The organism is Pectobacterium odoriferum, assembly GCF_009931295.1.
Classification (GTDB): domain Bacteria; phylum Pseudomonadota; class Gammaproteobacteria; order Enterobacterales; family Enterobacteriaceae; genus Pectobacterium; species Pectobacterium odoriferum.
The window spans coordinates 115,343-230,685 of sequence record NZ_CP034938.1 but is presented as its reverse complement, the minus strand read 5'-3'; the positions used below and the strand labels follow the sequence as shown (position 1 = coordinate 230,685).

Genomic DNA, 115,343 nt, shown 5'->3' with positions numbered 1-115,343 from the left:
CGACTTTCCAGACGCTTCCACTAACACATAAACTGATTCAGGTTCTGGGCTCCTCCCCGTTCGCTCGCCGCTACTGGGGGAATCTCGGTTGATTTCTTTTCCTCGGGGTACTGAGATGTTTCAGTTCCCCCGGTTCGCCTCATGACACTATGTATTCATGTCATGATAGTGTGTCGAAACACACTGGGTTTCCCCATTCGGGTATCGTCGGGTATAACGCTTCATATCAGCTTACCGACGCTTATCGCAGATTAGCACGCCCTTCATCGCCTCTGACTGCCTAGGCATCCACCGTGTACGCTTAGTCGCTTAACCTCACAACCCGAAGGTGTCTTTGATTAATCAAAGTCACTGTCGTGCTGCGATTATTTGAGAGACTCATTGACAGACTGACGCATCACTCACATGACATAAATGTCATATCAGTATGTTCAGCTGTCATGTTTCAATTTTCAGCTTGTTCCAGATTGTTAAAGAGCAATATCGTAAACATGACTCCGAAGAATCATCTTTAAGATATTCATGATAATGTCTTTCACTCATTATCGGATTGGCGTCCCCAAGGGGATTCGAACCCCTGTTACAGCCGTGAAAGGGCAGTGTCCTAGGCCTCTAGACGATGGGGACACGAAAAATCCGTACCGGATCATAAACCCGGCACTATCGCGTCAGCATGAGTTTACACTCATCGCATCAACAGGTGCGCTTGCTCAGTATTTTCATCAGACAATCTGTGTGAGCACTTCACTTAACGCACATCTTCTTGGTAAGGAGGTGATCCAACCGCAGGTTCCCCTACGGTTACCTTGTTACGACTTCACCCCAGTCATGAATCACAAAGTGGTAAGCGCCCTCCCGAAGGTTAAGCTACCTACTTCTTTTGCAACCCACTCCCATGGTGTGACGGGCGGTGTGTACAAGGCCCGGGAACGTATTCACCGTAGCATTCTGATCTACGATTACTAGCGATTCCGACTTCATGGAGTCGAGTTGCAGACTCCAATCCGGACTACGACGTACTTTATGAGGTCCGCTTGCTCTCGCGAGGTCGCTTCTCTTTGTATACGCCATTGTAGCACGTGTGTAGCCCTACTCGTAAGGGCCATGATGACTTGACGTCATCCCCACCTTCCTCCGGTTTATCACCGGCAGTCTCCTTTGAGTTCCCGACCGAATCGCTGGCAACAAAGGATAAGGGTTGCGCTCGTTGCGGGACTTAACCCAACATTTCACAACACGAGCTGACGACAGCCATGCAGCACCTGTCTCAGAGTTCCCGAAGGCACTCAGCTATCTCTAGCTAATTCTCTGGATGTCAAGAGTAGGTAAGGTTCTTCGCGTTGCATCGAATTAAACCACATGCTCCACCGCTTGTGCGGGCCCCCGTCAATTCATTTGAGTTTTAACCTTGCGGCCGTACTCCCCAGGCGGTCGATTTAACGCGTTAGCTCCGGAAGCCACGCCTCAAGGGCACAACCTCCAAATCGACATCGTTTACAGCGTGGACTACCAGGGTATCTAATCCTGTTTGCTCCCCACGCTTTCGCACCTGAGCGTCAGTCTTTGTCCAGGGGGCCGCCTTCGCCACCGGTATTCCTCCAGATCTCTACGCATTTCACCGCTACACCTGGAATTCTACCCCCCTCTACAAGACTCTAGCCTGTCAGTTTTGAATGCAGTTCCCAGGTTAAGCCCGGGGATTTCACATCCAACTTAACAGACCGCCTGCGTGCGCTTTACGCCCAGTCATTCCGATTAACGCTTGCACCCTCCGTATTACCGCGGCTGCTGGCACGGAGTTAGCCGGTGCTTCTTCTGCGAGTAACGTCAATCAGCCGTGCTATTAACACGACTGCCTTCCTCCTCGCTGAAAGTGCTTTACAACCCGAAGGCCTTCTTCACACACGCGGCATGGCTGCATCAGGCTTGCGCCCATTGTGCAATATTCCCCACTGCTGCCTCCCGTAGGAGTCTGGACCGTGTCTCAGTTCCAGTGTGGCTGGTCATCCTCTCAGACCAGCTAGGGATCGTCGCCTAGGTGAGCCATTACCTCACCTACTAGCTAATCCCATCTGGGCACATCTGATGGCGAGAGGCCCGAAGGTCCCCCTCTTTGCTCTTGCGAGGTTATGCGGTATTAGCTACCGTTTCCAGTAGTTATCCCCCTCCATCAGGCAGTTTCCCAGACATTACTCACCCGTCCGCCGCTCGTCACCCAGAGAGCAAGCTCTCCTGTGCTACCGCTCGACTTGCATGTGTTAGGCCTGCCGCCAGCGTTCAATCTGAGCCATGATCAAACTCTTCAATTTAAGATTTGTTTGATTTGCTGAACTCGTCAGCGATGCTCAAAGAATTAGTAACTGTTTATTCGTAATGAATTTTACTGTTGTTCACTCTTCAAGACTTTTTATATCGTTAAGATACGGTCTTGTGAGTGCCCACACAGATTGTCTGATTAAATTGTTAAAGAGCAGTGCCACTTCATCGGTGGCGCGGGCTGCATATACTATGCTTTTCCGCTGTGAAGTCAAGTCATTACTGACCGCCTTCGTTGAATCTTTTTTCCTGTCACCACAATCGCGTGTCGCTGTTGCCGTGTCAGTGGAGGCGCATTATAGGGACTTCTCGCACGCTGACAAGCGCTAAATGCAAAAAAATTATCGTTTGTCTACTATTTACCCACAAGGCTATCAAAGTGGCAGTTTTTCCAGCGAATCGAAGCCATAACGCTGCAATATTGGCCACAGCGTAGCGACTTTAGGCGTAATCGCCAGGCAGTAAACCAGATTCTTATCTGTCGAAAGTGGAGGATTATCCAGATTAGCAATCAGCCATGCTGTTCTTTTGGCTATAGCAGCCCCAGAATCCACAAGACGTGTACCATCTGGCAAGGCCATTTTCAGTTCTTCTGCTAACAATGGAAAATGCGTACACCCGAGCACGACCGTATCTGGCGGTTCCGGTAAACGTAACCAAGAGCGCAGAATTTTTTGCAGTTCGGAAACTGAGATCGTCTCACCCTGCAATTTCGCTTCTGCTAACTCGACCAGTTCTGACGATCCCAATGACAAAATCTGGCAATCCGTCGCAAAACGGGCAATCAGTTCATACGTATAGGGACGTTGAACCGTTGCGCGAGTCGCCAATAGGCCAACAACACCGTTGCGTGTCAGCTTAGCCGCCGGTTTAACCGCTGGGACGACGCCCACGACAGGGAAAGTAAAGCGCTCACGTAGCGCAGGAAGGGAAATCGTACTCGCCGTATTGCAGGCAATCACAACCAATGCGAGCTGATGACGTTGTTGGACTGCACTAACAATCTCAACCACGCGCTCGATAATAAACTGCTGTGATTTCTCACCATAGGGAAACGCTTCGTTATCGAATGCGTATATATAGTGAAGATCCGGCAAGAGCTGCCGGATTTCGTCATAAACAGATAGCCCGCCTACGCCGGAATCGAAGACCAGAATCGTAGGACGGGATGGCAGGTTAGAAGATATAGCTTCCTGTGAGATAGTATTCTCGCCCTGCCGTGCGGTAGCCATATGCCGTCTCATAATCTTTATCAAACAGGTTGGCGATTCTACCACGAACTGTCAGATGAGAGGTGATCGGATATGAGGCGGAAACATCAACAGTACTGTAGCTTGGTAAGCGGCGAGTATTCGCTGCATTATCAAACCGCTTACCTACATACTGGTAACTCAGATTAAAATCGACGTCATACAGGTTCCAATCAACTTGGTACTTTGCTTGCTGCTTCGCGCGCCGGGCCAAAACCTTATCGTTTTCATCGTTACGGGCATCAAGGTAGTCCAAAGTGATTTGATGATTCAGCACACCGGTCTCAAATGATCCCGTCCACTCCAGCCCCTTCATCGTTGCTGCATCAACGTTATAATAAGTCCCAGTACTTGTTGCAAAGGCATACTCATACGCGATCAGATTATCGATCTTATTAATATAACCCGACAAACGCCAACTTAATGGCCCGGTTAAACCTTCCAATCCGGCTTCCCATTGTTTCGACTCTTCAGGCTTTAAGTTCTCATTTGATTCAATATCGAAACGCTTCTGACCATACAACTGTCCCAAAGTGGGTGCCTGAAAGCCTGTCGCATAGGAGAGGGTTACTCGGTAATCGGGGAAGAATTCCCAGCCTGATGCAAGCTGCCAAGTACCATGTCTACCAAATTTCTCATTGTCATCACCGCGTACAGACCCTTCAAGAATAACCGCACCATATTGCTGTTGCGCGGTTAAATAGGCACCTGAATTATCCTGCTTATAGCGATTACTTTCACGATTTAACGTATTAAAACTAACGCCTTCTGAAGTTAACTTCTGCCGGCGCCAGTCAACGCCAGCACTAACCATGCCATGGCTTAACGCCAAAGTGTTCCCCCAAAGCACGTCCTGTTGATCCATATCATCTTGGGAGTTATAGGCACCATAGCGCCCTTGAGTACTGAGATATTGGATTGAAGTGTATTTCTGATAGCTGGCAATCAACTGAGAAGCATAATTTTCATGGGAGAATCGCAATCCTCCACTATAAGTATGATTGTAGCTTTGCTGTTCATTTTGAATAGGAAAACCAAAATCTTGGGAAAGCGCATCATAATCGCTATTAGCGCCATAACCATAGCCACGGAAGAACCCAGAAATTGAATCGTTAAACTGATGTTCAACACCTGCCCAGAATGTTTTATTGCGCCAGCCATCTTTATCTGAGTCTAACGCCTGATTAGATGAATCTGGGTAAACATTGAATCCCCGAGTATCCTGATAAGCTCCGGCTAAAGAGACTCGCGTGCTATCACCAACCGACTGATGCAAGCTTCCACTATATTCCTGATAGCGGTTCGAACCAGCCCCTGCATTAAGTACTGTTTTATTTTCTGTTGTTTGCGTAATGATATTAACCACGCCACCAATAGCGTCGGCACCGTATACCGCAGAACGTGGACCACGCATAAACTCAATGCGCTGTACTAAAGCAATAGGAATAAGGTTGAAATCTGGATCGCCTGTAATACCGTATTTAGCAATAGGGACACCATCAATAAGTACCAACGTATGGCGTGCTTCCGAGCCCCGAATATACATTGATGCGCTTTGTCCCAACCCACCAGTCTGAGCAATATTCACCCCTGGCAATCGACGCATAACTTCCAAAACATTTTTCGCTTGCCACCTATTGATGTCATCACGAGTGACCACATCAATTGCCGCCAGCACCGAAGAAACTGGCTGTGCGAAACGGTTTGCGGTTACCACTATGTCATCGGTATTTTTTTCCGATGACGAATTTAGAGATGAACTGTTTTCCTGTGCCCAGCCAGAAAATGCCGTGACGGAAAGCACCGTCAGCAGCGAAACTTTTTTAATCATTGTTAAAGCATCCGAGAAATAATAAGGATGCCGCAGGCTCTGTTAATAGCACGCGATATGCAGAACCAATTGCGACGTATTCCGGCAGGTCTTCGGGCTTGGATGCCGTTGTTACCACAAACCGTCAATGGCGGTAAGGGATACAACGAAAGCGATGACTTCCCATCTATAAAAGACAGTGTCTGCATAATAATGCTATCGCCGAGGCTTTCCTTACCGCTGCGCGTCAGCTCCAGATTTACACTGGATTCCCTTTTGACTTGTGATACAAGGCCGGACGCTCATCCTACAATCGCACATTACGGAAGTCTAGACTTCTATATCACTACAGGATAATAACGTAACAAAACTGGACTTCCTGGCCGGATTCCCTACAATTCCCGGCCAATAACACCCTTTTAGACGCTGTTCAGACGAGAAAACCATGACGCCAGAAATCCTGCCCATCGAACAATACGACGACCAGCTTGCAGAGAAAACCGAGCGTCTGCGTGGAATGATGGCACCTTTCAATGCACCGGAGCCTGTCGTCTTCCGTTCTCCCGTCAGCCACTATCGGATGCGCGCCGAATTCCGTATTTGGCACGAGGGTGACGAGCTTTACCACATCATGTTTGATCAGCAAACCAAACAGCGCATTCGGGTCGATCGCTTTCCGGCAGCCAGCGAACTGATCAACCGCCTGATGCCGGAACTGCTTGCCGCCATTCAGCCTGACTCCGTACTGCGCCGTAAACTGTTCCAGATAGACTATCTGTCGACCATGAGCGGCGAAGTGATTGTTTCTCTGCTGTATCACCGTGCGCTGGACGAGGAATGGCAGGAACATGCCCTCGCACTGCGTGATAGCCTGACGGCGAAAGGGTTCCGTCTACAGTTGATTGGCCGTGCGACAAAAACCAAAATCTGCCTCGATCGCGATTATGTCGATGAATGCCTGACGGTTGCCGGGCGGGATATGATTTACCGGCAGGTAGAAAACAGCTTCACGCAGCCGAATGCCGCTATCAATATTCAGATGCTGGAGTGGGCGTTGGATGCGACAGCGGGAGCAACAGGGGATTTGCTGGAACTGTATTGCGGTAACGGCAATTTTTCACTCGCGCTGGCAAGAAATTTCGAACGTGTGCTGGCAACCGAAATCGCCAAGCCATCCGTCGCGGCAGCACAATATAATATCGCCGCAAACCAGATAGAGAACGTGCAGATCATCCGCATGGCGGCAGAAGAGTTTACGCAGGCCATGCAGGGCGTGCGTCAGTTTAACCGTTTACAAGGTATCGATCTGACAAGCTACCAGTGCGAGACCATTTTTGTTGACCCACCGCGCAGCGGACTGGATGACGAAACGGTGAAACTGGTGCAGGCGTATCCGCGCATTCTTTATATTTCCTGCAACCCAGAAACGCTAAGCAACAACCTGCAAACGCTCTCGGAAACCCACGACATTCGCCGTCTAGCGCTGTTCGACCAATTCCCTTACACCCATCATATGGAGTGTGGCGTGCTGTTGGAAAAACGTCAGTAACGCACACAATTGGCGGGTTACCCCGCCAGCATCCACCTGCTACAGCGTTTCGCTCTCTTCTGCGGATATGGCATCCGTCTCTTTTCTGCGGCGCAGCTTCAGGCCAATCCAGAAAACCAATACCACGCACAGGATTGAAGGAATAAAGTTCGATCCAATGGCGGGATATTCAACGCGTACGATGGCGCTGTAAATCAGTAATCCCAGCAGAAAACTGGCCGCCGCCAGCATCGGAATGCCTTCCGGCATACTGTGATGCAAATAACGTTGATGCAGGCAATAAATGGACAATACCAGTGCAATCAGGGGAAAAATCGAGAACGGAACAATGCTACTGAACAGGGCGGCAAATGCGCCGTTTACGGATAAACCCGCAATCAACGCCAGAACCAGCGTACCTTTTTCTTGATGAGGTTTGTCTGTCATGGTTTCTCCCTTTTCATGTTGTTGGTATAGAGGATTTATGGCACGGTAAAGCTACTATCGTGTTCTTTTCTGTACCAGTAATAGGCACCTTTGGCGATCATACGCAGTTGCAGTACTAGCCGCTCTTCTAGCTGTTTACGCTGTTCCAGGGAAACATCCAGAGCTTCCGCTCCCGCGCTGAAAACAATGGTCACCATCGCTTCCGACTGCGCTTCCGCGAAACTACGGGGAATATGGTTTTCCACCTCAAGATAATCCGCCAGTTCAGCGATAAAATGCTGAATTTCCCGCGCGACCGCCGCACGGAACGCCGCCGACGTACCTGAACGCTCACGTAGTAACAGCCGGAACGCATTAGGATTATTGCCGATAAATTCCATGAAGGTGGAAACCGATGTCCTGATTACGCTACCGGTTTTGGCGATACGTTGCCGAGCCTGCCGCATTAACTGGCGCAGCATCAGCCCGCTTTCGTCGACCATTGTCAGCCCCAGCTCATCTACGTCACGAAAATGACGATAGAAAGAGGTCGGCGCGATACCCGCCTCACGGGCAACTTCACGCAAGCTCAGGCTGGCAAAGCTGCGCTCAGCGCTTAACTGGCTAAATGCAGCTTCAATAAGGGAACGACGAGTCCGTTCTTTTTGTTGTGCTCTGACACCCATTATGCTGCCCAAATGATCTACTCCCTTTTCCAGAGGGGCACTATAGCAAACTTTATTGTCCGCAGAATGAGACAAAGTTTGCCATATTAAGAATGTGAGAATCTGTTTCCATAGTAAAGGAAGGGATGATTGGGTTCTGCCGCAGTCGATGCTACAATCGCACAATGTTACAGTCGCGTTATTAATTTGTATAAAAACAGGTTTAACCTACCATGACTCTACAACATCAATTCGATTACGATGCCATCGTTATTGGTTCCGGGCCCGGCGGTGAAGGTGCAGCAATGGGATTGGCCAAGCACGGGGCCAAAATTGCGGTGATTGAACGTCACTACAATGTTGGCGGTGGCTGTACCCACTGGGGTACGATTCCTTCCAAAGCCCTCCGCCACGCCGTCAGCCGTATTATCGAGTTCAATCAAAACCCCCTCTACAGTGACAACTCCCGCATTATTCGCTCCTCATTTTCCGACATCCTGCGCCACGCCGACAGCGTCATTGGTCAGCAAACTCGTATGCGACAAGGATTTTATGAGCGTAATCAGTGCGAGTTGTTTTCCGGTGAAGCCAGCTTCATCGATGCACACACGATTGCCGTTCACTACCCAGACAATACCCATGAGACGCTGACCGCCGCGAATATCATCATTGCGACCGGTTCACGTCCATATCATCCGGCAGACGTCGATTTCGACCACCCGCGCATTTATGACAGCGACTCTATATTGCAACTCGACCACGAGCCTCAGCACGTCATCATCTATGGTGCAGGCGTTATCGGCTGCGAATATGCCTCTATCTTTCGCGGCCTGAGCGTTAAGGTCGATTTAGTCAACACCCGCGACAGGCTGCTGGCCTTTCTCGATCAGGAAATGTCGGATGCGCTGTCCTACCATTTCTGGAATAACGGCGTGGTGATTCGTCACAACGAAGAGTTCGAGAGTATTGAAGGGCTGGCTGACGGCGTTATCGTCAATCTGAAATCAGGCAAAAAGATGAAGGCAGATTGCCTACTCTATGCCAACGGGCGCACGGGGAACACGGAAACGCTGGGGCTGGAGAATATCGGCCTGAGCACCGACAGCCGCGGGCAGCTCAAGGTCAACAGCATGTACCAGACGGCGCTGGCGCATATTTATGCCATCGGCGATGTCATTGGCTATCCGAGCCTGGCATCAGCAGCGTACGATCAGGGTAGGCTTGCCGCACAGGCGATTATCAAAGGCGATGCCAGCGCGCATCTGATCGAAGATATCCCGACCGGCATTTATACCATCCCGGAAATCAGCTCCGTGGGGAAAACTGAGCAAGAGCTCACCGCGATGAAAGTGCCTTATGAAGTCGGGCGGGCACAGTTTAAACATCTGGCACGGGCGCAGATTGTCGGGATGAATGTGGGGAGTTTGAAGATTCTGTTTCACCGAGAAACGAAACAGATTCTGGGTATTCACTGCTTTGGCGAGCGCGCGGCGGAGATTATCCACATCGGGCAGGCCATCATGGAACAGAAAGGTGAAGGCAATACTATCGAATATTTCGTTAATACCACCTTCAACTATCCAACCATGGCAGAAGCGTACCGCGTAGCGGCGCTAAACGGGCTTAACCGCTTATTTTGACAGGGTTTCCATATAGCCCTGCATATGCTCGCGGATGGTATCAGCAAGTTGCTCATAGCGTCCGCGCAGCGGTGAACCGGGGCGGTACACCAGCGCGATAGTGCGTTTGGGCTCCGGTTTATAGCACGGCAAATAGCAGACACCATCGCGTTCGCGTTCGCGCGGAACAGACAATGCTGGCAGCAGCGTAATACCGCTTCCGGCTGCGACCATGTTGCGCAGCGTCTCCAGACTGGTCGCCCGGAAATGCGTATCCTCATCCGCCCCTGCCTGAAAACAGAAGCCCATCGCCTGATCGCGCAGGCAGTGACCGTCTTCCAGCATCAACAGTTTTTCGCCCGCCAGATCGGACATTGCCACGCGTTCGCGGTTCGCCCAAGGGTGATCCTGATAAATCGCCAGCTTCATCGGCTCGTCAAACAGAGGAACTTCGATAAAGGCCTCGGACTCTTTCACCATCGCCAGAATGGCGCAGTCCAGTTTGCCGCTGTCCAACTGGGCCAGCAGTTGATGGGTTTGCGCTTCGTGCAGGTACATTTCGAGTTTGGGGAACGTGCGATGCAGCATCGGAATGATTTGCGGCAGCAGATAAGGCCCCACTGTGGGGATCAGGCCGATATGCAGTGGCCCAGACATGGTTTCGCCCTGCTGACTCGCCATCTCTTTTAATACTTTGACCTCGCGTAATACCGTTCGTGCCTGCTCGACCAGCAGCAGACCGGCTTGCGTAAACAAGACCTTGCGGCTGGTGCGCTCAAGCAGCATCACGCCGAGTTCATCTTCCAGTTTACGAATCTGTCCACTGAGTGTTGGCTGACTCACATGGCAGGAATCTGCCGCGCGCCGAAAGTGACGATGTTCTGCCAGCGCGACAAGATACTCTAAGTCCCGAATATTCATTATTATTCTCCTTATCATGATAGCTAACAACGATAGATAGGATACCAATGAACGATAATCCCTATCAATATCCAAAATGAATAATATATCCCACCAAAGCGTATCTATTTATTTCTACAGGAATAAAACAATATTTTTACGATTTCGGTACCGCCAGGGTATACCTGGCCTTCAGCCACGCTATAACAAGCAGACTAACCTCTTCAAGCGATTTGGCAGCGACAGCATTTTGTGTGTGTCGGCCAACGATACTCCGGCGATCGACACTGGGAAATCTGACCAGCAGGCAAAGCCATTAACGGTGGGAATAGGCGGAGAGAAATGGAGGATTCGAATAGTCAGGGAAGTGGTCATAACGCCGCCGAGCGGTCATCGTACCGTTATGAGTGATAGAAACGATTATTTATAGGAACGACTAGCGATAAAAACGGGATAAGAGATAAAAACAGGCGCTGGGGATAATCATTGAATCGGTCAGTAGCAATCGGTCTAACCGCGTGAATAGGAATCTCATCCCTGAGACTCCTCCTTTTCAGAGCCGCCGTAAGTGACGTTGAAAGGCATTCCAATACCGTTACTCTTCGTCACCGCGTTGCGGCCTCTTTCTTCCTGAAATCTTGTTTGTCGCCTCAGCGTGCTACATCAGGGCGGACGCCCAGCGTATGGCAAATCGCATAGCTCAGCTCCGCGCGGTTCAGCGTATAGAAATGGAAATCTTTTACGCCTTCGCGGCTGAGAATTTTCACCATATCCATGGCGATAGACGCCCCTACCATTTTGCGGGTTTCTGGATCGTTATCCAGACCGTCAAACATGGTCGTCATCCAGTTCGGCACGCGGACGTTGGTCATCGTGGCAAATTTCTGCAACTGCTTGAAGTTCGATACCGGCAGAATGCCTGGCACAATTTCTACATCGATGCCGGTCGCCACGCAGCGGTCACGGAATCGCAGATAGCTTTCTACGTCGAAAAAGAACTGTGTGATAGCGCGATTCGCACCAGCATCAATCTTGTGTTTCAGGTTAATCAGGTCAGCCTGTGCGCTTTTCGCTTCAGGGTGTACTTCAGGATAGGCGGCAACGGAAATATCGAAATCGCCGACCTCTTTCAGCAGGGAAACCAGATCCGCCGCGTACATGTCCGGTTTGCCGCCTTCTGGAGGCAAGTCGCCGCGCAGCGCGACAATATGGCGGATACCACTCTCCCAGTAATCCTGAGCGATTTCACGCAGCTGTTCGCGTGAAGCATCGATGCAGGTCAGGTGAGGTGCTGCTTCCAGACCGGTACGCTCTTTAATCGTTTTGATAATGCTATGAGTACGGTCACGCTCGCCAGAATTCGCCCCGTAAGTCACGGAAACAAACTTGGGCTTCAGGCTGCTCAGTCGATCGATAGAGCTCCACAGGGTTTCTTCCATATCGCTGGTACGTGGCGGGAAAAATTCAAATGACACATTAATTCGTCCCTGCAATTCCGCCAGACTCTGATTCAGCGCTTCCCGCTGGTTTGCGTGAAAAAAGCTCATACCTGCTACCCCGTTGACCGTGACTGTTATTATCATTCGATACACGTCTATACGTTTAGACGTCCATATAGAAAATGACGTAATCCGCTTAAAGAGTCAACGTTTTTCAGCACGACAAGCCGTGATGATTACTCACGGTAAATGAAAAAAGTTCATGATGGGTTTCCGCAACGCGCTGTCTTGTAGTCACATTCTTATGTCAACGCGGAGACGGTTTCGTGCGCGATAATGTCGTTATTTTCATGCTACTTCGTAGCACGCGCCCGACATGGGGCGGCTCAAACGCCGCTCGCCCCATGACCCCAGGCTTTCGGCGGGAATTATGCCGCTGACGCGGTTCCATCGGTGTTCCTGACCGCTAGTCGAGCCGCCAGTGACGCGTTCCCTACGCGGCACTGGCTTTCGCGACGTCCTGTCGCTCACTCGGCGGTCAAACCCACCGCTGCATAATTTTTTACGCCGGATAACAGCAAAACCTTCACTCAGACTGCATAAAAATATGATTAAACGATAGGAAACACGTCATCAGCCACAGGGAAAATCGTGAAAATGTACGGTATGCCCTTCTTCTGTCGTCAGAAAAATGGCGTACTGCGGGGCTTCCAGACTAGTTTCAAATCCCGGAGCGAAGCGTAGCGCGGACTGATGGTTTGTGCCGCGTACCGTGCTGAACGATATTCCTCGCCAACCTCCGCTGGCAGGCCGATGCACGTGCCCCGCAGAAATATTCCGCACATTACCGAAGCGGTGGCACACATGATATAGCGCCTCTGCCGCTTCGGGAGCCAATCGAACGTTATCCAGCGCCGGAAGCCCGATCGCCATCGGAGGGTGATGTAGGAACAGGAACACGTTCTTTCCTTCCGTAGCATGAAGCTGCTGTTCCAGCCACGCTAGCCGCACTGAACACAGCGTTCCGGCCACCTCACCAGCCTGCAACGAGTCCAGCAGAATGACGCAATCCTCCCCGACTGCTGTCACGCTCTGCACAAACCCGTTTTCATCCACCAGCGTCGGGAACTGGGCCAAAAACGTCTCCCGGTCATCGTGATTTCCCATCGTCACACGCCAGGGAAGCTGTAGTTCAGCCAGCGCCGAGGCCAGAAACGCATAGGATTCCGCACTGCCGTCATCGGACAGATCGCCGGAGATGACCACCAGATCGGCATCGCGATGGTGTGCGTTGATATCGGCAATCGCCGCTTTCAGTTGCTGTTCCGGGTCACGGCCATGCAAGTTGCCGCCTTGTGCGGTCAAATGGAGGTCGGAAAGTTGAATCAGTTTCATATTTATCCTCGGTTTCACTATCCACGCGCTATCGCCTGCCAGTACCGTTACGCCGACTGGCGGCGGATGAGCGGGGCAGCCACTTTCGCTCGACACGCGGGTTCTTGTACCTGAGACTGGCGTCGATCGAGCAATGCCAGTGCCTGAGCCGCCATCGTTGCGGGATCCTGACGAAACGTCGTCAACGCATAGGCATCCCACCCCGCGGCCGGAATATCATCAAACCCGATGACCATAAGATCCTGCGGAACGGCAAGCCCACACTGCTTTGCGCGATCGATCACGCCGAACGCGACCAAATCGTTAACGCAGAACACCGCATCTGGTCTGACACCTTCTGGGAGCGAAAACAGCGTCTGCCCCACCGCCAGCCCATCGTCATAATCTGTATCATCACCGCGCACCACGGCCACGGGCAGTTCTAACAAACGCGCCTCTTCACAAAATGCCTGTTCACGTTCAATGATATTGGGCGTTGCCGACGCCGCTCCGGCCAGAGCCAGACGCGTTCTGCCCGATGAGGCAAACAGCCGTGCCGCCATGCGCGCGGCGGTGTCATTATCAATATGTACGCTGTCACACGCGGGTTCGTGCCGCCCAATAACAATCAGCGGCTGGCCATTTAGCTGCGCCAATTCGACAAATTCTTTCGGCGGTGAACCGGAAAGCACAATCGTCGCTTCCGCACGGTGACCAAACAGAATGGAGCGCGCGGCAGACATCGCTTCCCGCACATGGCCGGTATTGATGAGTACCGGAATCGAACCACGTTGGATTAACGCCTGCGACAGCTCTGCGACCAGGTTGGCGCGAAACCCGACCTCAGGGTGCGTCACCACCAGCCCAACCAGACGGCTGCTGTTCGCCAGCAGGCCGCGTGCCAGATCGTTAACCTGATACCCCAGTTCCTGCGCTGCCGTCATCACTTTGGCATAGGTGGCAGCCGACACGCTGGCACCGGGAGTAAAACTGCGGGACACCGCCGAGCGCGATACACCAGCCCGACGCGCAACATCCTGTGCGCTGACGTAACCCTGTTTACCCACCGTCATTTCCCTATCCTTGCCATTACGTCGGCCTTCAAAAAACGCTCCACCACCAGCATGAATAGGACGGAAGGAATCAGCAGCACTAGCGCAGTAATAGAAGCGATCTGATAGTTACCGCCCGCCCCAGCGGTATAGAGCAGCAGCGGCATCATCTGCACATCCGGTGCTCCCACAAAGTAGCTGCCAGTAAACTCATCCAGCGATTCGAGGAAAACGAAGATGGCAGATGCCATCAGTCCTGGCATAGCCAGCGGCAGGGTGATATCGACAAAGGCACGCCACGGCCCAGCACCAATCGACCGTGCCGCCTGTTCCATTTCACGCCCCACCGCCGAGAACGCCGCCGAGGCAATCCAGACCGCAAACACCAGCCCGTGAACCGTGTGAACCAGCACAACGCCCAGCAGCGTGCCGTTCAGCCCCCACTGATAAAACAGGCGGGCGATGTTGACGTACACCGTCAAATTCGGGAACGCCTGCGGAATCAGGAATACCAGCAGTATCAATCCACGAGCAGGCAACGGCAGACGCGCCAGTGCATATCCCGCCGGAATCGCCAGCGACAGCGAGGCCAGTACGGTGAACACCGCCACCAGCACGCTATTCCCCAGCGCTTCCCAAGCCACACCGCGCGGCGAAAACACCCGCTTCCAGAAGGCGAAGCCCCACTCATTGGGCAACAGGTGAGGATAGAACCATTTTTCCGCTACCGACCACAGCAGGAGGTTAGCCAATGGCCCAAAGATCAAGAAGATCAGCGTCCCCAGAATCAGCATTCTCGGGATCCACCACAGTACGTTCTTCATGCCTTCTCCCTCATGTTCAAGCGGAGATAAATCACGGCAAACAGGCCAGTCATCAGCAGGGAAATCACCCCCAACGCATTCGCGACGCCGTAATCGCCGTAGGCGTTAATGCGGAAGGCAATGTTGGCAGTGAGCATCGTCGGCGACTGGGCATTGATCATCATCGGTACGGACAGCACCGACATCATGGTGACGAAAGAGAGAATGAGCCCGGTGAGCAGCGTTTGCCCAACCTGAGGCACCACAATTTCACACAAGATACGCAGGCGAGATGCGCCTAAATTACGGGCGGACTCTATCATCGTGCGATCCAGCGACGCCATCGCGCCTGCAACCAGCAATGCCACAAACGGCGTCTGTTTCCAGACGAAAGCGAACACGATGCCGCGCCAGTCCAGCCAGTTGCTGGCGCTGGCGAGATCGACAATGCCAAGCGTATCCAGCGCGCCATTCAACCAGCCGTTCTTGGCCAGAAACGTGCGTAAAATTTGCCCGGTCACGATAAACGGGATAAACAGCGGCCAGCGATAGACCCAGCGCAGCAGCGCCACCATACGCGGGCTTTCCCCCAGCGTCAGGTAGCCGCCGATCATGATGGACAGCAGGCCGATCAGTAGCGTCGCGAGGCTCACAATCAGTAAGGTAAACAGGATATCGGGCAGATACAGCGTCAATGCCGTGACAAAATTATCAATGCCCACGCCATTCTGACTGATAAAAGCGCCCCCAACCGACAGCCCCAGCGGCGTGATAAAACAGACAGCCACCACCGCCAGCGCAGGTAGCACAAGCGCGATACCCGCCAGTCGGGAAGAGAATTGGGATACTTGCAACATGAATGTCTCCGCGCTCTGGCTTCATCCCGCCAGAGCGCATGTGATGCTAAGGGGTATCTAAGCCAGCGGCACTATTTTGCCATCGCCTGCTCGTAGGCGTTTAAAATCGCGGTGTGATAAGGCGCGATAGGGAATGTCTTCCCTTTGCTCGCCAGCTCATCAGGTGTCACATCCGTGAACAGACGTTGCCATACGGCGGGCTTCAGCTCAGCCTGAACGTACTTGGCATCGATCCCCGGATACCAGTTAAAGCGTTCAACGATCCCTTCGGCCTGCACTTTGGCGCTGGTTGCCAGTTCGACAAACTGTTTAGCCAGCTCGCGGTTCGGTGCCTGCGCGGGGATGACATAGTGCATCGGCTGCCCCGGCATACCGGGCGCAGGAAGCAGCAACTTGAAATTGTCCGGCAGCTGTCCACTCGCTTTCCAGGAATAGAACATGTCGACCCACACCGGCCCCATCGCGATTTCACCGCGGCTAAGCATATCGAGCGTGCCAGCGTTGCCCGGTGTCAGCGTCACGTTCTTGTTAAAGGCTTTCAGGCGTTCAAACGCGGGTTGCCATTTCTTCGCTTCCGCCTCATCAAACGGTCCGTTCATCAGCTTCTGGGCATCGCCGCCATAAGCGTAAATCCAGCCCATGACGAAGCTCACTCCCGATGCGCCGCCTTTAATGCCGTTGTAGCCGAACATCTTCGGATTCGCGGCTGCCCACTGTTGGATTTCGTCATAGCTTTTAGGCGGATTCGCTACCATGCTGGGGTTATAGGCCAGCGCTGTCTGGCTACTGAACATCGGCATGACGTAGCCTTTCACGTCTGTACCCATGGCTTTATCCGCAGCAGCCATGCTGACCAGCTTGCCGCTGGCGATATCATCGCGATATTTCAGCAGGTCGCCCTTTTGCACCATCGGGCCGACAAACTTCTCATGCACAACTGCCACATCGGTGTCCCAGACTTTGGCACCAGCGGCCTGTTGTGCATTGAAACGCTCAAGAATCTTCTGCGACCCGGCATCACCTGGCCCGGTACCGACGGCGCGTACTTTTACGCCGGGATGCTGCTTTTCAAACAGCGGCCCTAAGTATTCATTCACATAGTCGACCATGTTCTGGTCACCCGCCGTCAACACCGTTAATTCCTGTGCCTGTACCGCCGCCAGCGGCGTACTCATCATCAGCGTTGCAGCAAAAATGCGTTTCATATCATTTGTCTCCAATTCAGGATCAGGCCGTCAGGCCGGGAAGCGAGGAATAACGTGAAGTGGTATCCGGTACCGCCGTCAAAGGCATAGCCTCTTCTGCCAGCGGGAAAAGAAACAGCGCCTCGGCAGGGATCTGCACGGCAACCCGCTGCCCGATGGCATAGGGACGCGACGCATGAACCTGTATCCGCCAGGTGCCGCTGGAAATCGTATGCTGCCAGTATCCGCCGGGGTAGCTCTGTGCCTGTACCGTGCCGTAGCGCATCAACATGCCGGGCTGGATGAGCGGAACCTCTGCCGGATCGTAAAGACGAGCGGCTTCCGCACGAAAGCGCGCTTCTATCGGGCCAGGCGGTAGCGACGTATTGTCAGGGAGCAGCGAATGGCTCTCGGCATCACCGGGAATCATCAGCGTATCGCCGTCATAACGCGCTTCCAGCACAAGCCGATTTTCCGCCCCCATAAACGCTGCGACAAACGCGCTGGCCGGATGGTGGTACACCTCTTGCGGGCTACCCGCCTGCATGATGCGACCCTGATTCAAAATCACGATGCGATCCGCCATCACCATCGCTTCTTCCCGATCGTGCGTTACGTGGATCGCCGTCAGCCCCAGCCGCTGTTGCAGCGCACGGATCTCATCACGTAGCTGTAGGCGAATACGGGTATCCAGATTGGAGAGCGGTTCGTCCAGCAGCAGAATATCGGGCCGTACCGCCAGCGCACGGCCCAAGGCGACGCGCTGCCGCTGTCCACCGGACAGTTCCGCTGGCTTACGAGCGCTCAGGCCCGTCAAACCCAGCATCGTTTCCAGTTCCGCGACACGGCTGGCAATTTCTGCACGCGGGACACGGCGCAAACGCAGTCCGTAAGCAATATGCTGTGCCACCGTCATGTGCGGCCACAGCGCATAGCTCTGAAACACCAGCGCCATTCCGCGTTTCTCTGGCGGCGCTTGCGTCATATCCTGCCCGTTAACGCGAATCGCCCCCGCACGCGGTGACGAGAAACCAGCAACCGTACGCAGTAACGTCGTCTTGCCACATCCTGACGAACCGAGCAACGCCACGAATTCGCCCTGTGCAATCTCCAGATGGATATCGTTCAAGACGGCTGTCGTGCCGTATCCAACATGTAGATGGTCGATGACAATGTGCGGGGCTGCCGCAGAGGAAGTTGTTTTTTGCACAGCTGTGCATTCCACGATAAGCAAACAATGCGCTGATTGTGCGGTGACATCGTGTCAGTGGCGTGTTGTCACCGTGACATTTCAATGACACGACTGACGGGGAAGATAGCGGTGGGGATTTTTTAGCGAGAAGGGAAACGAGGGAATGGGTCTCTTGAGTATTGGCCATCTCCTAATGTGCGGAGACGGCCAACAATAGCAATCATGTCGCTATTAAAACAGGTTCTATAACAGCTGCGCCAAACGGTTTAGGTCAGATTGAAGCGCACCCGCCGTGACATCGCGCCCCGCGCCTGGCCCACGGATAACCAGCGGGTTATCCCGATACCAGCGGCTTTCGATCGCAAACACGTTATCACCCGGCAGCAGCGAGGCCAGCGGATGATCGGGGCGAACCGCTTCAACGCCCACGCGCGCTTTACCATTGCTGTCAAAGCGTGCGACGTGACGCAGAACCAAGCCCATTTCTTGTGCGGCTTCCAGACGTTGCAGCATCTGTTCGTTCAGCGAATCACCGTTCTCGAAGAAGTAATCGACAGATCCCTGTTCACAGCCCGGCGGCACCAGCGACTCAACCCGAACCTGACTCGGTTCGATATCATAGCCAGCCTCACGCGCCAGAATCACCAGCTTGCGCATAACGTCCTGACCGGAAAGGTCAACACGCGGATCGGGCTCGGTCAGCCCCTGCTGACAAGCCTGATCGACCAGGTCGGTGAACGGCACGGTGCCGTCAAACTGCAAGAACAGCCAGGAAAGCGTGCCGGAGAAAATCCCGCTAATCGCCAGAATACTGTCGCCACTTTCCCGCAGATCGCGTACCGCAAAGTTGACCGGCAACCCTGCGCCGACGGTCGCGTTATACAGCCAGTGACGATCCGTTTTCGCGAACGCGTCGCGGATCTGGCGATAGTTATTGCCGCCTGATGCACCCGCCAATTTATTGGCGCTGATGACATGGAAACCATAGCTGGCGAAATCCAGATACAGATCGGCGACCGATTCACTGGCGGTGACGTCCAGCACCACCAAATCATCGAAGGGATGCGAACGCATCCACAGGAACAGATCTTCACCATCCCGCTCTTGCGCTTCACTTTCGAAGAAAGCCAACGCGCGGCTGGCATCCAGCCCATCATCATTCAGCAGGCTGCGCGTACTGTCCACCACGCCAGCGAGTACAAACTCAAAACCGGTACGTGCAGACAGGTTACTCTGCTCACGCGCAAACAGCTCCAGCCAGCGTGAACCAATATTCCCTTTGCCAAACAGCACTAACCCAATACGTTTTTCTGCCCGGAACAGTGAATGGTGCAACCCACGAATCAAATGCTCCGTCGGACCAACGCGCAGCACGGCAACCAGACTGATGCCATCATCGGCCTGACGGACAAATTCAATCGGCTGATCTTTCAACTGCTGATAGAAACGGTGGCTGTGCAGCGGATTTTTACCCACGCCCGCACCGACCATCGCGACCATCGCCAATCCGTCACGCTGGTTGAGCTCAACGGGTAACGCAGCTTGTGCCAGCAGTTGCAGCGCGCTATCCACCACTTCGGAGGTGTAGCACAGTTGCAGCAGATTACGATCCTGATGAACGCCGATCGCCAGCGGTTTCAACTGTGCACGGTTCAGAAGCTGTTCGACTTCTTTTTGCAGCAGCGCGAAATCGTGTTCGGAAGGAACCTGAACTTCAATCAGGCAGACATCGTCGTGGCTGGTGACGATTTTGGCACCCGTACCTGAGGCCAGCACGCGTTCAATGCGCGTCGACCCCTGTTCAGGCTGATAGCTGCAACGCAGTTGCAAATCGATATCGCTGCCGGAAACAGGCTGTAAGGTACGCGTATGTAATACCGGTGCTGCCAGACGTGCCAGTTCACTGGCTTCATCCAGACGCAGCAGCGGCAGCAGGCAGGCATCTTTCACTTTGCGTGGGTCAGCGCTATACACCCCAGCGACGTCGCTCCAGATAGTCACGCGTTCAACGCCCGCCAACGCACCAATTTGTGTGGCGGAATAGTCACTCCCGTTGCGCCCCAGCAGCACCGTTTCACCCGCGTCATTGCGGCTGATAAAACCCGTTACCACTAAACGCTGCCCTGCGTGTTGCGTCAGATATTGCTGCAACAGCGGCCAGGAACGGCCTTCATCAACCTGCGGCTGCGCGGCACGCTCCGCACAGAGAAAATCACGCGCATCCAGCCACGCTGCATTCATATCCCTGTGATTCAGCACGGCGGACATCAGGCGAGCCGACCAGATTTCACCGTGCCCGACCACTTCGGCGTAGACGGCATCCGTCATCTTGCCATCCAGCAGCGCAGCCAAACGCTCCAGATCGCGAATAAACTGGGCGGTCAGCGCTTCTGCCTCTTGCGCAGGCAGCAGCCCGCCAATCAGTTCACTGTGGTAGCGGCGTAATGTCTGCTGAACCTGATGTGCTGACAGACGATCGCTTTGGCTCAGTTTCAACCAGCTAATCAGCTGGTTTGTGGTACTGCCTGCGGCAGACACCACCATCAAATCACCGGGGTGGCTATACTCCGCCATAATACCGGCTACGCGCAGGTAACACTTCACATCGGCCAGACTGCTACCGCCAAACTTATGCAACTGTCGGCCTGTTACCGGTGGCGCTACTCCTAATGCACTCATTCTTACCTCTTGGCAGCGGCTTGAAACGCACGATCCAGATCGGCAACCAGGTCATCGCCGTCTTCAATGCCGGTGGAAATGCGCAGTAATGTTTCAGAGATACCCGCTGCGGCACGCGCTTCTGGCGCCATACCGGCATGCGTCATCGTTGCCGCATGAGAGATGAGGCTTTCAACGCCGCCCAGTGATTCTGCCAGCGTGAACAGTTCCAGCGACGCCAGAAAACGCCGCAAGGTGTCTTCATCCCCATCCAGCTCAAAACTTAGCATAGCGCCAAAGCCGGATTGTTGACGGCGGGCAATATCATGGCCGGGATTGTTCGGCAGTGAAGGATGGTACAGCGCCTTCACCAACGGCTGCGTCTGTAAGAATTCAACCACTTGTTGCGCATTACGCTGCGCGGCTGCCATACGTGGCGATAAGGTACGCAGGCCACGTAGCAACAGATAGCTGTCAAACGCCGCGCCCGTAACGCCAATGTTGTTCGCCCACCAGGCCAGTTCAGTAATGGTATCGGCATCTCTGGCGATCACCGCACCCGCGACGACATCAGAGTGACCATTCAGGTACTTGGTGCACGAATGCACCACCAGATCGGCACCCAGCTCCAGCGGCTTCTGCAACGCTGGGCTCAGGAAGGTGTTATCCACCACGCTGACCGCGCCCGCTTCCCGCGCGGCCTGACAAATCGCGGCAATATCCACGACGCGCAGCAGCGGATTGCTCGGGCTTTCCACCAGCACCAGCTTCGGCTTTTCTGCCAATGCCGCGTTGAGCGCATCATTATCACTTTGATCGACAAATTTGACGCGAAACGCGCCACGCTTGCTCAGACTGTCAAACAGACGATAACTGCCGCCGTAGCAATCATGCGGTGCCACCAGCAGATCGCCGGGACGCAGGAATACCGTGCAAACCAGCATAATCGCCGACATTCCGCTGCTCGTCATTACCGCACCTGCACCACCTTCCAGTTCGGCAAGCGCACGCTGCACGACATCACGCGTGGGGTTACCGCGACGCGAATAGTCGTGTACGCGTGGCTGGTTGAATCCGGTAAAGTTATACGTGCTGGAAAGGTGAATGGGTGGGACGACGCAGCCATACTGCTCATCATCATTTAACCCGCTGCGGACTGCGATCGTTGCCTGTTTACGCGTCATCGGCTCATTTCCTGGCTGGAGGCTGAAAAGATAGGAACTTAAGAGTAAACGCAGTTTTAATGGACGTCAACACATCTAGACATCTAAACTTCTTTGCGTATAGATTGAGCATAAGCATAATAACCGCTAGAATTGTGGCATTTCATGACAGATGCTGTCTTCATTAGATTAATTTTTAAGGTATCCCATGGCTGAGTGGAACGGCGAGTATGTCAGCCCTTACGCTGAACACGGTAAAAAAAGCGAGCAAGTCAAGAAGATAACAGTATCTATCCCACTGAAAGTATTAAAGATACTGACTGACGAACGCACGCGTCGTCAGGTGAACAACCTGCGCCATGCCACCAACAGCGAGCTGCTGTGCGAGGCGTTTCTGCACGCGTTCACGGGACAACCGTTACCGAATGACGAAGACCTGCGTAAAGAACGCAGCGATGAAATTCCTGAAGCCGCGAAAATCATCATGCGTGAAATGGGTATCGACCCGGATACGTGGGAATACTGATCGCGTTTACACTATCGATTTTCTTGCTAACCCCGCCTCCCTCGGCGGGGTTTTGCTATGCAGAGAGTCCCACTCAACACATCACTCCTCATTAACCTGAACCTCAACCTCGCTGCTCGCGCTTCTTCCTCTCTTTTCCGCTCACGGTGTGAGTCGGGATTGCATTTAATTTGTTATGTTATAACATATCTTTTTAATCTATGACGATGATATGCCCGCATCATGACAGAGCGTCTCTCTACTAAACCCGTGCTGCTACAGCTTCACCATGTTTCCGTTGCCGACGCCAATCGCACGCCGAGGCTCAGTGATATTTCTCTGTCCATGCAGGCTGGAGAGCGTTTGGCGCTGGTTGGGCCCAACGGCAGCGGCAAGTCCACGCTGTTACGCGTGTTGACCAGCGAACTCGGCGCGACAACGGGGTACATCCAGTTGAACGGCCAGCCGTTGAACACACTCAGCCGCCATGAACGAGCAAAGCGCATCGCGATTCTGGCGCAGAACGATGCACCGGATCTACGCTTGCGGGTCGCGGAATACGTCGCCTTAGGACGAATTCCACACCACGGATTCAGCACACCTGCGCAGGATCGCCAGCTCATCGAGGAAGCGCTGGACGATACTGGCTTATTACCGCTACGCCACCGCCTGCTGGGCACACTCTCCGGCGGGGAACGTCAACGCGCGGCACTGGCGCGTGCTTTCACACAAACGCCGCAGCTCCTGCTGCTGGATGAACCGACTAACCATCTCGATCCGTTAGCGCGTGCGCAGTTGCTGTCTCTCGTGCGGAAACGCGGTATTTCAACGCTGGCGGTGCTGCATGACCTGCCACTGATCACCCCCTTTGCCGACCGCGTCGCCGTTTTGCAGCAGGGAACGCTACTCCGCTGGGGAACGCCCGCACACGCGCTGAGCGCCGACTGTGTGAAATCCGTATTTGGGATGGAGAGCTTTACGGTGCCGCACCCGATAAACGGCTCACCGATTCGCATCTTTGAAGCCCCTGAACTGCACTAAGGAACCATGATGAAAATAACGCTTCTGTCTGGACTGCTGGCATTGACGTCGTGCTGGGTACACGCCTCGAGTTTCCCCGTCACGGTCGACAGCTGTAGGCAACCGCTAACCTTTATCCAGCCGCCGCAACGAGCCGTTATTCATGACCTGAACATGACGGAGATGGTGTTTGCACTTGGGCTACAAAAAAATATCGTCGGGCTGACCGGCATCACTGGCTGGTACAAAGCGCCCCCAAGCTTTATCAAGCAGCAGGGCACGATCCCTGAACTGGCAGCAAAATACCCGACGTTAGAAAACCTGCTGGCCGTACACCCGGATTTCTTCTTTGCTGGGTGGAACTACGGCATGAAAGTGGGCGGAGAAGTCACCCCGCAATCGCTGAAAAAATACGGCATTCAGACGCTGGTACTCAGCGAAAGTTGCGTGTTCACCGAACAACAGCAACAGCGTCCACGTGCCAGCATGGATCTGCTCTACGGCGATATGCTGAAACTGGGGAAAATCTTCGGTAAGCAGGAACAGGCTCAGGAACAGATTGACGGCTGGAAACAGCACATTGCCGAACTGCAAACCCGCATTGGCAATCAGCCAAAGCGGAAGGTTTTTCTGTATGACTCTGGCGACGATAAGCCCTTTACCAGCGGAAAATTCGCTATGCCAACCGCCATCATTGAAGCTGCGGGCGGCAAGAACGTAATGGACGATATAGAAACGAGCTGGGCCTCGACATCGTGGGAGAGCGTGGCGGCACGCGAACCCGACTTTATCATTTTGCTGGATTACCAGACGGGCAACGGTGCGGATGCGTTAAGGCGCTTTCTGGAATCACATCCGCTAATGAAATTTACCCCAGCCGTACAGCAGCATCGCTATCTAAAGCTGCAATATGCAGAGCTTACGCCGGGACCTGCGAATATCGCCGCTATTGATAAACTGGCACGCGCACTCTACCCGGATGCCTTTAAGTGAGCCCAACGTCCTCACGCTATGCCGCGACCGTCGTTATCGCGCTGCTGATATTGGTTGGGCTGATGCTGTTAAATATTGCGACAGGCAGCACGACGATTCCCCTTACGCAGGTCGCCAGCGCATTGAGGTTCTCGTCTACGGAAGTTTCACCGATGACATCACGTATCATTCTGGAACTACGCATTCCCCGCAGCCTGCTGGCAGCGCTGTGCGGCGCGGGTTTAGCCATGGTTGGTGCCTTCTTGCAAACGGCAACCCGCAACGATCTGGCCGACCCTTTTCTGTTCGGCCTGTCTGCCGGAGCCTCGGCGGGTGCGGTCGCCGTCATCACCCGCTTTGGCGAGCAACTGGGTGACTGGGCGCTGCCGATGGCGGCCTTCTGTGGCGGCATTTTATCGGCCGTCGCCGTGACGGTGCTGTTCCTGCTGCAACAGGCGCGGGGCGCAGAGCGACTGATCATCTGCGGATTGGCGATCTCGTTTCTGTTCGGCGCACTGACGAACTACCTGGTATTTTCCGGCGATCAGCGGGCCGCCAGCTCGATTCTTTTCTGGTCACTGGGCGGACTGGGTCTTGCCCGCTGGGATACATTACCGTTCGCGGTGTTCAGCGTCCTGCTGCTATTCGGCCTCACCGCCCTGCGCTGGCGGGCGCTCGACGCTCTGCTGGCAGGCGGACAAACGGCGGCCTCAATGGGCGTTAATCTGTCCCGCGTACGGGTGGAAATTTTTATCTGCTGCGCGTTCGCCACGTCGCTGTTAGTCGCGCTGACCGGCGTGATCGGTTTTATCGGCCTGATGATTCCCCATCTGGCGCGCCCGCTGAGCGGCGTATTGCACAAGAAGCTGCTGCCGCTGACTGCCGTGCTAGGTGCGATACTGTTGTGCGGCGGCGATTGGCTCAGCCGACAGTTGCTGGCACCTCAGGAATTACCCATCGGGATTATTACAGCGGGATTGGGCGGCATCTTCGTTCTGGGGATGCTGGTAAAACGCCAGCAGGGACACTGACCCGCCAGAAACAACAAAGGCACCTGTCGGTGCCTTTGCAGAAAGTTACTGTGCCAATGAGGCCAGTAAACCTTATTTTTTAGCGCCTGGAACGGAGAAACGCTTGTTGAAGCGGTCAACACGGCCACCGGTTGCAACATCACGTTGTTTGCCAGTGTAGAACGGGTGGCATTCGCCACAAACGTCCAGGTTCAGGTCACGACCCACAGTAGAATGGGTTTTGATCACGTTACCGCAAGAGCAAGTCACAGTAACTGCAGAATAATTCGGGTGAATACCTTTTTTCATGGGGGAAACCTCTGTTAAGGCCGTGTCGCTATCCAGCCCTGTTCCGCCAGACACCACACGAAAGTTGTATGAGTAAGTTCATTATGCAAATGGCACAATGGCGGCGGATCATACAGAATCCGCTACCCTGATGCAATCGCATCCACACATTATCCCTCGCAGCATGTACACTAGCGCCTTGCCTTATTTTCACCCTGCGTCGCGCATAATACAAACCGCTCGGTTATGTCATGGAACGCCACGCAAATCACGTCGACTATCACGGAGAGGTTATGTCTGTCGCTCAGGTCGCTTTGCCCGTGCCATTGGCACGTACATTCGATTATTTGCTACCCGCAGGAGGCGTGACTCCGCAGGTCGGCGCACGCGTCAGCGTCTCCTTTGGTCACCGTAAAGCGATCGGCATTATTACCGCACTGAGCGATACCAGCGAACTTCCGCTTGAGCAATTAAAACCTGTGCATGACGTGCTGGACGAGCAGCCACTGTTTCCGTCCAGCCTGTGGCGCATTTTGCTGTGGGCTGTTGAGTACTATCACTACCCGATTGGCGAAGTGCTGTTCCACGCGCTGCCGATACTACTGCGTCAGGGGAAACCCGCACACCGCGCGCCGCTCTGGCAGTGGTTTGCTACCGAACAAGGCCGAGCGACACCGCTCAGCACGCTCAAACGGGCCGCGAAACAGCAGCAGGCGCTGGCGGCCTTACTCCAGTCGCCGCTTTATCGCCATCAGGTAAGCGAAATCGGGCTGACCGAGACAGCATTGCAGGCGCTGCGTAGCAAAGGGCTGTGCGAATTACAGGCCGCAGAGCAAACGCTTCACGACTGGCGTCAAAGCTTTAGCATGGCAACCGACCGCCTGCGCCTGAATACCGAACAGGCCACTGCTGTCGGCGCGATCCGCAGCGAAGATAACCACTTTGCCGCCTGGCTGCTCGCGGGCATCACCGGTTCAGGCAAAACTGAAGTCTATCTCAGCGTGCTGGAAAATGTACTGGCGCAGGGCAAGCAAGTGCTGGTATTAGTGCCGGAAATTGGCCTGACGCCGCAAACGATCGCCCGCTTTCGCGAACGATTTAACGCTCCGGTGGATGTGCTGCACTCGGCACTCAACGACAGCGAGCGCCTTGCCGTCTGGCTACGCGCCCGCAGCGGTGAAGCGGCTATCGTCATCGGAACGCGGTCAGCGTTATTTACTCCCTTTGCCCGTTTGGGGCTGATTGTGATCGATGAAGAACACGACAGTTCCTACAAACAGCAGGAAGGCTGGCGCTATCACGCCCGTGATTTGGCGGTCTTCCGCGCCAGAGAAGAAGACATTCCCATCGTCATGGGAACGGCAACGCCCGCGCTGGAAACGCTGTATAACGTCCAGATTGGCAAATATCGACGCTTGAATCTGACCAAAAGAGCGGGCAATGCCGCACTGGCCAAACAGCACGTTATCGATCTGAAAGGGTTGCCGCTGACGGCCGGGTTATCTCAGCCGTTGATTACCCGCATCCGCCACCATCTGACGAATGATAATCAGGTTATTTTGTTCCTCAATCGGCGCGGGTTCGCCCCCGTGGTGATGTGCCACGAATGCGGCTGGATTGCAGAGTGTCAGCGCTGCGATCACTACTATACCTACCACCAGCATCAGAAGATGTTGCGCTGCCACCACTGCGACAGTCAGCGTCCGGTTCCACAACAGTGCCCCGGCTGCGGCTCGACCAATATGGTGCCCGTCGGTCTGGGAACCGAGCAGTTGGAACAAAGCCTTGCGCCGATCTTTCCAGATGTCCCGATCACCCGCATCGACCGTGATACCACCAGCCGTAAAGGGGCGCTTGAGCAGCAGCTCTCGCAGGTCAGGCAGGGAGGTGCTCGCCTTCTCATCGGCACACAGATGTTGGCGAAAGGGCATCACTTCCCTGACGTGACGCTAGTCGCTTTGCTGGACGTTGACGGTTCGCTGTTCTCTGCCGACTTCCGCGCAGCCGAACGTTTTGCGCAGCTCTATACTCAGGTGGCAGGTCGCGCAGGACGTGCGGGCAAGGCGGGCGAAGTAGCACTGCAAACTCACCACCCAGAACATCCGCTATTACAAACACTGCTGCAACAGGGCTACGATGCCTTTGCCAGCCAGGCGCTTACCGAACGAAAAAGCGTTTTTCTGCCGCCGTTTACCAGCCATATCCTCTTCCGCGCTGACGATCACGATAACCAGCAGGCCGCGTTATTCCTCCAGCAGTTGCGTAATTTGCTGGAGGCGAGCCCATTGCGAGATGAATCACTCTGGCTATTGGGCCCGGTACCCGCTTTACAACCCAAACGCGCAGGGCGCTTCCGCTGGCAGCTCTTGCTACAGCATCCTTCCAGAGCGCTATTGCAGAAACTAGTCAGAACGTCGCTGACGCTGATCGGTACGCTGCCACAGGCGCGTAAAGTGAAATGGATGCTGGATGTCGACCCCACAGACAGTTAGCGTTTCCTGTTAACTACGTTTGGGTTTCTTGCCACGCATTTTTTGCGATCGGCGTCGAGAACACGATATTCATCACACTTTCTGTGCAAATTAAGCAACAAAACCTGCGTTCAATCTGTTATCACTGTCTGCGCAGGCAGTATGCTGGCTAGGTCATGTACTGACGTATCGTGCCATCAGTTGGCTGACTGCGCCGAAAAGCGTGACCCGTAATCATAGAAAGTCAGCAGACAGGAACGTTCTGCTGGCAGTCAGCGCCAGTTAACGCTGACGCAAGGAGAAAAGCGTTGAAGCAGAAGAAAGGCGTCACCACGGCGACGATGAAAGACGTGGCGGATGAGGCGGGTGTTTCCACCGCTACCGTATCCCGAACGTTAATGAACCCAGAGAAAGTCTCTGCGACCACCCGTAGGAAGGTCGAGCAGGCTGTCATCGCCGTTGGCTATTCGCCCCACGCGCTCAACAGGAATCTCAAGCGTAACGAATCGCGTACGATCCTGACGATCGTCCCGGATATCTGCGATCCTTATTTTTCCGAAATATTTCGCGGGATCGAGGAAACGGCAGCCGAACACGGCTATCTGGTGTTGATTGGCGATTGCGCTCACCAACATCAAAAAGAAAAAACCTTCGTCGACCTGATTATTACCAAACAGATCGACGGCATGCTATTACTCGGTTCCAATCTGCCGTTTGACGCAGGCCAGGAAGAACAGCGTAATCTGCCGCCGATGGTGATGGCGAATGAGTTCTCACCGGATCTGGCGCTGCCCACCGTGCATATCGATAACCTGACCGCCGCTTTTGAAGCCGTACATTATCTGTATCAGGCGGGTCATCAGCGCATCGCCTGCATTGCGGGTCCAGAACACATGCACCTGAGCCAATACCGTTTGCAGGGGTACATTCAGGCCTTGCGCCGCAACGGAATTCTGATCGATAACCAGTACATCTTTCGGGGCGATTTCACCTACGAAACCGGGATTAACGGCCTGATTGCGCTGATGCAACATCCGCAGCCACCCAGCGCAATCTTCTGTCACAGTGACCTCATGGCGCTGGGCGTGCTGGCGCAGGCCAGAAAGATGGGGCTAGATATCCCGCGTGACCTCTCCGTTATCGGTTTCGATGATATCGAACAGGCGCAATACAGCTGGCCTCCTCTGACCTCTGTCGCCCAGCCCCGTTATCAGATCGGACGCGAGGCAATGCTGCTACTCTTAGAGCAGTTGCAAGGTAACACGGTACAAAGTGGTTCGCGTCTGTTGTCCAGTGAGTTGGTCATACGCGACAGCGTCGCCGCCCCGAATTACGCCCGTAACAGGCTTTAAGACTTCAGGTGCTGGTCAAATATTTGAGGGTTCAGTAACATGACCCCCTAATTATGTTAATTACCTATCAATTCACAGCGAAACGACAGTGGCACAAAGAGACTACGTGAGCCGGGGGCGTTCATCAGGAACGCGTCGGAAAACGACAAATAGCCGAAAAAAAGGCAAGGCTTCAGGTGCGTCCAAAACGATGGTCGCGCTCGCTGTTGCCGTTTTGGTCACCTTCGTGGGCGGTCTGTACTTCATCGCCCATAATAAACCCGAAGAGTCCCCCGTCCTTCCGCATCAGAACGCGGGCAAAGGTAACGGGCTCCCCCCCAAGCCGGAAGAACGTTGGCGTTACATCAAAGAGCTGGAAAATCGTCAGTTGGGCGTCACGACGCCAACGGAACCTTCGGCTGGTGGAGAAATCCAGTCGCCGGTACAGTTGACGGCTGAGCAGCGCCAGCTGTTGGAGCAAATGCAGTCTGATATGCGTCGTCAGCCAACACAACTGTCCGAGGTGCCGTATAACGACCAGACGCAGGTTCCGCGCTCACAGGTGACGATTAAGCCGCCAACTCAACCGATGCAGCAGCCACCTGTCGTGACGACACAACCTGCAACGCGTGCACCAGCGGTCGCGCAAACGATGCCTGTTGTTCCCAAACAAGAGATACCAAAACAGGAAGCGCCGAAGCAACAGCCAGTCAAACAGCCTGAAGCACCAAAAGCTGAAAAAACTCAACGCTGGGCAATTCAGTGCGGCTCCTTCAAAACCATGGATCCTGCCGAGTCAGTAAGAGCACAGTTGGCGTTTGCGGGCATCGAAAGCCGCATCACCTCTAGCGGTGGCTGGAATCGTATTATGCTAGGGCCTTATAACAACCGTGCTGCGGCAGATAGCATGCTCCAACGTCTAAAAGGCGCGGGCGCATCAAACTGTATTCCTCTTGCCAACGGGGGTTGAAAAACCCCACGCTTTCCCCCATCTATAACGTCAATGTGCCCCGAGTAATGTGGGCAATGCCGATCGGTTAAGGGTCGAGAGACCGGGCTAGCACGGTGCGGGGTATCATAAACATTACTCCCACACCGTATTTTCCCTGGCATCACACTTAAACGAGCAACATTGCGCGTGATGCGGGGGTCTTTTTCTTCAAACGGGGACTGACTCGTGACAACAATTGTAAGCGTACGCCGCAACGGCCAGGTGGTCATTGGCGGTGATGGACAAGCCACTCTGGGCAACACCGTGATGAAAGGTAATGTGCGTAAAGTACGTCGCCTCTACCATGACCGCGTCATCGCCGGTTTCGCAGGCGGCACGGCGGATGCCTTCACCCTTTTTGAGCTTTTTGAGCGCAAGCTGGAATTGCACCAGGGTCATCTGGTAAAAGCTGCCGTCGAGCTGGCGAAAGACTGGCGTACCGACCGTATGCTACGCAAACTGGAAGCCTTGCTGGCCGTCGCGGACGAAAATGCCTCGCTGATCATTACTGGTAATGGCGATGTCGTGCAGCCTGAAAACGATCTGATCGCGATTGGTTCCGGCGGTCCTTATGCACAGGCTGCCGCGCGTGCGTTACTGGAAAACACCGAGCTGGGTGCCCGTGATATCGTCGAAAAATCTCTGGGGATTGCTGGCGACATCTGTATCTACACCAACCAGTTCCACACGATAGAAGAATTAGCCTCCAAGGCGTAAGGATCAACTATGTCTGAAATGACCCCGCGCGAGATAGTCAGCGAACTCGACAGCTATATCATCGGCCAGCATAAAGCGAAACGTGCCGTTTCCATCGCGCTGCGTAACCGCTGGCGCCGTATGCAGTTGGACGAAGCACTTCGTCATGAAGTGACGCCTAAAAATATTCTCATGATCGGCCCGACCGGCGTCGGTAAAACCGAAATCGCTCGTCGTCTGGCGAAGCTCGCCAATGCGCCGTTCATCAAAGTGGAAGCCACCAAATTCACCGAAGTCGGCTATGTCGGTAAAGAAGTTGACTCCATCATCCGCGATCTGACGGATTCCGCGATCAAAATGGTGCGCCTTCAGTCCATCGAAAAAAACCGCTTCCGTGCGGAAGAGATGGCGGAAGACCGCATTCTGGATGTACTCATTCCTCCAGCAAAAAACAACTGGGGGCAGTCAGAAAGCACACCGGAGCCTTCCGCCGCACGTCAGGCATTCCGCAAGAAACTGCGTGAAGGCCAGTTGGACGACAAAGAGATCGAGATCGATCTGGCTGCTGCTCCTGTTGGCGTAGAGATCATGGCTCCTCCAGGCATGGAAGAGATGACCAACCAGCTCCAGTCCATGTTCCAGAATCTGGCAGGACAAAAGCAGAAAGCCCGTAAGGTCAAAATCAAAGACGCCTTTAAGCTGCTGATAGAAGAAGAAGCCGCCAAGCTGGTGAACCCAGAAGAGTTGAAACAGCAGGCGATTGAAGCCGTTGAGCAGCACGGTATCGTGTTCATCGATGAGATCGACAAAATCTGTAAGCGTGGCGAAAGCTCCGGCCCGGATGTTTCCCGTGAAGGCGTTCAGCGCGACCTGCTGCCGCTGGTGGAAGGCTGCACCGTATCGACCAAGCACGGCATGGTCAAAACCGACCATATTCTGTTTATCGCGTCCGGTGCGTTCCAGGTTGCCAGCCCGTCCGATCTGATTCCTGAATTGCAGGGACGCCTTCCGATTCGCGTAGAGTTGCAGGCGCTGACGACGGAAGATTTCGAGCGCATCCTGACGGAACCGAGCGCCTCGCTGACCGAGCAGTACAAAGCGCTGATGGCGACGGAAGGCGTGGACATTTCGTTCACCACCGATGGTATCCGCCGTATTGCCGAAGCCGCTTGGCAGGTAAACGAAAGCACTGAGAATATCGGCGCGCGCCGTCTGCATACCGTGATGGAGCGTCTGATCGAAGACGTCTCTTACGACGCCAGCGAAATGAACGGTCAAAGCGTTACCATTGACGCAGATTACGTACGTAATCATCTGGATGAATTAGTAGCAGATGAAGATCTGAGTCGATTTATCTTATAATCCGTTTTCGCGGATCGCACGATTAACGGTAAAGTGGGAGGCGTTGGCCTCCCACTTTTGTTTCTGACGCCGCCATCACTGACTTTTCTTGTTTATAAACGGATGATTCACGCAATTGAATCGTCAATAAAAATTGAAGCACACCATGACCTTATCGACCCATAGCAGCAAAACCAAAGCCTGGCTGGATAGCCTGCGTCCAAAGACGTTGCCATTAGCTTTTGCGTCCATCGTCACTGGCTCGGCGATTGCGAGCTGGCATAGCAGCTTTAAACCGGGCGTAGCATTACTGGCGTTGTTGACCGCCGGACTGCTGCAAATCCTTTCCAATCTGGCGAACGACTATGGGGATGCGATAAAAGGCAGCGACACCGAGGAACGTATCGGGCCATTGCGCGGCATCCAGACTGGGGCGATTACGCTGACGCAGCTGCGCAATGCGCTAATCGTAACCGTGGCGCTCACCATCATTTCCGGCGTGAGCCTGGTGATTCTGGCGTGTGAAAAGCCAGCGGATATCTTCGGTTTCCTGATCCTAGGGCTGCTGGCGATTTTCGCCGCTATCACCTATACCGTCGGTAATAAACCCTATGGCTACATCGGGCTCGGCGATATCTCGGTGCTGATATTTTTCGGCTGGCTCAGCGTCGCGGGGTCGTATTACCTGCAAACCGGACATTTCGACAGCGTCGTGATGCTACCTGCGACAGCCTGCGGTCTATTGGCGACGGCGGTGCTCAATATCAATAATCTGCGCGATATCGACAACGATCGTATCAGTGGAAAGAACACGCTGGCAGTGCGTCTGGGTGCGGAAAAAGCGCGCTTCTACCACACGATGCTGCTGTTGCTGGCTCCGGTTTGTCTCGCCCTATTTGCCACGTTTTATCTACACAGTCTGGCGGGCTGGCTCTTTATTCTGACGCTCCCGTTACTGATTCAGCAGGCACGCTATGTGTTGCGTGAAACCAGCGCATTCAGTATGCGCCCGATGCTGGAAAAAACAGTGAAAGGCGCGCTACTGACCAACATTCTGTTCGCTGTCGGCGTGGTATTGAGTTAGTGCGGGTAAAGTGAGCACAGGCGAAAAGCAGCGCGTATTTACTGATACGCATCAAGTTAACATTTGATGATTTTGCCAACAGCCGCCAGAAAGGGATATACTCATGATTCCGGCGGCAAACAGACGTGAATCCTATGAAATACGATACTTCCGAACTGTGCGATATCTACCACGAAGAGGTGAATGTTGTTGAGCCTCTGTTCTCTAATTTTGGCGGGCGTACTTCATTTGGTGGCAAAATCACCACGGTGAAATGTTTTGAAGATAACGGCCTGCTGTTCGATCTCCTTGAAGAAAACGGCCTCGGGCGCGTGCTTTTGGTCGATGGCGGGGGATCGGTGCGCCGCGCGTTGATCAACGCGGAAATCGCCCGGTTGGCGACGCAAAACGAGTGGGAAGGCATTGTCGTTTATGGCGCGGTGCGTCAGGTTGACGATTTGGCTGAGCTGGATATCGGTATTCAGGCGATGGCGGCCATTCCGGTCGGCGCGGGTAGCGAAGGCATCGGCGAGAGCGATATTCGCGTCAACTTCGGCGGCGTCACCTTCTTCTCCGGTGACCATCTGTATGCCGATAATACCGGTATTATTTTGGCGGAAGACCCGCTGGATATTGAATAATATCGTTGAATTTTCAGGGAATTTATCACGTCGAGCGATGATAATGGGTAGATCGTAAAGACGCTGTGAATACATCCCTGTACGCTCGAGCCGCGCAATATGAATCTCATCCTGAGATTCAGCCTTACAGGGCCGTCGCAAGCGACGTTCAAAAGCGTCATTGACGCTTTTGTCCCTGGCGCGGACGCTTTACTCTTCTATCCCATTATCACCGTTCTAATTCAGTGAAATAGGCTTCTCCGGCTGTCAAAAGTCCGATTAGACTTCTTCCATTTTGCCTAACAGCGCGCGCAGGCGCTCTTGCCATACCACTTGCTCTTCTTTCAACTGCTCGTTCTCGCGCACTAGCGTTTCACGTGAACCCGCTGCCGCCTGAACATCCTGCGACAGCGCGTTGTTCTGCTCTTTCAGCTCTTCAATTTCCATTTGCAACAGCGTGATGGTATCAATCGCCTGCTGAACTTTCGCTTCCAGCTTTTCAAACACTTCAAATGACATTCTCAAACCCCTTTTAATCGCAACAAGGCAAAGATCGGTTAACGCTGGCTTTCGGACTCTGTAACCAACACCAACGGTGTCGCCATCCGCCCATAAACATAATCTTGACTGCGGGACAGCTGGCAAGACAGACCATAGCGAAATTGTATGTAGCTAACCGCCACGTGTCTAGCGCACATCCCCCACTACGCGAGTGTGGCAGCTTTTCTTACGTAACACTATCAGTACAAACTGAAAAATGGGCAACCGAAACGGAAAAATGAGCGGCGCAAACTGAAAACGACTCCTGTTCGCTTCCCCATTACTCCTATTGTGTTAATAAATTTAACCTGAGCGTTACTATCAATCGTGTGCAAAAAATCATCACCAGTCATTTTATAGGCGAATACGCTCATTTTCTTGACGAACAACACACATTTCAATTTCGATATTTCTCGATTTCGAGCATTAACGATAAATTCACATCATAAATACATTTAAAACAGAGGATGCCCCCAACGGTATCCTTAGACCTACCACTCTGTACGTTACCCAGCAGGAAAAAAATATGAGCCAAGCAGAACGTTCAACGCTAAAAGGCCAGTGCATCGCCGAGTTTCTCGGCACTGGCCTGCTGATTTTCTTCGGTGTCGGCTGTGTCGCCGCCTTGAAACTGGCGGGAGCCAGCTTCGGACAGTGGGAAATCAGCATCATTTGGGGTCTGGGGGTTGCGATGGCAATCTACCTGACCGCCGCCATTTCCGGTGCTCACCTCAACCCAGCTGTCACTATTGCCCTGTGGCTGTTTGCCTGCTTCGATGGGCGTAAGGTTGTACCTTACATTCTGGCGCAGATTGCAGGGGCCTTTTGTGCCGCCGCACTGGTCTATGGTCTGTATCACAATCTGTTCGTGGATTTTGAACAAGCCAACAATATAGTGCGCGGCAGCACGGAAAGCCTGAGTTTAGCGGGCATTTTCTCAACCTATCCAAATCCGCACATTTCCGTCATGCAGGCACTGCTGGTTGAGACCGTCATCACCGCCATCTTGATGTGTCTGATTCTGGCGCTGACCGATGATGGTAACGGCATCCCACGCGGGCCACTTGCTCCCCTGCTAATCGGTATTTTGATTGCCGTTATCGGTGCGTCTATGGGGCCGCTGACCGGCTTCGCCCTTAACCCAGCGCGTGACTTTGGCCCTAAGCTGTTCGCTTTCCTGGCGGGCTGGGGCAACGTGGCCTTCACCGGCGCACGCGACATTCCTTACTTCCTGGTTCCCATCTTCGGCCCCATTATCGGTGCCTGTCTGGGTGCCTTCGGCTATCGCGCACTGATTGGCCGCAATCTGCCATGCGATGTGTGTGAACCCGAGGCAGAAACTCCCCCCCGTCGTGAAAGCCGTTAAACTTAACGCCACGACCATCCTATTTCACGGTTAATCATTACAGGATTGGATTTATGAACCCGGAAAAAAAATACATTGTCGCAATCGACCAGGGCACAACCAGCTCCCGTGCTGTCGTACTGGACCACGATGCCAATATCGTTAGCGTTTCACAGCGTGAATTCACCCAAATCTATCCAAAAGCAGGTTGGGTAGAACACGACCCAATGGAGATTTGGGCATCACAAAGCTCAACGCTGGTCGAAGTGCTGGCTAAAGCCGATATCAACGCGGATGAAGTCGCGGGCATTGGTATCACCAACCAGCGTGAAACCACCGTCGTATGGGAAAAGGAGAGCGGCAAGCCGATTTATAACGCCATCGTCTGGCAATGTCGTCGTACCGCTGAAATTTGCGAAAAGCTGAAGAAAGACGGTCTGGAAGAGTACGTTCGCAACACCACCGGGCTGGTGGTCGATCCCTACTTCTCCGGCACCAAAGTGAAATGGATTCTGGATCACGTTGAAGGCTCCCGTGAACGCGCCAAACGCGGCGAACTGCTGTTTGGTACCATCGATACCTGGCTGATTTGGAAAATGACGCAAGGGCGTGTTCACGTAACGGATTACACCAACGCCTCCCGCACCATGCTGTTTAACATTCATACGCTGGAATGGGATACCCGCATGCTGGAAGCGCTGGATATCCCGCGTGAGATGCTGCCGGAAGTGCGCGCGTCTTCAGAAGTCTACGGCCAGACCAACATTGGCGGTAAAGGCGGTACGCGTATTCCGATCGCCGGTATCGCAGGTGACCAGCAGGCGGCGTTGTACGGCCAGCTCTGCGTTCATCCGGGTATGGCGAAAAACACCTACGGCACGGGCTGCTTCCTGCTGATGAACACGGGTAAAGAAGCGGTGCTGTCCAAACACGGACTGCTGACCACTATCGCCTGTGGCCCACGCGGCGAAGTTAACTACGCACTGGAAGGCTCGGTGTTCGTCGGTGGCGCATCCATCCAATGGCTGCGTGACGAGCTGAAGCTGATCGGCGACTCAATGGACTCCGAATACTTCGCGACGAAAGTGAAGGATTCTAACGGCGTCTATGTCGTCCCCGCCTTCACCGGTTTGGGTGCCCCTTACTGGGACCCGTATGCCCGTGGCGCGATCTTCGGTCTGACCCGTGGCGTGAATGCTAACCACATCATCCGCGCAACGCTGGAATCGATTGCCTTCCAGACCCGCGATGTACTGGATGCCATGCAGGCGGATGCCGATACGCGCCTGAAAGCGCTGCGTGTCGACGGTGGCGCGGTCGCCAACAACTTCCTGATGCAGTTCCAGTCCGATATCCTCGGTACACGCGTGGAACGTCCAGAAGTACGTGAATCCACGGCGCTGGGTGCTGCGTTCCTGGCTGGCCTTGCTACTGGCTTCTGGAACGATCTGGATGAAGTGAAGAGCAAAGCGACTATCGAGCGGGAATTCCGCCCCAGCATCGAAACGGTAGAGCGCAACGTTCGCTACAGCGGCTGGCAAAAAGCCGTGGCTCGTGCCCGTAGCTGGGAAGATCACGACGCCTAATCCATCCACTAATCCATCAACAACGGGCGCGCCTGTCGTGCCCGTTTTTTCCCTATCGCCCAACCGCCACTCTCCCCCGTTGTGATAAAATCCTCGCCCACATCCTAATGTTGATCGTTTAAGAACCGAGATACCGGGGCGACCACGGTGCGAGGCGTCCCTGCGGGAACCTCATCACCGTGTTTCCCCTAAATCCATGCTTAAGTGGCTAACATAAGGCCGCACCTTTTCCCGATCGACAACAGACAGGTATTTATGAAACGTGAATTAGCCATTGAGTTCTCACGCGTCACCGAAGCAGCCGCACTGGCAGGCTATAAGTGGTTAGGGCGTGGCGATAAGAATGCCGCCGACAACGCTGCCGTACAGGCAATGCGCATCATGCTGAATCAGGTCAATATCAACGGTCAGATTGTCATCGGCGAAGGGGAAATCGACGAAGCGCCTATGCTGTTCATCGGCGAACAGGTCGGCACTGGTCAGGGCGATGCCGTAGACATCGCCGTCGATCCGATTGAAGGCACGCGGATGACGGCAATGGGTCAGGCGAATGCGCTGGCCGTGCTGGCCGTTGGCGAAAAAGGCACGTTTTTGCACGCGCCAGACATGTACATGGAAAAGCTGATTGTCGGCCCCGAGGCAAAAGGCGCGATTGACCTCAACCTGCCGCTGGCGGACAACCTGCGTAATGTCGCACTGAAGCTGGGTAAACCGCTGAGCCAGTTAACGGTGACTATACTCGCTAAACCGCGCCACGATGCCTGTATCGCGGATATGCAGCAGTTGGGCGTGAAGGTGTTCGCGATTCCAGACGGCGACGTCGCCGCATCCATCCTCACCAGCATGCCGGACAGCGAAGTTGACGTGCTGTACGGCATCGGCGGAGCACCCGAAGGCGTGATTTCAGCAGCCGTTATTCGCGCACTTGATGGCGATATGCAGGGACGTTTGCTGGCACGTCATCAGGTCAAAGGCGATAGCGCTGAAAACCGCCGCATCGGTGAAGATGAGCTGGCACGCTGCCGCCAAATGGGCATCGAAGCGGGTGGTGTCCTCAAGCTTGATGACATGGCGCGCAACGATAACGTGATTTTCTCCGCGACCGGCATAACCAAAGGTGATTTGCTGGACGGAATCGCGCGTAAAGGCAACATGGCCACCACGGAAACGCTGCTGATCCGCGGCAAATCCCGCACGATCCGTCGCATTAAATCGACGCACTATCTGGATCGTAAGGATCGCATGCTGCACGAATTCCTGCTGTAGCTGACCACCGATCGGCAGACTGATTGTTTCACAGTTGTTAATAAATGGCGTATCTTAGGCACGTGAATTTTTAGCGTCTAATGCAAGCAACAGGAGCAGAAAAATATGGCTGAATGGGTGACAGGCAAGGTGGTTCAGGTGGAAAACTGGACAGAAAGTCTGTTTAGCATTCGGGTTCACGCGCCCGCTGATGCATTCACTGCTGGGCAGTATGGCAAACTGGCGCTGGAGATTGATGGCGAGAAAGTGCAGCGCGCGTATTCCTACGTGAATGCGCCCAGCGATCCCACGCTTGAGTTCTATCTGGTGACGGTGCCAGAAGGTAAGCTCAGTCCTCATCTGCATGCGTTGCAGCCCGGTTCAGACGTCATGATCGTCAAAGAGGCTGCCGGCTTTTTCGTGCTGGAAGAAGTGCCTGATTGTGAAACGCTGTGGATGTTGGCAACAGGCACGGGCATTGGCCCTTACCTGTCGATTCTTCAGGAAGGCAAGGGTCTGGAGCGTTTTAAGAACATCGTGCTGGTTCACGCCGCCCGCTTCTCACGCGATCTGAGCTATCTGCCGCTGATGCAGCAATTACAGCAGCGCTACCACGGTCAACTGCGTATTCAAACGGTCGTCAGCCGGGAAGAAGAAACAGGCTCGCTGACGGGACGCATTCCCCAGCTTATCAGCAGCGGTACGCTGGAAGCCGCCGTGGGCTTGCCGATGGATGCCGCAACCAGCCACGTCATGCTGTGCGGTAACCCGCAGATGGTACGCGACACTCAGCTGTTGCTGAAAGAAGAACGTCAAATGACCAAGCACCTGCGCCGCAGGCCTGGTCATATGACCGCCGAAAACTATTGGTAAACCGCGTTTTATACCAACTAGCGGCGGAAACGAAACGGTTCCGCCGCTGCTCCAAAACGATTTTCCCCTTTTGTCCCCAGAAAAACGCCGCAGTCGAGCAGCGTCATCACGACAATCAGGATCGGCAAAAAGCGGCCAATGCCCCACTGCCAGATGGACGAAAACATCGTCCAATTCCCCGAGGCCAACATCCACGCCACCACTAACAACAGCGCCCACCAGCCGCTCTTATTACGGTCATGCAGCCGTTTCACCATAATCGCCGCCGTCGGCCACAGCAATACCACCAAACCAAACGCCGTCGATTGCGTATCCAGCCAGCTTTGGCCGGATAGCGTAAACAGCACCGCCATCAATGCGACCCAAATCGCCATCCAAAGCCAGAAATCACGACGACCGACTCGGCCTTTAAACGAGAAGCACCACTGCTGTAATGTCATTAACGATAACGCCCTGAATTATCAGCCAGTCTGGCCGAATTAATCTGTATTTTATTGTGGCTGATTTTACCTCAACCCGAGTATTTGCCTGCAATCTTTACGCGATTTTTGTCAGCCACGTTCAATTTCTCACAACGACGTACTATTTTTGACAACGACGTACAAATGCCGCTTTAATCGAATGTATTCTGCCGTTATCGGCCTGGACATCTTCTGAAGTGGCTGACCCGAATCCCTATGACACGAAAACGCATCGCTTCACTTTTGGTTTTATCATCGCTGGTGCTGTACCAGACTCATGCGGGAGCCGATCCGACGTTTCCGCCCAAAACCTCAGCCAATGCGCCGTATCTGCTGGCTGGTGCCCCCACCTTCGATCAAACCATCACGCAGTTCCGTTCTCGCTACAACCTGAGCAACCCTACGCTACCGATCGGTGAATTTCGGGTTGTCGATACCAGTAACATCACCAGCATCTTGACCCGTGCAGCCAACCGAATCAACGATCACCTCTATGCCTCAACCGCGCTGGAAAAAGGCACTGGGAAAATCAAAACGCTGCAAATTACCTGGTTGCCGCAGCCGCAGAGCGAACAAGAAACCACAGTGCGTCGTAAGCAAGCCATCGACTATATGGCTGCGCTGGCACGCACGTTCGCACCATCACTGACGGAAGAACAGAGTGTGAAAAAAGTCACCGAACTGCTGGGAAAAGGCAAAGGACAGCGCTTTTACCAGCAGACAGAAGGAGCCTTGCGTTATGTTGTTGCAGATGATGGTGAAAAAGGGCTAACTTTTGCTGTTGAACCGATTAAGCTAACGCTATCTGAACCGTGATCAACACGGTAATTAATGACGAAAAACAGAGCCACGGTCACATTTCGTCTCTATACTGTGGGCAGGTTATATTGCCTGACGGCAGTACTTTAATGCATTGATTCATTAACATATTGATTCATTCGCGATTCCGGCTGGAGGAAAAAAGATGCGACATCCATTAGTTATGGGTAACTGGAAGCTGAACGGCAGCACTCACATGGTCAACGAACTGATTGCGGGCCTGCGTAAAGCGCTCAGCACCGTTGACGGCTGTGGTGTAGCGATTGCACCACCTGCTATCTATCTCGATCAGGCTAATCACCAACTGGCTGGCAGCCGCATTGCTCTGGGCGCGCAGAATGTTGACGTGAATCTTTCTGGCGCTTTCACCGGTGAAACGTCTGCCGAGATGCTGAAAGACATCGGCGCGAAATACATCATCATCGGCCACTCTGAGCGCCGCACCTACCACAAAGAAAGCGATGAATTCATTGCGAAGAAATTTGGCGTGCTGAAAGACGCGGGCCTGATTCCGGTGCTGTGCATTGGCGAAACTGAAGCAGAAAACGAAGCGGGCCAGACGGAAGCCGTCTGTGCGCGTCAACTGGACGCTGTGCTGAATACACTGGGCGCGAAAGCGTTTGAAAACACCGTTGTCGCCTACGAACCTGTATGGGCTATCGGTACCGGCAAATCTGCAACTCCAGCACAGGCTCAGGCTGTTCACAAATTCATCCGTGACCATATCGCCAAGCAAGATGCTGCCGTTGCTGAACAAGTGATCATCCAGTACGGCGGTTCTGTGAATGCGGCGAATGCGGCCGAGCTGTTCACCCAGCCGGACATCGATGGCGCGCTGGTTGGCGGTGCATCACTGAAAGCTGACGCCTTCGCTGTCATCGTGAAAGCCGCAGCCGACGCTAAACGCGGCTAAGCGTTTATCGAAAACAGACGGACGAAGGTTCGTCTAATCAAAAAGCCGGTTCACGCTATCGCGCCAACCGGCTTTTTTATGGCGAGCAAAATACTCGCCCTCTTCTTTTCAGCAATCTGCTAACGGCGCAACGCTGACTTCGCCGCAGGGATTTGCTGCGTAATGCAGTGAATATTTCCCCCACCCAGCAGGATTTCCCGCGCAGGCACGCCGCTAATCAGGTAGCCAGGGAACATCTGTTGCAGCAGATCGCGTGCAACGTCATCCGTCTTCTCATCCAGCAGCGGGAAAATAATCTGCTGGTTGCTGATCAGGAAATTCACATAAGAACCCGCCAGACGGGAACCGGCAAGGCGTTCAACGGCATCGCCGCTGTCCACGCCCTGCGCTTCCTCTTTGGTTGCATACAGCGGGCCGGGTGCAGGCAGTTTCCAGATTTTTAACTCACGCCCTTGCGCATCCCGCGCGGCCGACAACACCTCATAGGCTGCGACAGAACGCACATACTGCGGATCGTTTTCATCATCCGTCCAGTGCAGCGCCACTTCACCGGGGCGCACGAAACAGCACATGTTATCGATATGCCCATCGGTTTCGTCGTTGTACACGCCTTCTTCCAGCCAGATAACCGTCGAAATATCGAGGTAATCACGCATCAGCTGTTCGATTTCCGCCTTGCTCAAATGCGGGTTACGGTTCGGATTGAGCAAGCATTCTGCCGTAGTCAACAAGGTGCCTTCACCATCAACATGGATCGACCCACCTTCCAGAATCAGCGGCGCGGCATAGCGTGCGACCTGATGATAGTCCAGCACCTGTGCCGCCACTTTCTCATCCTGACGCCAGTCTTCATACAGACCGCCCAATTCGCCGCCCCAGGCGTTGAACTGCCAGTCGATACCCCGACGCTCACCGGCCTGGTTCAGCACGATGGTTGGACCGGTATCACGCATCCAGGCGTCGTCACTTTCCATTTCCACCAGCGTGACGTTCACCGGCATCACTTTTTGCGCATCTGCCATGTAGCGTGCAGGCACGCCCATGATCACCGGCGTGTTCTGGGCGATGGCTTCCGCCACGCGCGCGAACGTTTTCTGCGCTGGAACACCCTGCTCGCGCCAGTTATCGGTACGATACGGCCAAATCATCCACACGGCATCATGCGGTGCCCATTCGGCGGGCATCGCAAAGCCATCCTGCTGCGGCGTGGTGAGAGGGGGAGTCGCTAACTGTGACATCACTTATCTCCGGGTCTTGCCGTCAGAGGTGGCAATCGTGCCGTACATTTCCGGGCGACGGTCGCGGAACAGGCCCCATGACGCACGCTGTGCCGCAATGGCTTCTAAATCAAATTCATGCACCAGAATCGCTTCATCCGTCTTATTGGCCTGTGCCAACAGCGCACCCGTTTGGTCGGCAATGAAGGACGAGCCGTAGAACGTCATTTCCAGACCATCGATGTATTTGCTGGCTTCTGTACCAATACGGTTGGATGCGATTACCGGCACCAGATTCGCGGCGGCGTGACCTTGCTGAACGCGGGTCCAGTGCGGCTGGCTGTCGATGTCTGGGTAAGCGGGTTCAGAACCAATCGCGGTCGGATAGAAAATCAGCTCGGCACCCTGCAACGCCAGGCTGCGTGCGGTTTCTGGGAACCACTGATCCCAGCAAATGCCCACGCCGATTTTTGCGTAGCGCGTCTGCCAGACTTTAAAGCCGGTATCGCCCGGAATGAAGAATTGCTTTTCCTGATACGCAGGGCCATTCGGAATGTGCGTTTTGCGATAAACGTCCAGCACGGAGCCGTCCGCGTCAATCATCACCAGCGAGTTGTAATAGGCGTTATTGGCACGCTCAAAGAAGCTCAACGGCAGCACCACGTTCAGCTCCGCCGCCAGTGCGGAAAAATGCTTAATCAGCGGGCTGGTTTCCAGCTCCTGCGCCAGCGCATAGTGCTCCGGGCTTTGATCGATACAGAAATACGGTGCGGCAAACAGTTCCTGAATCAGGATAACCTGTGCGCCTTTTGCATGCGCTTGTCGCACCAGTTTTTCGGCGTTTTCAATGTTCTTAGGCAGATCCCAGGAACACGCCATTTGTGTTGCGGCAACGGTAACTTTTTTCATGCGAAAACCTCAATAATCTCTATGTATACCCGCCCTTTCACGCCGGGCAGATATTGGCAAGTAAGCACTTTTCTCGGCAATGAGCGCTATCATGCATCGGCACCAACAGGCGCGACCCTAACGAGTGTAGGCCAACACGCCGACTCATGCCCGACGGGAATCCCCCCCGTTAAGGTATTGACCGAAAATGACATGCGCATTATGCCAGTTAATGGCGAGACTTCACTATGCTGAAAATGCATGATCTCGCGTGACGGGCCGAAAAGAAAAACCGCCTTTTTCACGACGATCCAGACCGGTGGCAAACCTACTTGCAGGACGTAAAACGGTAGTAACGGAATAAAAGAGTAAAGCGTTTGCGCAATCCGAGCGCACAGGTTTTGGGCTGCCCCGTGGGAATGCGTTATACTGCGGCGGAATTTTTCTTCGTGGTTGACGCTATCTCATGTTCCATATCGCGCTCTATGAGCCTCAAATTGCACCGAATACCGGCAATATTATCCGACTGGCGGCCAATAACGGCTGTACGCTTCATTTGATTGAACCGCTGGGTTTTGATTTTGAAGAGAAAAAGCTGCGCCGTGCGGGACTGGATTATCACGATCTGGCGAACGTCAGCCGTCATAAAAACTATCAGGATTTTCTGGCTGCGGTTCCCGGCAAACGCATCTTCGCCTGTACGACCAAAGGTAGCCGTCCCTACGATCAGCCGACCTACCAGCTAGGTGATGTATTGCTGTTTGGATCGGAAACGTCCGGCCTGCCAGACGAGATTCGTAACGGCTTTGAGTCGGATTTCCGTATCCGCATTCCCATGCAGTCTAATAACCGTAGCCTGAATCTGTCGAATGCCGTGGCGATCATTAGCTACGAAGCCTGGCGGCAAAATGGCTTTGGCGGCTGCCTATAGCTGTTGCTTGCTACAGTCTGCCGTTGGCGGATTTTTTCAGGGGTGGATTCACCAGAAACACCACTTCCCCGCGATAATACGGTGAAGTGGCAAGGCGCTGCTGCCACTGCGGTTCCCACTTGCCGTGTTGCACCAGCCCGACCCGGAAAGGCAGGGTCAGCTTCATCAGCGCGGGCAGGTATTCGGCGTAGTTGGTAATGGTGCTGCGTCCCTGATAGGTCTGCACCACCACTTCATCCAGCTTGCCCTGTAAGCGGTTCAACGCCGACACATCCCCGGTTTTCGACCAATCGAGCAGCCCCGTAATACTGAGCTGACAATCTTCGGGTAAACGCTCGCGTAATTGCGTCAGAAATGCGACATAACCTGCCAACTGATAGCTTTTCGCGTCAAAATCGATCTGAATCCCAGCAACTTGATTCCCCTGACGCTGCCACTTTTCCCGTAATTTTAATATCCGGTTCAGGTGGCGATCGGAAAGCTCCAGCGTGGTCATGCGAAAAGCCAGCCAGACGCGGTTAACGCGCAATTGGCTGGGCGGAATCCCCTGACGCAGGAACACGACTTTACCCTGACGGCGCCCCACTTCACCCTGATGCAGGTACAGCGTTTGTGCCTGATGCAGAATCGGCTGGGGTCGCACCGCCGCCCATAGCCAGAAGTCCTGATAGCGCGTCGCGTCGACGATGGCGTGCGCCGCGTTGATGGCGGAAGGTGCAACGTTAACGGGAGCGGCCCGCGTACAGAGCGAAAGCAGGCCGGTCAACACGATTAACGGCGTTACCAGTAATAATCGAGCTTGTCTGCCCACACGCTGCCTTTGTACTTGGTTTTCAGTTGGGTAAACCAGGCTTTGCGGGTTGCCTTGCTGATATCCTGTGGGCCGCAGTCGTTATAGCCACTCGGTGCATAGCAGTAGACCGCGCGATACAAGGCATAGGTTTTGTCTTCCGGTGGCGCTTTCGGATCGGCAATCACCCGCATGTAACCATCCAGACGGTTATATTCGGTACCGACGAACTGCGTTGGCGCGTTGGTGAGTCCGCTCAACATGCTGCCTTCTCCCCAGTCGAAGCCCACGCTGTTGTTGGTGCGCAGGAAAAATTCGCCGAGGCAGTTAATCGAACGAGCGTCATTAGGGCGTTGATTTAGCGTCGTGACCACGTCATTCAGCGCCGGGCACTGATAGTCTTCTTCGGTGTCGCTACCGTCCCAGTCAAATGCCGTCAGATCTTCCTGATTCCAGCTTTGATTTTCGCTGCTGATCAGCGGCGCAATGTCTTTCCTCAACTGAACGTCTTTGAGATAGCCGGCGTAATCACCGTGGGTCAGCGACTTGGTTAACAGCGTATGCAGCGCGATAGCCCGTTCTTCATGGGTTTGCTGCGGGCCCGTTTGCTGACGCAACAGCTCGGCGTTGGCGCTAACTTTCAGCACGGCGGAGCGGAAACGCAGGTTTTTCACCGGGCTGTCGGCGGCAAAGATCCGCTCTGGATGACCCGCCTTGACCAGCGTTTCCGCCAGCGCCAGTTGCAGGAACTGATTTTGCGTGTATCCCGTATTGCGCGTTAGCAACTGACGCCAGTGCGCTTCCGCCTCATCCCAGCGCTCCAGACGGACCAGCGCCCGACCGCGTAAGACTTGCAGGCTGAAACGCACGGTATCGGTCAGATCGTTCGCCTGTGTCGCGGGAACGCTGTTAACCACGGCGGCGTAATCTTTTTGACCATAAAACAGCTGTGCCGCCTGAAGGTAGCTGAATGCGCCCTGCATGTTGTCTTGCGCAAACAGCGGCTTCTGTGCGGCCAGTTCGTCAACGGATAAGGCGGGCAGCGCCAACCAGCCTTCATCGGAACGCAAGCGCTTGAGATCTTGCACCATCGTCAACGGTGCGCTTTCCGGTGCGCTGGTGAACTGCCGATTTTCCAGCAGCTTGTTGTCGATCTCGTCGCTCAATTCAAGGAGGGTTTCGACGTCAGCGGTGTTGTTCAACTCGTGTTGGTACGTTTTCGCTAAGGCATTCACATCGTCCAGAATCCAGTAAGCGCGGCGGTACAGCCCGTTAGCGGACTCGATGTATTGCCCGTCTGGATACTGTTTCAGATAGTCGCCAATATGCTGAACGGCCAGCTGTGCAGCCGCTTTATCGGCTTTACTGGCATCAAACATGTTGTATTCATCAAGCGCGTTTTCCATTGCTTTATTGATCGCTACGCGAATCAACATGTAGCGCGACGTTTCGGCCACCCACGGCTGCGATGAAGACGTTAACGCCTCAAAGCCGCTTTCTGCCTCATCAAAGTACCCCTGATAAAACGCGAGAACCGCGAACAGATACTGATTAAGTGCGCCGGCATGTCCTTCATCCGGCAGGCTTGCGAGACCCTCGTTCAGCGCCTCTTTGGTATACAGCGGGTTGAGGAGATTCACCCGCTGATGTGCCAGCAGCGTGCGTTGCTCATTGGTGAGCTGTGTGTCAGCCAGCAGGACATCGAAAAACGCTTCCAGCGTGGAGAGCGCATTGGAAATATGGCGTCCTTCGTTATCGTCAGGCGAAAACGTGGAGATCGTGCCCTGAACGGCTAAAGGAAGGTTAAGTTGCTTCGCTTTATTCAGTGTTGAAAGGTAAGGCGCATCTGCCGTGATATCCTCCGCTGAACCTGACGAAGGAACCTCTTCCGTAGCCGCAATCCCCATGACCCGGTAGGCTGTGAAAGGGTCGATACGTGAACGCGTTTGATCGGGTAAAGGATGGGGTAACGGAAGCGACATATTGTGGAGACGGCTTTGCAGCAACATCAGGTTAGCACGCGTGTCGTTGCCCGGCTGCAAATAGGGCAGGCCGGACACACCACATTCCGAGTCGGAAAAGCCGCACACTCCATCGCTGGAACTGAATGCCTGACTGCTCATTAACGCGGTCAGTACGGCCAGCAGCGTTACTCCTTTCATGGTTTGTATCCTTCATTCAACACGGGTCTTGCCTGTTTTCGGCATGAGTGGCGATCACTCTACGCACTCGTACAAAAAACGCAATGCAGTGCACGGTCTAGTGTCAATAGGAAACGGTAACCTGACCTGCGGAAGAAATAATTGCTGTAATGCTTTCTAATTTGGAAACCTTTATTTTCCTTATTTTTTGTTTATCTATTATGGAAATTTATATCTACTAATTATAGGGTGGTTTTAATTTAGGAAAACCCAATTATTTATTGAAAAAATAAATGTAAAATTTTCAATATTTTACGTTAAGTAATAACGTTAATAGGAAAGAGTATCTCATTATATACCCTAAATAATTCAAATTGCATGTGCGTTGGCCGCGCTACTCGACACACTTGGGTGTGTCTCGCCCCGTTGGGGCCGCTGCAAGCAGCGTTCAAACCAGCCTCTGGCAGGTTTGTCAGTCACCCGAATAACTTACCTGAGTAAGCTCATCGGGATTCCTTCCCTTGCCGCCTTCCTGAAACTTGAATTATTTAGGGTATAGCGATGTCTCGCGTTCATGATTTTTCCAATTAACTCAATAACCCTGTGAACGCTATTCTCACCACTATCCACCGGATGCGATGGCGTTTTTCGATATTATATCAACCCTTGTAAGAGGTAATACTATGCTGAACACAGAGGGGAGAGTCGTCTGTACATTGGCCTTGCTGGCGATGCTTCCACCCAAGGTGATGGCTGGAAGCATTGACGTAAAAATTATAGATGCCATTCATCTGATGGCCTGCAAGCTCACTTTTGTCGGTAACGGCTGCTCTGATTACGGTGTTATTTCACCTGTTTCACTAAAACAAGATACCGTTACTATATGGGATGCAAAACAGCTCTGCTTTACAATAACGAAGGATGTTCCCACTTGGAGAACGGTAAATGCCACCGAGACGAATGCACTTAGCGGTCAAGCAGGTCGTTATGGTGTATTTAAAGGTGAACCTTTACATCCGAAATCTATCAATGTGACAGATACTGGGCTACTTGATGTCGATAAAAAAACCGAGAAGTATGGTATCTGGGCTGTACGGGATGCCTATATTGTTGATGGTAACACGTCATTATTACTGCACCACAATATATCTGGGGTATGGAAACGCCAAATCATTAACAATGACACCATGTGTAATACTCCTGGTAAACATCAGCAATACCCGTGGGGAAAGATATCGAGAAAGCTTCGTTTTTTTGCAAAATGGTTGCTGGCACGCTAGGCGTGCAGGACTATACCCTAAATAATTTGAGTTGCATGTGAGTTGGCTACGATACTCAGCACACTTACGTGTGCCTCGCCCCGTTGGGGTCGCTGCAAGCAGCGTTCAAATCTGCCCTTGGCAGATTTGTCACTCACCTGAGTAAGCTCATCGGGATTCCTTCTCTTGCCGCCTTCCTACAACTCAAATTATTTAGGGTGTATGAGGTTTTCCATTTTGGAAACGTTTGTTTTTTTATTTTTTTGTTTACCTCGTTAGCGTGTTTGTTGATACTTATCGAAAGTCATTTCTTACTGTATTTATTTTTATTGGCAAACGGAATTATTTAACGATAGTTTTTTTGTAAAAATAACGAAAATGCAGTTTCTATAGATATGAGAATAAAAATATATTTGATAGTAATGTAAATAAAAAATGATCTCGCTATAGAGATATCTCATTGCTATTTTTGTTATTTACCCAATGATTCTGTGAGTGTAATTCTCACTATTACCCGTCGGACAGAGTACTTTCTTCCGATTCTATTAATACATAAGATAGAGAGGTTATTATGATGAATAAAGTAACAAAAACCGCCTGTGCACTGGCAGTGTTGACCGCAACATCGACCGGTGTCATGGCGGAGAGCATTGATGTCAAAGTGATTGGCACCATCACGCCAGCGGCCTGTAAACCAGCACTGACTGGCGGTGGCACCATTGATTATGGTGTTATTTCGCCTACGTCGCTAAACAAAGATACCTATACGGTGTTAGAGGAAAAACAGGTAGATTTTTCCATAACGTGTGATGCCCCTGCCAAAGTCGCGGTGAATGCTATCGGTGTGAAGGCCGATACGAGTACTGATGCAATTGACAGTACTAGCGGTTATAAGGTGTTTAAGGGGAAACTCTTTAATGAGGCATCTATAAATGTTGTGGGCTTAGGAAAGTCTGATAACGGTGAAAACATCGGAGGATATGGCATCCGGTTTGTACCGGATTCCTATACCGTTGATGATCAGAGTTCCTCATTGCTAGTGCGCCAAAATTCATCCGACAAATGGAGCACCAAGACATTTGATAATGGTTCTCTGTTTAATGTCAGTAATAAAAGCCATCAGCTTACCTGGGCAGCAAAAGGCGGTACAACCCCCATCGCGTTCAAAGCGGTTGCCGGCAAACTGGGTGTGCAGGCCTATATCACTCGGGCCTCTGCGCTTGACCTCTCCAAACCCGTCAAGCTGGATGGGTTGACCACGCTGGAACTGGTCTATTTGTAATGCAATTATCTGCGATTGATCGGTTTTGTGTCCGGCCTTTTCTCGATTCATTGGGGTCAATCCTTGTTTATTTATTTTAGGAAATCGAGAATTTTCTCGTGCCTATTTTACACGTTATAGGGAGAGATGTTTTATTCTCTAATGGAATACGTGACGTTAGTAAAATAAATTTTCGGTGATGTGATAACTGAAGAGAACACTCCAATTATGGCAGTGCTGAATTGCTATTTTTTGTCATTTATTCAATGATTTTTGGAGGATATTCTCACTATTACCCGTCGGACAGAGTACTTTCTTTCGATTCTATTAATTCATAAGAGAGTACTTTCTTCCGACTCTATTAATTCATAAGAGAGTACTTTCTTCCGATTCTATTAATTCATAAGAGAGTACTTTCTTCCGATTCTATTAATACATAAGATAGAGAGGTTATTATGATGAATAAAGTAACAAAAACCGCCTGTGCACTGGCAGTGTTGACCGCAACATCGACCGGTGTCATGGCGGAGAGCATTGATGTCAAAGTGATTGGCACCATCACGCCGGCGGCCTGTAAACCAGCACTGACTGGCGGTGGCACCATTGATTATGGTGTTATTTCGCCTACGTCGCTAAACAAAGATACCTATACGGTGTTAGAGGAAAAACAGGTAGATTTTTCCATAACGTGTGATGCCCCTGCCAAAGTCGCGGTGAATGCTATCGGTGTGAAGGCCGATACGAGTACTGATGCAATTGACAGTACTAGCGGTTATAAGGTGTTTAAGGGGAAACTCTTTAATACGGCATCTATAAATGTTGTGGGCTTAGGAAAGTCTGATAACGGTGAAAACATCGGAGGATATGGCATCCGGTTTGTACCGGATTCCTATACCGTTGATGATCAGAGTTCCTCATTGCTAGTGCGCCAAAATTCATCCGACAAATGGAGCACCAAGACATTTGATAATGGTTCTCTGTTTAATGTCAGTAATAAAAGCCATCAGCTTACCTGGGCAGCAAAAGGCGGTACAACCCCCATCGCGTTCAAAGCGGTTGCCGGCAAACTGGGTGTGCAGGCCTATATCACTCGGGCCTCTGCGCTTGACCTCTCCAAACCCGTCAAGCTGGATGGGTTGACCACGCTGGAACTGGTCTATTTATAACACGCTTATCAGCGGTTGACCGGGCTTCGCGCCCGGTCTTTCTGGCCACATCTGGCCAATTTTCATTTCTTTTACTTTCTGGGACCAATGGAGTTTCGTATGAATTTTTCTACTTTTTTCGCAGCCTCACTTGCTGCGCTGTGGTTGCTTGCCACCAACGCCCATGCCACAGGCATGTTGCCTGAGTCTTCAGTAGTTATCGTTGAGGAAGGTGATGGAGAGGGTGCTATCAACCTGAAAAACACTGACACCTTTCCCGTACTGCTGCTGACGACGCTGAAGAATATCGAACAGGACGAGGAAAAGTTGCTTATCATCACCCCGCCAACTGCCCGTGTCGAACCCGGAAAGACCCAGCGTGTGCGTTTCATGCTGACCACGAAAACACCGCTTAAAACCGAACGCCTCAAGCGTGTGATATTTGAAGGCGTGACCCCGCAGGAAAAAGACAAGAACATCGTGCGCATGACCGTACGACAGAACCTGCCAGTCATCATTCGTCCTGCTGGCCTTGCCCGTGATGAGGCTCCCTGGAAACGCCTCATATGGTCACTCAAGGAAGGAAAGCTGAGCGTCCATAACCCATCGCCATACGTTGTTCGCCTTGGGGCGGGCGTCACGACATTGCCAGATCGTTCGACCTGGGTACTGCCGCATACTTATATCTTGCCGGGGCAGCAACTGATGCTTACCAGCGAGGTGAAGAAAACGGGGGGAGCGACAGACCGAGTAAAGATATCACCAGCAACTACTTGGGGCTTTACTGTCGATAGTTACGAAGCACCTCTGCTGCCATGAGGGAAGTGGTATGTCATATTATTCGTGCATTAGCCAACATCGACCATGGCGTTGCGTTCTTCCACTGTTGCTCGCCGTCGGCTGTGTTGGTTTAGCCCGCGCAGCTATCGATAACACCGATCATGATCATCTAACCTTTGATACTGATGTTCTGAAGGAACGTGGAATTGACCCTAGCATTGCCAAACTATTTAGCCATGCACCACGTTTTATGCCCGGGGAGTCAAGCGTAGTGCTGACGGTAAACGGCGATCATCGTGGACGCATTAAAGTGCGTTTTGATGAGAAAGGCACATTGTGTGCCGATCGCGCCTTTCAGCGTCAGGCTCGGCTGGCTTCACCACCTGATTATGCAGAGAGTATCGCCTGTTTTGACCTACGTCGTGCCTGGCCGCAAGCTGAAATACGGCCTGAGCCAGGCGAGGGTAAGCTCCATCTGATCGTCCCCACTGAAGCGCTCAGTTCGTCAGATACTGATGATGGCAACTGGCAGCATGGCGGCGTGGCCGGCATGCTCAACTATTCTGCTCAGTACATGAATTCATCCGGCGGGATGGGGAGCATTGATTTCAGTCAGGTCGATACCGAAGCGGGACTCAATGCTGGAGATTGGATTATGCGCAGCCGCCAGACTTTTACCCGCTTTAATAATCAGAACCGTATTAGCCATCAGGCTGCCTATGCACAGCGTAGTTTTGTCGGCCTTAAAAAGGTGTTGCAACTCGGTCAGATTGGCTTATCGAATTCACTGTTCGGCACGGGTCAGGTTCAAGGCTTCCAAATGTTTCCTGAGTCGGCTTTGACCTCCGGTAACGGTGGTGCTGGGCTGGTTGAGGGGGTGGCGGAGACGCCCTCTGTGGTCGAAGTTCGCCAGTCTGGCGTGTTGGTTTACAGTACAACCATACCGGCAGGCCCTTTCCGATTACAGGGTTTTTCTCTACTTAATACCCGTAGCGATCTGGTTGTTACCCTGACTGGTAGCAATGGCCAGACACGTCAGTTTACCGTCCCTGCGGCTACTTTGTTGACGCGTGTACCTCGGGTTTCTCCTGGCTTGTCATTTGGTGCGGGCCGTCTTGAGCAGCAGTATGGTCAATCTCCCCTAGTGGGAACTATCGCCACGGGTTGGCAGATGACGCCCTTCACAAGCCTTAATGCAGGAGTATTGGGTTCCGCTCCCTATCGTGCCGGCTCCGTGAATCTGGAAACTCAACTGTTTGACCCAACTAGCCTCAGCCTTCAGGCTACATTGGCTCAGGATGTAGATCGCGGGAACACTGGCGCTTTGGCGTCTACCATTCTCAGCCACAGCCTGAGCGAACGCCTTAGTGTCAACGTCACCGGGAGTCAGCAGACCTCCAAATACCGAGAACTGAGTGATGCGTTGCAACGGGATTCTTTGGATAACCCGAATAGCCAAAGCCGAAGCCGCTATCAGTGGGGAAGCGGTGTCAGCTGGTCGGAAGAGGTGCTTGGCAGTTTTTCGCTGTCATGGGCGCGTAGTACTACCTTTGCTGGTAACAACACCGACTATCTGCGTGGCAGTTGGAGCCGTCAGTTTGAACGTGCCTATCTGAGCGTTAGTCTTGAGCGCAATACCGCTACGATCAATGGCAGAGCGGATGACCGCTTATACGTCTCGTTCAGTATGCCGCTAGGTGAGGGACGAGATATCAATAGTTACCTGAACACGTCCAAACGTAATACCCGTACTGGTGTTCGCTACAGCGAGCGCACCAGTCAAGACCGCGGCTGGAGCATCGCAACCGATCGCGATTTACGCAACAATCGCACTTCTGCCAGTGGCAATGTGGATTTCGTGACGCCAGTCAGTCAACTCAGTGCTAGCCTAAGCCATGATAGTGATAATTATACGAATTGGTCTGCGCGTGCCAGCGGTGGCGCAGTGTTCCATGAAGGAGGGGCAACCCTCTCTCCTTACCGGGTAGCAGAGACCTTTGGTATTGCTCGGGTGGGGAAAGAATCGGGGGTACGACTGGATACACCAGGAGGCCCGGTGTGGACTAACCGATGGGGGTATGCAGTACTGCCGACACTGAATGGCTACCGCCGGTCAGGTGTTCAAATCGATACCCGTAGTCTGGCGAAAAATGTCGATGTCAGCAATGCCTGGCAGGATGCCGAAATGGCGCGGGGCGCTATTGGTAGAGTAGATTTTGACGTTATACGCACGCGTCGCGTGCTGGTTGAAACGATGATGGCGGACGGTAAACGTATTCAGCCGGGTGCCAGCGTATTTGATGATTCCGGCAACCTAATCACCGTGGTCGGTGACGATGGCTCGGTTTTTGTGCCAGATGCCGCTCCTGGCATGCTGTTGGAGGTGCAAAGCTCGGGTAGGACGGTGTGTAGTATGAAGCTTGACCTGCCGGAAGCCGTTGAGAGCCTTGGCTTCTATGAAAACGCAGCGGCAACTTGTCGATAAGGATAATGATATGAACATGTTTTGTAGGCGGTGGATGTTGGCGCTGTTGGCGGGTGTAACCTTTTCCAGCACTGCTGACCTAATTCCACATCCTGACACTATGGGCAGCGTGGTGCCAGAGCGGCTAACCGATAATCGCTGTCACTTATCAGTTAGCAATCCAGTGGTCGATTACGGCATCATGTCACGTTGGCAGTTGCAGGATGCTGCAAAAGGCACCGTCTCTCCCGGTATGCGTTCACTGATGCTGAGTGTGGTTTGTCCATACACCCGAACCATTAAGTTGCTGGTTCAGGGGGAAGGCGGTGAACGGGGAGAATTGCGTTACGGTGAACACGGTGTTACCCGCCTGCGCCTGATGGATGCACAGTTGGATGGGAATGCGGTAGAACTGCAAGTACTGACGCCGACGGGGGAAGTGACAAATAACGGCGGTCGGGCGGTGATATTAAGTCCTGGAATGCAATTGGTGCCCGTACTTGAGGGGAGAATTGCCGCGGGTAAGTCCTTGACTGCACGCGTGGAGATACAACCGATATTGGCAGAATCAGAGGCCCAGGTCAGTAGTCCGCAGCGCAGCGAATCAATACTGACGTTCACGTTGATCAATTAGCGTGACTGGCATGTTTTGTCACACCCCAGTCAATTGCCAGAGCAGGTGACAGGGGTGAGTAAGGACAAATCGGCTAAGCCGATTTGAACGCCGCTTGCGGCGCCCCTTTAGGCTGAGTATTTAAACGCAGCCAACTTGAAGCAGAGAGTCATTGGTGTAAAGTTAAATAATTAGCTTTGATATTATATATATTTATATATTTCAAAAAGTATTTGTTGCGAAAATGATAATAAGATTAATTATCTTAGTTATGTTAATAGCTTTGTTGAATAAATACTTTTCGAGATACAGCAAAACTGTTCCCACACCTTTTAGGTAATGCGCACGCTGTGCAGCATACCCAGTAATGTCATGATATTTAGTGCTTTCACTAACGCCATTGATTCACCCTCCTGCGCATCGTAGTTCCGTAGCGTCAGCCGTCCCACACACACTTTTTTTTACCCGCGACATCGCCGTTTCCGCCACTGAACGCAGGTGATAGCCCATTTTCTCTTTCCATAACTTGTTGTTGCCTGTCAGCCGCTGATACGCCACTGCCTGATTCCGCTCCGTGCTTTTTGGCCTTCCATTCCCCCTCGCCGAACACTTTCAGCCCGGTGGAATCAATGACCAGATGCGCTATCTCTCCACATAGGTTTTCCAATTGGTGATTTTGAACTTCTGCTTTGCCACGCGCTGTCAGGGGTGAGAGCGATCTGATCCTGTTTCCCGCCGAAAATTCGATTTATTCAACACAGCCTATGTCAATCCGCAATTTATTATTGCCTGAAGTATATAAAAATGATATTCAATAAAATAATAGAAAATTTTTACTTTAAGAGAATAAAATTGCAATTTAATTAATTTTAACTAAGGTTGTTGTTATGCTTTATAAAAATAAATTAATAAATGATTGGGTTGTTTTTTACACTGTTGTTGAATGTGGTAGTTTTTCATTGGCCGCGAAAAAGCTGGGTACGAGCGTGTCAACGATCAGTAAATCAATTGCCAAGACGGAGTCATTGCTGGGTTCCACATTGTTGCGCAGAAACTCTCGTGGAATTGAAATAACAAACGCAGGAAATTTTACCTACCAAAAAGCGAAGACTATCGTCTCTTCAGTCTACTCGTTACTCTCTGAAATTGGGGATGATACGGGTAAAATTTGTGGGAAGCTTAGATTTTCCGCCCCGAGTATTATGTGCGAAAACATCTCGAATCAATGGGTTTTTGACTATATAGGTGAGCACGAAGACGTTAGCATTGATTTATTTTCAAGGGAAGGATGTGATTTGTCGGTGAGTTCTCCTGAATTTGACGATTTGGTGCTGAAAAGCGGGTTCATGAATAGTCCTGACCTCGTTCATTGTAAATTAACACCGATGCCCCTTGTGGTGTGTGCTACCCCTGATTATTTACATAGAAATAATAAAATTGTCAATCCTAACGATCTTGATGCTCATAATGTGTTGATGTTAAACCACCCATCACTGGCGGATTTAACATTCACAAAAGAGGATGAGAGTGTTCAGCAATCGATAAAAATTGACGCGAGATTAACGTCAAATAATATTACGGCGATAGTCAATCTGGTTTTAGAGGGGAAGGGTGTTGGTATTGCTGCACCGTATTGGTTTGTTCGAGACTATCTTAATTCTGGAGAATTAAAATGGGTTCTTCCAGACTGGAAAATACCTACGCTAGAGACTTATCTGGTGTGGAGATATAGAGAGTATCAATCCCCTTTGATGATTAGTTTTAGAAAATACATACAGCAGAGGTGGGAGGAACTCTCGTTTGGGGAATGTATTCAGTAGCTTGGTTACACCGCAAAGCCTTTCTGCGGCGTTATTTCTAAATAGACTACGTTTTCTGGCTTACGAAGGAGTCCTGACGCATTGAGAGAAAACTCATGCGTCAGGATAGTCTTCGCCTCTGTCTGGTTTACCGCTGATGCAACGGCAGCCAGATGATTAGGCGCAATCCGCCCAGTGGACTGTCTGCCGCTTTTACCCAGCCTTTGTGCTGTGTAATGGCAGTTTCTACGATGGCGAGCCCTAAACCGCTGCCGCCGGATTCACGGTCACGCGCTTCATCCGTACGGTAGAAGGGGCGGAAAATCTGTTCGCGATCTTCCGGGCTCACGCCGGGGCCATCGTCATCCACTTTGATGGTGATGCCCTGATTATCCACCGAGAAGGCCACTTCGATGTGGTTGTGAGAATAACGCAGCGCGTTGCGCACAATATTTTCCAGCGCACTGTCGAGCGAGGCAGGGTTGCCAAAGAGCGTCCACGGCCCCGGAGGATAGGGCACCTCCAGCGTTTTCCCCATCTGCTCGGCTTCAAAAGCGGCATCATCCAGCACATTGCCCCACAATTCATCGGCACGCAGGAACTCGCGGGTTAGCTCGTTCTTGTGCTGATTGCGTGAGAGCACCAACAGATCGTTAATCATGCTGTCGAGCCGCTGGGTTTCTGTCGCGATGCGGTTCAGTTCGTTGCCTTCACCCTGACGTCGACGCAGCAGCGCCGTTGCCAGTTGCAAGCGTGTCAGCGGCGTGCGTAGCTCATGAGAGATATCCGACAGTAGACGTTGCTGCGCGGTGACCATCCGCTCCAATGCGCTGACCATCTGGTTAAAGCTGACGCCGGTCGCCTGAAACTCCTGCGGTCCAGATTCCAGCTCAGGGTGCTGGCGTAAATTGCCTTTGGCGACTTCGTCGGCAGCATGTTTGAGCTTACGTGCGGGTTTCGCCAGACTCCAGGCGAGCCAGAGCAGCAGCGGTGAGCTGATCAACATGGTGAAGATTAGCAGCAGCAAAGGGCGGTCAAACAGCAGACTAATAAAATCTGACTGCGGGCTGCTGGCGGGACGAATCAGATAAAGCTGGTAGTTGTCATCACTATCGCGGATCGCAAAGGGGCCAAGAAGCTCAATGCGGCCGTAATTTTTCTTTTGCGGATGATCGGCGTTATCCGATAACCCGATAAAATTACGCACAATCGGGGTTTCATGCTTTTCTACGCCGAAGATCCGACCTTCACTGGTGACCAGAAAAAGCCGCTGCCCGGGCGGAGCCCACTTCTCCAGCACCCAGAACAGCCGTAGCCACCAGCGCAGATCGTTAGCTGGCGTGTTGGCGAGGTCTGCTTCAATGTGTTGTTCCAGCATGATGCCCTGCCGCTGCTCGTTTTCCAGCAAGGCGGTAAGCTGGCGCGAGTCCAGCTTGGGCACCATCAGAACCAGCATGAGTACCAGCGCCAGCGTTAACCAGAAAATGGCAAAAATGCGAGCGGTCAAACTATTGATCATGCAGCCGATACCATCAAATAGCCTCGTCCACGCAGCGTTTTAAACCAAGGCAGACCGTCCTTGCGTTCTGGCAATTTACGTCGCAGGTTCGAGATATGCATATCGATCGCGCGATCAAACGGTGTCAGCCGTTTCCCCAGCACTTCCTGACTTAAATGCTCGCGGGAAACCACCTGTCCCAGCCGCTGTGCCAGCAGATAGAGCAACGTAAACTCGGTGCCCGTCAGATCCAGCACGATATCGTCAAAGCTGGCTTCCTGTCGTCCGGGGTTCAGACGCAGACCATCGACTTCTAGCGTCGGGGCACTGTTATCCCCCGCCTGCTGTTGATCGGTCCAATTGGAACGGCGGAGAATTGCGCGAATCCGCGCCACCAGTTCTCGGTCGTTAAAGGGCTTTGGCAGATAATCATCGGCACCCAATTCCAGACCAAGAACGCGGTCCAGTTCGCTGCCGCGGGCGGTCAGCATGATGACCGGTGTTTGATGCTGTTGTCGTAGTTCTTTTAATGTATCGATACCGTTTTTCTTCGGCATCATCACATCCAGTAATAATAGGTCAATGGTGTTATCTAATATCTGTAACGCCTGCTCGCCGTCGTAGGCGACAACGACGTTAAAACCTTCCATTTCGAGCAATTCTTTCAGTAAAGCGGTCAGTTCTCTATCGTCATCAACCAGCAGAATTTTATTCATGTTTTCTCTACCTCCAAGGGCAAAATACGACATAGATTAGCGCTATTCCATGACTTTACGTAGTTTTACATCCTCTGACGCATGTTTGCAGCAAGATGCGTAGACTCCTGCTCATTGATTCACAAAATGACGTACCGCTCTGGAGAGTTATTGATGCAACAGTTCGCAACCTTATCTCTTGCTTCACTGCTTATGTTAGGCACTTTTACCGCCTTTGCAGCAGAAAGTGGAGACACCCCGGAGAGCGGCTGGCATATCGATGATTCCGCCACAAAGGGCGCACCCAGCCAGCAAGGTATGTTCGATGGCGTGAGGCTGACTGAGCAACAGCGTCAGCAAATGCGTGATTTGATGCACCAGAGTCGTCAGGACAAACCGGCGTTTAATGCCGAAGATGTTAAAGCCATGCATAAGTTGGTGACGGCAGAAACGTTTGATGAAGCGGCGGTGCGAGCGCAGATAACCCGAATGATGAGTGTGCAGCTTGAGCGTCAGATTCAGATGACCCGAGTGCGCAACCAAATGTATAACCTGCTGACGCCAGCGCAGAAAGAGATACTAGAGCTGAAGCATAAGCAACGCATGAAAGAGATGCAGCAGCAGATATCCATGTTTAACCAGATGGGCGTGCCAGCACCAGGCACGACAAGTAATTCTGAGTAGTAGCGCTAGTGTAGTAAGTAGTCTGTAGGAAATATAGTGCAGTCCGAGTAGTAATGTGTAGTAGGTACACACCCTGTTTTTCCTTGCCATAGACACCATCCCTGTCTTTTTGCCCTCCATGATGGAGGGTTTTTTTTGGTTTTTTTTAAAGCAGATAGCGTGCTTTGACTTCATCATTTGACTTCATATTGGCGGTGTCTATACTGACTTCAGTAAATGACATCATGGAATCGGTCATGCGGGGAAAAATAGCCAGCCTACGAAAGAAGCAGCGGGAAACGCTGAACCAAATTTTCAAAACACCAGTACTTTCAGGTGTTAAATGGTCGAGTATTGAGTCACTCGTTACTGCGTTAGGCGGTGAAATTAAGGAAGGTAGCGGGTCACGAGTGCGATTTTTATTGAACGGGAGTATCGCCCGATTCCATCGTCCTCATCCGTCACCGGATACTGATAAAGGTGCACTGGTTAGCCTGCGTGAATGGCTGGAAAGTATAGGAGTAAAACCATGACGAAAGCACTCAACACACCAAATACGATGGTTATTTCTGGACAACCGGCCATTATCAGTTACGTACCGGAAATGGGTATGTTTCGTGGCAAGTTTATTGGTTTATCTGGCTACTGTGATTTTGTTGCCGACAGTATTAATGGCTTGAGAAGCGAGGGTGAAATTTCGCTACGCGAATATCTGGAAGACTGTCAGGAAAATGGCATTGAACCTTACGAGCGTGAAGAGAAGGTGAAAACATTCACCCTCCGTTACCCTGAATCATTCGGGGAACGATTGACCATTGCGGCCGCTGAACGTCAAATTTCAGTGAATACGTTTATTGTTGAAACGCTTAGCGAACACCTGAAACAGGCTTGACAATATCCCGCTTCGGCGGGTTTTTTTATCTGAAAATAGTCACGTAATTTCTGATGTTTTCATTAATGTTGCTATATTTTCAACCAATTCTATTTTCATCTAAAATTTTGGATAAGATTCAAATAAATTGGATTTATTCACTATATAAGTCACAATAAGCGAAACTAAAATTTGTAAAAAAATATGATTTTTAAAATTGAGAATAATCACAAATCATGCTAAAAAAGTACTGTTTATCTATACATAATTAGGCGCTGGCATGACAAAGAAATTATTCGATCTTTTATCCATTTTTGGCGATAAAGAAGTAACGTCAACAGAGAAACTGCTGCAAGAATCTCTCTTGCCGCTTGCAGAACTTGATAAAGTTTTGCCAAAAAAACTATTTCACTATGTCATGACAGGTACTGAACCTGAGGTTCTTTATGCTCTAAATCAGCTGGATGCCAGTAAAACGATCGTGCTTCTGGATAAGCCTGGGACGCTTGATTGGTGGTATGTTCAGAATAACCATTTTAACTCCAGCGAATATAATAAAATAATAAGGCAAGCGAGAAATTCGCGCTATAAACTCTATTCCATGGTAGGTAAAGAGTTAACGAACGAACAAACGGTACGTTTCGCGAAGGTATTGGCTGCGGCATGTCAGGGTAAAAATGTAAAACTGATAACCAATGAAGTGCCAAGCTGGATGATTTATTTACTCTGTGATGCGCTGTCCACTACGTTAAAAAGCACATCCAATGAGAAAATGAAATTAACGCATCGTGCTGGCTGGAGCATTCAACTTCTTACTGAACTGATTGCCAATGAGCAGAGTCATGATGCAGGTGAGAATATTTTATTTGTTATTTTTGATAGAAAAGAAATATCAGAATACTATAATTCAGGACTAAGTATTTTCTTTGAACTTCCTGATTTACAGATATACATTGAGCATCATGCGCAGTTTGTTCGCACAACATTGGTTGAAAAACTTTCTGCATCTGGGTTGGTTCAGTTTCTGAAGTATTTGTCCGAGCGGGAAACACTGCGCGTTTTGTTCTCAGATGTGATTGTTAAGTTGGCAATAGATCAAAAAAAAACGGTACGTGTTGAAGCTGAGCCGCTTCTAAACATTCTTCCTGCTGACGATGTTAAAGCCCATTTAAGCGATATTCTGTTTAACGGAACGCCAAAACAGCGATCTCTGGCTGCCGATCTTTTTGCTCGTCAGGGTGAAAATAAAGCGATTTTAGAACGCGCCTTGCAGCTAGAAAAAAGTAAAGCCGTCATAAAAAATATTGAGAGTGCGATGACGCGTTTTGACGTTGTCGATACGGCACAAGATATTGAATTTCCTGAATTACCTGAGCTAACGTTGCTTGTTGATACGCCGCTGCCTGAAAGCGCAAGAGATATTCTTGTCGAAAATTTTATCGAGATGCTGGAAAAAGCACGAGTCAGTGCTGAAAAAGAGATAGCTGAGAATGTATCGAGCCTGAATAAATATACATGGGCACAAAAATATTATAAAGAATTCCAAAAAATCACCGTCGAACACTGCCGTACCTTGATCGACGTATTGAATACTGACGATGTTCGTCTGTCTAAAGAAGATATTAGTATTATTCAATATAAAAAGCGCATTAGAAATCTTCCTGATTTTACGCTTTATCATGCTATGAGGATTATTTCAAATAATAAAAAAAACAACCTCAGTTTAAATTCATATCAAATGGAAAGTGAAATTCCATTTCATATTATTGCGACATTAGAATTACGTCAGCTTGAAGATGTTTTACAAAAATTAGCCTGCCGTGAACCCGCACGAGTAGTCGCTGCGCTCTGTTTAGAGACTTATCATAATGGGCTGAAGATCTTTTCTAAATCGGAGCAACTCTGGCCATTTTTCTCTCTCTATCCTGATTATATTTCCGAAGCGTTAGGCTTATTGCCTAATAAGAGCGATAGCCAATATAGAAAATTTGAATTAAGCCATGCCTTTGAGCTGCTCGGTAAATATCCTGCCATTCCTGTACAGTTTATTCCACGGATTATGGAGCTGGCATTAGGCGAAAATAAAACGTTTCGCATCAGTGCACAGCAACTGCTTGAAAAATTGCCGAACGTACATGTGAATGCACAGGAAAGCCTACATTCCGCGAAACAAGAAATCCGTATTACCACGATCGAATGGCTTGCGCGGATAAAACATAAAGACAGCATCGCGCCGCTTTATGCGTTGTTAAAAAAAGAGAAGAGAGAAACCGTCCGTGCTGCATTGCTGGCGGCGTTAGAGAAGTTTGGTGAGGATATTTCTTCCTATTTGTCAGAAAAAATCTTGCGTGAAGAAGCATTAAAGGGGTTGAAGACAAGCCCTCCCGCGAGCATGAGCTGGTTTGACTATAACGCGATACCGCCATTGAAATGGGAAAACGGCAAGGCCGTCGATGCCGACATTATCAAATGGTGGATCATTCTGGCGGTGAAATTAAAAATGCCCGCAGGTAACACGTTATTGCAACGCTATGTCGGGTTATTAGCCAAAGAGAGCCAGCAGAAGCTGGGCCATTTTGTTTTACATTCCTTCATCACGCAGGATGTAAAAAATCCGTCACTGGAAGAAGCGATGCTGGAAGCGCATAAGGATGCACCGGGACGCTTAAAAAGCTATCAACGTTATCTTGAACTTTACCCTGAGTATTACCAAAAATATGAGACTTACACGCTGGAGCAGACGACAGAAGAAATAAAGAATGAAGTCTTACGGCGCTATTTAGGCTCTGCCATCACCGAGAAAGGTATGTTGGCGTTGATTAGCCATATCGAAGGCCATGTTGCCGTCTCTGCATTACGCAATTACACGCGTGACCATTATCAGCGTCGTTCACAGATCGAAGCGATGATCAGCGCGATGGCGATTAGCGACGATCCGCTTATTATCCAATTGTTGCTCTCCCTTTCACGCCGCTACCGTACCGCGGCGATTCAGGGAAAGGCGCGTGAGCTAGTCAAAGAGATTGCCGACCGCAATGGCTGGAGTGCCGATGAGTTGGCCGACCGCACGATCCCTACGGCGGGGTTGGATGAAACGGGCACGCTGGTGCTGGAATACGGTGAGCGGACCTTTACCGCACGCATGGACAGCAAGCAGAAATTAGTGCTGCTGAACCCAGAAGGCAAAGAGATTAAAGCCCTGCCTGCGGCGCGTAAAACGGATAACGAAGAGCAGATAAAAGAAGCGAAAAAGCTATTCTCATCAAGTAAACAAGAGCTAAAACAGGTGATCGATCTGCAAACTGCACGCTTGTATGAATCGATGTGTGCTCAGCGCCAATGGTCGAGTGAGGACTGGCAGACTTACATCATGAGCCATCCCGTGATGCGTCCGTTGATCGAGCGTCTGGTGTGGCAAGAAGTGAAGGATGAGCAGGTGCTCAATACCTTCAGGCCAACGGATGACGGTTGCTTAATTAATCTTGAGGATGATGAGGTTGAATTATCAAGCGGTACGGTGATTCAGCTTGCACATGCCGCGATTGTCGATAACGAGACGCGTGAGGCCTGGCTTGCGCATTTTAACGATTATAAAGTGACGTTCTTGTTCTCGCAGATGGTGAACACGCTGCCCGCACTCGAGAGTAAATTGGTTGAAATTGAGGATAAAAAAGGGTGGTTGACCGATACGTTCACGCTGCGCGGCGTCTTAACCAAGATGGGATACCAGCGTGCGCCAGCGGAAGATGGCGGGTCGTTTAGCCATTATTACAAGCATTTCAGTAGCTTGAACTTGTACGTCAATATTGGGTTTAGCGGTAGCTACGTGCCAGAAGAAAATATTCCAGCGGTTTTGTTTGATTTGAGCTTTGAGAAAAATCAGCAAAATTATTGGGATCGCAACAATCTGACATTACGGGACGTTCCGCCTATTTTACTGGCAGAAAGCTATGCCGATTACCTGAAAGTCGCACAGGCCTGCTCGGGATACGATGCCGACTGGGAAAGCAAAACGCCTTGGTAATCCGCTTATGGAGCCAGTACATCTTGTGCTGGCTTCGTTCATTATTTTGTGGCGAACAGAGACACGAACATGGAAAAACACTCACAGACAGCCAGCAATGTGCTTCGTCAACATGCTGAAATCCGCTTTGCTGATGAATTAGTACGCCTGACCAAAGCGGACGAAAATAACCCGAAGCCGCAGGGTTGGCTGCGTTCACCCCGTGCGGTACGCCAGTTTATTCTCGGTGACGATGCCTTAGCTATTTCCGCGAAATTTTTTGGCGATAACGCGCTGGTCGATCGGGCGATTGTGACGCTGCTGGGGAAACAGGGATTGATGCTGGTTGGCGAGCCCGGAACCGCAAAATCCATGCTGTCTGAGCTGTTTGCGGCGGCAATATCGGGAGATTCCGGCCTGACCATTCAAGGCACGGCGGGAACGACGGAAGACCACATCAAGTATTCATGGAACTATGCGCTGCTGCTTGCCGAAGGCCCCACCGAGCGCGCGCTTATCGGTTCACCGCTCTATCAGGGGATGATGCAGGGCAGGATTGTCCGTTTTGAGGAAATCACCCGCTGCCCACCGGAAATACAAGATGTCCTAGTCTCTTTGATGTCTGAAAAACAGCTGATGATTCCTGAAATGGGTGAGCAAGGGCGGATCAGTGCCAAGCCCGGTTTTAACCTGATCGGCACGGCGAACTTGCGCGATCGCGGCGTACATGAAATGTCAGCCGCATTAAAACGGCGCTTTAACTTTGAAACCGTGAGGCCGATTCAAGACCCTGAATTCGAAATTGCGCTTATTCAAACGCAGCTTACGCGTGAATTGGGCGATCTGGCCGCGCTTGTCACCGTGCCACCGAGCGTCATTGAACTGCTGGTGACCACATTTCAGGAACTGCGCTCGGGCAATACGCGCGACGGCGGCAGCATCAAAACGCCAGATGCGGTGATGTCGAGTGCGGAAGCGGTCAACATTGCCTATGCCTCCGCGCTTGAGGCGCATTATCTGGGCGATAGCACGCTGAATGCGGGCGCCATCGCCCGCCAGATTATTGGTGTGGTATTAAAAGATAATCCTGACGATGCAAAACGTATGCGCTACTACGTTGATAACGTGGCGCGAGAAAGGGCCAAAAGCAGCGATGACTGGAAAGCGTTTTATGATGCCTCACGACAGTTTTGGAAGTAAGGCCGTGGCCAATTGTTGTTGATGATTTCACGGACACTTTTTCATGAGGAAACGCGCTGGTGAGTTTTTCGAACATCGTATTGCCCGCACGGATGGAACAGGCGCTGGCAACATGGGATTTTTTGCAATCGCAGCAGGTCTATTTTGCGCCGGTTCGCCACCATAGCCCAGCTTGTGCCTACGGCCTGCTGTCATTGATTGATGGTATCCAGCCCGATCATATTCTGATTGAGGCACCGGTCAGTTTTAATCACCTGTTACCCGATTTGCTTCACCCTGACGCGAAGCCCCCTATCGCGGTGATGGGGCAGGCTGATTTTCAAGCCCGCGAGCCGCAAGAGGGCGAAACGCCGCAAGCGACCACGCGCAGCGCTTTTTTCCCTTTTTGTGACTATTCGCCCGAATGGGTTGCGCTGCACGCGGGGCATCGTCACAACGCGACGCTGCGCTTTATTGATTTGCCGTGGGTTGAGCAAATCGCGATTGAGGAACGTCAGAATGACGTCAGCCAGAGCCTGCAAGCGGAGCGTTATCTCGCCCACAGCCAGTTCATTTCGGCACTCGCAAAAAAATGCTATTGCCGCGATCACGATGACTTGTGGGAGCATTTATTTGAATTACGTTCGATTGAGGCGCTGACCGACTGGCAACAGCTTTTCCGCGATACGTTAGTCTGGTGTGCGTTGGCACGACTGGACTATGAGCCTCAGGTTTTGGAAGCGGAGGGATCTGCACAGCGTGAGGCGCATATGCTCGCCGCTATCATGCAGGTTCGTGCTGAACATCCTACAGGGAAAATTCTGGTCGTGACTGGGGGTTTTCATTCGCTGGCGCTGCTCGAAGGGCTGTCTCACGACGCTCAATCGTTCAATGCCTTCACGGATGCTGCGAAGAAGCTGTACCAAAAACAGCTGAAGCAGGCGGAAAACGACAGTGCGTGGCTAATCCGCTACAGCTTTGACCGATTAGATGCGCTCAATGGGTATGCCTCCGGCATGCCTGCGCCCGCGTACTATCAGCGAAGCTGGCACATGCTCATGGCGCAGCGGGACGATCGGCTGGCGGAAACGGGGCGAGCGCTCACGACTCAGGAACACCGCAATAACATGGGGATGCGTTTTTTGTCTGAGGTTGCCAGCTTGCTCCGCGCTAAATCTTTTGACGATCCCCCCAGCTATATCACGGTAAAAAATGCGGTAGAGCAGAGTGTTCGCTTAGCGGCATTGCGCGGGCATGAAGGCCCTGGTCGTTATGACCTGCTGGATGGGCTACAAAGTAGTTTTATCAAAGGCAGCATTGATGATGCGCAAAGCGATCTGTGGCTTGAGATCAAAAAGGCGTTTTCCGGTCATGCGTTAGGGCAAATCCCAGCAGGCAGTGCAACACCTCCGCTGGTTGATGAAACCTATCGATTAGCGAAATATCATCGCTTTAAACTTGATGACACGCTCGTCAAACTGAGCCGTTTGGATATCTATCGCAACCCGCAGCATCGTGCCCGCAGCCGCTTTCTTCATCTGTTGAGCTTCCTTGAAGTGGGTTTTGCAACGCGCAGTAATGGCCCTGATTTTTTGAGCGGCCACAATCTCGACCTGCTATTTGAAGAGTGGCACTATGCGTGGACACCGTCGATCGAAGGGCGATTGATTACGCTCTCGGAGAAGGGAAGCCAGCTCGAAGCGATTGCCATCGATAAATTACTCTATTTGGAAAAGCAGCTAGAGGAACAGGGGCAGAATCGGTCGAGCAAGAATGCAGTGCGTGTGCTGATTCAGGCGGCGCTGTTGGGATTACCGTCGCGTGTCGCTGGGCTATTCCGTTTATTGCATGACGATATACACAATGATTTTCGGTTAAGTTCGCTCGTGGAATGCGGGCATAGCCTGATTCATCTCTGGCGCGGGCGTGATTTTCTTGGCTTACGCAATCAGCCTGAGTTAACTCAGTTGCTGTTTAAGCTGGTTCCACAGACGTTGTTTTGCTTACCGACCATCACCGCGGGCGATGAGTCACAGCAGGAAGAGCATTTTACCGCATTGCTTGCCTTGCGTGAGCTGATTGAATTTATGCCTACGCTCGATCCCTCCAGTACCGCCAGCCGCGATTTTTACCACCAATTGCAGCAGATCGCCCCAGCGTTACAGGACGTGCCTTTGTTAAAAGGGGCGGTTGATGCGCTGCGCTATCTCGGTGATGACATTGATGAGCAAACGCTTGATGACCATCTATCGAACGTCTTTAGTCAGGGTAGCGATCCTGAGCAGGCGGTTCGCTATTTTGTGGGGTTAATGCGCGCTGCCCCTGAGCTCATTATCAAAACGCCGCGTTTGGTCGATAAGTTAAACGCGCTGATGTCGCAGTGGGATGATGATCGTTTTCTGCATGTGTTGCCCGACCTGCGCTTTGCCTTCAGCCAACTCACACCGAAACAGAATGCGACGTTAGCGAACTATATCGCTGAACAATGTGGTTTCTCTGAGCCGGAAATGCATCTTTGGCAAACGGATTTCACGGAGCAGGAGATGCTCCAGACGATGCAGTTAAACCAAAAGCTGAAACAGCAGCTGGCGGAAAACGATTTACTGTCATGGTATGAAAAAGAGAAGGGTGCAGCCCGATGAGTGCACAAGATCCGCAGTCTGATGATAAAGAAAAAAACGGCAAACGCTGGCGATTGATTCTGGGCCACTATGCCGACGAGGCATTAGGTAAAGCGGCCTTTGACGCACACGACCTGAAAGTTGAGCGTACTCTGGATTATCTCTATCGCCGTGAATATCAGCGTCGTGGGCTTAAGCAGGAAGGAGGACGGCACGGCTCTTTGGATCAGTCTCAACTGACGGCGGTTAACTGGCTCAATCAGGCGCGTAAATTGTTCCCCAGCAGCACGTTTGAACGAATGCAGTCGCAAGCGATTGAACGCTATGAAATCTCGCATTTATTCAACGACCCGCAGGCTCTGCAAGCGATGGAACCCACGCCCGCGCTCGCTAAGGCGTTATTGAGTTTACGTGGACGGATGAATGAAGAAACGCGTGAAGCGGTGCGCGACATTATTCGCAAGGTGGTCGATGAGATATTACGCACGCTGAGGCCGACGTTTACGAATGCGCTCACCGGTCGCCGTAATCGATTCCGACGTTCACCGATTCCCAGCAGTCAAAATTTCGACTGGCGTGCCACGATTGCAGCCAATCTTAAGCATTTTGATCGTGAGAAGAATCGGCTGGTCATTGAAACACCGCATTTTAATTCACGCATGCAGCGGCATATGCCGTGGGATGTCATTTTGTGCGTCGACCAAAGCGCTTCGATGTCCAGTTCGGTGATGTACGCGGCGGTCTGCGCCAGCATTCTGGCGGCATTGCCTGCGGTACGGGTTTCACTGATTGTATTTGATACACAGGTGGTTGATTTGTCGCATCTTGCCCACGATCCGGTTGACGTGCTGATGACGGTGCAATTGGGGGGCGGGACGAATATTGCGAAGGCCATGCAGTACTGCGAACAGCAAGTACAAAACCCGAAACGCACCATCGTGACGTTAATCAGCGATTTTGAAGAAGGGGGCGCGCTGAATCGCCTGCTCAGTTGCGTGCAGCGCATGCACAGTCAGCAGATCACGCTGTTAGGACTTGCGGCGCTTGATGATGCCGCACAGCCGGTATACGACACCGCAATCGGGCAAAAATTGGCCGACCGCGGCATGCATGTTGCGGCGCTGACGCCGGAGCACTTTGCGCAATGGCTGGCGGAGGTGATGCGATGAGCTGGCAATCCCTTTATCTGAATTATGATGACGATGCGCTGAGCGTTTTTGCGAATGTCGGCTTGCTGCGCCGGGCAAAAAAAGATCTGGCTGGCGATAAGGTAGCGTTGGTGACCGATACTGAGCAAGAAGGGCATTTTGTCAGCGATGGTCAGCAGGTGGTGCTGAATGCGCAGGGAATACAAACCGCGCGGTGCGATTGTCCAGCCTCGGGCTGCTGTAAGCACATTTTGGCGGCGGTGCTGTGGTTACAAGCCCATGCTGATTGCGGTGCGGAGCAGACCACGGCCCCATCTGAGGAAGCCACGGCACAGCCGATAGACGTGATCGCCGAGATCTTACAGCTTGATCCTGATGCGTTAATGAAGCAGGTCGGCAAAGGGCAAACGCGGCATGCCGCGCGATTTGTTCAGATATGGGCGGAAGAATCGGTGAGGACGGAATCGCTATCCAACCAGCTTAAAATTCACCTGCCAACGCTGGAAAGCCCCGTTATCTATCTGGCTGGGGCGGGATTTGCTGGCATGTTGTCGGATTTCTTGCGGGAGAAGCAGCCAGCCTTGCATCTTGCTGCTATTGCCTGCCTCTTTGCCGCCAATCAGCGCGTCTGGCCGTGGCCAGCGGATTGTCTGGCTCAGGAAACGCAGGTGCGGGCGCTCCATGCCGATGAACGTACGCTGATTGCTACGCTTAATGCGTTTATCCAGGACATCATGAATCAGGGGCTGTCGCATATCAGTAAAAGCAGTGCGCGACAGCTTCACTTGCTGAATATGTCCGCGCGTGCGGAAGGACTCCCCCGGCTGGCGGGCTACCTGCGCAATGTGAGCGGACAGGTCAGTCTATTAGCGGACAGGCATTACAGTCTGGAAGAGCGTGATGTGCTGCTGTTCATTGCCCGTCTGTCGGCGTATCTATACCAGCTTGAGCAGGCGACGCCTGAGCGCTTGCTGCATCTGCGCGGGCAGGTACGGCGGCAGTATCAACAACAGCTGGAAACCTTATCACTTGTGCCATTGGGCGCGCAGTGGTGGGTCACCGAAGGCGGTGCGCGTGGTGCCACCTTTTCATTTTGGGACAGTGAAAACCAGCAATTAGTGCACTGTACGCAAGCGCGGGCTGATTACCATGATGTGACGTTTAGTCAGCAGGGCGTATGGCAGGGGCAGGCCATGTGGAAACAGCTGGGCGAACACATCATGCGCGCTCCCTTTACGCTGCACCACCCGCGTTTTTCTGACGATGGGAAATTGGCCGCAGGCGGTGACAGTTACGCGAATCTTGAGGGCTCGCCGTGGCCTGCCGTCGCCTATGCGCAGTGTAAATCGACGTGCGGCATTGCCGACTGGTCGCAGCTGTTTCACTATTTTGAGCAAGAGAATCAGGATTACCCACAGCCTCTGCTGCTGCATGTAAACCGCTATGAATCTGTCGTCTGGAATGAGGTGGAGCAGCGTGTGGTCTGGCCGGTCTTTGATGACGCGGATAATGCGCTGTATCTGAGCCTAAACTGGGAAAAAACGCAGCATCAGCGCATAGACAGGCTCAAACAGGCCACTCAGCAAAAGTGGGCGATTGTAGCAGTGCTGGTTCAGCCCCGTCGCCGTGGGAATGACATTGATCTCCAGCCCTATTCTCTTCTGGTGAGTGATGGCAGCGCGGTGACCGCGTTTTGTTTAGATTTTCAGACCATCAAGACCAAGAAAACCGTGCCCAGTTTTATTAGCTATATTCAAACGCTATTTGCGGAGAGAAAGCGGCACAAAACGGTGCAGCGTCCCTTGCCCACGCTGGCACAGCGGGTTTGTCACCCGATTCTTGATGTGCTGGACGCGCAGGCCTGCACCGGACGTCGGCATTTAACCTCAACGCAAAGAGAGCAGTTACAACACAGCATGAAAACGGCCAATGAGCTGGGCTTAACGCTCGTTGAAAACGCATTGTCGCACTATTTAGCGCAACCCCAGCCGGAAGTGGAGAGCCTGCTGCAGATCGTCTTTCTTTGCGACAGGCTTCAGCGTTTTCAAAACGGGTTGCCGATCGTGTTACGCCAATCGTCATCTGCGTAGCGCCCTTTCCTGACAGAGAACAGGATAGAGGCGGAGTAAGAAGGGCACGAAAAAGGCAGCGTAAGGGAGTAGTAAAGCGTAGAATATGAGCACCAAAAATGATGCTCATGAATGTTCCCTTACCTGTCTTCAGGCTTTTGGCTGACATCCTCATAAAAGCACGCTGAAACACCCTTGGCCGCTCGCCGATTACACGGTGATGTCATACTTTCCCTGTACCATTGCTTCATCGCGTTAGCCTCTGCCACGACAGGGGGCGCATTCTTTTATTTTAACTTTTGATATCAATACCATGACCCGTTCTTCCCGTTCGACCGCCTGGTTACGCGTTGTCAGCCTTTCTCTGGCGGCATTCATTTTTAACACCGCTGAATTTGCCCCTGTCGCGCTGTTGTCAGACATCGCTGCCAGCTTTTCCATGAGCGCCGCGCAGGTCGGGCTGATCATCACGATTTACGCTTGGGTGGTTGGGCTGATGTCGCTGCCCTGCATGCTGATGTCCAGCGATATGGAACGACGCAGCCTGCTGATCAAAATCTTTATCCTGTTCGCCGTCAGCAATGTGTTGTCCGGTCTGGCCTGGAACTATTGGGTGCTGGTCATCGCCCGTATCGGCGTAGCGCTGGCTCACGCGGTATTCTGGTCAATTACGGCATCGTTGGTGGTGCGTCTGGCACCAGCGGACAAAAAAGCGCAGGCATTAAGCTTGCTGGCGACCGGCACGGCGCTGGCGCTGGTGCTAGGGTTACCGCTGGGGCGTGTGGTCGGGCAGTATCTGGGCTGGCGCGTGACGTTTGTCCTTATCGGCCTTGTTGCTGCGGCGATTATGCTGGGTCTGATGAAGCTCTTGCCTGTGTTGCCGAGCAGCAATTCCGGCTCGCTGAAAAGCTTGCCTCTCCTGCTTAAACGCCCGGCGCTACTGTGCGTGTATGGCCTGACGGTCATGATCGTAACGGCGCATTTTACCGCCTACAGTTACATCGAGCCGTTTATCCAGAAAGTGGCGCTGTTGAGTGAAAATTTCACCACCATCTTGCTACTGGTTTTTGGCGGTGCTGGCATCATTGGCAGCATGCTTTTCAGCCGCTACAGCAGCAAATATCCGGCGGGCTTCCTGATTGTCTCGTTCGCGTTTCTGGCGGTGTGTTTACTGCTCTTGCTGCCTTTGTCATTCAGCGGCTGGAGCCTGTCGACGCTGTGTATCGTCTGGGGTATCGCCATTATGGCGCTGAGCCTGGGCATGCAGGTCAAGGTGTTGACGCTGGCGTCGGATGCCACCGACGTAGCAATGGCGCTCTATTCGGGAATTTATAACATTGGGATCGGCGGCGGTGCGCTGCTGGGCAATCAGGTGATTGTCCATTTGGGTTTGCCTGACATCGGCTTTATTGGCGCGGCGATGGCGATACTGGCGACAGTGTGCTGTATTTTTACGTTTGTCCGCTATTCCCGTGTGTTAAAAACGTCATTAACGAACTGAATACAAGCGACGACCTGAGCTGGTTATTGTATGTAAGGGCATCGTCTTACGTGAGGGCATGATGAATCCACACTATGCACGTCTGGTGACGCTGGCCGCCGTGAGCGCAACGGCCGTGGCGCTGGTGCTGTTCATAATGAAAGTGTTTGCCTGGTGGCACACTGGCTCGGTGAGCCTGCTGGCGTCGCTGGTTGATTCGCTGGTGGATATCGCCGCGTCGCTGGTGAACCTGCTGGTGGTGCGCTATTCGCTGCAACCAGCGGATACTGAGCATGCGTTCGGCCACGGTAAGGCGGAATCGCTGGCTGCGCTGGCGCAGAGTATGTTTATCTCCGGCTCGGCGCTGTTCCTGATCCTGACGGGGCTGCAACATTCTCTGGAGCCACAGACGCTGCACGCGCCGGAAGTGGGCATGTGGGTGACGTTCATTGCGCTGGCGGCTACGCTACTGCTGGTATCGTTCCAGCGCTGGGTCGTGAAGCGTACGCACAGTCAGGCGGTGCGTGCGGACATGCTGCATTATCAGTCCGATCTGTTGATGAACGGCGCGATTCTGGTAGCGCTGGCGCTCAGTTGGAAAGGCATTACGCGCGCCGACTCCCTGTTTGCATTGGGGATTGGCGGCTATATTTTATATAGCGCGTTACGCATGGGGTATGACGCCGTGCAATCGCTGTTGGATCGCGCCCTGCCGGAGGACGAGCATCGCGCTATTGCTGAGGTGATTGTGAACTGGCCGGGCATTCGCGGCGCACATGCGTTGCGTACCCGACGTTCCGGCCCAACGCGCTTTATTCAACTGCATCTGGAAATGGATGACGCCCTGCCGCTGGTTCAGGCACATCAAATCGCCGACGATCTGGAGCAGGCATTACGTGAACAGTTTCCGGGTGCCGATATTATTATCCATCAGGATCCGGTTTCTGCCGTGCCGGAAAATCAGCGTGGCAGATTGACGGCGTAGTCGGCTAGGTTTCAGCATTTTATGTTAAAAACGTGATACGCCATGAAAATTTATGCACAATTTAGCCTGACCTGAATCAATTCAGCTTCGGGTGTTTGTTATAATATGCTAATAAAAGAATAAGGCGTTGCTGCCGTGTTTCACAGCGGCGGTGAATTTACGATAGAAGAATCCTGCAAAATTACATCTACAAGTCCAGAGGTTGTCATGATTAGAAGAATCGGAGTGTTGACGAGCGGTGGCGATGCACCAGGTATGAATGCCGCAATTCGAGGTGTGGTTCGCGCTGCGCTATCGGAAGGGTTAGAAGTTTACGGCATTTATGATGGCTATCAGGGCTTGTACGAAGATCGTATGACGCAGTTGGATCGCTACAGCGTATCGGATGTGATTAACCGTGGCGGCACGTTTCTGGGCTCTGCGCGTTTCCCGCAGTTCCGTGACGAAGCGGTGCGTCAGGTCTGCGTAGAAAACATGAAGAAACGCGGTCTGGATGCGCTGGTTGTTATCGGCGGTGACGGTTCCTATATGGGTGCCAAGCGTCTGACTGAAATGGGTTTCCCTTGTATCGGCTTGCCTGGCACGATCGATAACGACGTCGCGGGTACGGACTACACTATCGGTTACTTTACTGCGTTGGAAACCGTGCTGGAAGCGATTGACCGCCTGCGCGATACCTCTTCTTCCCACCAGCGTATTTCCATTGTTGAAGTGATGGGACGCCACTGCGGCGACCTGACGCTGGCGGCGGCGATTGCCGGCGGCTGTGAGTTCATCGTTCTGCCGGAAGTGCCATTCAGCCCAGAAGATCTGGTCTGTGAAATCAAAGCGGGCATTGAGAAAGGCAAGAAACACGCGATTGTGGCGATCACCGAACTGGTGTGCGATGTCGATGAACTCGCGAAATACATTGAGAAAGAAACGGGACGCGAAACCCGTGCGACCGTACTCGGCCATATTCAGCGCGGCGGCTCGCCGGTTGCCTACGACCGCATTCTGGCCTCGCGCATGGGCGCCTACTCTATTGAGCTGCTACAGCAGGGCTACGGCGGCCGCTGTGTCGGTATCCAGAATGAGAAAATGGTGCACCACGACATCGTTGATGCGATTGAGAACATGAAGCGTCCTTTCAAAGGCGACTGGCTGGATACAGCGAAAAAACTGTTCTAAGAAATCTGATCCTCCGTCTCTTAGTCCATTTTATGCGGACGCCGAGACGGTTTCGTGCGCGGTAATGTCGTTATTTTCATGCTACCTCGTAGCACGCGCCCGACACGGGGCGGCTTAAGCGCCGCTCGCCCCGTGACCCCTTGGCTTTTGGCGCGAATTATGCCGCTACGCGGTGCCTTCGTCGGTATCTGGCTTAACGGACCGCTTGCGACACGTTCCCTACGTGGCGCAAGCTTGAGCCGCGTCCCTGCGGCTCATCCTAAGCCCGCTATCTCCTCAGCATAATTTTTTACGCCGGATAACGGCAAAACCCGCGATGCCTCTGGATTGACGTATAAGAGACCGTGCTGCATATATAACCGGTAAGAATATAAAAAGCGGTTTTATTATTTTTTCTGCGTGACCAGACCTGCTAGCCTGCCCATTCCTTCCGTCTTGATAACACGCTGACTGCCGCTATGAATATCGATCTTCGCCAACTGCGCCACTTTATTGCCCTGATTGAGCATCGTAATTTTACGTCGGCGGCACAGGCGATGAAGCTTTCCCAATCTGCCTTCAGCCGCAGCATCCAGTCGCTGGAGCAGACCATCGGCACCCGTCTAATTGATCGCATGAACCAACTGGAGCCGACGCCGAAAGGGTTGGTGGTGCTAGAACACGCGCGTCGCCTGATTAACCAGACGCACGATCTGTTCAATGATATCCAGCAGTTCAATGAAAAAGAGGCAGGCGAAGTGAATTTTGGCTGCGGCCCCGCCCCCGCCGCCTGGCTTATGCCGCAGGTAATCGGGGCTTTCTCCCGACATTATCCAAAGGTGCGGATGGTCTTTCGCGTTGATAATTGGCAGGCGCTAGGCCATCGGCTGATGGCCGAAGAGCTGGATTTCATCGTGGCGGATATGCGCAACTTTGAATTCGATACCCGCTATCGGGTTCAGCCGCTGAGCCAGCACCGCTGGGGATTTTGCTGCCGTAGCGAGCATCCGTTGGCGGCGCAGGAAGAAATTACCGTTGAGCAATTCTTTTCCTATCCGCTGGCGGCAACGATCCGCCCCCCCAACCTGCACCGTGCGCTGGTACAACTGAGCGGTAAACTGGATATTCGCACCAGCATTGAGTGTGAAAATGGTTACAGTCTGCTGGACGTGGTACGCCATTCGGATGCCATCGGGACGACGAATCATTTCAACGAGCCCGATCGGCACGGCATTCACATGTTGAAGATTGCCGGTCTGGACGACAATACCGACGAGTTTTATACCCATTACGGCATTATTTATCTGGCGGACGCTCGCCTATCTCTGCTGGCGCGCAAGCTGATTGAAACTTTTGTGCAGGTCGACAGCGACCTGCACGGTACACCTGTGGCGCTTACAGCGGAGTGATGCTGAACTCGCTGATTTCCTGACGCGAAAAGACCGTCCGAAAGCCGAAATAACCCGGAACGGGCGCGCTCGGATAGCTGGCATGAAAATAGAGCACATCGTCGACCCAAAAACGGGTTTCCCGCCGATCCACTTCAATCACAATTCTATAGCGATGATTCGGCCGCAGCAGATGTGTGGCATCGGTGTACTCACCAAGCAGCAAGCGCTCGCCGTGGCCGTCGTAATAGCGAAAACGCGTAGTGCTGTTCCAGTTGCCGCCCATGCCGACATAGTACAGATTCAGGCTGTCATATTCGTTGAGCTTGCCATACCGGGTAAAAAGGTTCGAATGATGCAGGTCACGCGCGGCCCAGAATTGGTTGAGGTCAGACACGCGATCGTAGGGACGATCGGCAACCAGAACCTCGCGTGTGAAGGCGATGCGATAGGTGCCTGAGAGCGGCGCATCCAGCCAGATCGTCAGCCCGGCTGCGCTTTCCAGCGTCAGGCGCTCAGACGTGGTCTGGATCGCCGTGCGGTCAGGATCTTCCTGTTCCACCTGCCAGCGTAGCGGCTGGCCCGTTGAATCCGTGGACCAGATAAACGTTGAACGGTGTGGCGAATCGATAATCTCACGCGTGCTGTCTGCCTGCGGCGACAGGAGGAGCGTGTTTTCAGTACAGCTTGGGTCAGTCATGGTGATGTCCTGTAGCGTGCCGCCGGGTGGCGGCATTAAGAAGAGGGAATGTCATCCAGCAAGGCCAGCAGGGCGATGGCCGTTAATCCCCACTGGGCGACGGCATTGGTCGCCAGATTGGCGGCTGCGGTGCTGCCGGAATGTTTATCGATGGTGGAATCAATCAGCGCCTCGTTGATTGGGTAAAGCACAGTAGGGTGCATTAAGCGCCGCTGTTCGAGAGTCGGATGGGCGATACCACCGCTGCCCGCGGTAAATTCTGCCCAGGCGCGCTGCGCCAGCGTGCGATCGTTTAACCGTCGAGCGGCAAAGGCGGTCAGTCGGGCATGCCCCTGAGCCAGATTGAGCTTTTTCACCGTCTTACCCACGACTGCGCTTAACGCGACGGGGTCGTTATACAACCGACAGTAGTCGAGCCATGCGCGAGTAAAGGCGCGATCGGGCAGCGCTTCAACCAGCTCACTACAGATTTCTGTCAGACCAAAAACCGCACTCAAATGTGAAATGTCCACCTGATCCGGTGGAGCCAGCTCGATACGGCCCGTATCGGGGTCGATAGCCGATCCGCCGGTGAAAAAGCCGTGCGGCTGGGCGGCAATGGTTTGCATACTGGTCAGCAGGCGTTCACGCATTGCCGGATTGCCGTGCCGCTCCCAGGCGGTTAGCCAAGCGGCGGCTACCGCGCCCCAGTCCGTCCCGAAACTCAGGCTGACGTGATGCGGATCGGCGGGCGATGTCTGCCCAATCTTGCGGCCGGGCAGCACGGTGCCGAGCGTACGCAGTGCCTCGATCTGTTCGTCCATCAGGTCACCGATACGTTCATCAGCGGTGAGATAGTAGAGAAAGCGGCGGTTGGCAACGGTAGAAATACGCAATTGCTTGGCGCTGTCGCCCCAGTGACGGACATTATGCCGCGACCCCAGCGGACTAAATGGCCCCAAATGGTGTACGTCAACTTCGCCCGTGTGGCGCGTCATGGCTTCTGCCATACGAAACGCCTCGGCGCGTCCGCTGTGCAGGAAGTAATACCAGAGCCACAGATCGGTGCTGAGTTCCGAGTTGTCCCACGCATAGCCGCCCACATCGTAGCGCCAGACGTGGCGGTCGCTGTCATAGGTATGCATGACGTCGCCGAAATCCCAGAAGCCGTACCATTTCCGCTGTTCGACTTCCTGCTGGTAGATATCGAAATACGCATCCAGCTGTTTCTCCAGCCTGATGCGGCCGGGCGCTGTGGCAGAGGAAGAAGCCGGAGCCCAGAGTGGACCAAACGCCTGCGCGCGGTGCAGATCCTGTGCATCCGCGACCAGCAGCGGCGGTTGCTGCATGCGCCGCGCCCGATTCACCAGATTTTCCGCGTCAGGCGTCGCGGGCAGCACATCGATAAACAGTTCGCTGGTGCGTGCCACGCCGACCGCCGAACCGAAACCCGGTTCGTAATCTTCATAGGTGATCGCCAGCCCTTCACGCTGTTTTTCATGGGTATCCTGACCCAACCCGTCATGATAAAAGCGCATATCCATCGGTTCTGCCCACGGCGACCATAGCCAGAGCGTGACGGTCGCCACGTCGGTGTGGGCATTGTCGATTTCCAGACTGGCGGGATAGCTCTGCCAGAAATTTCGCAGGCCGAATGCCACGCCGCCGGTTGGCGTGCCCAGATAGCCGACGCCTGCCGCCCGGTCACCCGTGGCAGAAAGGAGCCAGCCCTGTCCGGCCGCGGTGCGTTTGTGTATCTGGAAGCCGTCGGGATGGTGCTGCGTCAGGCGGTAGCTGCCGAACGCGGGAATGTAATCCAGCCGTTTCCCGACCTCCGGTGAAAAATCTGCGATTGGTGGCGTGGCTTGCCCGGCCAACTGTGCCGCGATAACCGCCGCGCCGGGATCGCGACGTAGCCCGCTCAGGCCGCGTACCGCTTCACGAAAGAGCCCCCCCAGATCCGAAACGAAGCGTACGTGGCGATCGTGCAGTTCCCCCTGTAGCGGAACGTCGAACGCCAGCCCCAGTCCTTTCAGGCTGAGAAGGTCATCGTCGTTGTCATAAATCAGGGTGTGTATGACGCGTAGCGAGTCGGTGTTCGCATAGCTATACAGCCGGATAATAAAGGGGAGGCGCGCCCCCCCCTGTTGTTGCGCGTGGTGCGTACCGCGTAGCGCAATCACCGTCCGCTGTGGCCCGCTTTGTTCCACCGTGACGGTGTCGAGCACGCCCTGATAGGCATCCTGCGTCAGCGTGCTATCCGCCTCCGCACCGCGCTGCATGCGCAACACCAGCCGGCCGTTGGTTAATGCCAGCCGATTATCCCGCCAGATTTCTTCGATCAGGCGAGAGCCTGAGCGTGGAATCACGCAGCGAATGCGGCCGGTATCCACCGTCCAGCCGTGGTCATGCTCGCTGACCATCTCGGAAGCCAATGGTTTCTCTGCTTTGGCTGTCGGCCGCAGCGTTAGCCCGTCTTCCGGCGGGATGTCGCCGCTCAGCGCATGTGCCGACCATTTAATCGATCCGTCCGGCCAGCGAGCCAGTGGCCAGCTTTGCAGGTCATAAGCTCGCTGCTGCGCATCATGCAGTTGGAAACCACTGCCGTTGCGTACCGTCCCCTGCGGCCAGGGGACGCCCCAGGTCACGCCAGTGAAAGCGAGAGGCCGCTGCCCATCTAGCCAGCGCAGGCCGACCTGCGGTGCCGATTCGCCAGCGTAGGCCGAGGCTGGGCTAAGCGGCGTGGCGGCGTGCGCAGATGTCCAGAACGGTGCCGACAGCGCCAGCAGCGTGCTGTCGCGCAGGAAGCGTCGGCGTGAGTAAGTCATCTTGTCCATGACGCTAGCCTTTGAAATCGTAGCCGACTGATATGCCGACCATGCGCGGTTCGCCAATCACGCCCGTTGTGGCGCTGGAGCCTCTGACCGAGCGGTAGTAGTTTTTATCCAGCGCGTTTTTCACCCACAGCGACACGTTCCAGCGGTTGTCGCCTTGCTTGCCGCTCAGCCCGCTAGACAGGTTCAGGACGCCGTACGAGGGAATACGGTTAGATTCAGAATCGTCGAGCGTGCCGTAGGCCCAGCTCCGCCATGACCATTGACCAGAAACCGAGGCTTGCAGGTTATTTGGCGTATCCCATTGATAACGCACGCGCGTGTTGTAGCTCAGCGTGGGGGATTTAAAGACGCGCTTTCCAGACATATCGCACGAGACGGCCGAGATTTCTGCCGGGCAGCGGGCGTTAGGGAAATTCAGGTAGCGGGCATCCAGAACGGTACCGGCCAGACTGATGCTCAGGCCGTCAACGGGGCGCAGCGTTAATTGCGTTTCGCCGCCGCGCGAGCGGAATTTCCCGGCGTTAATCAGATAGCTGGTATCCGTTTCTTCGTCATAGGCGTTGTTCTGGAAATCTTCGACGACGCTCCAGAACAGCGCGGTATTCCATTCCACTTTGCGCTGTAGCCAATGGGTTTTGACGCCTAGCTCTGCCGAACGGGTTTTTTCTGGATCGACGTACAGCGAATCAATCCCCAGCTGTCTTGCGGCACCGGAGGACACGTTCAGGCCGCCGGATTTTTCCCCGTAGCCCAGCGTGACGTAAGGCGTGACATTTGGTGCTGCGAACCAGTTCAGGCTGACGGAGCCAGAGGGCAGGTGGTTGGTTTGCGAGAGTGGGCCAGAGTCAAAGGTGGCGCGATTTTTACGCTGGAACGTTCCCTCTTTTTTCTCATAGGTCTGACGCAGACCGACAATGACATCCAGTTTATCGGCGGCATGCCAGGTTCCGCGGCCATAGACGGAATAGACGGTGTCATCCAGCGTGCCAAAGCGCTGCACGTTAATACCCTGATAACCATTTCCGACCCACGTCCGCACGCGGTTGTCGTTGTAGTAGCGGCTATTTGCCTCGGTATCGAGGTTTTCTCCCCAGTAATCGACGCCCAGTGAATAATCGAAGGCATTGCCTTTGGGCGAATCGAGCCAAAAACTTTGCGACCAGACGCGATCGCGTACATCAGCGCCGCTGTCGCGATAGAGCGGAATATTCCAGTTATCCGCCGTGCTGGGCAGCACGCGGAAATAACGCAGTGACGACAGGGAGTTGAGGCTATAGCCGCTCTTCAGCTTCCAGTTGGCCTCTACCGAACCACCGCCTTGCGCAACGCGAATCACATTTTCGTCGTCCATCGCGACTTGACGACCGCCGACGACCTTGAGGCCAGTTTGTTGTGCGCGGGTACGGAAGTCGTCAGTTGCACTCACTAATACCGAGACCGGACGCTGGGTGGAGTCGCTGTAGTCGCCGGTAATTCTGAGGCTAAAGCTGTCATTGGGCTGATAAAGCAGCTGGCCGCGCACGCCGTTATTGATACTGCCTCCCAGCTTATGGCCGTTTTCGATATTCGTGACGTTTCCGCCGCGCTCCGTGCGCGACAGGTTGATGCGTCCCGCCCAGTGGTCGCTGAGTGGCCCAGACGCCATCAGTTTGGATTGCAGATAGCCACGTTGCCCGAACGATTGCTCCAGTGAATATTCAGGCGTGAAGGTCGGCTTGCGGGTGCGGATATCAATTGCGCCGCCGGTGGTATTAAAGCCGTAGGCCGCGCCCTGCGGGCCTTTCAACACGCGGGTGCTGTCGATATCCAGCAAATCATTAGAGATGACGCCAGGGCGTGACAAGTAAACGCCATCGACAAACAGGCCCACGCTGCCCGGCATACCGATGTTGGTGCCGCTCTCGCCGCCGTCGCCAATCCCGCGAATGGTCACCGTGGTATCCATCACATCAACGGTATCGACATCCAGCCCTGTCACCAGCTGCGACAGTTCTTCAAAGCGGTAGATCCGCTCTTCTTCGAGCGTTTTGCCATCGATCACCGAGGCCAGCGTGGTCGGCGGCTGGACGGGCACACGCTGAGCGTTCACTTTCACGCGTTTTAACTGGACGGGGGCGGTGCTTGCCGTCTCGGTGCCGGGTATTATCTGTTGTGATGAGTTATCCGTTGTGACTTGTGGGTCGGCTGCCCGCGCTATCGCGGGAAGCGTTAAGACGCAGCTCATTAAAATGCCTGACGTTATGTTGCGCTGGTGTTTTTTTAAATACTGTTGATGTTTTTTAAAATACTGCTGGTGTCTTTTTAAATACATGGCTTCTTCCGAATGTCGTCAATAGGCTGCCGATTGCCGTGAAATTCACGGCAATACGTGGGCTATAATTTTTTGGGGTATAAATTACTGGGTGGCTTTCAGATAAGAATCATCCAGCCATTTATCGACATCAAAAGGCTGCCGAATAAGGCGTGATTCATAGGCCAGTTTTACCGCACGTTTTAATTTTTCCACGTAGGCGGTATCTAATTCGGGTGAAAGACGCTCAGATAATGGCGGTAATGTATCCCATTCGACGCGTAATATATTTTCCGGATAGCCTGACTGGGTGGCCAAAAGTCGAATAAATTCATCTTTATTTTTAGCATCGCTGGCCCAGTTTGCCGCCTCGCGCTGGACTTTAACTAAGCGCCGCAGAATATCCTCGTTGCCTTTGGCAAATTTCTCATCCACCAGCAGGAAGCCGCTGAGCTGGCCTGCACCGCCCAGGTCACGGCTCGACAGCGGAATATCCGCCAGCCCTTTATCCCGCAGCGAAAGCGTATTGCTGCCGCCCCAGGTGGCATCAATCTGCCCAGCAGCTAACGCCGCACTGGCTGCTGCGAAATCGAGGTTGATCAGCTTAACGTCAGAAGGCTTCAGACCCTGTGAATCGAGCGCGCTAACGAAGGACAGCTCGCCTGCTGTTCCGCGAAAGATCCCAATACGTTTGCCTTTCAGATCGGGTATTTTCTCAATGCCGGAGCCTTTCGCCACCGCCAGATAGTGATTGATGCCGCGTGATGCCACGGCGATCACTCGGGTATCCAGACCGCGAGAACGGCCGATAATGCTGGCTAAATCACCCAGATAGGCCACGTCAACTTGATGGTTACCAAATGCTTCGTTAATGACGGGGCCGGCGCCTTTGATGAACGTCCAGCGCACGCTAATCCCATCTTTGCCGAACTCGCGCTCCAGCAGCTTCTGGCTGTGGATGACGTCAAGCAGGCCGCCGCCGCTGGGTTTTGTACCTGCGCCAATGTCTGGTGCAGCAATACGAATTTCAGTGATAGCCGATGCGATGCCTGACCAGGCCATACCCATTGCCAATAAGCCGGTCACTAACCATTTTCGTCCTGATGTTGTCATGTTTCGTCCGCCAGTGATGAGGTGTTTGAATGTGAGTGTGTGAATATCAATGTTGTTATTGCGCCGATTTAGCACGGCGTCATATCGTTGCAGAACCACATTTAAAGGCTTGGCAATAAACTGACTAATACCAAAAAAGCATTATTATTTTTAGTAAATAGCTAAATCAGCATTCATCGCTTATTTCATCGTTATGCAGCGAACGAAAAAAAACTATTCCAACTATGCATTAGCCTATCAGGACTTATTGCCTTTAGTTTGTCGTTAAACAATGGATGCGATTATCTTTCCGATGAAATAGATAATTAAATGAATATCGATATACAGATACATACGTTGACTTTATTAATCTCTCGGGAAGAATCGACTATTCCACCGCTATTTCAGGTCATCTATCCATGACGCCTGCAATTTGAAGTATGACGGGTAAATACCCTAAATAATTCGAGTTGCATGGCGGCGGCAACCGAACGAGTCCCCAGGAGCTTACACAAGTAAGTGACTGGGGTGAGTAAGGACAAATTGGCTGAGCCAATTTGAACGCCGCTTGCGGCGGCCCCTCAGGGCGAGGCTCAGAGATGAGCCGAGTATTGCCAACACACAGGCAATTTGAAGTATGACGGGTATAAATAAACACGGTCAGGAGCACTTACCATGACGGAATTACTCTATGCGGGAGCGGCGTCAGGATCCCGGTCTTATTCACCGGAGCCGACTCCGCACGCCAGCCGGGTGAGCGGCGTCGTGCAGCCGCGCTTGCCGACGTTGAATACGACGGTTTCGTCCCGACCGGAACGCTGGCTGGCGGTGATAGCGACGTTGCTATTGCACGCGGCGGTGCTGGCGTTATTCAACAGTGCATCGACACCGCCCGTTACGGTGCCTGCCCGGCCACAGCCTGTCAGCGTCGAGCTGGTTGCTGTGGCTGCCGAACCGGTGCTGCAAGCCCAGCCAGCCGAACCTGAACCTATTGAGCCTGACGTCGTAACGCCACCGCCGGAACTTACTCCGCCTCCCGTGGACAAGCCGGTGGATGACAACGCGCTGTTGCCGCCAGTGCCCGAGAAAAAAGAGCCTGAGAAAAAGCCTGAGTCCACGCCGAAAAAGGTTGCGGTGAAAAAGAACCCGCCCGCGCCGATGCCGAAACCTCAGGCGGAAGCCGCATCGGCAAGCGCCCCGATAACACCTGCTCCGGTGGCGCAAAAGGCCGTCGCGCAGCCCGTTGATGCACCGTTGACGCCGCCGCTCGCGAATGCTGACTACCTGCATAATCCTGCACCGTCTTATCCCGACGTGGCGATTAGCCGTGGTTATGAAGGCACCGTGCTGTTGAACGTGCAGGTGCGTGCCGACGGCAAGGTGCAAACCATTCGGATCCATCAATCAAGCGGTTATCCCTCGCTGGACGATGCCGCCAGAGACACAGTGCGGCGCTGGTCTTTCGTTCCGGCGCGCCGTGGCAGTCAGCCAGTTAGCGGCTGGGTGGTGGTTCCCGTCGATTTTTCGCTAAATTCATGAGGTATTGGTTATGACGCTCGGACACATTGAACTCTTTTCTGCGGAAGGCGCGGTGATCCTGTTGCTGCTGCTGTTTTCTCTCGTCACCTGGGGGCTGGGGCTACTGAAGTTCGTCCAATACGGGCGGGCGCAACGGCGCAATCGACGTTTTCGCGCCGCCTTCTGGCAGCAAGATGACGTCAGTCAGACGCCAGAAACCAGTGCAAAGCAGCCCGGTTCACTCGCCAATTTAGCGCTGGCTGCCGTCAAAGCACCTGAGCGGATTAGCGGGCAGCTTGCCCTGAATAGTCATCTGCCCGATCGGGTTGAGCGCGCGCTGCAACAGCAGATTCAGCGTGAACGCCGTTCGCTGGAAAGCGGGCTGGCGGTTCTGGCCAGTATCGGCAGCACATCACCGTTTATCGGCCTGTTTGGCACCGTTTGGGGGATTATGGCGGCGTTGCAAGAGATTGGGCTTTCGGGTTCTGCCAGTCTCGACACCGTTGCGGGACCGATTGGCAACGCGTTGATTGCCACCGGAATTGGGATTGCCGTCGCGGTTCCGGCGGTGCTGATCTACAACTACTTTTTGCGTCGCCTCAAGCTGGCTGTCGCAGACATGGATGACTTTGCCCATGACGTCTACAGCGTGATGCAGGCGAACGATTTTCATGTCAGCACGTTTCATCCCAGCGCGGAGCCATCGGCCACCGCTTTCTCCGTGAAGAACCTGAGAGAGGTGGTCTGATATGGCGTTTACCTCGCGTAATGATGAAGACGTCATGAGTGAAATGAATATCACGCCGCTCGTGGATGTCATGCTGGTGCTGCTGGTGGTGTTTATTGTTACCGCGCCGATGTTGACCAATGCCATTCCGATTCAGCTCCCGAAAACGTCGGCGGTGGCACCGGCCGATCGCACCGATCCGGTGGTAATTAGCATTGATGGCGAGCAGCGTGTGTTCATCAATAAAGAGAATCTGGCGCGGGAACAACTGGTGCCGCGCTTGCAACAGGCTAAAGCGAGTAACGCGGATCTGGTGGTGCAGGTGCAGGCGGATAAAGAGGCGAATTACGGCGAGGTTGCCGCGCTGCTGGCCGATGTCGAGCAGGCGGGGATTACCCGTCTCTCCCTGCTGACGCAAAAATAACGTAGCCGGATACCAACGATCATGATGCCTAAATACCCGTTGCGGATACGCTCCGCCCCTGACGCTTCGCTGGCCGCCACGCTGTCGGCGGGATATTCCGCATTGGTCATTTCATTGATCGTGTCGCTCGTCGTGCCGCTGCTGGTGCTCGCAAGCTGGTGGCTTGCCAGTCGCCACGGATGGATGTCTGAACAGATTCTGCCTTCGCCACTGGCAGTCATCGATAGCGCGCGAGCCTTTATCCCCGAAGAGCTGATTCACCAGTTGCCCATCAGCCTGATGCGATTGCTGATTGGTTTTAGTGGCGGTATCGCACTGGGTCTGGTGCTCGGCAGCCTGTTCGGTCTGAACCGACGGCTGAATGCGCTGTTTATGCCGCTCTTCACCGTCATTGCGCAGATCCCGACACTGGCCTGGATCCCGTTTTTGATGCTGTCACTGGGTATCGGTGAAGCACTGAAACTGGTGGTGCTGGTGAAATCGGTAACGGTGCCAGTGACGCTTTATACCTGTGCAGGTATCCAACAGACACCGCAAAAGCTGCATGAAATGGCGCGTAGCCTGCGTTTACCCCCCGCCGCTTTCCTGCGTTACCTGATTCTGCCTGCGATGCTGCCTTATGTGATGACGGGCATTCGGCTGGCGTTTTCTACCGGATGGGTCGCCTTGATTGCGGTCGAGCTGCTCGCATCCAGCGAAGGGCTGGGCTATCTGCTGGTGCAAAGCCGCCAGCTGTTCATGCTCGATCTGGTGTTCGTCTGCATTCTGATTATCGGAGTTCTGGGGTTTGCCGGAGAACGCGTGCTGCTGAAGCTAGAGCGTCGCTGGATTCACTGGCCTGCGCTGGTGCTGGGGCGCGATAGCCTGAGCACGGCACTGCCGAGCCTGTCGCTGACGCCGTGGCTAGCGCCAGTGGTACTGGTTGCGCTGTGGCAGGTTAGCAGCGTGCGTGAGTGGGTGAACGTGGCTTTTCTTCCCGCACCAAGCAGCGTGATCGACGCGCTGTGGACAGGGCTGGCTCAGGGCGGGCTGCTGGCCGATCTACAGGCTAGCCTGTTGCGGGCGCTACAGGGCTTTGTGCTGGGAAGTGCGATCGGCGTGCTGGTCGGCGCGTTACTCGGTGGTTGGCGCATCGCCGACAGGCTGTTTAATCCAGCGCTGTCCGCGCTGCGCTGCGTGGCGCTATTTGCCTGGCTGCCGCTGATTACGGCCTGGTTTGGTTTAGGGGAGAGCGCCAAAATCGTGTTTATTGCCGTAGCGGCGTTCTTTCCTGTGATGCTGGCAACCCGTCAGGGGATTGCTCAGCTTCCGCCTGCGCTATTGGAAGTAGCGCAGGTTCTGCGTCTGACGCCAGTGCAGACGCTTCGCACGCTGATACTGCCCAGTGTATTGCCGCCGCTGTTTTCCGGCCTACGGTTGGCGCTGATGCATGCGTGGACGGGCGCGATTGGCGCAGAATATTTCATGCCGTCGGGCGAGGGGCTGGGCGGCATGATGATTCGTGCACAGCAGTTGCTTGAGTCCGATCGCATCATGGCGGGCGTGGTGCTGATTGCCGCAGTGGCCGCGCTGTTTTCCCGATTGATTACCTTGTCTGAACGGCGGCTGACCCGCTGGCGCTTTGCGTGACCGTTAACGGAGAATCTATGTCCCTGCATTTTCAGCACATTACTAAACATTTTACCGTCAACGGCGCACCGCTGACGGTGTTACAGGACATCGATCTGTCGCTGCATGCGGGTGAACTGGTTGCGGTCATCGGTGCCAGTGGTTGTGGTAAATCGACGCTGCTGCGTTTGGCGGCCGGGATTGATACCACGGAACGTGGGCGCATTCTGATTGGCGAACGCCCTGTGTGCGGTATTCCTGACGATGTCAGTCTGGTGTTTCAGGAACCGCGCCTGTTTCCGTGGCTCACCGTGACGGACAATATTCGCCTCGGTATGCTCAACCTCGAACTTTCTCCTGCGGAAGTGACGCGCCGTATTGCACACTATCTCCAGATGATGGGGTTGGAAGGTTTTGCCGACGCGTGGCCGCACCAGCTGTCGGGCGGAATGGCGCAGCGTGTGGCGATCGCTCGCGGGCTGGTGTCGACGCCGCGCATTCTCTTGCTGGATGAACCCTTTGGGGCGCTGGATGCGTTGACCAAACAGCAGTTGCAGGAACGTCTGGCAGAGATTCGCCAGCAAACGGATTTGACGATTCTGCTGGTGACGCATGATGTTGAAGAGGCGGTTTTTCTGGCGGACAGAGTCGTGGTGATGTCGCCCCGACCCGGCCGGATTAGCGCGATTCTACCCGTGACGCTGACCTATCCTCGCGACCGCACCAGCCCAACGCTCTTGGAGCAGCGGCAAGCGGTCAGCCAGGCCTTACATCAGGCGGATGCCGTTGAAGCCTGATGGCTTTGTCTGCTGACAACATCTTTTTCACCCGCTGGCAGGCTGGTTGGGTCAGTGCCCAGTCACTCAGCGCATGTTCGGACGGGTTACTGCTTCGCAGATAGCCTTTGCATCAGCCGCATCCGTCTTGTTGGTTTTAACGTAAGGTTTAACATACTGTGGAGGAATAAGTTTCACCCGATGCCCAGCGTTGCTGAAGAGGCGGGCAAAGTGGTGGCTGGATGAACACGCTTCCATACCGATTAAACAGGCCGGAAGCGGAATAATGAACGGGACAAACTGGCGGCGGGAAAGCGTTTTGCGCAGGACAGTTTTACCGTTGTGATCTACGCCGTGAAGCACGAGGAGGTTTTTTGCGAGATCAATACCAATCGTTGATACTTGCATTGGACGCTCCCTCTTTTGAGATTTGACACTCAAACTTTGGCACATCTGATGCCGTAAAGATGGAGCGTCCATCTCATTGTCCCTGTACGCTCAGATTGCGCAGATATGAAACTCATCCCTGATGATTCAGCCTTTCAGGGCCGTCGCAAGCGACGTTCAAAAGCGTTCATGACGCTTTTGTCCATGGCGCAAACGCCTTACTCTTCTATCTCACTATCGCTGTTTGCGTTTCACAAATGGCTTATCGACAGGCCGAAGGCCTGTGTGGAGGTTTAATGAAATACCCTAAGACATTATTGGCCTGTGCTGCCCTGCTCGGCCTGCCGCTTCTGGCAAGTGCCAATACGACGCAACCGCCCACGCCTCAACAGCAGTTTGAGAGCGGTATCAGCAGCCAGAAACAGTTGCAGCAGAATATGCAGCAAAACCAGAAATTACAGCAACAGCAGTTGAATAATCAGCTCCAGCAGCGCAACCAGCAGTTGCAGCAACAACGCCAGCAGCAGCTACAGCAGGATTTACAGCGGTCACAGAGAACCACGCCACCACCGCCCATTAAGCAGAATCCCTGATGCGATGGCGACCTTATAGCCGTACCCCCATCAGCGTTAAAATCAACGGCGTGGTTAACGCCGCCATCGCCGTTGATAGCAGCAAACTTGATGCCACCGGGCCGCCCAGCACATCGAACTGACGCGACATCAGATAGACGTTGACGCCTACCGCCATCGACCCCAGCAACACGACCGCACGCGTTTCCATTTCCGGCAAGCCGAGCGCGATAGCAATTCCCCAAATCACCAGCGGTTGTACCAGCAGTTTGATCGTACAAATCGCCGTGCTGATCTGCCAGCCGTCGCGCACGCGGTATTCCGCCAGCCCCATTCCCAGCGCCACCAGCGACAGCGGTGCGGCAATCTGCCCCAGCATAGCAAGCGGTTGGTCAACATATGACGGCAGCGGCAGGCCCGTCAGGCTGAATAAGGTACCGGACAGAATGCCGATAATTAGCGGGTTTTTCAGCACGCCCAGAGCAGTTTTGGTAAAGCCCTGTAGCGACAACGCCCCGTTACGCGCCCATTCCACCGACACCGTCACCAGCGTCCACAAAATAAGCCCGTTAAACACCACCACCAGCGCGACCGACGGGATCGCCTCTTCACCCAGCATCAGCGTAGCAATCGGCAGCCCCAACATCACGTTGTTGGAGAAGATGCCGCTCAACGCAAACAGCGAGCCGGAGACGCCATCAAGATGAAAGATTTTGCGCGCCACGATGCGGCCTAGGACAAACACCAGCAGGCATCCGCCGAAAAAGGCGATCAGCAGTCGGGCATCCACCACCGGACGTTTGGAAAAATCCGACATCAGGCGGAATAGCATGGCAGGCATGGCGACGGAGAAGACAAAGCGCGTCATGCCATCAGTAACGGTGGTCGGCCATTTACCGTAACGAATAAGGCTATAGCCGAGCGCGATAAGAACAAAGAGGGGTAACGACAGAAAAATCTGGTGCCAAAGCGAAACAATAAATGCGGGCATGAAGCCACTTCCTTATTACCGGCACCAAGTCAGAAAGAAGGTCCCCGCATTATATTTTCTTACAGCAATATCAACATCGCCGCAGCTTGAAGTATGACGGGTATAGAGGCAGACCTTAGCCGGTCACGAAGTTAGCCCCGATTAAATCTATCCGGTCAGTACAGATACAGTCAACGCCCCAATCCAGCAAAGTTTGCGCGCGATCGGGTTGGTTGACGGTATAAACCAGAATGCGCAAACCGGCAGCTTTCAGCGCCGCGACGCGTTCTGCCGTCAGCAGCTTGTGATTCAGATGGATGGACACACACTCCAGGCGCTGTGTTAATGCCAGCCAGTCTTCTTCCCACTCATCCAGCAGCAGCCCGCGCGGTAATTCCGGCACCGCCTGCTGCGCCGCTTCCAGGGCTTCGATAGAGAACGATGACAGCAGCGGTGCAACCGGATGATCGGCCCACAGCTGACGCGCCGCCAGCGCAATCACCCGCCCGGTTTCTGCTTCATATCCGGTGGTGGGTTTAATCTCGATATTGGCCGCCATGCCGTACTGCACGCAGCGTTTTGCCACTTCCGATAGCAGCGGCAGGCGTTCACCAACAAATTTATGGCCGTACCAGCCGCCGACATCCAGCCCGACCAGCTTGTCCCACGGCAGTTCCCCGGCAATACCCCAGCCGTTGCTGGTGCGCTCAAGCGTGTCGTCGTGTAGGAGGAAAATCTGGCCGTCCTGCGACAGCTTGGCGTCAAATTCGATCATCTTGTGACCGAGGCTAGCACCAACATCAATCGCCGCCAGCGTGTTTTCCGGTGCCAGTGAACCACCGCCGCGATGGGCGACAATGCTCGGGTAAGGCCAGAGTGTTTCCATTATTCCATCCGTAATCCGCTTTGCGAATCAAACAGGTGCCATGATGACGTCGGTAAGTGTAGCCAAAGCGTCGAGCCAATCGCGGGGCAGTGCTCATAAGAGAGCCGCGCGATCACATTCTGCCCGCCCCACTTGCCGTGCGCTAAATTATCCGCCCCCAACAGTTCGAGTGTTGAAATCTGCAACGGAATCCCGCCAGTTTCACGCGTCGCCAGCTGAATATGCTCTGGTCGAACCCCCAGCGTCAATGCTTTACCGCGCCATTGCGGCTTCGGTTCAGGCAGCGCCAGCGCGATGTCACCATCGATTTCAAAACGGCAGCCGTCATCGCTAATGCGACCCGACCACAGGTTCATGGCCGGTGAGCCAATAAAGCTGGCCACAAACAGCGATGCCGGGCGGCGATAAATATCAGCCGGCGCGCCGATTTGTTCGGCGATCCCTTTGTTCATCACGATGACGCGCTGCGCCAGCGTCATGGCTTCAACCTGATCGTGCGTGACGTACAGGCTGGTGGTTTTCAGGCGCTGGTGCAACTGCTGTAATTCGAGCCGCATCTGTACGCGCAGTTTGGCATCCAGATTCGACAACGGTTCGTCGAACAGGAACACTGCTGGTTCGCGCACAATCGCCCGCCCCATCGCCACGCGCTGACGCTGACCGCCCGATAGCTCACGCGGCTTGCGTTGCAGCAGCGGCATCAGTTCCAGAATTCGCGCCGCATCTTCCACGCGCTCGCGGATCTGCGCCTTGCCGAAGCCGCGGATTTTCAGGCCGTAAGCCATATTGTCGAATACGTTCATATGGGGATAAAGCGCATAGTTCTGGAACACCATCGCAATACCGCGATCTTTCGGTTCCAGATTGGTGACCCGCTGGTTATCAATATAGATATCGCCGCTGGTGGTGCGTTCGAGGCCTGCCACCATGCGCAGCAGCGTCGATTTACCACAGCCTGACGGGCCGACCATCACGACGAATTCACCGTCCGCGACGTCCAGATCGATGGGTTGGATAATCTGTGTTTTGCCATCGTAAGACTTGGTGACGGCCTGAAGTTTTAAACATGCCATAAGCGTTTCCGAAATTCGTCTCGATAAATCGCTGCTAAACCTGACGAGCGGTGCGGTGATAATGGGTAGATCGTAAAGACGCTGTGAATACATCCCTGTACGCTCGGATTGCGCCATCCATGGCGCAAACGCTTTACTCTTCTATCCCATTATCACCGTTCTCATTCTATGAAGAGGTTTACCAACGGTATGACCTATTTATTTTTCGCTGTCGACCAGACCGCGAACGAACCAGCGCTGCATCAGCAGTACCACCAGCAACGGCGGCAGCATGGTCAGCAGCATCGCGGCCATCACCTGATTCCACTGGGTCGCGCCATCACCGGAGGCAATCATGCTTTTGATTCCGGCGACCGCAGTACCCAGACTGGCATCGCTGACAATCAGCAGCGGCCACAGGTACTGGTTCCAGCCGTAGATGAACGTGATCACGAACAGCGCGGCCAGATTGGTCTTCGACAGCGGTAGCACCATGTCAAAGAAGAAGCGCATCGGGCTGGCACCGTCGATACGCGCCGCTTCCATCAGCTCATCCGGCAGCGTCATAAAGAACTGGCGGAACAGGAAAGTCGCTGTCGCCGAGGCCATCAGCGGTAACGTTAAACCGGTATAGCTGTCCATCATGTCCAGCCGCGCGATCACTTCCACCGTCGGGAAAATACGCACTTCCACCGGCAACATCAGCGTCAGGAAAATCATCCAGAAGAACAGGTTGCGCAGCGGAAAACGAAAATAGACGATGGCGTAGGCGGACAGAATAGAAACAGTAATTTTGCCCACCGTAATCGCCAGCGCCATCACGAAGCTGTTAAGCAGCATCAGCCCGAACGGCGTGGTGTTGTTGCCCGCGCCGTGCAGCCAGATATAACGCAGGTTTTCCCACAGGTGAGAACCGGGGATGAGCGTCATCGGAGCCTGAAAGACTTCCTGATTATCCAGCGTGGCAGCGACAAACCCCACGTACAGCGGAAACAAGACGGCGAGAATGCCGACGATCAGCATGACGTGGCTGAAAATAGTTAACCCGCGACGATTCTCAATCATTGGTAATTCACCTTCCGTTCAACAAAGCGGAACTGAATCACGGTCAACCCGATAACCAACAGCATCAGTATCACCGACTGCGCCGCTGAACTGGACAGATCCAGCCCTGCAAAGCCCTCACGATAAATTTTGTAGATCAGCGTAGTCGTCGACTGCACTGGCCCACCGGCCGTCGCAGCATCGATAATCGGGAAGGTATCGAAAAAGGCATACACCAGATTGACGACCAGCAGGAAGAAACTCACCGGCGAGATCATCGGCAGCACCAGATTAAAGAAACGCCGCACCGGCCCTGCACCATCAATCGCCCCTGCTTCCACCAGCGAACGGGGGATCGATTGCAGCGCGGCGAGGAAGAACAGGAAGTTATAGCTAATCTGTTTCCAGACCGACGCCAGTACGACTAAAAACATCGCCTGACCGCTGTGCTGCGCGTGGTTCCACGTATAGCCCAGCAGCCCGAGAAAATGGGTAATCAGCCCCAGTCCGGGGTTAAACAGAAACATCCACAGTACGGCAGCGACAGCAGGTGCCACGGCATACGGCAGGATGATCAGCGTCTGGTAAAGGCGGCTGGCACGGATCACGTAGTCCACCAGCGCGGCCAGAAAGAGTGAAATCAGCATGCCAAACCCTGCCACCAGAAAGCTGAATATCAGCGTGGTGTAAAACGAATCGAGGTAGTAAGGGTTATTGAACAGCTGCCTGAAGTTTTCCATGCCGACGAATTCGCTGGATAGTCCAAACGGATCCAGATTCTGCACCGAATACCACAGCGCCTGACCAGCAGGCCAGATAAAGAAAATCACGGTAATCAGCAGTTGGGGCAACACCAGCACATAGGGTAACCAGCTGCTACGAAAAACGGGGCGGGATGATGTCATGCGGTAACTCATTGCAAACAGAGAAGAAGCAGGCCGATTCCCTTCGGCCCGATATTACTCGACAAAAATGTATTACTTCGTCGACTGCTCGAAGCGACGCAGCAGCGCATTACCGCGTTCTACCGCGCTATCCAACGCCTGCTGTGGCGTCTTCTTACCTGTCCATACGCTTTCTAATTCTTCATCCACAACGGTACGAATCTGCGGCATGTTGCCCAAACGCAGACCTTTGGTGAACGGCAACGGTGGCTTGTTCAACATCTGACGCGTAGCGATATCCGCACCAGGGTTTTTCTCATAGAAGCCCTGCTTCTGCGTCAGCTCGTACGCCGCAGTAGTGATTGGCAGGTAACCAGTTTTCTGGTGCCATTCGGCCGCATTTTCCGGCTCGGCGAGGAACTTCATAAACTCAGCGACACCTTTGTAGGTCGCAGCATCTTTACCGCCCATGACCCACAGGCTGGCTCCGCCGATAATGGCGTTCTGCGGCGCGCCTTTCGCATCGGCGTCATACGGCATCATGCCAACACCGTAGTTGAACTTGGCATGTTCGCGAATATTCGCCAGCGAACCGGAAGAGGCCGTGGTGATAGCGCAATCGCCGTTGTAGAACTTCTCGGTCGGCTCATCCTTACGCCCGAAATAGGTGAAGTCACCCTTCTTGTTCATGTCCTGCAACAGCTGGATGTGTTTGACCTGAGTAGGCTTGTTGAATTCCAGCACGGCATCGGTGCCGTCAAAGCCGTTGTTCTTACTCGCAACTGGCAGACCATGCCAGGCGCTGAAGTTTTCAATCTGAATCCAGCCCTGCCAGCCGCTGGCGTAGCCGCACTTCATCCCAGCAGCACGCAGTTTGGCGGTGTACTCAGCCATCTGCTGCCAGGTTTTCGGCGGCTGCTCTGGATCTAAACCGGCTTTCTTGAAGGCATCTTTGTTGTAGTACAGCACCGGCGTGGAGCTGTTAAACGGCTGCGACAGCAGGTGACCGCTCTTCGCATCGGTGTAATAACCGGAGACGGTCGGTACAAACACCGACTCATCGAAATTAATGCCTGACTCTTTGAAGACTTCATAGACTGGCTTGATGGCTTTACTTGCCATCATGGTCGCCGTACCGACTTCATAGACCTGCAAAATGGCGGGCGCATTCCCGGCACGGTAAGCCGCAATCCCGGCAGCCAGATTCTGTTCGTAGTTGCCTTTGTAGACCGGCACAATTTTTACATCGCTGTGCGCTTTGTTAAAACGGTCAGCCAGAGAATTCACTTCTTTCCCTAATTCGCCTTCCATAGAGTGCCAGAAAGGAATTTCTGTCGCGGCCTGCGCACTGGCGCTCATCAGCGCTAATGCCACACACGCCGCGGCGGTGCGAATAGCATGTGTTTTACGAATTGTGTTGTTGAACATGCCTGTCTCCTGCAATCAATTAAATGCGCCATCATTACGGCGTTTTTTATGCGAAGGTAAACATGACATGAGCACATGACAGAAAAATAACTGGAAGATGACGGGAAAGTGACAGAGGGAGGAGGGAAAGTTCTAAATTTTAATTGGGTAGAGTAGCATCAGAGGCTGCACTGGCGAGGGATCAAAAGCGAATTTAAGGTAGAAATTGCACGTTCTCATCCAGAGCGTGAACGACTAATGCCCTCCCCCCACTTGCAAAGCAATATTCTCAGTCCGAAATATTGCGTCTTTTAATAAAGCCACACCCAAACCTTTACCAGAATACGCCTGATCAATGGCAAGCCGCCCAAGGACAATGACTGGTAGTGATTCGGGGGCATTACGCCTATATGCACTAGGCGCTGTATTTCTCTGAACGTTACCTGTTGATAAACAATAATATCCAATCACCTGATGGGTGCCTTCAGCGCAAATAACATATACACGGGAAATCCCTGCACCATGATTTTTTAGCGCTTTCTTTTTTAGCCATTCATTCAAACTCGGTTCTTGGCTGCAAAATTCAGCAAGATTATGGCCGGAGGATAATGGCTCTGGTGCAGTTATTCCCATGGAGATTTGCGGCTCATCAGCTCGTTAATGCGAGCCTGGCGCTCTGCGGTGATAGGCGCATCCAACTCGGCCAAGAGTTCGTCAAACTGTTCGTTGTCCAAAATAAACAAACGTTGATCCAACAAGATGTCCTGCGCCTCGCGACAGGCGGCTTCAAGCATAAAATCGGTACGTGATTTTGACACAAAATTTGCAGCCATATCGATCAAGTCCCGCTGGGAGGCTTTGGCCCGAATAGTGATTCGCGCCTCTTTAGTTTCCGGTTTCATCATCATGCCTGTGTAGTGAATCTCTCTACAACCCTACATGAAGTGTACAAAAATGCTACACACCGGAACATCACCCATACATTCGAACGCACTGAATACCCAGATCAGGGCTATTTTCGAATAACATCAACGATAACGGTTTTAGGATCGTTGATGATTCCTATATGTATCGTTCTATCTGAATCCGTAGACTTCCAATACTCACCCGTCGTGTCTGTGTAGCTCAGCGTAAAACCAAGCGACGCTAGATAGCTGCGTATGTTTGTCGCATCATTGGTATTTTGAAACGTAATATTGCTGACTTCCAACGCAGGGCCATCAACCGTTGCATAGCCAAAATCATAGAGAGAAGAAATGCGCGGGCTATTTTTAATGATATCGTCCGTAAGCATTTCATACCGTCGGGTGTCCAGCTCCGAATAGCGAGAACTTCCTTCCATCAGAATGACTAATGCAGGCCAATAATAGATAAGCGGCAAGGCAATTAGGATCGATATGACGAGTAGTATAATTATCTTTTTTTTCATGTTATTTAAAGAAATTTGTTGTGAGTTCAGTGCCATCGTAGGATGCAATACCTACATTTCCTGACGCAAAGTCGTTATAAGGTTGTATTGTTTGCATAAAAGAGGGGAGAAACCCTAACCGAGGTTGAGCATAGGGCATGAGCTCAGGGTCCGGAAATAAAATAGGTCGGAATCCTATATTTTTAAAATTTCCGATAGGGCCATAGAAATCCCATCGTTTTAATGCTTCTTCTTTACTCACTGGCCGTAATAAATAAAAAGGGTTAGGAGTAGAAACCACTCGGTAAAAACCCAATAAATCTGAAACAAGATCTTCCCCACTAAATCCACTATCTGTAACTAAATTGAATGGAAAAGAGGCCTGCATAGATTCAAACCGTTTCGCTACGGTGAGCATCATAGCAAGAGCAATGCGATGTCTTTCTTGAAGAGACCTTCCTTTTTTTATCCGCCATTTAATAAACCGGTTGATAGTGACACTTCTTCTGAGTCCAATCATGCCTTGTTTATAGGTCACATCGTAGTATGGCATTCCGTCTTCAGTATTCTCTCCGACATACATTTGTTGAATAATATCCTTAATGTCGTCCCCTTTCGCATGGCCTAAATCAATCCACCCTAGCATCTCGGTATAAATCAAGCCATATGTCACACCAGAGGCTTGTCGGCCATCAATAATTTCACTACGCACGCTCATTATTTACATTCCTTTGTTTTTCATGAGTTTATTTAATTAACGACATCACAATAATACGTTTATTTCCACATTCGACTCAAGACGATAGTTAGGCCGTCCCAATTTAGCTATCCCTCTCACCCCGCCATCAGCACCTCAACCCCCATTTTGTTTAACGCGTCTTTAGCGGCGGCGGGCAGGCCGTCGTCGGTGATGATGCTATCGAATATGCTGAACGGCGTGGCGAGGTGGGTGGCGATGCGGCCGTATTTTGAGGTGTCACATAGGAGTACGCGTTTTCTGCTGGCTGAACATCACGGCGTTTTTTGGGCGAAAACAAACATGGCATGCGCGTATGACAGAAAAATAACTGGAAAATGACGGGGAAATGACAAAGAGAGGGAGAGGTAAAAGCACCGATTAAACATACTATTTCGTGCCACTACGATTCGACCATTGTAGAAAACCCGTAATTTAGACTATAGTTATTATTACTAGTCATGTTTAAGGATTAACCGTGGCGGTATACACGACAAAGCTCTTCGATAAAAAACTAAGAAGCGAAATACTTTCAGATGGTTACCTTTGTGAGATTGCTCATGAGGTAATGAATGGTCGCTTTGAGGGTGACCTTGGCGGTGGTGTGATTAAGAAACGAATCGCATTGAATGCCGGAAAGAGTGTAGGAGCCAGAACTATCATCTTTTTCAAACTGGGCTCTAATCTATTTTTTGCCGATGGATGGAAAAAAAATCAGGTCAGGAAAGGCGTTAAAGAAATTCAGGATGATGAGCTGGCTGTTTATAAAGACATTGCTGGTGACCTACTTCAACTCACCGTTCAACAAATAGCTCAATTGGTAAAAGTGAAAGAACTACGAGAGGTGGAATGCGATGGCTGCAAAGATGAAAGAGCTGCAGGAAATGGCAAAAAGCCTGCATGAACACGGGGGTATCACTGATACCACAATGGAACGCATCAATAATCGGGTTGCAGCACGGGAATTCCGTGAACGCATCGAGCAAGCTCACGCAATGAGCGGTGCAGAAATTCAGAACATGCGCTCCCGTTATAAAATGTCGCAATCTTCTTTAGCTTACGCTCTCAATATGTCCGTTGAGAGCGTCTCAAAATGGGAACGGAATGAGAAGAAACCCTCAGGGGCTGCGCTACGTCTTCTCAATATAATCAACGAGAAAGGTCTGGATATTTTTGCCAGTTAGGCAAACAGAAATACCCCCCCCTCACCCCGCCACCAGCACCTCAACTCCCATTTTACCTAGCGCTTCTTGGGCGGCGGCGGGCAGGCCGTCGTCGGTGATGATGCTGTCGAATACGTTGAGCGGCGTGGCGAGGTGGGTAGCAATGCGGCCGTATTTTGAGGTGTCGCACAGCAGTACGCGTTTTCTGCTGGCTTCCACCGCCGCGCGTTTCACCACGACTTTGTCTTCATTCGGCGTGGACAGCCCGCGCAGGCTCCATGAAGAGGCGGAGATAAAAGCGATATCGATAAACAGGTTGCGCAACGCCTGCGCCACCGCTTCGCCGATGCAGGATCGGTTTTCCCGGCACAGCGTGCCGCCCGTGTGGATCATGCGACACTGGCTGGACTCAATCAGAAAGGCCGCGATCACAAAGTCGTTAGTGACAATCAGCAGATCGTCGCGCTCGGCCAGTTCACGCGCCAGCGATAGCGTCGTGGTGCCTGCATCCAGATAAATGCAGCTATTGAACGGGATATGCTGCGCCGCCAGCTTGCCAATCGCCTCTTTCTGCTGGCTGAACATCACAGATTTATCCTGATGCGACGGCTCAATCGCCAGCCGTTCAGGCGAGCGCACGCCGCCGGAAACGCTCAGCAGCAGGCCGTCCTGCTCCAACTTTTGCACATCGCGCCGTACCGTCATATGCGACACGCCCAACCGCTCGGTCAGTTCGTTAATACTTACCGCGCCGCGTTCGGCGATCAGCGCCAGAATTTGTTGATGACGTTCTACTGGAATCACGCTGTCCGTTCCCTGTTTGATTGTGCTGGTCTGATGAATATGGAGGCTGATAAATATTGTGAGAAACACCCCGTTTGATGACGATAATTATCATAAATTCACGTTATACACCACGCCAGACATAACAACCTTTCTCATCACTCACTGAAAAAATAGAAATAATCGACTGATATATAAAGATAATAAGTGAAGTCATCTTCCCGGCTGGGTTCAGCTACACTGAATCATCACGATTTAAATGTTAATTTATGTGATAAAAATCACCACAATTTGCTCTGATAGTCCTTATATTTAACACCATAGAACAAAAAATCACTAATTTTAACAAGGCAACCACGATGAAAAAGACTTCTGATTATGCTGTCGCCGTTATCGGTCTGGGTTCCATGGGTTTTGGCGCTGCGGCATCCTGCATCAACGCTGGCCTAACGACATACGGTGTCGATATCAATCCGCAGGCGCTGGAACGCTTACGTCAGGCGGGTGCGGCGCAGGCCGACACGCGTATTGATGCCTTCGCTGACAAGCTGGATGCCGTCGTGCTGTTAGTCGTGAATGCCGCGCAGGTGAATGGAATTCTGTTTGGCGAGCCGCAGGTTGCGGCGAAGCTCAAGCCCGGCACCGTAGTCATGGTGTCCTCCACAATCTCCGCGCAGGATGCCAAAAATATCGAGCAGCGTCTGGCTGAGCATCAGCTCATCATGCTGGATGCACCGGTATCTGGCGGTGCGGTGAAAGCCGCTGCTGGCGACATGACGGTAATGGCATCCGGCTCCGATCTGGCTTTTGAGAAACTGAAACCGGTGCTCGACGCCGTCGCAGGCAAGGTCTACCGCATCGGTGAAGAGATCGGGCTAGGTGCGACCGTTAAAATCATCCACCAGCTGTTGGCCGGCGTACACATCGCCGCTGGTGCAGAAGCGATGGCGCTGGCCGCCCGCGCCGATATCCCGCTGGATATCATGTACGACGTGGTGACCAACGCCGCCGGGAATTCCTGGATGTTCGAAAACCGCATGCGCCATGTGGTGGACGGCGACTACACGCCAAAATCCGCCGTTGATATCTTCGTCAAAGATCTGGGGCTGGTCACCGACACCGCTAAATCGCTCCATTTCCCGCTGCCGCTGGCCTCCACCGCGTTCAACATGTTTACCGCCGCCAGCAACGCCGGATTCGGTAAAGAAGACGACAGCGCGGTCATCAAGATTTTTAACGGCATTACGCTGCCGGAAAAGAAGGAGGCGCCATGATCAAGCTAGGTGTGATTGCCGACGATTTTACCGGTGCCACAGATATCGCCAGCTTTCTGGTGAACAACGGGCTGCCGACCGTGCAGCTCAACGGCGTACCGCCGTCCGATTTTAAGGTTGAGACGCAGGCCGTCGTGATTAGTCTGAAATCGCGCTCCTGCCCGACGGAACAGGCGGTAGCGGATTCCCTCAAGGCGCTGGCGTGGCTGCAACAACAGGGCTGCCAGCAGTTCTACTTTAAATATTGTTCCACCTTCGACAGCACCGCAAAAGGCAACATCGGTCCGGTGACCGATGCACTGTTGGAACAGCTTGGCGAAACGCAAACCATCATTTCTCCAGCGCTGCCGGTGAACGGCAGAACCGTCTATCAGGGTCACCTGTTCGTGATGGATCAACTGCTGTCCGAATCTGGAATGCGTCACCACCCCGTCACGCCAATGACGGACAGCAACCTGATGCGCGTCATGGAGCAGCAGGCTGCCGGGCGCTGCGGTTTGGTGCCGTATGCCGTGATGGATCAGGGGGCAGAGGCCGTCAAACAGCGGCTGGCGCAGTTGAAAGAACAGGGCGTTCGCTATGTGGTGCTGGATACGCTGAACGAACAGCACCTTCTGACGCAGGGCGAGGCACTGCGCGACATGAAGCTGGTCACCGGTGGCTCCGGCCTGGCGATTGGGCTGTCGCGTCAGTGGGCAGAACCCGCGACACAAATCGGTTCCGCCACCGAGGCGGGCAAGCCGCAGTCCGGCGCAGGCGTTGTGCTGTCCGGTTCCTGTTCGGTGATGACCAACAAGCAGGTCGCCCACTATCTGAAACAGGCGGCGGGTCGCGCGATTGACGTCGCGCGCTGCTTAGAAAGCAATGACGCTCAGCAAGCCTACGTTCAGGAACTGGCCGACTGGGTGAAGGCACACCGTGACGACACACTCGCGCCGCTGCTGTACGCCACTTCATCACCCGATGAACTGGCGCAAATTCAGCAGCGCTGGGGCGCGGAAGCCAGCAGTCAGGCGGTGGAAAAATTGTTTGCCACCGTTGCCCGCCAGCTTCAGCAAGACGGTTTCCAGCGCTTCATCATCGCGGGCGGTGAAACCTCCAGCATCGTGGTACAGACGCTGGGCATCCACGCATTCCATATCGGGCCGTCTATTTCTCCCGGCGTGCCGTGGGTGCGATCCACCACTCATCCACTCTCTCTGGCGTTGAAATCCGGCAATTTCGGTGATGAAGACTTTTTTGCCCGCGCCCAAAAGGAGTTTGCCGCATGAGTGAAAAACACCACAGCACTGAAGCAGCGCTGAACCGCGAGCAACACGCACGCGCGGAAATGGTCAAGCTGGGCGCGTCCTTTTTCCAGCGCGGTTACGCCACCGGTTCGGCAGGCAACCTCTCACTGTTATTGGATGACGGCACGCTGCTGGCAACGCCGACCGGCTCCTGCCTCGGCGAACTGGATGCCGAGCGGCTGTCCAAAGTCAGCATGAGCGGCGAGTGGATCTCTGGGGATAAACCGTCGAAAGAAGTCAGTTTTCACCTGTCGATTTACCGTAACGATCCCGAATGCAAAGCGATCGTTCACCTGCACAGCACCTATCTGACGGCGCTCTCGTGTCTGGAAGGGCTCGATACGCAAGATGCCATCAAGCCGTTCACGCCCTATGTGGTGATGCGCGTCGGCAAAGTGCCCGTCGTCCCTTATTACCGTCCCGGCGATGCGCGGCTCGGTGAGGATCTGGCGAAGCTGGCCTCGCGCTATAAAGCGTTCTTGTTGGCTAATCACGGCCCCGTCGTCACCGGTAAGGATCTGCGTGCGGCGGCGGACAACATGGAAGAGCTGGAAGAAACCGCCAAGCTGATTTTTATTCTCGGTGATCGAAAAATTCGCTACCTCACCGCTGACGACATTGCCGAGCTCTCTTGATGAGCCGAGGAGTTAACTATGCCTAAGTTTGCTGCCAATCTTTCTATGCTGTTTACTGACGTGCCGTTTCTCGATCGTTTTAAAGCCGCTGCCGATGCGGGTTTCACGTCTGTCGAGTACCTGTTTCCTTATGAATATCCGGCACCGTTGCTGGCGGAAAAGCTGCGGGAAAATGGTCTGAAGCAGGTGTTGTTCAATACCGCGCCCGGCAATATTGCGGCGGGCGAATGGGGCGTCTCTGCCCTGCCCGACCGTATTGAAGATGCCCGTCGGGATATCGATAACGCCTTGGAATATGCGCTGGCGCTGAATTGCCCTTCGGTGCTGGTGATGGGGGGCGTCGTGCCGCCCGGTGAAGACCGTGCGGCCTATCAGCAAACTTTCATCGATAACCTGCGCTACGCCGCCGATAAGTTTGCGCCGCACGGCATCAATATAATGATTGAGGCGCTGAGCGCGAAGGTGAAACCGAATTACCTGTTCGCCAGTCAGTATCAGGCGCTGGAATTAGCCAATCTGATCGACAGGCCGAACGTTTATATCCAGCTGGATTTCTTCCACGCGCAAATTGTCGATGGCAACCTGACGCAAATTATTCACGATTTGGATGGCCGCATCGGACATATTCAAATTGCTTCGGTTCCTGCGCGACATGAACCCGATGAAGGGGAGATTAATTATCCGTTCATCTTTGCCGAATTGGATCGCATGAATTATTCCGGTTGGGTTGGCTGTGAATATAATCCACGCGGTAAAACGGAAGACGGGTTGGGATGGGCTAAACCCTATCTGAATAAATAAATTATTGCTCTTTTTATAACAAATAAACACCAGAGATATATTCATAAGATACGAGAAAAGGTCAGACTCCCGCATTATTTTAATGCGGGAGTCAGGTCACCCTTTTTTTCAAATAAAACAATAACCAACACCTTTTCAGCCTCTGAATTGAAAAGACTGGATCAATGAGGATAAGAACATGGCCACCTCGCTCTTACTCTGCATCGCTATCGCCGGGGTATTACTCCTGCTGCTGATGGTTATTAAATTTAAAATTCAGCCCTTTGTTGCCCTGCTGGTTGTCAGTTTGCTTGTTGCCCTGGCAACCGGTATTCCGACTGGCGAAGTGATGAAGGTGATTACCTCCGGCATGGGCGGTATTCTCGGTTCGGTGGCGATTATTATCGGCCTCGGTGCCATGCTGGGCAGAATGATCGAAGTGTCCGGCGGCGCGGAATCCTTAGCGCACCGTTTTGCCCAATTAATGGGACCGGGATTAATGGTGGCAGCATTAACCATCGCCGCCTTTATTTTGGGTATTCCGGTCTTTTTCGATGTCGGCTTTATTATTCTCGCCCCGATTATTTACGGCTTTGCGAAAGTCGCAAAAGTCTCTCCGATTAAATTCGGTTTGCCCGTCGCAGGCGTCATGCTGACCGTGCACGTTGCGCTACCGCCCCACCCCGGCCCGGTTGCCGCTGCTGGCTTGTTGAATGCCGATATCGGCTGGCTAACCATCATTGGCCTGCTGGTATCGATTCCTGTCGGCATCATCAGCTACTGGGCTGCCAAAGCCATGAACCGCCGTAAATATGCACTTTCCGTCGAGGTGTTAGAGCAATTACAGTTGGCCAAACCGGAAGACACCACGCCGAACACAGCGCCCGTATCAGCCCCTTCTGCTGGGCTGATCGCTGCGTTAATCGCGATTCCTATCGCCATCATCATGCTCGGCACCGTGTCTGCGACCATTCTGCCCGTCGGACACCCGGTGCGTAACGTGATGTCCTTGGTCGGTTCTCCCGCCGTCGCGCTGCTGATTGCACTGGGATTAGCGTTCTGGCTGATTGCCCTGCGTCGCGGCTGGTCGCTGGAAAAAGCCAGCGGAGTGATGGGCGATGCCATGCCTGCCGCCGCGATGGTCATTATGGTGACTGGTGCGGGGGGCGTGTTCGGTAAAGTGTTGGTGGAGTCTGGCATCGGTAAAGCGCTGGCAGATACGTTGACCAGTATTCACCTGCCACTAGTACCTGCCGCATTTATTCTGTCGCTGGCGCTACGTGCCTCGCAAGGCTCGGCCACCGTTGCTATTCTCACCACCTGCGGCCTGCTGAGCGAAGCCGTCAGCGGCCTGAATCAGATGCAACTCGTGCTGGTGACGCTCTCTGCGTGCTTTGGTGGGCTAGGTCTATCACACGTCAATGACTCCGGTTTCTGGATCGTCACCCGGTATCTGGGGCTGTCCGTCGCTGATGGCCTGCGCACCTGGACGGTACTGACAACTATCCTCGGGCTAGCTGGATTCCTCTTCACTTGGGCGCTGTGGCTGGTGCTGTAAACGTCTTAATACCTCTCCACAGAAAACCGCTGAATATCAGCGGTTTTTTTCCTTATGCCAGAAAATACGCCCTTTTAACTCTTATATTCCACATCTGCCTATCGACGCCCTGTCTTTATAATATGTATGGGGTAAGGAACCACACGTTTCTCTACCATCGCTAAACAAGTTTGCATGCCAATGCATGATGTAATCAGAAGTACGCCTTATTCCTGACCTGCAATAGAAGATGCCCAACCCACAAGGCAGGACCTGCATCACCGATGAAAATAATAAAGGAACATTATGAATTTTCTAGCAAAAATGAAGCTTGGCACCATGCTGGGTACTGGCTTCGCCTCTGTCATCATCATCGGTCTGATGGTCGCCGTTCTGGGGCGCTTTCATCTGGTCGACCTGGGCGAAGATATTGAATCACTGTCAGAAAAAAATCTGGCCAGTCTTATCCTGATACAGGACGCCAAGAGCGGCTTTGATGCCGTAGCACGTTCAGTGCGTAATATTGGGCTGACAGACGACAGGAACCGCATTCAGGAAGAAAAGCGCCTGATCGATCAGCGAATTGCTCTCAATACCGAAACCTTGGCTAAGCTGTATGAGCATTTGTCTGAACCGGAAACCCGTGACTCGCTGGATAGCCTGACACAGGCACGTCCGGCTTACCGGGATGCCGTAAATAAAGCGGTTGAGCTTGGCCTGTCCGAAAACTCGGAAGAAAGAGCGCGTGCCGTGCAGATCATGGTCAATGAAATGCAGGTTACGCAGGCACCCGTTTTTGCCGCACTGGATAGCATGCGGGAATTTCAGAAAAAACGGACACTGGACATGACGGCAAGCGCTATGCAGGAAGCACGCTCAGACGGTAACACCCTGATCCTCTTCGCCGCGATTGCCGTTCTCGTCGGTATTCTGGTTTCCGTACTGATTACCCGCACCATCAAAGGGTTGCTGGGTGGCGAGGTAGCTTACGCCGCGCAGATCGCTCAGGCGGTTGCGCAGGGAAATCTGGCAGTAGCCGTCAATCTGCGCCCCGGTGATAACCACAGTGTGCTGGCCGCGATGAACGGGATGCGTAAAAGCCTGAGCAGCATTGTTGAGCAGGTGCGTGAGAGCAGTGAATCCATTGCTACCGGTGCCAGCCAGATCGCTGCTGGCAGCACCGACCTTAGCCAGCGCACGGAAGAACAGGCGGCCAACCTGCAACAAACCGCCGCCTCAATGGAAGAGATGAGCCAAACCGTACGCCAGAACTCAGACACCGTGCGTAATGCCGCTCAGTTGGCACAAGCGGCCAGCAATACCGCGGCTAAAGGCGGTGAAGCCGTCGGCAATATCGTTGTCACCATGAAAGAAATTACCGACAGCTCGCACAAAATTGGCGACATCATCAGCGTCATTGACGGCATCGCTTTCCAGACCAACATTCTGGCGCTTAACGCAGCGGTGGAAGCCGCTCGGGCTGGCGAACAGGGCCGAGGCTTTGCCGTGGTCGCAGGCGAGGTTCGCTCACTGGCACAGCGTTCTGCAACCGCGGCTAAAGAGATCAAAGAACTGATCGGCCACAGCGTAGAGAAAGTCGAGGCTGGCTCCGTGCTGGTCAGCGATGCGGGAACGACGATTGAAGAGCTGGTTCGTCAGGCACGCCACGTTGCCGATCTGATTAACGAAATTGGCGTCACTACGCAGGAACAAGAATCCGGCGTTTCACAGATTCATGATGCCGTTAACCAACTGGATCAGGTCACGCAGCAGAATGCCGCACTCGTTGAGCAATCCGCTTCCGCCGCCGATAGCCTGAGCGATCAGGCTGCCCGTCTGGTCGAACTGATGAAAGTGTTCATCGTTGAAGGCGGATCGTCACAGCGTATTGCACCGCCGTTGAAACGGCCTGACAGCGCCAAACTCTCTCTCGCCAATCCTAAAAGCAGCATGGGAAGCGATAGCCAAAACTGGGAGCAGTTCTAATTCTATACTCTAAATAATTCGAGTTTCAGGCAGGCGGCAAGAGAACGAGTCCCGATGAGCTTACTCAAGTAAGTGATTCGGGTGACAAATCTGCCGGGAGCAGATTTGAACGCTGCTTGCAGCGGCCCCAACGGGGCGAGGCTCATGGATGAGCCGAGTAACGAACGCTGCCAACGCACATGCAACTTGAAGTATGACGAGTATACGCGGGGGGATGGATCGCGCATCCCCCACTTTGACGTTCACATTCCTTCACCACCAGCATCATCCATTCCCTACGTTTCCTGTTTTTTCCTCATCCGCATACGGCAATACCGACAATTAAAATCAATGTTTTCGCTGGTCATGCCGATATCCTAGAGTGGACTGCTTGGTTATTCATCAGAAGGATTTAGAAACCGCAGTCGTACATTGCTCTCGTCGTGCAGAAGAAAATCCGTTTAATAACAATAAATAATGTCAATAAGTCATGAGGATAACATGCAGAATAAAAGAAAAATGAAACTGGGTACTCAGGTCGGTTCGGGTTTTGCCATTGTTATTGTTATCGGCCTATTAGTGGCCATTTTCGGCAGAATGCATCTGGTTGGCCTCGGTAACACCACTGATAGGCTAGCCAAACACCATCTTGCCAATCTCATCGTGCTACAAGAATTGAAAGATAATCTTAACGTCACGATCAAAGCCACGTTGCGTATGCTTATCGCGACCGAGCAAAAGGTTCTGGAAGATAACCAAAAACTGATTGAAACCACGAGCGCCAAAAACACGAAGCTCGTCGCGCAGTTGGAAGAAAACTTACAGGCAACCGAGGTCCGCAATATTCTGGGGGAACTTCAGCAAAATCGTACTGAGTTTGCCACAGTAGGCCGTCAGGCCGTCGCACTGTCACTCAGCAATAGGCAGGCTGAATCTATCGAGCTAGTTAAAACCCAGCTTGAACCCATACAAACTCGGCTTTTTAACAACCTGAACGCCATGATTCAGTTGCAGAAAGACTACACCACGCAAACGGCAACCAACGCCATTGAAGAGTCCTACTATGATGGCAATTCACTGCTGGTTCTGGCCGTCATCGCCTCCTTGTTCGGTGCAGGCATCGCCTGGCTGATTACCCGCCACATCAAGAAGCAACTGGGGGGTGAACCCGCCTATGCCACACAGGTCACACAGGAAATCGCGCAAGGTAATCTCGCGATACCGGTCGATCTGGCGTCAGGCGACAATACCAGCTTGCTGTTTGCGATGAATAACATGCGCAAAAGCTTAAGTAGCATTGTTGAACAAGTGCGCGAGAGCAGCGAATCTATCGCAACCGGCGCCAGCCAGATTGCCGCTGGCAGCACTGACCTCAGCCAGCGCACGGAAGAGCAGGCGGCTAATCTGCAACAAACCGCAGCCTCCACGGAAGAAATGAGCCAAACCGTGCGCCAGAATGCCGATACGGTGCGCAATGCCGCTCAACTGGCGCAAGCTGCCAGCGATACCGCCGCTAAAGGCGGTGAAGCCGTCGGCAACATCGTTATCACCATGAAAGAAATTACCGACAGCTCGCACAAAATTGGCGACATCATTAGCGTCATTGATGGCATCGCTTTCCAGACCAACATTCTGGCGCTTAACGCCGCAGTGGAAGCCGCACGCGCAGGTGAGCAAGGCCGTGGCTTTGCCGTGGTGGCAGGTGAGGTTCGTTCGCTGGCACAGCGTTCTGCAACGGCGGCCAAAGAGATTAAAGAGCTGATCGGCCACAGCGTCGAGAAAGTCGAGGTAGGTTCCAGACTGGTCAGCGATGCGGGAACGACAATAGACGAACTGGTGCGCCAGGCGCGCAACGTTGCCGACCTGATTAATGAAATTGGCGTCACCACGCAGGAACAAGAATCCGGCGTCTCGCAGATTCATGATGCTGTTAATCAGCTTGATAAGGTGACGCAGCAGAATGCCGCGCTTGTTGAGCAATCTGCTTCCGCTGCCGATAGCCTGAGCGATCAAGCGGCCCATCTGGTCGAGCTGATGAAGACCTTCGCCGTTGAGGGCGGGTCGTCACAGCGCATGGCGACACCGTTGAAAAGACCTACCAGCGCCACTCTCGCTCTCGCCAGACCTAAAAGCAGCGCGGGAAGCGATAAGCAAAACTGGGAAACCTTTTAACAAAAAATCAAAAGAAACCCAAAACCGCTGATCGCTCAGCGGTTTTTTTATCCCTTTATCGCCTGAACCTCTCACATTGCCACTCAGCCCATTTTCGCCACGCATCGAAGAAATACGTGAAATTTTTTCAATAGAGAAAAACAATGAGTAAGGAGAAAAAACAGCAATGCGTTTTATATTAAGCGCGCTGGAATAAAACCAATAAAAAACGAGGAGTGGCAATTTTCGATGATAAAAACATCAAATATATGAGGGTAAAAACATTATGTCGTTCGAAAAAAAGAATGAATGAAAAATAAACATCTTTTAGCGTTGAATAAATAAGCAAAAAAATAATAACTACAGCATTTATATCCTAAATAATTCGAGTTTCAGGAAGGCGGCAAGCGAGTGAGTCCCGGTGAGCTTACTCAAGTAAGTGATTCGGGCGAGTAAACGCAGCCAACGCACATGCAACTCGAAGTATGACGGATATATTAACATGATTGTCAATTTAGCATTACAGCACGACTCCAGTTTATTTTTTCCCTAATCCATAGAGATATTGCGGCTTTTACCGCCACCTTTTATACTCCTGCGCCACCATTTACCCTTATTTGTCTATGTTCCATCGCACCAGACACGACGACCACTTACCGGAGAGCGTGACAGGAAAAAGTAAACTTAGGATAGGTTTATTAGCCAAGGGAAACGGGCAACAATTACGGAAAAGGATAGACCTGTCATTCTTCAAGCCGCATATCTATTCATCTTTCTGCGACTCGAATCTTTAAGGTATCAACGTGATAGCACTTGCAAAATAAATACATTTTCGCAACGCCTATTTCACATTCAAAGCACGTCGGCACCAACCATATTCGTTCTCAACATATAATAAGGGACACAATGAATCTCATAAAAAATAGCAGCCTGGGTAAAATGCTAGGGACTGGTTTTACCCTGGTCATCGCTATCGGATTTCTGGTGGCGGTATTTGGCCGTATCCAGTTAGACAGGCTCGGAGAAAACATCCAGCTGTTGTCGCAGGTTCGCATCACCAACCTCCTGATGATGCAGGAATTTAAAGACAACATAAACACTAACGCGATTGCCATCAGAAACCTGACGATGCTGGAAGACAGCCAGCAAATACAGGGAGAGAAAGCGCGTATCGAGGAGATGACCGCCCGTAATAACGCATTACTCTCAAAAATACACGACGCAGCCGTCGAGCAACATACTCAGGAACTGGTTGCGGCACTGGAGCGCGTCCGTCCAGCCTATAGCAGTAGCTATAAAGACGCCATCGCATTGGTAACGGCGAACAAGAACAACGAGGCTCAACATCTGTTATTAACAGACGTGCGTGTCAAGCAGGATGCCGTCTTCCAGGCCCTGAATGACATGGTTAACTGGCAAGAGAAGCTCACGGTTGAAATCGCCGAGCAGTCTTTAAAGAATGCCACTAGCGCAGGTACGCTGATGGTCATCATCGCCTTGCTTTCTGTCGTGCTGGGCGCAATGATCTCATGGTGGATTACCCGAGCCATTAAACGCCAACTCGGGGGAGAACCGGCCTACACGCTGGAAGTCACGCGTCAGGTTGCACAAGGGAATCTGGCTGTTGCGATTGAACTGCGTGATGGCGATACCACCAGCGTGCTGGCCGCGATGGAAGATATGCGTCAAAACCTGAGCAACCTCGTCGGTCAGGTGCATCAGAGCAGCGAATCTATCGCTACGGGCGCAACGCAGATTGCGATGGGCAATACCGATCTGAGCCAACGCACGGAAGAGCAGGCCGCGAATCTTCAGGAAACCGCCGCCTCAATGGAACAAATGAATACCACGGTGAAGCAGAACGCTGCGACCGTGCGCACCGCCACAGAACTGGCCCACTCCGCCAGCACCACGGCGCAAAAAGGCGGCGATGCAGTCAATAACGTTGTGCGTACGATGGAAGATATCACCGCCAGCTCACGTAAGATCGGCGATATTATCGGCGTCATCGACAGTATTGCTTTCCAGACCAACATCCTGGCGCTCAATGCTGCCGTTGAAGCGGCCAGAGCCGGTGAACAAGGCCGTGGCTTCGCCGTGGTCGCGGGTGAAGTGCGCTCTCTGGCACAGCGTTCTGCTTCCGCCGCGCGTGAAATCAAAGATCTGATTAGCGTAAGCGTGGCTAACGTGGAAATGGGTGAGAAGCTGGTTAACGATGCGGGTATCACCATCAAAGACATTGTCGAGAAATCTCAGCATGTTGCCAACCTGCTCAGTGAAATTGGCCTGACAACACACGAACAGGAACAGGGCGTTGCTCAGGTCAATGATGCGGTCAATCAGCTCGATCAGGTGACCCAACAGAACGCCGCGCTGGTTGAAGAATCAGCCTCCGCTGCCGACAGCCTGAGTGAGCAAGCCAGAACGCTGCTGGAATTAATGGCCGTGTTCAAAATCGACGGTATCCAGCCACAGCGTGCCGCACCACCAGTGGCAACGCTGTCCAAACCCAAACTGGCGCTGGCCGGTAATTCGAGTCACACAAACTGGGAAACCTTTTAAACACACGATCGATTAACGCGACGCTAGAAAAGAAAAACCGCTGACATTTCAGCGGTTTTTTGCATTCACAGATTACCCATTATCGGCGATTACAGTGCCCGACGCAGGCGTGCCACCGCTTCATGCATTTGCTCATCCGTTGCTGTCGCAAAGGACAGACGCAGCGTTGAGTAATCGATATTGTCTGAGAAGAAGAACTCGCCCGGCACGAAGACAACGCCCTGCTCCAGCGTCTTCTTCAGCCATTCCGTCGTGTTGAAATCGTCCTGACGGAACTTCGCCCATAGGAACATCCCGCCCTTCGGCTGGTTAAAGGTGATCACATCACCCAGTTCCTTCTCGACCAGCTGTGCCAGCAGTTCGCCTTTGTGCTTATAGGCGTGGCGAATTTTTTCGATCTGCGTATCCAGACGTCCCAACCCCAGATAGCATTCCGCGACGGTCTGTGACAGCGCGCTGGCATGCAGGTCAGCAGCCTGTTTGATAATCGCGACTTTGTGCAACAGCCACTCTGGCAGAATCGCCCAGCCGAGACGCAGCCCCGGTGCCAGCACTTTCGAGAATGTAGAGGTATACAGCACGTATTCCGTGCTACCCAGTTGTTCCTGCGCCAGTTGGAACAGCGTCGGGTTGCGCTCTTCGGTGAAGCGTAACTCGCCATAGGGATCGTCTTCGATAATGACAAAACCGTAGCGCTCCGCCAGTTGAATCAATTTCAGGCGACGTTCATAGCTCAGCGTAACGCCGCTCGGGTTACCGAAGTTCGGAACGATATAAACGCCTTTGATACGCTGTTTCTTCAACAGCTCTTCCAGCTCCTCAACGACCATGCCGTCGGCATCGGATGACACCGACATCACCTGCGCCTGCGCCAGTTCCAGCGTTTGCAGCGCCGCCAGATAAGTCGGGCGTTCAACGACAAACACGTCGCCCGGATCGACCATCGCACGCATGATCAGGTCCAGCGCCTGCTGTGAACCAGCCGTCACGACGATATCGTCACCGCGCGTTTTTACACCGCGTACGGCGCACAGTTCGGCAATGCGATCGCGCAACACGCCGCTGCCCTCGGTTAAACCATACTGGAATGCCGTTTTCGGCTGCTCGGTAATCGCTAACTGCGTGGCCTGACTTAGCCCTTCGAAATCAAATAATGCCTCTGACGGAATCCCGCCAGCCAGCGAGATAATATTTTCCATCTTGCTGTGTTTCAGCAGTTCACGGATGGCAGAACTTTTTAACTGAGCGATGCGGTGCGCTAACAACCCTTCAATGGCCATCTCTTCTTAACCCTTCTACGAAACAGGCCGGTAAACCGGCCCGATAACGATTCCCCCTGTCATCCTTCAAGCTGCATGCGCATTGGCGTTCCGCAGCTCGAACGATTTAGGGTAGATCTACTCTACAATTATCCGCCCAGATAGGCCGAACGTACCGCTTCATTAGCTAACAATGCCGCACCGGTATCTTCCAACACGACATGGCCGTTTTCAAGTACATAACCCCGGTCTGCCAGTTTCAGCGCCTGATTGGCGTTTTGCTCTACCAGGAAGATGGTCATGCCCTCTTCGCGCAGTTGCTGGATCGTGTCGAAAATTTGCAGGATGATGATCGGTGCCAGACCCAGCGATGGCTCGTCCAGCAGCAGTAAACGCGGCTGGCTCATCAGCGCACGGCCAATCGCCAGCATCTGCTGTTCACCGCCGGACATCGTGCCGGAACGCTGGGCGCGGCGTTCATACAGACGCGGGAACAGATCGTAGACGCGCGCAATGCGTTCCTGATACTGATCGCGCTCGGCAAAAAAACCACCCATCGCCAGATTCTCTTCTACCGTCATACGGGAAAAGACACGACGCCCTTCCGGCACAATCGCGATAGCTTCACGCATAATCTGCGCGGTCTGCCAGTTCGTGATGTCCTTGCCATCAAACGTGATGGTGCCTTCCGTCGCGCGCGGATCGCCGCACAGCGTGCCCAGCAGTGTGGTTTTACCGGCACCGTTCGCGCCGATCAGCGTAACAATCTCGCCCTGATTAATATGCAGGCTCACCTGATGCAGCGCCTGAATTTTTCCGTAGTGGGTCGAAACCTGATGTAATGACAGCATAAACGTTATCCTTCACCCAGATACGCACGGATGACATCCGGGTTGTTACGAATTTCAGCTGGGGTGCCTTGTGCCAGCGGCGTTCCCTGATTGACGACATAAATCCGGTCGGAAATTCCCATCACCAGTTTCATATCATGTTCAATCAACAACACGGACACCTGATGGCTATCGCGCAGTTCCGCAATCAGCTGATTTAACTCGTCAGTTTCTTTCGGGTTCAGGCCGGCCGCAGGCTCATCCAGCATCAGCAGCTCAGGCCGCGTCACCATGCAGCGGGCGATTTCCAGACGGCGTTGCTGGCCGTAAGACAGATTCCCCGCCTGACGGTTCGCTAACTCCAGCAGGCCGATACGCTCCAGCCACACCGCTGCGCGCTCTTGCGCATCGGCTTCCGCACGACGAAAGCCCGGCGTTTTCAACAGCCCGGCAAA

Annotated in this window: 95 protein-coding genes, 1 tRNA gene, 2 rRNA genes, 4 pseudogenes and 1 riboswitch (2 of these 103 running past the window's edge); of the genes and pseudogenes, 55 read left to right on the top strand and 47 right to left on the bottom strand. The window is 53.0% G+C overall.

Going from position 1 to position 115,343, the window contains the following annotated elements:
• The 5 genes from EO763_RS00990 to btuB all read right to left on the bottom strand — a co-directional run.
• Positions 1-315: ribosomal RNA gene (locus tag EO763_RS00990) — 23S ribosomal RNA — on the bottom strand (it extends 2,591 nt beyond the left edge of the window).
• A gap of 236 nt (positions 316-551) precedes the next feature.
• A tRNA-Glu gene (locus tag EO763_RS00985) sits at positions 552-627 on the bottom strand.
• A gap of 140 nt (positions 628-767) precedes the next feature.
• Positions 768-2,309, bottom strand: a 16S ribosomal RNA gene (locus tag EO763_RS00980).
• Together the 16S and 23S rRNA genes with 1 tRNA gene alongside form the textbook arrangement of a ribosomal RNA operon.
• A gap of 381 nt (positions 2,310-2,690) precedes the next feature.
• Positions 2,691-3,548 carry a glutamate racemase gene (gene murI / locus EO763_RS00975; protein WP_161527810.1) on the bottom strand — a complete coding sequence of 286 codons (858 nt, stop codon included), beginning with the start codon at positions 3,546-3,548 and terminating at the stop codon, positions 2,691-2,693.
• Positions 3,493-5,397 carry a TonB-dependent vitamin B12 receptor BtuB gene (btuB, locus tag EO763_RS00970; protein ID WP_161527809.1) on the bottom strand — a complete coding sequence of 635 codons (1,905 nt, stop codon included), beginning with the start codon at positions 5,395-5,397 and terminating at the stop codon, positions 3,493-3,495. The genes murI and btuB overlap by 56 nt, the downstream gene beginning before the upstream one ends.
• A 66-nt stretch (positions 5,398-5,463) precedes the next feature.
• Positions 5,464-5,688: riboswitch (cobalamin riboswitch) on the bottom strand.
• Between the two features lie 133 nt (positions 5,689-5,821).
• Between btuB and trmA the strand changes: the two genes are divergently transcribed.
• A complete protein-coding gene (gene trmA / locus EO763_RS00965) occupies positions 5,822-6,925 on the top strand; it encodes a tRNA (uridine(54)-C5)-methyltransferase TrmA (RefSeq protein ID WP_161527808.1) in 1,104 nt (367 codons plus the stop codon).
• A 39-nt stretch (positions 6,926-6,964) separates the two neighbouring features.
• Here the strand turns inward: trmA and EO763_RS00960 are convergent, their stop codons facing one another.
• The gene (locus tag EO763_RS00960) at positions 6,965-7,351 is read right to left on the bottom strand and encodes a YijD family membrane protein (RefSeq protein ID WP_103183542.1); all 387 of its coding nucleotides are present in this window, start codon (positions 7,349-7,351) and stop codon (positions 6,965-6,967) included.
• A gap of 35 nt (positions 7,352-7,386) precedes the next feature.
• The gene (gene fabR, locus EO763_RS00955; protein ID WP_010308157.1) at positions 7,387-8,016 is read right to left on the bottom strand and encodes an HTH-type transcriptional repressor FabR; all 630 of its coding nucleotides are present in this window, start codon (positions 8,014-8,016) and stop codon (positions 7,387-7,389) included.
• Between the two features lie 212 nt (positions 8,017-8,228).
• Here fabR and sthA point away from each other — a divergent pair, with 212 nt between their 5' ends.
• A complete protein-coding gene (gene sthA / locus EO763_RS00950; RefSeq protein ID WP_039541832.1) occupies positions 8,229-9,635 on the top strand; it encodes a Si-specific NAD(P)(+) transhydrogenase in 1,407 nt (468 codons plus the stop codon).
• On the opposite strand, the gene oxyR is transcribed toward sthA, so the two are convergent.
• From oxyR to metB, 10 genes are all read right to left on the bottom strand, one after another.
• A complete protein-coding gene (gene oxyR / locus EO763_RS00945) occupies positions 9,627-10,535 on the bottom strand; it encodes a DNA-binding transcriptional regulator OxyR (RefSeq protein ID WP_010308165.1) in 909 nt (302 codons plus the stop codon). The two genes, sthA and oxyR, sit on opposite strands and share 9 nt — an antisense overlap.
• 629 nt (positions 10,536-11,164) lie before the next feature.
• The gene (gene metF, locus EO763_RS00940; RefSeq protein ID WP_039541835.1) at positions 11,165-12,061 is read right to left on the bottom strand and encodes a methylenetetrahydrofolate reductase; all 897 of its coding nucleotides are present in this window, start codon (positions 12,059-12,061) and stop codon (positions 11,165-11,167) included.
• 525 nt (positions 12,062-12,586) lie between these two features.
• Entirely contained in the window at positions 12,587-13,348 is a 762-nt protein-coding gene (locus EO763_RS00935; protein WP_161527807.1) for a phosphodiesterase, read from the bottom strand.
• Between the two features lie 47 nt (positions 13,349-13,395).
• Positions 13,396-14,400, bottom strand: coding sequence for a LacI family DNA-binding transcriptional regulator (locus tag EO763_RS00930; protein WP_161527806.1), 1,005 nt, complete (start codon positions 14,398-14,400; stop codon positions 13,396-13,398).
• Positions 14,397-15,203: an ABC transporter permease gene (locus EO763_RS00925; RefSeq protein WP_029368106.1), complete on the bottom strand. Its 807-nt coding sequence runs from the start codon at positions 15,201-15,203 to the stop codon at positions 14,397-14,399. Before EO763_RS00925 ends, EO763_RS00930 begins: the two co-directional genes overlap by 4 nt.
• Positions 15,200-16,039, bottom strand: coding sequence for an ABC transporter permease (locus EO763_RS00920; RefSeq protein ID WP_161527805.1), 840 nt, complete (start codon positions 16,037-16,039; stop codon positions 15,200-15,202). The genes EO763_RS00925 and EO763_RS00920 overlap by 4 nt, the downstream gene beginning before the upstream one ends.
• Positions 16,040-16,110: 71 nt before the next feature.
• On the bottom strand, positions 16,111-17,244 hold the full coding sequence (locus tag EO763_RS00915; protein ID WP_005973362.1) for an extracellular solute-binding protein: 1,134 nt from the start codon (positions 17,242-17,244) through the stop codon (positions 16,111-16,113).
• Between the two features lie 22 nt (positions 17,245-17,266).
• On the bottom strand, positions 17,267-18,433 hold the full coding sequence (locus EO763_RS00910; protein ID WP_161527804.1) for an ABC transporter ATP-binding protein: 1,167 nt from the start codon (positions 18,431-18,433) through the stop codon (positions 17,267-17,269).
• Positions 18,434-18,658: 225 nt separating this feature from the next.
• On the bottom strand, positions 18,659-21,094 hold the full coding sequence (locus tag EO763_RS00905) for a bifunctional aspartate kinase/homoserine dehydrogenase II (protein ID WP_161527803.1): 2,436 nt from the start codon (positions 21,092-21,094) through the stop codon (positions 18,659-18,661).
• A gap of 2 nt (positions 21,095-21,096) precedes the next feature.
• Positions 21,097-22,257 (bottom strand): cystathionine gamma-synthase, encoded by a 1,161-nt coding sequence (gene metB, locus EO763_RS00900; protein ID WP_161527802.1) that lies wholly within the window; start codon positions 22,255-22,257, stop codon positions 21,097-21,099.
• 187 nt (positions 22,258-22,444) lie between these two features.
• Between metB and metJ the strand changes: the two genes are divergently transcribed.
• The 4 genes from metJ to EO763_RS00880 all read left to right on the top strand — a co-directional run bounded on the left by metJ (position 22,445) and on the right by EO763_RS00880 (position 25,764).
• The gene (gene metJ, locus EO763_RS00895; protein WP_005973355.1) at positions 22,445-22,762 is read left to right on the top strand and encodes a met regulon transcriptional regulator MetJ; all 318 of its coding nucleotides are present in this window, start codon (positions 22,445-22,447) and stop codon (positions 22,760-22,762) included.
• A gap of 222 nt (positions 22,763-22,984) precedes the next feature.
• On the top strand, positions 22,985-23,782 hold the full coding sequence (locus EO763_RS00890) for an ABC transporter ATP-binding protein (RefSeq protein ID WP_161527801.1): 798 nt from the start codon (positions 22,985-22,987) through the stop codon (positions 23,780-23,782).
• Between the two features lie 9 nt (positions 23,783-23,791).
• Positions 23,792-24,754: an ABC transporter substrate-binding protein gene (locus EO763_RS00885; RefSeq protein WP_161530311.1), complete on the top strand. Its 963-nt coding sequence runs from the start codon at positions 23,792-23,794 to the stop codon at positions 24,752-24,754.
• Complete coding sequence (locus tag EO763_RS00880) at positions 24,751-25,764, top strand: FecCD family ABC transporter permease (RefSeq protein WP_161527800.1); 1,014 nt, start codon at positions 24,751-24,753, stop codon at positions 25,762-25,764. Before EO763_RS00885 ends, EO763_RS00880 begins: the two co-directional genes overlap by 4 nt.
• Before the next feature lie 72 nt (positions 25,765-25,836).
• Here the strand turns inward: EO763_RS00880 and rpmE are convergent, their stop codons facing one another.
• A complete protein-coding gene (gene rpmE / locus EO763_RS00875; RefSeq protein WP_010281510.1) occupies positions 25,837-26,052 on the bottom strand; it encodes a 50S ribosomal protein L31 in 216 nt (71 codons plus the stop codon).
• Positions 26,053-26,324: 272 nt separating this feature from the next.
• Between rpmE and priA the strand changes: the two genes are divergently transcribed.
• The 7 genes from priA (at position 26,325) to rraA (ending at position 34,565) form a co-directional block, all read left to right on the top strand.
• Positions 26,325-28,523 carry a primosomal protein N' gene (gene priA / locus EO763_RS00870; RefSeq protein WP_161527799.1) on the top strand — a complete coding sequence of 733 codons (2,199 nt, stop codon included), beginning with the start codon at positions 26,325-26,327 and terminating at the stop codon, positions 28,521-28,523.
• A gap of 320 nt (positions 28,524-28,843) precedes the next feature.
• Entirely contained in the window at positions 28,844-29,854 is a 1,011-nt protein-coding gene (gene cytR, locus EO763_RS00865; protein WP_419538876.1) for a DNA-binding transcriptional regulator CytR, read from the top strand.
• A gap of 88 nt (positions 29,855-29,942) precedes the next feature.
• Complete coding sequence (ftsN, locus tag EO763_RS00860; protein ID WP_161527797.1) at positions 29,943-30,803, top strand: cell division protein FtsN; 861 nt, start codon at positions 29,943-29,945, stop codon at positions 30,801-30,803.
• A 207-nt stretch (positions 30,804-31,010) separates the two neighbouring features.
• Positions 31,011-31,541, top strand: a complete 531-nt coding sequence (gene hslV / locus EO763_RS00855) for an ATP-dependent protease subunit HslV (RefSeq protein ID WP_005973334.1) — start codon at positions 31,011-31,013, stop codon at positions 31,539-31,541.
• 9 nt (positions 31,542-31,550) lie between these two features.
• Positions 31,551-32,882: an HslU--HslV peptidase ATPase subunit gene (gene hslU, locus EO763_RS00850; protein ID WP_161527796.1), complete on the top strand. Its 1,332-nt coding sequence runs from the start codon at positions 31,551-31,553 to the stop codon at positions 32,880-32,882.
• 145 nt (positions 32,883-33,027) lie between these two features.
• Entirely contained in the window at positions 33,028-33,945 is a 918-nt protein-coding gene (locus tag EO763_RS00845; protein WP_161527795.1) for a 1,4-dihydroxy-2-naphthoate polyprenyltransferase, read from the top strand.
• A gap of 134 nt (positions 33,946-34,079) precedes the next feature.
• Positions 34,080-34,565, top strand: a complete 486-nt coding sequence (gene rraA / locus EO763_RS00840) for a ribonuclease E activity regulator RraA (protein ID WP_010281528.1) — start codon at positions 34,080-34,082, stop codon at positions 34,563-34,565.
• Positions 34,566-34,823: 258 nt separating this feature from the next.
• On the opposite strand, the gene zapB is transcribed toward rraA, so the two are convergent.
• Positions 34,824-35,063, bottom strand: a complete 240-nt coding sequence (zapB, locus tag EO763_RS00835) for a septal ring assembly protein ZapB (RefSeq protein WP_161527794.1) — start codon at positions 35,061-35,063, stop codon at positions 34,824-34,826.
• A 547-nt stretch (positions 35,064-35,610) separates the two neighbouring features.
• Here zapB and EO763_RS00830 point away from each other — a divergent pair.
• The 4 genes from EO763_RS00830 to fpr all read left to right on the top strand — a co-directional run bounded on the left by EO763_RS00830 (position 35,611) and on the right by fpr (position 40,133).
• On the top strand, positions 35,611-36,450 hold the full coding sequence (locus tag EO763_RS00830) for an MIP/aquaporin family protein (RefSeq protein ID WP_161527793.1): 840 nt from the start codon (positions 35,611-35,613) through the stop codon (positions 36,448-36,450).
• Positions 36,451-36,503: 53 nt separating this feature from the next.
• A complete protein-coding gene (gene glpK / locus EO763_RS00825; protein WP_039491860.1) occupies positions 36,504-38,015 on the top strand; it encodes a glycerol kinase GlpK in 1,512 nt (503 codons plus the stop codon).
• Between the two features lie 255 nt (positions 38,016-38,270).
• Positions 38,271-39,281 (top strand): class II fructose-bisphosphatase, encoded by a 1,011-nt coding sequence (gene glpX / locus EO763_RS00820; RefSeq protein WP_161527792.1) that lies wholly within the window; start codon positions 38,271-38,273, stop codon positions 39,279-39,281.
• 105 nt (positions 39,282-39,386) lie between these two features.
• Positions 39,387-40,133 carry a ferredoxin--NADP(+) reductase gene (fpr, locus tag EO763_RS00815; protein WP_044204233.1) on the top strand — a complete coding sequence of 249 codons (747 nt, stop codon included), beginning with the start codon at positions 39,387-39,389 and terminating at the stop codon, positions 40,131-40,133.
• Positions 40,134-40,150: 17 nt separating this feature from the next.
• Here the strand turns inward: fpr and EO763_RS00810 are convergent, their stop codons facing one another.
• Positions 40,151-40,573 (bottom strand): DUF805 domain-containing protein, encoded by a 423-nt coding sequence (locus EO763_RS00810; protein ID WP_010281540.1) that lies wholly within the window; start codon positions 40,571-40,573, stop codon positions 40,151-40,153.
• A gap of 237 nt (positions 40,574-40,810) precedes the next feature.
• Here EO763_RS00810 and EO763_RS00805 point away from each other — a divergent pair, with 237 nt between their 5' ends.
• Positions 40,811-41,410 carry a YiiQ family protein gene (locus EO763_RS00805; protein WP_161527791.1) on the top strand — a complete coding sequence of 200 codons (600 nt, stop codon included), beginning with the start codon at positions 40,811-40,813 and terminating at the stop codon, positions 41,408-41,410.
• Positions 41,411-41,558: 148 nt separating this feature from the next.
• Entirely contained in the window at positions 41,559-42,326 is a 768-nt protein-coding gene (gene tpiA / locus EO763_RS00800) for a triose-phosphate isomerase (RefSeq protein ID WP_039491869.1), read from the top strand.
• Positions 42,327-42,445: 119 nt separating this feature from the next.
• On the opposite strand, the gene aguA is transcribed toward tpiA, so the two are convergent.
• Positions 42,446-43,564, bottom strand: a complete 1,119-nt coding sequence (aguA, locus tag EO763_RS00795) for an agmatine deiminase (protein WP_161527790.1) — start codon at positions 43,562-43,564, stop codon at positions 42,446-42,448.
• Between the two features lie 3 nt (positions 43,565-43,567).
• Positions 43,568-44,452: an N-carbamoylputrescine amidase gene (gene aguB, locus EO763_RS00790; protein ID WP_039474891.1), complete on the bottom strand. Its 885-nt coding sequence runs from the start codon at positions 44,450-44,452 to the stop codon at positions 43,568-43,570.
• Positions 44,453-44,897: 445 nt separating this feature from the next.
• On the opposite strand from aguB, the gene EO763_RS00785 reads away from it, so the two are divergent.
• Positions 44,898-45,362, top strand: a complete 465-nt coding sequence (locus tag EO763_RS00785) for a tRNA (cytidine(34)-2'-O)-methyltransferase (protein WP_039491872.1) — start codon at positions 44,898-44,900, stop codon at positions 45,360-45,362.
• Between the two features lie 10 nt (positions 45,363-45,372).
• Here the strand turns inward: EO763_RS00785 and EO763_RS00780 are convergent, their stop codons facing one another.
• Entirely contained in the window at positions 45,373-46,173 is an 801-nt protein-coding gene (locus EO763_RS00780) for a DUF3142 domain-containing protein (protein ID WP_161527789.1), read from the bottom strand.
• On the bottom strand, positions 46,143-48,314 hold the full coding sequence (locus tag EO763_RS00775; RefSeq protein ID WP_161527788.1) for a PA5441 family protein: 2,172 nt from the start codon (positions 48,312-48,314) through the stop codon (positions 46,143-46,145). The genes EO763_RS00780 and EO763_RS00775 overlap by 31 nt, the downstream gene beginning before the upstream one ends.
• Before the next feature lie 662 nt (positions 48,315-48,976).
• Between EO763_RS00775 and EO763_RS00770 the strand changes: the two genes are divergently transcribed.
• The 6 genes from EO763_RS00770 (at position 48,977) to EO763_RS00745 (ending at position 55,836) form a co-directional block, all read left to right on the top strand.
• Positions 48,977-49,573: a hypothetical protein gene (locus EO763_RS00770; RefSeq protein ID WP_161527787.1), complete on the top strand. Its 597-nt coding sequence runs from the start codon at positions 48,977-48,979 to the stop codon at positions 49,571-49,573.
• A 550-nt stretch (positions 49,574-50,123) separates the two neighbouring features.
• On the top strand, positions 50,124-50,834 hold the full coding sequence (locus EO763_RS00765) for a DUF1120 domain-containing protein (protein WP_161527786.1): 711 nt from the start codon (positions 50,124-50,126) through the stop codon (positions 50,832-50,834).
• Positions 50,835-51,268: 434 nt separating this feature from the next.
• The gene (locus EO763_RS00760) at positions 51,269-51,979 is read left to right on the top strand and encodes a DUF1120 domain-containing protein (RefSeq protein ID WP_161527785.1); all 711 of its coding nucleotides are present in this window, start codon (positions 51,269-51,271) and stop codon (positions 51,977-51,979) included.
• 99 nt (positions 51,980-52,078) lie between these two features.
• Positions 52,079-52,777 (top strand): fimbria/pilus chaperone family protein, encoded by a 699-nt coding sequence (locus EO763_RS00755; RefSeq protein ID WP_161527784.1) that lies wholly within the window; start codon positions 52,079-52,081, stop codon positions 52,775-52,777.
• Positions 52,778-52,787: 10 nt separating this feature from the next.
• Positions 52,788-55,223 (top strand): fimbria/pilus outer membrane usher protein, encoded by a 2,436-nt coding sequence (locus EO763_RS00750; protein ID WP_161527783.1) that lies wholly within the window; start codon positions 52,788-52,790, stop codon positions 55,221-55,223.
• A 10-nt stretch (positions 55,224-55,233) separates the two neighbouring features.
• Positions 55,234-55,836, top strand: a complete 603-nt coding sequence (locus tag EO763_RS00745) for a DUF1120 domain-containing protein (protein WP_161527782.1) — start codon at positions 55,234-55,236, stop codon at positions 55,834-55,836.
• Positions 55,837-56,147: 311 nt separating this feature from the next.
• On the opposite strand, the pseudogene EO763_RS23465 reads toward EO763_RS00745, so the two are convergent.
• Positions 56,148-56,388 (bottom strand): annotated as a pseudogene (locus EO763_RS23465) (IS5/IS1182 family transposase); the annotation flags it as partial.
• 314 nt (positions 56,389-56,702) lie between these two features.
• Between EO763_RS23465 and EO763_RS00740 the strand changes: the two are divergent.
• Positions 56,703-57,635: a LysR family transcriptional regulator gene (locus tag EO763_RS00740; RefSeq protein WP_161527781.1), complete on the top strand. Its 933-nt coding sequence runs from the start codon at positions 56,703-56,705 to the stop codon at positions 57,633-57,635.
• A gap of 127 nt (positions 57,636-57,762) precedes the next feature.
• On the opposite strand, the gene cpxA is transcribed toward EO763_RS00740, so the two are convergent.
• Positions 57,763-59,133, bottom strand: a complete 1,371-nt coding sequence (cpxA, locus tag EO763_RS00735) for an envelope stress sensor histidine kinase CpxA (protein WP_161527780.1) — start codon at positions 59,131-59,133, stop codon at positions 57,763-57,765.
• Positions 59,130-59,828: an envelope stress response regulator transcription factor CpxR gene (cpxR, locus tag EO763_RS00730; protein ID WP_010308725.1), complete on the bottom strand. Its 699-nt coding sequence runs from the start codon at positions 59,826-59,828 to the stop codon at positions 59,130-59,132. Before cpxR ends, cpxA begins: the two co-directional genes overlap by 4 nt.
• 153 nt (positions 59,829-59,981) lie before the next feature.
• Here cpxR and cpxP point away from each other — a divergent pair, with 153 nt between their 5' ends.
• The 12 genes from cpxP (at position 59,982) to EO763_RS00670 (ending at position 77,384) form a co-directional block, all read left to right on the top strand.
• Positions 59,982-60,491 (top strand): cell-envelope stress modulator CpxP, encoded by a 510-nt coding sequence (gene cpxP, locus EO763_RS00725; RefSeq protein WP_161527779.1) that lies wholly within the window; start codon positions 59,982-59,984, stop codon positions 60,489-60,491.
• A 236-nt stretch (positions 60,492-60,727) separates the two neighbouring features.
• Complete coding sequence (locus EO763_RS00720; RefSeq protein WP_161527778.1) at positions 60,728-61,003, top strand: type II toxin-antitoxin system HicA family toxin; 276 nt, start codon at positions 60,728-60,730, stop codon at positions 61,001-61,003.
• Positions 61,000-61,362 carry a type II toxin-antitoxin system HicB family antitoxin gene (locus EO763_RS00715; protein ID WP_039491883.1) on the top strand — a complete coding sequence of 121 codons (363 nt, stop codon included), beginning with the start codon at positions 61,000-61,002 and terminating at the stop codon, positions 61,360-61,362. Before EO763_RS00720 ends, EO763_RS00715 begins: the two co-directional genes overlap by 4 nt.
• A 259-nt stretch (positions 61,363-61,621) precedes the next feature.
• Positions 61,622-65,365 carry a DUF4132 domain-containing protein gene (locus tag EO763_RS00710; RefSeq protein WP_161527777.1) on the top strand — a complete coding sequence of 1,248 codons (3,744 nt, stop codon included), beginning with the start codon at positions 61,622-61,624 and terminating at the stop codon, positions 65,363-65,365.
• A 69-nt stretch (positions 65,366-65,434) separates the two neighbouring features.
• Positions 65,435-66,544 (top strand): ATP-binding protein, encoded by a 1,110-nt coding sequence (locus tag EO763_RS00705; RefSeq protein ID WP_161527776.1) that lies wholly within the window; start codon positions 65,435-65,437, stop codon positions 66,542-66,544.
• 59 nt (positions 66,545-66,603) lie between these two features.
• Positions 66,604-69,165 (top strand): DUF5682 family protein, encoded by a 2,562-nt coding sequence (locus EO763_RS00700; RefSeq protein WP_161527775.1) that lies wholly within the window; start codon positions 66,604-66,606, stop codon positions 69,163-69,165.
• Positions 69,162-70,313 carry a VWA domain-containing protein gene (locus EO763_RS00695; protein WP_039491892.1) on the top strand — a complete coding sequence of 384 codons (1,152 nt, stop codon included), beginning with the start codon at positions 69,162-69,164 and terminating at the stop codon, positions 70,311-70,313. Before EO763_RS00700 ends, EO763_RS00695 begins: the two co-directional genes overlap by 4 nt.
• Positions 70,310-72,382: an SWIM zinc finger family protein gene (locus tag EO763_RS00690; protein WP_161527774.1), complete on the top strand. Its 2,073-nt coding sequence runs from the start codon at positions 70,310-70,312 to the stop codon at positions 72,380-72,382. The genes EO763_RS00695 and EO763_RS00690 overlap by 4 nt, the downstream gene beginning before the upstream one ends.
• A 292-nt stretch (positions 72,383-72,674) precedes the next feature.
• The gene (locus tag EO763_RS00685; protein ID WP_161527773.1) at positions 72,675-73,862 is read left to right on the top strand and encodes a sugar transporter; all 1,188 of its coding nucleotides are present in this window, start codon (positions 72,675-72,677) and stop codon (positions 73,860-73,862) included.
• Positions 73,863-73,923: 61 nt separating this feature from the next.
• Positions 73,924-74,826, top strand: coding sequence for a CDF family cation-efflux transporter FieF (gene fieF / locus EO763_RS00680; protein ID WP_161530310.1), 903 nt, complete (start codon positions 73,924-73,926; stop codon positions 74,824-74,826).
• Positions 74,827-75,033: 207 nt separating this feature from the next.
• Positions 75,034-75,996 carry a 6-phosphofructokinase gene (gene pfkA, locus EO763_RS00675; RefSeq protein WP_039492012.1) on the top strand — a complete coding sequence of 321 codons (963 nt, stop codon included), beginning with the start codon at positions 75,034-75,036 and terminating at the stop codon, positions 75,994-75,996.
• Between the two features lie 458 nt (positions 75,997-76,454).
• Positions 76,455-77,384, top strand: coding sequence for a LysR family transcriptional regulator (locus tag EO763_RS00670; protein ID WP_103862308.1), 930 nt, complete (start codon positions 76,455-76,457; stop codon positions 77,382-77,384).
• On the opposite strand, the gene EO763_RS00665 is transcribed toward EO763_RS00670, so the two are convergent.
• The 4 genes from EO763_RS00665 to EO763_RS00650 form a co-directional block, all read right to left on the bottom strand.
• Entirely contained in the window at positions 77,371-78,099 is a 729-nt protein-coding gene (locus EO763_RS00665) for a DUF6250 domain-containing protein (RefSeq protein ID WP_161527772.1), read from the bottom strand. The two genes, EO763_RS00670 and EO763_RS00665, sit on opposite strands and share 14 nt — an antisense overlap.
• Positions 78,099-80,879 carry an exo-rhamnogalacturonan lyase family protein gene (locus EO763_RS00660; RefSeq protein WP_161527771.1) on the bottom strand — a complete coding sequence of 927 codons (2,781 nt, stop codon included), beginning with the start codon at positions 80,877-80,879 and terminating at the stop codon, positions 78,099-78,101. Before EO763_RS00660 ends, EO763_RS00665 begins: the two co-directional genes overlap by 1 nt.
• A 4-nt stretch (positions 80,880-80,883) precedes the next feature.
• A complete protein-coding gene (locus EO763_RS00655) occupies positions 80,884-83,103 on the bottom strand; it encodes a TonB-dependent receptor (RefSeq protein ID WP_161527770.1) in 2,220 nt (739 codons plus the stop codon).
• A 171-nt stretch (positions 83,104-83,274) separates the two neighbouring features.
• A complete protein-coding gene (locus EO763_RS00650; RefSeq protein ID WP_161527769.1) occupies positions 83,275-84,282 on the bottom strand; it encodes an ABC transporter substrate-binding protein in 1,008 nt (335 codons plus the stop codon).
• Between the two features lie 654 nt (positions 84,283-84,936).
• On the opposite strand from EO763_RS00650, the gene EO763_RS00645 reads away from it, so the two are divergent.
• The 5 genes from EO763_RS00645 to EO763_RS00625 are packed head-to-tail and all read left to right on the top strand — an operon-like array spanning position 84,937 to position 89,335.
• Positions 84,937-85,800, top strand: a complete 864-nt coding sequence (locus tag EO763_RS00645; RefSeq protein WP_161527768.1) for an energy transducer TonB — start codon at positions 84,937-84,939, stop codon at positions 85,798-85,800.
• A gap of 10 nt (positions 85,801-85,810) precedes the next feature.
• On the top strand, positions 85,811-86,527 hold the full coding sequence (locus tag EO763_RS00640; protein WP_161527767.1) for a MotA/TolQ/ExbB proton channel family protein: 717 nt from the start codon (positions 85,811-85,813) through the stop codon (positions 86,525-86,527).
• 1 nt (position 86,528) lies between these two features.
• Positions 86,529-86,930, top strand: a complete 402-nt coding sequence (locus EO763_RS00635) for an ExbD/TolR family protein (RefSeq protein WP_039491910.1) — start codon at positions 86,529-86,531, stop codon at positions 86,928-86,930.
• A gap of 21 nt (positions 86,931-86,951) precedes the next feature.
• Positions 86,952-88,559: an ABC transporter permease gene (locus EO763_RS00630; protein WP_161527766.1), complete on the top strand. Its 1,608-nt coding sequence runs from the start codon at positions 86,952-86,954 to the stop codon at positions 88,557-88,559.
• Between the two features lie 17 nt (positions 88,560-88,576).
• On the top strand, positions 88,577-89,335 hold the full coding sequence (locus EO763_RS00625; RefSeq protein WP_161527765.1) for an ABC transporter ATP-binding protein: 759 nt from the start codon (positions 88,577-88,579) through the stop codon (positions 89,333-89,335).
• 69 nt (positions 89,336-89,404) lie between these two features.
• Here EO763_RS00625 and EO763_RS00620 read toward each other — a convergent pair.
• Positions 89,405-89,722 (bottom strand): annotated as a pseudogene (locus EO763_RS00620) (IS110 family transposase); the annotation flags it as partial.
• A gap of 275 nt (positions 89,723-89,997) precedes the next feature.
• On the opposite strand from EO763_RS00620, the gene EO763_RS00615 reads away from it, so the two are divergent.
• Positions 89,998-90,294: a hypothetical protein gene (locus EO763_RS00615; RefSeq protein WP_161527764.1), complete on the top strand. Its 297-nt coding sequence runs from the start codon at positions 89,998-90,000 to the stop codon at positions 90,292-90,294.
• A gap of 13 nt (positions 90,295-90,307) precedes the next feature.
• Here the strand turns inward: EO763_RS00615 and EO763_RS00610 are convergent, their stop codons facing one another.
• The 11 genes and pseudogenes from EO763_RS00610 to EO763_RS23455 all read right to left on the bottom strand — a co-directional run.
• On the bottom strand, positions 90,308-91,264 hold the full coding sequence (locus EO763_RS00610) for an AEC family transporter (RefSeq protein ID WP_102118141.1): 957 nt from the start codon (positions 91,262-91,264) through the stop codon (positions 90,308-90,310).
• Positions 91,265-91,379: 115 nt separating this feature from the next.
• Positions 91,380-92,129 carry a glycerophosphodiester phosphodiesterase gene (gene ugpQ, locus EO763_RS00605; RefSeq protein WP_039474835.1) on the bottom strand — a complete coding sequence of 250 codons (750 nt, stop codon included), beginning with the start codon at positions 92,127-92,129 and terminating at the stop codon, positions 91,380-91,382.
• Complete coding sequence (locus EO763_RS00600; protein ID WP_010303211.1) at positions 92,129-93,202, bottom strand: sn-glycerol-3-phosphate import ATP-binding protein UgpC; 1,074 nt, start codon at positions 93,200-93,202, stop codon at positions 92,129-92,131. The genes ugpQ and EO763_RS00600 overlap by 1 nt, the downstream gene beginning before the upstream one ends.
• 198 nt (positions 93,203-93,400) lie before the next feature.
• Positions 93,401-94,246: a sn-glycerol-3-phosphate ABC transporter permease UgpE gene (gene ugpE / locus EO763_RS00595; RefSeq protein WP_130637002.1), complete on the bottom strand. Its 846-nt coding sequence runs from the start codon at positions 94,244-94,246 to the stop codon at positions 93,401-93,403.
• On the bottom strand, positions 94,243-95,130 hold the full coding sequence (gene ugpA / locus EO763_RS00590) for a sn-glycerol-3-phosphate ABC transporter permease UgpA (RefSeq protein ID WP_103157850.1): 888 nt from the start codon (positions 95,128-95,130) through the stop codon (positions 94,243-94,245). The genes ugpE and ugpA overlap by 4 nt, the downstream gene beginning before the upstream one ends.
• A gap of 72 nt (positions 95,131-95,202) precedes the next feature.
• Positions 95,203-96,537: a sn-glycerol-3-phosphate ABC transporter substrate-binding protein UgpB gene (gene ugpB / locus EO763_RS00585; RefSeq protein ID WP_010303220.1), complete on the bottom strand. Its 1,335-nt coding sequence runs from the start codon at positions 96,535-96,537 to the stop codon at positions 95,203-95,205.
• Between the two features lie 132 nt (positions 96,538-96,669).
• Positions 96,670-97,149 (bottom strand): annotated as a pseudogene (locus EO763_RS00580) (GNAT family N-acetyltransferase).
• The gene (locus tag EO763_RS00575; RefSeq protein ID WP_044204184.1) at positions 97,140-97,418 is read right to left on the bottom strand and encodes a type II toxin-antitoxin system TacA family antitoxin; all 279 of its coding nucleotides are present in this window, start codon (positions 97,416-97,418) and stop codon (positions 97,140-97,142) included. Before EO763_RS00575 ends, EO763_RS00580 begins: the two are co-directional and overlap by 10 nt.
• 110 nt (positions 97,419-97,528) lie before the next feature.
• On the bottom strand, positions 97,529-97,945 hold the full coding sequence (locus EO763_RS00570) for a hypothetical protein (protein ID WP_161530309.1): 417 nt from the start codon (positions 97,943-97,945) through the stop codon (positions 97,529-97,531).
• A gap of 1 nt (position 97,946) precedes the next feature.
• Positions 97,947-98,642, bottom strand: coding sequence for a hypothetical protein (locus tag EO763_RS00565; RefSeq protein WP_161527763.1), 696 nt, complete (start codon positions 98,640-98,642; stop codon positions 97,947-97,949).
• A 116-nt stretch (positions 98,643-98,758) separates the two neighbouring features.
• Positions 98,759-98,929, bottom strand: a pseudogene (locus EO763_RS23455) (DeoR family transcriptional regulator); the annotation flags it as partial.
• A gap of 209 nt (positions 98,930-99,138) precedes the next feature.
• On the opposite strand from EO763_RS23455, the gene EO763_RS00555 reads away from it, so the two are divergent.
• Positions 99,139-99,564 carry a type II toxin-antitoxin system RelE/ParE family toxin gene (locus tag EO763_RS00555; protein WP_161527762.1) on the top strand — a complete coding sequence of 142 codons (426 nt, stop codon included), beginning with the start codon at positions 99,139-99,141 and terminating at the stop codon, positions 99,562-99,564.
• On the top strand, positions 99,515-99,844 hold the full coding sequence (locus EO763_RS00550) for a helix-turn-helix domain-containing protein (protein ID WP_010303241.1): 330 nt from the start codon (positions 99,515-99,517) through the stop codon (positions 99,842-99,844). Before EO763_RS00555 ends, EO763_RS00550 begins: the two co-directional genes overlap by 50 nt.
• Before the next feature lie 21 nt (positions 99,845-99,865).
• On the opposite strand, the gene ygbI is transcribed toward EO763_RS00550, so the two are convergent.
• On the bottom strand, positions 99,866-100,627 hold the full coding sequence (gene ygbI, locus EO763_RS00545; RefSeq protein WP_103862321.1) for a DNA-binding transcriptional repressor YgbI: 762 nt from the start codon (positions 100,625-100,627) through the stop codon (positions 99,866-99,868).
• 338 nt (positions 100,628-100,965) lie between these two features.
• Here ygbI and ltnD point away from each other — a divergent pair, with 338 nt between their 5' ends.
• The 8 genes from ltnD to EO763_RS00505 all read left to right on the top strand — a co-directional run bounded on the left by ltnD (position 100,966) and on the right by EO763_RS00505 (position 112,799).
• Entirely contained in the window at positions 100,966-101,880 is a 915-nt protein-coding gene (gene ltnD / locus EO763_RS00540; RefSeq protein WP_014917036.1) for an L-threonate dehydrogenase, read from the top strand.
• Entirely contained in the window at positions 101,877-103,151 is a 1,275-nt protein-coding gene (gene otnK / locus EO763_RS00535; RefSeq protein ID WP_161527761.1) for a 3-oxo-tetronate kinase, read from the top strand. Before ltnD ends, otnK begins: the two co-directional genes overlap by 4 nt.
• Positions 103,148-103,804, top strand: coding sequence for a 3-oxo-tetronate 4-phosphate decarboxylase (gene otnC / locus EO763_RS00530; RefSeq protein WP_161527760.1), 657 nt, complete (start codon positions 103,148-103,150; stop codon positions 103,802-103,804). The genes otnK and otnC overlap by 4 nt, the downstream gene beginning before the upstream one ends.
• An 18-nt stretch (positions 103,805-103,822) precedes the next feature.
• On the top strand, positions 103,823-104,605 hold the full coding sequence (gene otnI, locus EO763_RS00525) for a 2-oxo-tetronate isomerase (RefSeq protein ID WP_039491933.1): 783 nt from the start codon (positions 103,823-103,825) through the stop codon (positions 104,603-104,605).
• A 178-nt stretch (positions 104,606-104,783) separates the two neighbouring features.
• Complete coding sequence (locus tag EO763_RS00520) at positions 104,784-106,142, top strand: GntP family transporter (protein WP_161527759.1); 1,359 nt, start codon at positions 104,784-104,786, stop codon at positions 106,140-106,142.
• Positions 106,143-106,427: 285 nt separating this feature from the next.
• Positions 106,428-108,107, top strand: a complete 1,680-nt coding sequence (locus EO763_RS00515; RefSeq protein ID WP_161527758.1) for a methyl-accepting chemotaxis protein — start codon at positions 106,428-106,430, stop codon at positions 108,105-108,107.
• A 480-nt stretch (positions 108,108-108,587) separates the two neighbouring features.
• Positions 108,588-110,258: a methyl-accepting chemotaxis protein gene (locus EO763_RS00510; RefSeq protein ID WP_161527757.1), complete on the top strand. Its 1,671-nt coding sequence runs from the start codon at positions 108,588-108,590 to the stop codon at positions 110,256-110,258.
• Between the two features lie 885 nt (positions 110,259-111,143).
• Complete coding sequence (locus EO763_RS00505) at positions 111,144-112,799, top strand: methyl-accepting chemotaxis protein (protein ID WP_161527756.1); 1,656 nt, start codon at positions 111,144-111,146, stop codon at positions 112,797-112,799.
• An 89-nt stretch (positions 112,800-112,888) separates the two neighbouring features.
• Here the strand turns inward: EO763_RS00505 and EO763_RS00500 are convergent, their stop codons facing one another.
• The 3 genes from EO763_RS00500 to livG all read right to left on the bottom strand — a co-directional run.
• Complete coding sequence (locus EO763_RS00500) at positions 112,889-114,079, bottom strand: aminotransferase-like domain-containing protein (RefSeq protein WP_161527755.1); 1,191 nt, start codon at positions 114,077-114,079, stop codon at positions 112,889-112,891.
• A 128-nt stretch (positions 114,080-114,207) separates the two neighbouring features.
• Entirely contained in the window at positions 114,208-114,909 is a 702-nt protein-coding gene (livF, locus tag EO763_RS00495; RefSeq protein WP_039363470.1) for a high-affinity branched-chain amino acid ABC transporter ATP-binding protein LivF, read from the bottom strand.
• Positions 114,910-114,914: 5 nt separating this feature from the next.
• A protein-coding gene (livG, locus tag EO763_RS00490) for a high-affinity branched-chain amino acid ABC transporter ATP-binding protein LivG (protein WP_095700963.1) crosses the window boundary here: on the bottom strand, positions 114,915-115,343 show its 3' portion. Its footprint extends 342 nt past the window's final position; 429 of the gene's 771 nt are visible here — the last part of the coding sequence; its start codon lies off the right edge, out of view; it ends in the stop codon at positions 114,915-114,917.

Bases quoted from the DNA above. Each gene is read 5' to 3' on its own strand.
- murI (WP_161527810.1), bottom strand. From the start codon at position 3,548: ATGGCTACCGCACGGCAGGGCGAGAATACTATCTCACAGGAAGCTATA.
- btuB (WP_161527809.1), bottom strand. From the start codon at position 5,397: ATGATTAAAAAAGTTTCGCTGCTGACGGTGCTTTCCGTCACGGCATTT.
- trmA (WP_161527808.1), top strand. From the start codon at position 5,822: ATGACGCCAGAAATCCTGCCCATCGAACAATACGACGACCAGCTTGCA.
- EO763_RS00960 (WP_103183542.1), bottom strand. From the start codon at position 7,351: ATGACAGACAAACCTCATCAAGAAAAAGGTACGCTGGTTCTGGCGTTG.
- fabR (WP_010308157.1), bottom strand. From the start codon at position 8,016: ATGGGTGTCAGAGCACAACAAAAAGAACGGACTCGTCGTTCCCTTATT.
- sthA (WP_039541832.1), top strand. From the start codon at position 8,229: ATGACTCTACAACATCAATTCGATTACGATGCCATCGTTATTGGTTCC.
- oxyR (WP_010308165.1), bottom strand. From the start codon at position 10,535: ATGAATATTCGGGACTTAGAGTATCTTGTCGCGCTGGCAGAACATCGT.
- metF (WP_039541835.1), bottom strand. From the start codon at position 12,061: ATGAGCTTTTTTCACGCAAACCAGCGGGAAGCGCTGAATCAGAGTCTG.
- EO763_RS00935 (WP_161527807.1), bottom strand. From the start codon at position 13,348: ATGAAACTGATTCAACTTTCCGACCTCCATTTGACCGCACAAGGCGGC.
- EO763_RS00930 (WP_161527806.1), bottom strand. From the start codon at position 14,400: ATGACGGTGGGTAAACAGGGTTACGTCAGCGCACAGGATGTTGCGCGT.
- EO763_RS00925 (WP_029368106.1), bottom strand. From the start codon at position 15,203: ATGAAGAACGTACTGTGGTGGATCCCGAGAATGCTGATTCTGGGGACG.
- EO763_RS00920 (WP_161527805.1), bottom strand. From the start codon at position 16,039: ATGTTGCAAGTATCCCAATTCTCTTCCCGACTGGCGGGTATCGCGCTT.
- EO763_RS00915 (WP_005973362.1), bottom strand. From the start codon at position 17,244: ATGAAACGCATTTTTGCTGCAACGCTGATGATGAGTACGCCGCTGGCG.
- EO763_RS00905 (WP_161527803.1), bottom strand. From the start codon at position 21,094: ATGAGTGCATTAGGAGTAGCGCCACCGGTAACAGGCCGACAGTTGCAT.
- metB (WP_161527802.1), bottom strand. From the start codon at position 22,257: ATGACGCGTAAACAGGCAACGATCGCAGTCCGCAGCGGGTTAAATGAT.
- metJ (WP_005973355.1), top strand. From the start codon at position 22,445: ATGGCTGAGTGGAACGGCGAGTATGTCAGCCCTTACGCTGAACACGGT.
- EO763_RS00890 (WP_161527801.1), top strand. From the start codon at position 22,985: ATGACAGAGCGTCTCTCTACTAAACCCGTGCTGCTACAGCTTCACCAT.
- EO763_RS00885 (WP_161530311.1), top strand. From the start codon at position 23,792: ATGAAAATAACGCTTCTGTCTGGACTGCTGGCATTGACGTCGTGCTGG.
- rpmE (WP_010281510.1), bottom strand. From the start codon at position 26,052: ATGAAAAAAGGTATTCACCCGAATTATTCTGCAGTTACTGTGACTTGC.
- priA (WP_161527799.1), top strand. From the start codon at position 26,325: ATGTCTGTCGCTCAGGTCGCTTTGCCCGTGCCATTGGCACGTACATTC.
- cytR (WP_419538876.1), top strand. From the start codon at position 28,844: ATGAAAGACGTGGCGGATGAGGCGGGTGTTTCCACCGCTACCGTATCC.
- hslU (WP_161527796.1), top strand. From the start codon at position 31,551: ATGTCTGAAATGACCCCGCGCGAGATAGTCAGCGAACTCGACAGCTAT.
- EO763_RS00845 (WP_161527795.1), top strand. From the start codon at position 33,028: ATGACCTTATCGACCCATAGCAGCAAAACCAAAGCCTGGCTGGATAGC.
- rraA (WP_010281528.1), top strand. From the start codon at position 34,080: ATGAAATACGATACTTCCGAACTGTGCGATATCTACCACGAAGAGGTG.
- zapB (WP_161527794.1), bottom strand. From the start codon at position 35,063: ATGTCATTTGAAGTGTTTGAAAAGCTGGAAGCGAAAGTTCAGCAGGCG.
- EO763_RS00830 (WP_161527793.1), top strand. From the start codon at position 35,611: ATGAGCCAAGCAGAACGTTCAACGCTAAAAGGCCAGTGCATCGCCGAG.
- glpK (WP_039491860.1), top strand. From the start codon at position 36,504: ATGAACCCGGAAAAAAAATACATTGTCGCAATCGACCAGGGCACAACC.
- glpX (WP_161527792.1), top strand. From the start codon at position 38,271: ATGAAACGTGAATTAGCCATTGAGTTCTCACGCGTCACCGAAGCAGCC.
- fpr (WP_044204233.1), top strand. From the start codon at position 39,387: ATGGCTGAATGGGTGACAGGCAAGGTGGTTCAGGTGGAAAACTGGACA.
- EO763_RS00810 (WP_010281540.1), bottom strand. From the start codon at position 40,573: ATGACATTACAGCAGTGGTGCTTCTCGTTTAAAGGCCGAGTCGGTCGT.
- EO763_RS00805 (WP_161527791.1), top strand. From the start codon at position 40,811: ATGACACGAAAACGCATCGCTTCACTTTTGGTTTTATCATCGCTGGTG.
- tpiA (WP_039491869.1), top strand. From the start codon at position 41,559: ATGCGACATCCATTAGTTATGGGTAACTGGAAGCTGAACGGCAGCACT.
- aguA (WP_161527790.1), bottom strand. From the start codon at position 43,564: ATGTCACAGTTAGCGACTCCCCCTCTCACCACGCCGCAGCAGGATGGC.
- aguB (WP_039474891.1), bottom strand. From the start codon at position 44,452: ATGAAAAAAGTTACCGTTGCCGCAACACAAATGGCGTGTTCCTGGGAT.
- EO763_RS00785 (WP_039491872.1), top strand. From the start codon at position 44,898: ATGTTCCATATCGCGCTCTATGAGCCTCAAATTGCACCGAATACCGGC.
- EO763_RS00775 (WP_161527788.1), bottom strand. From the start codon at position 48,314: ATGAAAGGAGTAACGCTGCTGGCCGTACTGACCGCGTTAATGAGCAGT.
- EO763_RS00770 (WP_161527787.1), top strand. From the start codon at position 48,977: ATGCTGAACACAGAGGGGAGAGTCGTCTGTACATTGGCCTTGCTGGCG.
- EO763_RS00765 (WP_161527786.1), top strand. From the start codon at position 50,124: ATGATGAATAAAGTAACAAAAACCGCCTGTGCACTGGCAGTGTTGACC.
- EO763_RS00760 (WP_161527785.1), top strand. From the start codon at position 51,269: ATGATGAATAAAGTAACAAAAACCGCCTGTGCACTGGCAGTGTTGACC.
- EO763_RS00755 (WP_161527784.1), top strand. From the start codon at position 52,079: ATGAATTTTTCTACTTTTTTCGCAGCCTCACTTGCTGCGCTGTGGTTG.
- EO763_RS00750 (WP_161527783.1), top strand. From the start codon at position 52,788: ATGTCATATTATTCGTGCATTAGCCAACATCGACCATGGCGTTGCGTT.
- EO763_RS00745 (WP_161527782.1), top strand. From the start codon at position 55,234: ATGAACATGTTTTGTAGGCGGTGGATGTTGGCGCTGTTGGCGGGTGTA.
- EO763_RS00740 (WP_161527781.1), top strand. From the start codon at position 56,703: ATGCTTTATAAAAATAAATTAATAAATGATTGGGTTGTTTTTTACACT.
- cpxA (WP_161527780.1), bottom strand. From the start codon at position 59,133: ATGATCAATAGTTTGACCGCTCGCATTTTTGCCATTTTCTGGTTAACG.
- cpxR (WP_010308725.1), bottom strand. From the start codon at position 59,828: ATGAATAAAATTCTGCTGGTTGATGACGATAGAGAACTGACCGCTTTA.
- cpxP (WP_161527779.1), top strand. From the start codon at position 59,982: ATGCAACAGTTCGCAACCTTATCTCTTGCTTCACTGCTTATGTTAGGC.
- EO763_RS00720 (WP_161527778.1), top strand. From the start codon at position 60,728: ATGCGGGGAAAAATAGCCAGCCTACGAAAGAAGCAGCGGGAAACGCTG.
- EO763_RS00715 (WP_039491883.1), top strand. From the start codon at position 61,000: ATGACGAAAGCACTCAACACACCAAATACGATGGTTATTTCTGGACAA.
- EO763_RS00710 (WP_161527777.1), top strand. From the start codon at position 61,622: ATGACAAAGAAATTATTCGATCTTTTATCCATTTTTGGCGATAAAGAA.
- EO763_RS00705 (WP_161527776.1), top strand. From the start codon at position 65,435: ATGGAAAAACACTCACAGACAGCCAGCAATGTGCTTCGTCAACATGCT.
- EO763_RS00695 (WP_039491892.1), top strand. From the start codon at position 69,162: ATGAGTGCACAAGATCCGCAGTCTGATGATAAAGAAAAAAACGGCAAA.
- EO763_RS00690 (WP_161527774.1), top strand. From the start codon at position 70,310: ATGAGCTGGCAATCCCTTTATCTGAATTATGATGACGATGCGCTGAGC.
- EO763_RS00685 (WP_161527773.1), top strand. From the start codon at position 72,675: ATGACCCGTTCTTCCCGTTCGACCGCCTGGTTACGCGTTGTCAGCCTT.
- fieF (WP_161530310.1), top strand. From the start codon at position 73,924: ATGAATCCACACTATGCACGTCTGGTGACGCTGGCCGCCGTGAGCGCA.
- pfkA (WP_039492012.1), top strand. From the start codon at position 75,034: ATGATTAGAAGAATCGGAGTGTTGACGAGCGGTGGCGATGCACCAGGT.
- EO763_RS00670 (WP_103862308.1), top strand. From the start codon at position 76,455: ATGAATATCGATCTTCGCCAACTGCGCCACTTTATTGCCCTGATTGAG.
- EO763_RS00665 (WP_161527772.1), bottom strand. From the start codon at position 78,099: ATGCCGCCACCCGGCGGCACGCTACAGGACATCACCATGACTGACCCA.
- EO763_RS00660 (WP_161527771.1), bottom strand. From the start codon at position 80,879: ATGGACAAGATGACTTACTCACGCCGACGCTTCCTGCGCGACAGCACG.
- EO763_RS00655 (WP_161527770.1), bottom strand. From the start codon at position 83,103: ATGAGCTGCGTCTTAACGCTTCCCGCGATAGCGCGGGCAGCCGACCCA.
- EO763_RS00650 (WP_161527769.1), bottom strand. From the start codon at position 84,282: ATGACAACATCAGGACGAAAATGGTTAGTGACCGGCTTATTGGCAATG.
- EO763_RS00645 (WP_161527768.1), top strand. From the start codon at position 84,937: ATGACGGAATTACTCTATGCGGGAGCGGCGTCAGGATCCCGGTCTTAT.
- EO763_RS00640 (WP_161527767.1), top strand. From the start codon at position 85,811: ATGACGCTCGGACACATTGAACTCTTTTCTGCGGAAGGCGCGGTGATC.
- EO763_RS00635 (WP_039491910.1), top strand. From the start codon at position 86,529: ATGGCGTTTACCTCGCGTAATGATGAAGACGTCATGAGTGAAATGAAT.
- EO763_RS00630 (WP_161527766.1), top strand. From the start codon at position 86,952: ATGATGCCTAAATACCCGTTGCGGATACGCTCCGCCCCTGACGCTTCG.
- EO763_RS00625 (WP_161527765.1), top strand. From the start codon at position 88,577: ATGTCCCTGCATTTTCAGCACATTACTAAACATTTTACCGTCAACGGC.
- EO763_RS00615 (WP_161527764.1), top strand. From the start codon at position 89,998: ATGAAATACCCTAAGACATTATTGGCCTGTGCTGCCCTGCTCGGCCTG.
- EO763_RS00610 (WP_102118141.1), bottom strand. From the start codon at position 91,264: ATGCCCGCATTTATTGTTTCGCTTTGGCACCAGATTTTTCTGTCGTTA.
- ugpQ (WP_039474835.1), bottom strand. From the start codon at position 92,129: ATGGAAACACTCTGGCCTTACCCGAGCATTGTCGCCCATCGCGGCGGT.
- EO763_RS00600 (WP_010303211.1), bottom strand. From the start codon at position 93,202: ATGGCATGTTTAAAACTTCAGGCCGTCACCAAGTCTTACGATGGCAAA.
- ugpE (WP_130637002.1), bottom strand. From the start codon at position 94,246: ATGATTGAGAATCGTCGCGGGTTAACTATTTTCAGCCACGTCATGCTG.
- ugpA (WP_103157850.1), bottom strand. From the start codon at position 95,130: ATGACATCATCCCGCCCCGTTTTTCGTAGCAGCTGGTTACCCTATGTG.
- ugpB (WP_010303220.1), bottom strand. From the start codon at position 96,537: ATGTTCAACAACACAATTCGTAAAACACATGCTATTCGCACCGCCGCG.
- EO763_RS00575 (WP_044204184.1), bottom strand. From the start codon at position 97,418: ATGAAACCGGAAACTAAAGAGGCGCGAATCACTATTCGGGCCAAAGCC.
- EO763_RS00570 (WP_161530309.1), bottom strand. From the start codon at position 97,945: ATGAAAAAAAAGATAATTATACTACTCGTCATATCGATCCTAATTGCC.
- EO763_RS00565 (WP_161527763.1), bottom strand. From the start codon at position 98,642: ATGAGCGTGCGTAGTGAAATTATTGATGGCCGACAAGCCTCTGGTGTG.
- EO763_RS00550 (WP_010303241.1), top strand. From the start codon at position 99,515: ATGGCTGCAAAGATGAAAGAGCTGCAGGAAATGGCAAAAAGCCTGCAT.
- ltnD (WP_014917036.1), top strand. From the start codon at position 100,966: ATGAAAAAGACTTCTGATTATGCTGTCGCCGTTATCGGTCTGGGTTCC.
- otnK (WP_161527761.1), top strand. From the start codon at position 101,877: ATGATCAAGCTAGGTGTGATTGCCGACGATTTTACCGGTGCCACAGAT.
- otnC (WP_161527760.1), top strand. From the start codon at position 103,148: ATGAGTGAAAAACACCACAGCACTGAAGCAGCGCTGAACCGCGAGCAA.
- otnI (WP_039491933.1), top strand. From the start codon at position 103,823: ATGCCTAAGTTTGCTGCCAATCTTTCTATGCTGTTTACTGACGTGCCG.
- EO763_RS00520 (WP_161527759.1), top strand. From the start codon at position 104,784: ATGGCCACCTCGCTCTTACTCTGCATCGCTATCGCCGGGGTATTACTC.
- EO763_RS00515 (WP_161527758.1), top strand. From the start codon at position 106,428: ATGAATTTTCTAGCAAAAATGAAGCTTGGCACCATGCTGGGTACTGGC.
- EO763_RS00510 (WP_161527757.1), top strand. From the start codon at position 108,588: ATGCAGAATAAAAGAAAAATGAAACTGGGTACTCAGGTCGGTTCGGGT.
- EO763_RS00505 (WP_161527756.1), top strand. From the start codon at position 111,144: ATGAATCTCATAAAAAATAGCAGCCTGGGTAAAATGCTAGGGACTGGT.
- EO763_RS00500 (WP_161527755.1), bottom strand. From the start codon at position 114,079: ATGGCCATTGAAGGGTTGTTAGCGCACCGCATCGCTCAGTTAAAAAGT.
- livF (WP_039363470.1), bottom strand. From the start codon at position 114,909: ATGCTGTCATTACATCAGGTTTCGACCCACTACGGAAAAATTCAGGCG.